Raw genomic sequence first — 114,054 nt, 5'->3', positions numbered from 1 at the left:
ACACCACCACAATGGCCGCACACAGGGCCGCGACGGAGGTGAAGAGCACCAGGACCGGCAGGACCACGGAGCGGTAGACCAGCAGCAGGATCACAAAGACGGCGAGCAGGGCCACCAGCAGAAGCACGCCGTCGATCCCGGCGAACGCGCCCACCAGGTCCGCGCCGAGCCCCGCCGGCCCCGTGACGTAGTAGCTCATGCCGTCCGGGACATTCGCGGCCAGGACCTTGCGCAGCCCGTCCACGACCGTCTTCAGGTCCCCGGCGTCCGCCACCGGGACAATGTATTCGACGGCAAGACCGTCCTGGGACGGGATGGGCCCGGCGATGCCGGTTGTTGCACCCGCTGCGCCCTGGGGGACACCGGCGACGGCGCCCATCGTGCGGGGGAGGGCTGCCAGGACCTCCAGTTCGCCGTCCGTGGGCCTGCTTTTCGCGGTGACCAGCACCACGGCCGGCACGGTGCTGCTGTCCACAAACCGGTGCTGCCATTCCTGGACCGCGGTGGATTCGGCGCTGGCGGGCAGGAAGGCGGCCTGGTCGTTGCTGGACACCTGGGAGATTTTTCCGAACGTCGGCCCACCCACCCCGGCCGCTGCCAGCCACAGCAGGATCAGCAGGGCCGGCAGCGCCGGCCGCACCCATTTCCTTGAAGTCCTCATGAAACTGTTCATGGCCCCCATATTACTTCCACGATGGAGATATTTGTTCATGAAGAGACAAAATTCAGCAAAGTAGTAAGGAAAGGCGGAGTATTGATTCCATGATGTCGACCGACCCCTACGGAGAACTCCTGACTGCAATGCGGGAGTTTTCTCTCGAATCAGACCGCTATGTGGAGCGGGTTGCCGCCCTCTACGGCCTGCACCGCACTGACCTGAATGCGCTGGGGTATCTTGTGCGCCCGGGTGTGGGGGAGAAGCCGCTGACACCGGGGAAGCTCGGGGCGGCCCTTAACCTGAGCTCGCCGGCCACGACGGCACTGGTGGACAGGCTGGAACGCTCGGGCCATGTGACGCGCCAGCGGAGCCGCACGGACCGCCGCCAGGTGGACCTGGCCATGACGGACCATGCCGGGGAGGTGGGGCGCGCCATGTTCGGCCCGCTGGCCGCCGTCATGCGCGGGGCACTGGGGAAGTACACCCCGGGCGAGGTGGAACTGCTGACGCGGTTCCTGCATGAGATGACGGCCGCCACCGAAGCGGCCGGGGACGCTGTGGCTGCACCTGCCGGGGGAGCGGCGCACGGGGCCGGCCGGGACGGTACGGTGCCCTGAAGCCGGTGCCGGTGTGCCACAATGGCAGGGCCATCAGGCACCCGGACGAGGTGCGCCGTACCCGGCCAGCGACAAGACGGAGTTTGGGAGGATTGTGCCATGGCCTGGATTGTCTTGATTGTCTCCGGAACGCTGGAAGCCGTGTGGGCCACTGCCCTGGGCAGGAGCGAGGGTTTCAGCAAGCCGCTGCCGAGCATCATTTTCGTTGCGGCCCTCGCGGCCAGCATGGGGGGCCTGGCCTGGGCCATGCGGACACTGCCCGTCGGCACGTCCTATGCGGTGTGGGTGGGCATTGGCGCGGCCCTGACGGTCGCCTACGCCATGGCGACCGGCACCGAATCGGTGTCGCTGCTGAAGGTCCTGTTGCTGCTGGGACTCGTGTGCTGCATCGTGGGGCTGAAGCTGGCGCACTAGCTTAAACGTACGACGGCGACGCAAGGCTTGCGTCGCCGTCGTACGTTGCTGGTGGTGGGCGATACTGGGATCGAACCAGTGACCTCTTCCGTGTCAGGGAAGCGCGCTACCGCTGCGCCAATCGCCCCAGGGGGCCGGATTGGAAAAACTGCCGGAACCTTTGAGGTTCCGGCAGTTTCTTCTCCGAGTGGTCGACGAGATTCGAACTCGCGACATCCACCTTGGCAAGGTGGTGCTCTACCAACTGAGCTACGACCACATTTACTGCTTGCCGAAGCATTGCTTCAGCCAAATGAACGCGTGACGTTCATTCGTGGGCGATACTGGGATCGAACCAGTGACCTCTTCCGTGTCAGGGAAGCGCGCTACCGCTGCGCCAATCGCCCAATGCATCCCGCTGAACTATACAGCAAAATACCTTGGATCAGCCAAATGGAGGTGGGAACGGGATTCGAACCCGTGTACACGGCTTTGCAGGCCGTTGCCTCGCCTCTCGGCCACCCCACCGTGAGTACGTACGGTGTCCTGCGAGTGGTCGACGAGATTCGAACTCGCGACATCCACCTTGGCAAGGTGGTGCTCTACCAACTGAGCTACGACCACATCAGCGTTTCTTCCTGGCCTGTGGCGTCTCCGCTTCGGCAGTCCGTGTTGCTGCGCTGAAAACATTACCTGAGCTTTTTCCCAAACGCCAAATCGGCGCGCTGCGGCGTTCGGGGCTCGGACGGGTGACGGCCCTGGATCGCAGCAATCGCGCGGAAGTTGCCCGTCCGCCGTGAATTACAGGCGTGTGATTCGGGGGCCCATTTGGGGTGGTTTGACCCGTTTTTGGGAGGCTCGGGCGAAAATACGTGCTGTGTGCGTGGTCACACTGCCTGGCTGGAGGCGGCCCGTGCCGGGGGGTGGCGGACCCGATTATGCACTCGCGCGGGTTTGGGCTATTGTTTTGAACGCACCAAGGAACACCGCGGAAGCGGACAACGGTCCACTCGGTCCGACTTGGGCGATTGGCGCAGTGGTAGCGCGCTTCGTTCACACCGAAGAGGTCACTGGTTCGAACCCAGTATCGCCCACCGAGACAAAAAGCCCTCGTGACCAGCACAAACACTGGTCAGGAGGGCTTTTTCTTTGCCTCAAATTTGGGATTGAAATCGGCAACGTACCGCAAACGTACCGCAAAACGTTTTTGCAAAGCCCTGGCGGGACTGCCGCGTAACGAAGCGTCACACCACGGGACTCTCTGGGAAAACATCCCTTAACCACGGACGGCACCCGCCCTGGTATTAGCCAAGACGGGCGCCGCGGTGTCGCACGCGCAGGACCAGTGGAGGTGAGTACTGCCACCACGCGTACGAATTGGGGTTGGACCGGGCGCTGTGGTCGAAGTTGGGGAACTGAGACCACAGCCATATCGGCCCAAGCTGAAAATAAACCCATAATTAGCTGGACGCAACTATGTTACGAGACCTGCGTCACCTTCCACCATGCCGGGAACAACCCGCAAAGTGCCCTAACCGTTGGATGTGATCTCGATTGGCTGTTTCGCAGGCGCCGCTGTAGCCTGCTGCTTGTCCTTCCGATCTCCCAATATGGAAGGACGCGAGTGAACCGCCTGGCTCTTTCGAGTGCCCGGCGGTTTTTTCGTGACGTGGGGCACACAACGCGAAGAAGGCCCCGCCCTCCAGAAGGAGGGCGGGGCCTGTGCATAAGTCGGTTACTCTTCGGCGGTGTGCCGCGGTCGGGTGACTTCGTGCCAGTCCTCGAGGACTTCACCAGGGATGGTATCGGCCGTGAGGTACGTCGGCGTCTTAGCGGAACCGAGCAGGATGCGGGTAAGCCAGCCGGGCAGCTTCGGCTCCAGCCACTTCCAGAGCGCGTACCAGGCGCCGATGATCACGGCGCTGATGACTGGAACGGCAAGGTCCCCGTAGGCGAGCAGCTGCCCGCGCAGCGGCTCCAGGATGGGCAGCAGGGCCAGCGCCCAGCCAATGAAGGATCCCCAGAGGGCGGGGACGATGGTGCGAAGGATCGGTGTCAGCACTACAAGCTCCTTGAGATGATGTCGATGACGGCGGCCGTCCCGGCGCCAATGGCCCAGCAGACGGCGATGAGGACCGCCCAGGCGGCGAGCGCGAAGGGCAGGATGAACAGGGCGGCGGCGACGGGGTTGCGTTTCATGTGAGGTTCCGGAGGCCGGCGATGGTGTTTTGTGCGGCGTTGGCCCAGACGTAGTAGCCGGATTTGGTGACGTACCAGGCGTTGTCCGGCGGGGTCGTGCCGTACGGGTTTTCACCGACTACGAATCCCTTCACGGCTATGGGCTGGCCCTTGGGGATGCCGCGGGGGTATCCGGGGGCGAGGGGGGCTCCGGAGCGTGGTGCGGTGCGTACCCAGGCGACGGGGTTGGTGACGATGCGGTTCACCAGCGCCGGGGCAGGGGCCGGTGCGGGCTTGGCCGGTGCAGGCTGCGGCTTCGCGGCCGGCGTGCGTGGGATGTTCATTTTCTGCCCGGCGCTGATCCGGTTGGGATCAGGGATGGTGTTGACGGCCAGGAGCGCGGCCACGGTGGTCCCGAACTGCTGGGCAATCGAGGTGAGCGTGTCGCCGGGGTCCACGGTCGCCACAAAGGTGTTGGGCCGGGCCGGGGCAGGATTGACGGGTACAGGCTTGACGACGGACCCGGCAGGCTTGACCACCGGGGCCGCGGCGCCGGCCTTGAACGCGGCCCACCAGGCGGCGATGCCCCAGGAGGATTCATCGTCGTAGACGGCCTGGGTCGTCCCGCAGGACTCCCCCCACTGGTAGTCGTCGGTGATGCTGAGATGGATGTGGTCCGAGTGGTCCACGCCGGCGTAGTCGGACCACGCCCACTGGGAGAAGTCCCCGGCGATCTTCCCGTCCGGGGCGCCGGCGGACATGTCATGGATCAGGTAGCGGAACTTTTCGTACGCCTTGGTCCGCAGGTACTCGGCCAGCGCCCGCCCCGCGGCCTCGTCAATCTGCAAGCCGTTGGCCGTGGTGGAAATGTCGAACGCCATGACGTGGCCCAGGCTGTTCGGGTTGTGCCCGGACACCCCGTAGCGCGGGTTGGCCTGCGAGTCGTAGCCGGTGATGAAGCCGTCCGTGCCCGTGAACCGGCCGGGGAACACCGCGTTCAATTCATCGCGGAGCTTGAGCAGCGACTTTGCCGGGCGTGCATAGTTGATGGCGTAATTGGCCATGGTGGTGCCCCTTTCTGGGCATAAGAAAACCCCGGCCAGGACGGTCCGGGGCTGAGAGCTGTTACGGGGCGGTGTGCACCGCGGTGGGGGATGGTTCGGGCTGGGTGAGCCGGCAGGGCCCGGTGGACTGGGCCGTGGTGCCGTCGGTGTAGGTGATCAGCCAGTACGACGCAGCGCCATCGCCGACGCATTCGACGCCTTGGACGCCACGTCCGTCCGCTCCCTTGGCTCCCGTGGCACCATCCGCGCCTGGCTGCCCGGGTGCGCCGTCGGCGCCGTTGGCCCCGGCCACACCCTGCGCACCCGGCGGACCTGCCGGGCCCTGGGCGCCATCCGTGCCGTCACTGCCGTTGGTCCCGGCAGGGCCGTTCCCGCCCGCCACCCCCGCAGGGCCGGTGGCGCCATCCGTCCCGTCCCTGCCCGGCAGGCCCCGGGGGCCGGGCGGACCGGCAGGCCCCTCGATCGTCACGGGCTGCTGCGCGATCGTTGCCGCCCTGGCGCACAAGTCCACGCCAGCCGAGGACTTCACCACCTGCCCCGACTCGCAGGCGTCCGCGACCTCCTCCGCCAGGTTCTTCTTTTGCTGCGCCTGGGTGGCCGCCGACGACTGGGCCGTGTCCCGCTCCGCCGACGACTGGAAGTTCTGCCACACCAAGGCCGCCAACAGGACCACGACCAGGGACAGCAAGACCGCCCCCAAAATGTTCCTCTTGCGCTCAAGCTGACTCATTGGTCATCCCTCCAGCCAGGAAACTGGCACTTGTAAAGCTCCCGCTGGAGCCTGGACTTTTCACTCTCGAGCTCCCTGACCTTCGCCTCGAGATCGGAGATGACGCCACGCTTTTCCTCCCGCAACTCCTTGGACGTCTTGAGATACCACGCCGCCCCGGCAACGAGCACCGCGAGGATGATCCCGGCGATGCCCAGCTGGGCCAGCAGGCCGGTGATGGTGGTCGATGCTGCCTGCTCCACATTTAGCCCTCCCGGGGTACGCCCTCACGGTGAACGACGGTCATTGCGGCCCCTTTCTCGGGCATGGAAAAGGCCCCGGAATCCGGGGCCTGGCGGGTGAGGAACTTAACGGAAATTTTGTGGCCCCGGACCAAGGGATTAGTCGACGAGCTAAGTGGCCTATAAACTGCTCGAGGTCCATTCGAAAACTTTTGGGGGAATTGGCATGCCGTCTGGCGCAACCGCACAAGCTGAATTGGCGACTAGGGCGACTGTCAAGGAACCATTTAGACTCGACATACAGGGGCTTCGCGCCATTGCCGTGCTCTTTGTTGTCGCTTACCACGCTGGTCTTAAGCCCTTGAGTGGTGGGTATGTCGGGGTTGACGTCTTCTTTGTCATATCTGGCTTCCTGATAACAGGGCAACTCCTGCGGATGCTGGATCGCGAGGGATCGATCCGGTTCGGTAATTTCTACGCCAAGCGTGCGAGGAGAATTCTGCCGGCCGCGCTTCTTGTAGCCGGGCTTACGACAGTCGCGTCCTGGATCTGGATGCCGCCATTGCTTATGAAAGAGGTTTGGCACGGCGCGGTCGCGACTGCCCTGTACGCTCCGAACATGTTGTTCGCCTACCAGGGAACGAACTATCTCAGCGAGAGCACCCCATCCGTTTTCCAGCATTACTGGTCCCTTGGGATTGAGGAACAGTTCTACATTTTTTGGCCAGCAATCCTGGCTGTCGGATTCTGGATTTTCAGGCGCAATCAACGAGTGCTCCTTGCCATGGTGGCAGCATTGACTTTAGCCTCATTCGTTCTTTGCGTTGTCGGCATGGACATTTCCCAACCATGGACGTTCTTCTCGCTTCCCACCCGCGCATGGGAGCTGGGGGTCGGCGCCTTGGTTGCGTTCGTAGTTCGATCTGGATGGGCATGGCTGAAACGCCCCTCGACCGGATTGCTTGCGTGGATCGGACTAGTGTCGCTTCTCGTCATTGGATTCAGCTACGATTCGTCAACTCCTTTTCCCGGGTTCTACGCCGCGCTCCCAGTGCTTGCCACGGCCCTGCTCATTGTCGGCGGCGGCGCCGAAAGCCGGCTGTCGAGCGGTCGGTTACTGGGCGCAGGTATCTTGCAGTTCATTGGAAAGATTTCGTACTCGCTCTACCTTGTTCACTGGCCATTGCAGGTCATACCGCAAGCGTTCGTTGGCAGCGGCGAACCCCTGCCATTGCTTGTCCGGTTGCTGCTTGGGCTGGCTTCCGTTCCGCTGGCATGGCTCCTTTTCCGATGGGTTGAAGAGCCTGCCATGAGGTACCGGCCACTGGCGCACGGACGGCCACGGAATACGTTCGTTGTTGCTCTCGCAGCCTCCGGCCTTGTCATCGCGCTTGCGTTCACCGCATTCACCGCCTCGAATCAAATTCAACTCTCCACCAACCAAACCGCGAGCCAGAAAGCCATCGAGGTCCAGCCGACCGGGACTCCCTTCGTGCCCTCCAACCTAAAACCCTCCCTTCGACTGGCATTCGAAGACACCGCGGCATCCTATGCGCTGGGATGCCATGTCAGTTTCGACAGTACCGATGCGTCAGGCTGCCAAGTTGGAACCAATGCCGCCGCACCGCTTGTCGTCTTGTTTGGAGATTCCCACTCATCAAGCTGGTATCCGGCACTCGAGCAATTGGCCAAGGCCGGGAAGATTCGGCTTGACAGCAGCACAAAGAACGCATGCCCCTCAGTCAACATACCGACACTTCATAATGGCGTTGCGTACAAGGCTTGCCAGGTGTGGCGCGAGGCTGCCGTCAAGCGGATGACCGCACTACACCCGGATATTGTGGTCCTGGCCAATTACAGGAATGTGCAACTCGTGGGCGGCAATGGCAACTTTTCTGCTCGTTGGCAAAAAGGGCTTGAATCTACAATTTTCGCATTTGGTACAAGTAAAACAATGGTCATTTCCGACGTTCCAACTCAGGCCGGCACCCCGGCAGTCTGCCTTTCAATGCACCTCGAGTCAACAGTTCGGTGTGACAGGGACCGTGTCTCTGCGCTCTCGACGGATATTATCGAGGCCGAACGAGCCGCAGCCAGATCCACTGGCGCCCGATATGTCGATTTTGTGCATTACTTTTGCAATGCCACGACATGTCCCGTCATTTTTGGAGACACACTCGTCTACCGAGATGCTGACCACCTCACTGCAACCTTCAGCCGGCAAATGGTGACGCCCCTATGGAAAGAAATCCAAGCGACCCTTCATCTAAAGTGAAGAGCCGACCGGCTCTGCCCCTCGACCCTAGAGCGCCTTGAAGCTGACGTTATCGAACCCACTGGTGTTGTCGTTGTAACCCTGACAGGTGACCTTTGTTGCCGCCGTCAAAGCCGTCATAGCACTGGGAGGGATGGTTGCCGTGGCAACCTGTTTGCCTGCGACATATGCCGCGAGTTGATCACCAACGATCTTCATTTTCAGGCGCTTGGCAGTACCTCGAACAAACCCAGGATTCGTGACGTCAATGAGTGTTGTTTCGACCCCGGCGATTCGGGTCTTGAGCCTGAGCCGGTTGGTGGTCGTGTTGTCGATACTGATCACTAGGGACGCGCCAATGAAGTTGTTTTCGTCCAAGTATCGGGCGGTGAGGCCGCAATCAACTTGGCCGGAGGGGCGGGCAATGATGTCGGCTGACAATTCGCCGTTGCCGGTTTCAACGTTGCTTGAGAGGTGACATCCTGACGGGGTTGCTCCTTGGGCAAGAAACATCACCCCGCCCAGCAACCTGACGGCCGATGAAGCCACATTGACTGGCACCCATGCGGGCCCGATGTCTGGCATGCCAATGTTGCTGTCAGCGCTGACCCTACCGTCGAATGAGTCGATGAGTTTGTAGGGATCATCAAGTGCCTTGATGGCGTCCACTGCCGCCTTGAGGGAGGTATTCCCGCTACTAACCCAGTCGAATGACTTGTATAGGGAGATGCTGCGCTGGCCGGAAACGCTTGTCATTGTTGATGCGTATACATCAAAGCGCCCGGGCATGGCGGTGGATGGAATGAGGCAGGTTCGGTAGTAGCCGTATGCGTCGTACCAGTCGCCGGAGCGTGGCAATGCCGAACCTTTGACGATATTCCATGTCAATCCATCGGTGGATGTGAGTAGGACGCACTCATTGGCCGGTGCCGCTTTTGAGTTTGACGCCATGTAATAGACGCCGCCCATTTTGGTGACGCCGATATGCCAAGGCACGTGCGAGCCGCTGTTGAGTGTGCACGCGGTCGGTGAGGACCAAGTTAGCCCGGCGTCGGTGCTGGTTCGCCTGTCAATGCGCAATGGAACCGCGTCACCGTTGACAACCCACATGGTCATGGTTGTGCCGTCGTAGGAAATTGACGGTGCGATGAGCGACGCGTTGAGCGTCGGCATTTCCAACACCTTCACACCGGGACTGTTCCAAGTCACCCCGTCGCTGGATTCCATGCGGTAGACGGCTTCCTTCTTTACGCCGTTCAGCTCGGATGAGGGGCGGTGAAACATAACCAATTTGGAGCCGACCAAAACAAGTTCCGGGTCAGAGCCATAGTCGTATCCAAGCCCCGTGTATTGCGCGTAGCTCACCACGGGGTTTACAAGCCCGGCAGGGGTAACCCAGTTCACGCCGTCCTTTGAGGCCAGAATTGAGGGGTTCTCTCGCGCTTGCGCGGGGTAGGGGGTGTGGGCCATCCAGTAGCGGTATCCATTCCAGCCAGCAACACCAGCATCTACCACGGTCGGATGCGTGGTAGAGGGGTTTCCGTCATAGGTAGCCAGCTCCAGTCTGACGGATCGTAGTGATGCCGCATAGTCAGCCAGCCGACTCTCAATTTTGCCTGCTGCAACGGGGCCAATACTGGCATCAAGTGCTGCAGCTGTAGCCGTGGCCGGATTCCGCACGAGTGCCGCCGTAACGTTGTCGGCGGGTGCGTTCACGAGCGCGGCGGACGTGGCGGCAGAGTCGGCGGCAGACTGTGCATCAGCCACGGCGGCAGACATGTTGGCATCCACGGCGGCAGTGGCGTTCGCGGCGGCTACTGCTGCCGAGTCCGCCGAGGCCTGGGAGGCACCGGCTGCAGCTTCCGCGTCGTCTTTCAGTCCCTGGACGGAGACGATGGTGTTGGAGAAGCCTCCGCCGTCCCAGACGAGCACGGGCAGGGTGTCATGAAGGGGTGCCTCGGCAAAGCCCCTCGCGTCGGTCGCGAACGGGTTTGGCAGTGGCATGGTCCGGCTCAGGTTCCATAGGTCCACTGGCGTCTTGGTCGGATCACCGGGAGCGTAGACCACGATTTGCGCGTTGGTCGCCACGTTGGCCACGTTCGATGGGTCGACCGCGAAAAATGGTTCGTAGGGGTACGGTCCGGGCATGAGTTGCCTCCTGAAGATAGTGCGGCCCCTCGGGGCGCCGCGGTAATTGGGTGGCTACCAGCCGGTGACGGCTACGGCCATGGAGATCTGCCCGTAGTTGTTGGCCCATCCGCTGTTGTCGAGCCGGCGGGCCTTGAACTTGATCCGGGAGGTGGAAACTGTCATGAGGGATGGCAGGTGCATGAACGCGACGAGCGGGTGGTAACCGGTCAGCTGGACGCTGTATATGCCCTGGAACGTTGGAAGCCCGTTGTAGCCGAACCACAGCCCGCCCACGCCGCCAGCGTCCGTCGCCCATGTGGCGGTCCGGTTCTCACCGCCCGCACCTGAGCTCGCGTCAATGACGCCGTTGAACGTCCGGAGTGGCGCCCAGCTTGGCCGTACGGCACCAGCCAATGGGGCTGACTTCACGAGCGTCGAGGACTGGTCAATCCATGACCACACCCCGTTGGCGCCCATCGTGTAGCGGTAACTGGTGGAACCGCACAACAGGTCCGCGCCGGGCCGGGCCAAATAATCTCGTGCCAGCAGGTCCGCCACGACGACGCCGCCATTACCCGCCCAGCATCGCAGGTCAATGATTTCCTGGACGAGGGTCTGGCCGTCCTGGACGCGGCACAATGCCAGCGGCTGGTCCGATTCCTGGCCTGGCGTGTCTGAACGGTCCGGCAACTTTTTCTCCGACGTGCCAGGGATGATGGCCAGCGACGTGGTCGCGGGTGTGGCCCAGTTGCGGCGGCGCACCACCAGGAACCACTGGGAACCGGATGCCACAAGAGGCAGTGAAAGCGTCTCGTACTCGGCCGTGACGTCCATGATGCCGTCACCGCAGCCGGTGCCGGCATTGATCCGGATGCCGCGGTCCAGCCCGCCCAGCGCCGACACGGCCCAGTCGTCGGCGCCCACCACACTGAAGCGGGCTGCTGCCGTCGCCGGCAGCCAGGCCGCGAGCGCGGCGGCGTTGATGGATCCGGGGTAGCCGTAGCTGACGGGTGGGGTGGCCATTAGGTCCCTGCTTTCAGGTCGTGGACGCCTCGGGCGAGGGCCGTGATTGCTTGCATGAGTTGGTCGAGGGCGTCGTCCTTGGGCCCGATCGTGGAGGAGAGCTTCAACCCGTTGTCGCGATCGAAGGAGAACGACATTTCCCGCAGCACGTCGGTGACGGTGATGCCGGCACCTACGCGGGCGGTGACCAGGTCCCCGACGTGGACGCCTTTGGGCCCGCCGTAGCGGAACCGTTCGGTCTCGGCCAGTTCCACGGTCAGGGTGCCGCGGGGTGCGGCTTCGTCCAGGGTTTCCTGGCCGCGCATCTGATAGGTCGTTCCGTCGGCGGTGTCCCGGGCGTCCCGGAACACCTCGATCAGGTCACCCCACGCTGTTTCCCGCACGGCGTCCGTGACCGCGTCGAAGGTTCGCAGGTTGCCCTGGCCCTGACCACCGATGACGACCCTAGTCGCTTCCGGGCCCGTCCCGCTGAAGGACCATTTTTGGATTACCCGGGACTGCTCCGTCAGGACGTTCGGGTAGACGCGAGGGACGTAGACGTCCAAGACCAGCCCGCCGGCGGCCATGGCCACCGTCACGCCGATCCCCGCGGTGTCCACAGCCGGGAAGAGCCTGTCGTACAGCGGGTGCATCCTGAAAGATGCCTCCATGACGGCACCGCGTCCCTGGTCAGGGGCGATCGTGAGGGGGAACCCGAGCCGGTCCGCGATGTTGCGGGCCACCACGTCCTTGACGATTGTCTCGGCCGGCCACTTGCCAATGGTGTAGTAGGCGCCATCGTCGCCCTGCTGCGTCAACGGCTTCGACGGCGACGGCCAGCCCAGGACGTTGTGCAACAACCGGAAGTCAGACTGCACACCATAGACCAGGTCCCCGGCCACGGCCGGGCCAGCACCCGAGGGCTGCCTGATGGGGCCCGTCATCAGCGTCTCGCCACGGAACTTGATCCCGAGCCGGGCACCCTGGGCGCCCAGCAGGTCCGCCCGATGATGGTTCGCCGGAACCTTCAGTGTCGCCTCGGAGATCTCATTGTGCCGCACTGTCCCCTCGATTGACTTCAAATCACCGAGCGGGGCCAGCCACCGGCAGCCCTTGTCGTAAATGTCGATCCTGAACGGGCCGGCCACCTCACACCCCCATCAGGTAGTACGTCGAGAACTTAGCCTCGACCCCGCCACTGCCGTCCATGGACAGGTTCAACTGCACGTCCTGCCCCGGCGGCAGCGCCGGGTAATTGAACTCGGTCAGCTGGTCCATGACATCCACGCCGTCCAGCTCCGCCGTCAGCCGGCGCGGGTCCGTGTCCAAGATCAGCTTCGAGCCCTCTGGCACCGCAAACGGCACCGTCGTCGTATCCGCACCAATGCCGACCACAGCACTCGTCGTCGGGCCATTAATCGTCCACTCCACAAAGGACTCCACATCGCCAGGATTCGTCACGACCGCTGTCGACAGTTGACGCGAGGAGGAAATGAAGAAATCCGGACCAAACCCGGTCGGCCCGTAAAAGTCAACCTGCTCGCCGGCCTCCCACGACTCCACCACCGGTGTGCCCTCCCAGAACGGCTGCTCCACAAAAAACTCGATCCCATACGCCTCCCAACCCCGCTTCGCCGGGTCCGTCGCGTAGGAATGCCCGCCATCAGAAGCGAACCGCAGCCGCAGCGAGAACTTCTCACCCGTGTCAGGCATCTCCACCGTCCACACACCCGAGGTGCCCGGGCGCATCGTCTTCCAAAAAGCGCGATGGCGGGCCAGCCACGCCTTCGAACTCGGCTGGTCGTCCGTGGCGGAACCGGAATAGATGATGAAATGCCAATAGACCTTCCGGCCCGTCGCCAACCACCCGTCCCACTCCAGACCATGAACCACCGGCGAATCATGCGTGTAATTCAGGATCTCCGGCATACCCAGACCCTCCAGCCCATCGGCCAGAAGCGCCGCACCAGACCGCGGGTCACTGATGGGCCACACCGACCCGTCCCAGCCCGTCCAGGTGTGCTTGAGCCCCTGCCAGGGCACAAACACGTCCGGGACGGGCGGAACATACGGCAGCCCATAGACGACGTTCACGCTCATACCCCGACCGCCACCTTCCGCAAATTAGCCAACGACGACGAACGCCGGATCTTCGTGAACAACTCATCCGCCACCCGCTCCTGATCCCATCCGACATTGCCGTTGATGGTGACCTGCACCCCGGCGAGCGCCGCGGCACTCTGGGGTGTGCCGGCCTGAGTGCCTGCCGTGCCCCTGAGGGACGACGACGGTCCGGTCACCCCGGCCCGTATCGTTGCCGAGACGTCCCCGAGCGTTGATTTCAGGTCCGGTATCCCGGCCCGCAGGGACTTGTTCAGCCCGCCCATGATCCAGCCGCCGGCCGGGACCAGGAGAGCCCGGTCGTAGGCCTCCGGGCCCTTGTGGTCCTTGATCCACTGGCCGATGCCGCCCACGAAGTTCTTCACGGACTCGAAACCGGCCTCCAGCCCCCGACGGAAGCCGTCGATGATCTGCCCGCCGGCGTCGACGAGCATTCCACTGAGGTTGCCGAGGGCGCCGAGTATCCGGCCCGGCAGCCCGGTCACCCAGGACACGAGCTCCAGGAACTTCGATACTGCTGCGTCCTTCACAGACCCAATCCACTGGCCCACCCGGATGTACAGCGACGCCAGGGCGATAATCCCGTTCAGGATGCGCCCCGGAATCCCAGCGATCCACGAGACAATCGCGTTCCACACGGCCATTGCCGTGGAGCTGACCGCATTCCACCCGCCAGAGAGCAGCGCCTTGACGGTCGCCATCGCGACATTGAAAATCAGGGTGAGCCTGGCCCAAGCATTGCCGACAATCGAACTGATCGCGGCGAACGCACCGGTGAAATAGCCCTTGATCTTCTCCCACGCCGACGAAATGTACCCGGCGATCAGGTCGAAGCGGCCGGTGAAGACCGCGATCAAAATAGCCAGGGCCGTCGCCACAATGGTCTGGATGATGTTCCACGCAGTGGAGAACACCACCTGGATGACGGCCCAGACCGTCTGGATGATCGTCAGGACCATGGCAATGTACGTCTGGACAACCGTGACGATGACCTGCCACGCCACCTGGATGATCTGCTGGATCGCAGCCCACACCGGAGTGATGAATCCCAGGAAGCCCTGCCAGACCCCGCCCCACCAGCCCAGGAACCCGGCCATGATCCCCTGGAACCAGGTAACGAACCCCTGCCAGACGGTCTGCAGGAACCCGGTGACCGCACCCCAGTTCTTTACCAGCAGCACGATCCCGGCAATCAGCGCCACGATCGCGAGAATAACGAGGCCGATCGGGTTCGCCGACATCGCCGCGTTCCAGGCCCACTGCGCCGCCGTTGCCACACCCATGGCGACCTTGCCCGCCACCATCGCCACATTCTGGGCGACCATGGCGACCTTCTGCCGGGCCATGGTGACCAGGTTCAGGTTCAGCGCCGTCGTGGTTGTGCCGATGGCCCGGGCATGCTGGTTCTCCAGCGTCACCGCGACGATCCTTGCCACATTGTTGGCAAGGTTCACCGGCGTCATCGCCACCTGCGCCGCCGTCAACGCAATATGTGCGTTGCCCAGGGCGCTGCTCGCGACCCGCCACGCGATGTACCCGGCGACGATGGCCGGCATGAACTTGATGATCGTGTCCACGTGCTTGGCCAGGAATCCGAGCGAGACCGTCAGGATGTTCAGGCTCACCCCGCCGAGCTTGACCAGCGCCCCGCCAATGTTGGGCAGCTGCTCACCGAATGCCTTGAAAGCCGGCGCCAGCGTCTTGACGGACTCGCCAATGCTGCCCAGCGACTTCCCAACACTGCCGCCCGCCGTCGACAGGGAAGCCGTGAAAGCGGAAAAGCTCGAGAAATCCAGCTGTTTGAGGGCATCCACCAGCGGCCGAGTCGCGTTGGCGACCCTCTCCATGAACCCGGGGAACCCAGAGGACGTCACATCGCCGTCGTTGGCCACCCACGCCGCACGAAAGGCAAGGATCCCGCCGCGCATCTCGTCAAAGACGAACCTCGACACCAGCCCCATGCGCTCCAGGAAGCCATTGAACCCGGAGGACGTGACATCCGTGCCGCCAGCCTGGAACGCCAGGACAAAAGCGGAAACCGAGCCAATGACCTTGTCAAAGGCTGCTAGCGCCTTGGTGGAGAAGCCCTCGATGGCTGGGCCGGCTTTGCCCTGAAACCATTTGCCGAAGGCTTCCGCGGCGGGCTTGATCTTGTCGTTCATGCCGTCCAGGGTCTTGGTGACCTGGTTGAACACGTTCTTGAAGAGCGGGAAGAACGCCGATGAGAGGGTTACGCCGACGCGGGAGAGTGCGGCGCCCATGTTCGAGAACGCACCCTTGGTGGTATCGCCGGACTTCTGTGCCGCCCCGCCCACGTTCTCTGTAAGGACCTTCTCAAAGGTGGCGGCGTCGACCTTGCCCTTGGAGACCATCTTGGTCATTTCCTCGGCCGTCACACCGTAGTGCTTGGCGAGCATCTGCAGCACACCGACGCCGCGGTCACCGAACTGGTTCAGGACGTCGTTGGTGACTTTCCCGGAGTTGGTGACCTTGCCCATGATCTGGCCCATTTCACCCATGCCGGTCCCGGCGATGGTGGCCGCATCAGCGACTAGGGTCAGGTACTTGGACATTTGCTGGCCCGGCTTGATGCCGGACGCGAGCGCGGTGGATGCGACCGTGGCGGCCTCGCCCATTCCGAAAGCGGTGCCCTTGACCGCGGAGAGCGCGTTGTCCATGGTTTGCTTGACCGTGGACGTCGAGTTGCCCAGGCCCGTCATCTTCGCGGTGGCGTCCTCGATCTGCAGCTGGCGGCTGATGCCACCCTTCACCGCAATCGCGGCGATGCCGGCCGCCAGGCCGCCAGCTACAGCAAGGGACTTGCCCACGAAGGAGCCGAGGCCCTTGACGCCGTTCCCGAAGGCCGCCGCGAACCGGTTGGAGGATTCCTTCCCTGCCCCGTCAACCTCGGAGGTGACCTTGGACCGGAAACCGCCCATGACCGGGACAATGTCAACTTCACCCTGACCGGCTTTAGACATCGAGGACGCCTCGCTTTCCTACTGGGGACGCACCTGCCCGAAAGCCGAGTGAGCGTTGAGAGTGTGTTTCAAGGCGGCCAGCTCGTCGGCTGAGACCTCGGGGGCCTGCTCTTCGACATCCCACGGCCACGGCATCGTCACGGGCTTCTGGTCCTCGCCCAGGAGCGCGTTCTGCACGGCCACATACAAGGCGCCGGCAAACATCGTGTCCATGGACATCGGGTAGGTCCACCCATTGACGGAGGCGTGCAGGTGGGAGCCCTGCTCATTCAGGAGACCGGTGGCAAAGTCGATGGCACGGCGCCACGTGATCGTAGTGCCGATGCCGTCAGCGTCCAGGCCGAACCGGGCCTGAAAGTCGTAAGTAATGGCTGGTTTGTGCTCCTCTACGAGGCGGAGGAGCCACCCAATTCCCCCATTGAGGCATCAAACCTCTCACCCACGGCCTCGATCCACTTCAGAATCAGCTCCATTGATTCCGCACCATCACGCAACCCCATGATCGGGTCGCGGACGTCGGCCGGCATGATCTCCTTGCGGATGAACGGCAGGGACTCCCGCTCCGACATCCCTTCGAGCCCGGCGAGCTTCTCAAACGAGTCCAGCGGGATCCGCAGATCCAAGGACACTTCACCCTCACTGGTCTGGCACTTGAGCGCGTGCTCGACGACGGCGAACCGCGGCTTGGTCCCCGCAGCCCTGGGCTTCGCAGCCGCACGCTTCGGTGTCGGGACACCCTTCGGTGCCGTCGCTGCCTTCTTGGACGCTGTGGCGGCCTTCACGGGGCCGGCAGCAGTTGCCGCAGTGTCTTGGGTGGTTGTCATGGTGATGCTCCTTCAACGATGGGTGGGAGATGGGTTGGTGCTGGCCCCGGCGCCCACCCATCAAAGGGACGCCGGGACCAGGTCAGAGAGGCGGCTACGCGCCGCGGTTGTAGGCCAGGGTGGCCGTGCCGTTCGGTGTCGTGACCGTGATCTGCGCCGAACCGGCCGACCCGGCCGGCATGACAGCCGTCAGCGACGTGTCGGAGACAACCTGGAAGGACGTCGCGTTCGACGCGCCGAACTTCACGCCCGTCGTGCCAGTGAAGCCCGAACCGGAGATGGTCACCGTCTCGGTAGCCGCAGCGCCGGACGGTGTCGCGCCGGTGATCGTGACAACCACGCCGCCCGGGAAGATCAGCCACTCACCAAAGTGCTTGCCGCCTACCAGGTCGGAACGGTTGATCTTGACAGTGGTCTCGTAGCCCATCACGTCGCCGCGCTTGGACTTCACTTCCTTCACGCCCTGGATGTTCACGTCCGGGGCCCAGCGGCGGCGGATCACACCGTTCTTGAAGATCTCCTCCGAGAACAACGAGTACTGGACGTCCGTGCCGCCCGCGTCGATCTCCATGTACCCGTTCACATCCGCCGTCTGGCCTCGAACGATGGACCGGACAATCTCATCCGTCTGGGCGAACGTCTGGACCACCTCGGCCTTAGCCAGGCCGGACGGAATGGAATACCCTTCCTGCCAGAACGTGATCGGGTCGCCGTCGGCCTCCAGCGTCCACTCCATGCCGCCGTCCTCCGTCAGAAGGCCCGGGATCTGGAACGCGGGATCAAGGGTGAACGACGGCGACGCGCCCTCCACCGGGGAAGGGCCGGCGGTACCGATCGGGGCGAAACCAAGCCGCCCCGTAACCGGAATACCGACAGCGGAAACATCATTGCCTTTGGCGTCTTTAGCCATTGTGGTGTCCTCCAAAATAGGAAAGCCACCCACAGCGTGGATGGCATGAAATGAATGGTTGATTAAGGCCGGTGAGGCTTATTCGAACGGCTGGCCGACAACGGCTAACTCGAAGGTCAAGTAGTAGCTGGGCTGGCCACCCTCCTCCGTGATCCGGAACGGGCCGGACGAATTCAGGACCGCGGCGACCGGGTTGCCCGGATCAGCCCGGGCCGAATCCTTGACGATCATCTTCACCAGGCGCGCCAGCTCCTTGGCCTCGGCACCCTGGGAAGGATCATCCCCGGCCATCACCGTGATGCCAACGCTCGGCTGGGACGTGATGATCGACGTCGACGGCCCGCCATTGTCCATCACGACCACCAGCTTCGGCCTGGCATCCGCAGGAAAGGCGTTCGAGACAAACACGCCCTGAGTGACCGGTGTGCCGATCAGCGCCAGCTCCGAGCGGATGAACCCCGTCAGGAACAACTCCAGGTCAGCGTCCAAGACACGGCTACCCACCGCCAGCCACCCGCCCTAGCGCCCGGGCCAAATTCCCCGTCCGGGACTCCACAATCATCGAATGCCGGCTGGACGCCACCACGACCGCGACCGTCCGCTTCCCGCGGCGCTTGACCTCCACATGAATGCCGTCCCGGTACTCGCCCGTGTCCACCGGGGCAGCTGCCTTCGCCTCGGCCTCCACCTTGTGGGCCACGCCCGTGACAATGCCGACCACCGGAGCCGAATTCAAGACCTCTGAGAAGAAGCCCTCGTTCCACTTCATCAGCCAGCCACCTTCCGCAGCGGGAACTCATCGCCCGGCGCCCAGCCCGTGAAAGGATTCACCCACGCAGCATTCTCGCCGGCCACCTCCCACAAACCAGAACGGGCCCGGATCCTATCCGCCCGCAGCACATCCATGCCCGGCGGGCCGTAGACACTCATCGACGTGATGACCATCTGCCGGTTCGCCGACGCCGGCTCCGTCGTCGAGGACGGGGCCACCGCAGCACCCTCGATGGGCAGCTCGTCGGCCGCCTCCCAGGACCCCTGCGTCAGCTCGCCCGAGTAGGGGTCCGCCACCATTTGGCGGCGGAGCCGGACAATGGTCTCACCCTGATCGAACATCACGAGCGGTCACCTGATCCCAGGCTGTACTTTGCCACCGCGTCCGTCCACTTCTGCGTGACGCCCACCGTCGCTTGGACGCCGTAGGTCACGCCGTAGGGGCCGGCGCTCTGCTGCTGAACACCGGCAAGAATCGTCGCCTGAATCTGTGCCTGTTCAAGCACTGCGTCCTGAATGCCACCGGGAATCTGCGCCCAGCCGTGCGAGTAAGTCACCTGAATGTTTCCCAGCCCGTCCGGCCAGATCCCGCCCACTTTGCGGACTACCCCGATTCTGCGTGAAATTTCATACGCCGAATCAGGCAGCACCTCGCCGTTCACGGAAACCTCGAACGCCTGGACCGGAGCGGCCGGCAAGAGCAGCGTCGTCGTGCCGTCCCCGTCCAGCCAGATCAGTTCATCGCTGACCTGGTGGACGGGGTAGCCGACGGCGTCCCGGAACCGGTTACTTGCCCGGCTTAGCGCGAGAGCCAGTTTTGGGCTGGTCGCTGGCAGGCTTGTCAGCGTCGCCAGGTCCTCCAGCGTCGCCAGATACGTTTCCGGCATTACCGGCTCCTTCCTGGATCTTCGCCGCCTCGGCCGCAGCATCTGCCACGATCCGCGCAGCCTCCTCACGGGCATCCGCAAGGATTTGTTCCGCGTCGGCGGTCGTGCTGGCGGCGAGCGCAGCGGCTGCTTCCTGCTGGGCGGTGTACTGGGACGCCGTGGTGGTGATGGGTGCCGGGGCGTTCGTCTTGGCTTTGGCGTCGGCTGTGAGCTTGAGCCTGGCGGCGTCGTCGGCCCGGAATCTGACGCCACCTACGATGACTATTTCGTGCATGGTGATGCTCCTTTCGGAAATGTCCCGAGTGCTGGCGTTTAGGCGGCCGTCAGGTCGATGACGATCAGGCGGGCAGCATTGCGGATGAGCTGAACGGCACGCTCTTCCGCCCGGATGTATGTGAGGTTGCGCTGGGCGTAGTCCTTGTGCTGGTTGAACGCCATGATGGACAGCGCCTCGAGCTGCAGGAGGTGGATGGTGGCGAAGTCACCGGCGATGGCCTGGCCGACCGGGACCGCCTGGGAGTTGATGCGTTCGTACCCCCATGCCGTGCTTGGTCCGGATGCGAACGGGCCGGCGCCCAGGTAACGGCCCTGGGAGTCCTTGAGCAGGTCCCAGGTCTCGTCGTCCTCCGGGTTGAGGAGGACGCCGCGGATGTTCGCCCCGGAGGCATTGCGGAGCTTGGTGATGGCCTTGCGGACCGTGGTGGGTACGTCCGTTGCCCACGCCTGCTGGAGGACGCCGCTGGTGTTGAAGATGCCTGCGGGCTCGTCGGCCGTGCCGGCACCGTTGAGGAGAATGTTCTCGATCTCGATCTCGAGGTTCTCCGTCAGCGTGGAGTCGATCAGCGACTGGATGACGCCGTCGTCAGAGAGCTCCTGATTGGTGACCTCCATGCCGTCCGCGTAGGTGAATGCCTTGGCGTCCGCCGTAGTGGTCGTGAGCGTGGACAGTGGCTTGAGTCCGGTCGCGGGCGTGGTGCCGGCCGTGGTAGCTGCCTCGGCCACGATGGAGGCGTTGTTGGTCTTGGAGATGACCTGGCGGTACTGGAACCAGGGCAGGTTCGTGTTGCCGCGGGTGATCAGGTCCAGCAGCCGACGGGCGGGCCGGTAGACCAGGTCGTCGACCTCGTTGGTGCGGACGGCGCGGGCGTTGCCGGCCCCGGCCGTGCCCAGCGGGGCAGGGTCCACCTTGGCGATTACGCTGCCGCGGAGGTGTTCGGCCTTGATGCTGATGGGGGTGTCTTTGCCGACGCCGGAGGGGTGCTTCTTGCGGAAGCCGCGGTAGGCTTCCGACTTGACGAACTGGGCGCCGATGGACTTGCCGACAGCGGACTGGTCCGGGGTGTCTGTGTTCTCCTGGCTGGACGTGCCGGCGCCGGCGAAGTTCAGGGACGCCGCGGCGGCCTTCTGTCGTTCGATCAGGGCCGTGAGCTCACCGTGTTCCTTTGCGATCTCGGCAGCCCGGGTGGCGTCCGCCTCCGTGAATTCGGCGGCGTTTTCAAGTGCTTTCTTGCGCAGTGCGGCAGCCTCGTTGTTGAGCGCTGCGAGCTTTACCTTGGGGTCCATTTCTGGGGTCTCCTTCTTTAGAGCGAGAGATCGAGCAGCGCCCGAACATTGGGGGACAGAACCGACTTTGCCGCCGGAACTGCTGGGACAGGAGCAGTCTTGGTTTTGTCCGCATCCTGCGTGTCAACTGCGGCGATGATCTCGCCGAGCTGGGCGTGTGCGTCCTTCAACGCGGTCACGTGCTTTTGAGCCAGCACCCGGCCTTCCTTCGCCACCGTGCGGACCGCGCCGGTCAGGCGGCCGTCCGACTTGATGGAAAGCAGCTCCGTGTCTGGATTGGCGCCCTTGAAGCAGGGCCCGGCCTCCCACAGGTCAATGTCCTTGATCAGGAGGGAGGGCCACCAGGATTCCTCTCCATCGGATTTGATGAGCTCGTAATCCCTGACCTGGCCGCTGATGCTGAACTCGACAATGAGGCCGTCGAGCATCAGTTTGTGGATCCGGGCCGCCTTCGGGTGGTCAAGGTCGAGCTGGCCCTTCAGGAGCAGCCCGGCATCCGTCTCCTGCGCCTCGACGTACTTACCAAGGATCGATTCCGGGTCGGTGAACTGGTGCGACCACACCACAGGGATGGGCCGGTCCTTGAGCGTCCACTCCGCCAGGGTCTTGGTGAACGCGCCGGCCTGGATGATGTCACCCTGGGAGTCCTCATTGCCGAAAGCCGAGACGAGGGCCAGGAACTCACCCGGCGTCCCAGTTGGTTCGGCCTTGGCCGAGTATGACTTGCTGATATTGATGTGGTCCACTACCTAACCGCCTTTCATGCTGTGGTGGTGTCGCTGATGTTTTGCGATCCGGTGTCCTGCGGAGACGCCTGCCCGCCTGCCGTCACGTTCAACGGCACGATGAGCTCGTCTGAACCATCGATGTGGGGCAGGTTGAGCTTGGCCCGGCCCTCGGCCCGGGTCATGACCGGCCCGCCTACCAGGGTGGATAGCAGGCGCGCCTGCTCGAGGAAGGAGCCGTTGATGGCCGCGTCCCGGTCCATCTCCACATACGAGCCCGCAGCGGAGTCGAGAGAGCCGAGCAAGCCCTGGTTCACGGACTGCTGCAGCTCCGTGAACAGTGGCCCCAGGATGGGGCCGAACAGCATTTGCCGGAATGCGGAGATGTTCGAGAAGTTCCCCGGCCTGGCCCCCACCAACTCCGGCGGGATATAGAACGCGGAAGCAACTTCGGCATCGGTGAGCTGGCGCCCCTCAATGTCCTTGGCCTCCTTCGGGTTGAGCCCGTCGAGCTTCTCGTATTGCATGCCGTCTTCAAGGATCGGCGTCCCGCCAGCGCGTGGCGTGTCACGCCATGTCCGCCAGGACTGCAGGAACCGGTCCCGGTTCTTCTCATCCCATTTCTTGGCCTCCACCGGCCGTTTGAGCAGGCCGCCGATCTTTGGCGAGTTATGCCATTGGGCATTCCGCCACTCCACGGACCGCCGGGTTTCCTCTAAGATCTGGGACAGCGTCAGCATGGGTGACACGCCGCCAGCCGTGGACGGGTGCCATCCCCAGCCCACAGCAATGGGCGCATCCGTCAGGTCAACGTCGGGCGTGCCCGCCGGGGTCTCCAGGATGATTTGGGTGACTTGCCCCAGGAAGTCGGACTTGACCGTCAACAGCCGCGGCGGGATCCTTACCAGCGTGGCTGGCTTCCCGCTGGTGCCTTCGAGGTACAGCACACAAAACAGGTCGTAGATCATCGCGTCAATGGCAACGTCCCGCCACAACTTGAATCCTGTAATGAACCGGGCCGGAGCGTTCAGGAGCCGTTCTGCCCGCCCGCCGGCGTCCCGCTGCCTGTCCGTGTCCGAGACGCGATGATAGGCATGCCACGGGATGCTGGCGACCTGCCGGGCCGCATAGCCGACGACCTTACGCAGCGCCGGTTGCGTCTTCCACAGCGTCAACGGGTCCGTGGCCGCGGGGGAGTAGTTTGCCAGCGGCACCCCGGCGTCTGCCACGGTGATCCGTGACCCCTTTGTGGTCTGTGTGGGGTAGCCGCCGGCGAAACTGCCAATGGTCACCAGTTCACCGGCGGACTTGATCACCGGCCCCATCACGAACTCACCTGGACAAACAGGACGCTGCGGGTCGGGACCAGCATGTATCCGTCGGCTTGAATCTCGCCGTCACGGACGTGACTGTAAACATTGGTCAGCTTCAGCACCCTGAACCGCCAGGAGAAACGCACTGTCCCCACCAAAGTAGTCCCGTCCACCAAAACGACACGGACACTGGAACCAATTTTTAGGCGCATACGGCGTCCCTTCCTCTAAGCGATGATCAAGTCATGGTCGTTGTAAGATGACGGGCCGGAGTCCAGGCTGAGCGCCTCGCTCAAGGCATTGCACAGGGCCGAAACTCCATCGATCTTGTCGGCACTGTTGGCCTTGTCCGGCTTCACGTTGCCCGCCGCATCCGTCGCGACAGCCAAGTTGTCGATCATCCAATGCATGACGGGGTTGCTGCCATGGGTCAGCTTCGGATCACCGCGCTTGCCCATGAGGACAAGGCGCTGGATCTCCTTCAGCGGGGGAGACATGGTCAGGAAGCCCTGGCCCGTCTTCACCAAGGGCACGCCCTCACCGAGCAAATCATTGGCCAGCTGCGTCGCGTTCCACCGGTCGAAGCCGACAGAAACCACATCGAACGACTGCATGTCCGCGAGCATCTTCGTCTTGATGAAGTCGTAGTCCGTGACGTCGCCCGGAGTAGTCTCCAACCAGCCCTTCCTGACCCAGTCCGCCGCATTACCGGCCGTCCTCTCGTTCAGGGCCTCCACGTTTTCTTCAGGCGTCCAAAACCGGTAAATCGTGTCGTACCCAACCCCGTCAGGCTTGGGGAACAGCCAACACAACGCGGTCAAGTCGGACACCGAACCGAGGTCAAGACCGCCATAGCAATGACGCCCTTGCAGATCGGCCTCAAGGATGCGAGCGCCAGCGTTGCGTTCCCACGCCTTCAGCTCAATGAACTTTGTGGTCTGCTTCGTCCTCAGACCAAGATGGAGGCGCTTGTAACTTGCCAGCTCGGCAGGCGAGTTGCGGGCCTTCTTCGCAGCCGTCTCCAAGTACTCCCGCGTCGGGCTGATCCCGAACCCGGGGTTGGCCTTGCGCTGAGTGTGCTCGGAAAACGGGTCATCGGTTTCATCGGCGGCAAAGACGACACCGAACGTTGATGCGTCCTTGAACACGCCACGGGCGAGCTGCTCGACATACCTGCGGTTGCGGGCGTAGATCGTGTTCGGCTTGCCTGTGTCGGCCGTCGTGATCTTCACGACCAGGGGCTGGTCGCGGGAGCCTGTACCAGTCTCGATGGTTTCGACCAGGTCTGGCGTCTTGTGGATGTGTAGTTCGTCAATGATCGCGCCGTGAAGGTTCGCGCCGTGCTGGGCGTCAGCGGTGGAGCTGATCACGCCGAAATAGGAATTCGACTTGGGATGGATAATGCGTCCGGTGACGGCCTTGACCCGGCCGCGGAGGGCTGGGGCGGACTCCGCCAGTTTCTTGATCGGAGCGAACACGAACGACGCCTGGTCCTTCGTCGTTGCGGCCGCAATGACCTGCGCGCCGGCCTCACCGTCGGCTGCTGTCAGGTAGATCGCCAGCCCTCCGCAAATGGTGGACTTGCCATTCTTGCGTGGAACGTCCACGTAGAGGGTCCGAACAACACGGACCCATTCCCCGTGTTCGTTCTTCTTCACCCACCCAAAAACGGGGGCGATGATGTAGGCGACCTGCCACGAGTCCGGAACCAGCGGTTGCCCCGCCAGGCGGCCCTGGGTGTGCCGGAGGAGGGAGAAGGCCTTGAGTACCTTGTCTACGCGTTCGGGGTCGAACACGGCGTTACGGAGGCTGCGCCCCTCCGGGGTTTTGATGTTCGGCGGTATCTCCGGCAGGGGGATGCCCCTGGAGACCATGAAGTAGGCGACTTCGGGGCTGATCTTCAAACGCCGGAGCACCGCGGTGGTCGGCAGCCCGAACGCATCGGAGTCTTCTGGCTTGAGGCCTGTCTTAGAACGGGTTGTCTTCGTCGCCACCGGTGTCACTCCTCGCCAGGTCCTGCTCCGAGGAAGGTGTCATGCCGAATTCCTTCGCCAGGGATTGCAGGCGGGCGCCCGCATTGCGGCGGGGCCACGGCCGGATGTGGGATGGTCCCCTGGGCCGCATCAATGAGAAGTGACCCGTTTTCCTGGATGGCCCGGGTGGCATTGCGGAACTCCGCCCATGTTTCGCAGTATGCGGCGAGAACTGCCCGGTCTTCCGGCTTCAGGAGCTCCAAGGCCTGCAGCCCGGGAACAACGCGCTGCCACTCGTCCTTCGCCTCGGCGGTCAGCCAGTCGGGCATCTCCGGTGCGGTCCGCTTGAACTCGGGACCTAGGTTGACTGGGCGGCCACCGGAGTCTGTGCCGTTTCCTCGCCCCTGGATCAATTTCAGTCGGGCTGGCTTGGCCGCTGCCCCACGTGCACCCACTTAGACCCCCCTCCAATAATGTGAGATATCGTGCGGAGAATTCACCCGACGCGCTCCCGGGCCGAATTTCCAGCGATCCGAACGCCCCTACCCTCTGGTAGAGCGCCTCTGAATGGCCCGTCGTGCACGTTCTGCCTTGCTCTTTTCGTCGTGATGCGTTTGGCAGAGAGTCTGCAAATTATCAGCGTCAAAAGGTGCGCCACCATCGGCAATCTCTATGATGTGGTCGGCCTGCAGGTCAACATCTGAGCCGCACAATCGACACCTAGATTCGCGCTGAAGCTGTTCTTTGCGGATCCGACGACGGTCAGCCCCTGTTAGTTTCAGGTCATTGGCACTGCGGTTCTCCCAAGCTTTGCGCCTATGCTCATCGCATCGGCCGCCTTCGGTGGCCAGCCGGCCGCATCTGCGGGTGCATCTGCTCGGCGCAGCGTATGGCACGTGACCACCAGCTTCCATAAGGCCGGCCCGGGGAGGGATGCCAATTCACACCAGGCTCACCGTCCTCGGACATGACGAAGGCCCCGACCGAATGGTCAGGGCCTTCAGATCAAGTCTTCGGAGACACTTATCCCCTCGGAATTAGGGTACTACATTTCAGGTCGGGATTCTCCTCCGTCCCCGCATGTCCTGAAATACCTCTAGCACGTCACCTGGGAAGTAGATCCTCTGCGCCTGGCCTTCAGTGGTCACGCGATCCAAAACGTACGCGAGCCGGCCCATCTGCACCCAGTTCTCAAAGTCCTTCTTCAAGATGAATGCCTTGGCCTTCTTCTGTAGGTACTCGCGGACGTGCCTGGGCGGCATGGGTTGACCGCGGGCCTTCAACCGCAGCCGATACAAGATGTCGTGGACGTGATGAACTGTCCCGCATGCCTGGCACTTCACCGACACATCATCAGGACGAGCCACCAAGTGGCCATCACACAATGTCGGCCCAGCATCATCCTCGAGTTGCTCCCCACAGTGACCGTACACCCGCTTGTCCTCCGGCCCCCAGACCAGGTCACGGGCCTGCCCTACCCAAAGCCGTGCCATAAACAGGGTCTGCCCGGCCTCCGGGTCTTCCATCGCCACCCCGTACGCACGATCAGGGAGCTGACACAGCCACGTCCGCAGCAAGAGAGCATCGAGGTTGATGGGCGGCTTGGAACTCGCGTGCCCGCCACCCCCACCGCTGGCACCAGGCGACCTGGTCACGCTCGTCTGATGGATCGCCCCAGGCAAGAACTGAACAAGAACCGGAACATCCTTGAGCAGATCGTCAAGTTCCAAGACGCAGGTCGTGCACAGATACAACGATGTGATGCGGTTGCATTCCGGTGCGGTGCAAGTGTTCAACCCTTCATCCCCCTCAACTCATCATCAATCCGCCCGTCCAAATCAGCCGGCCGCCATACACCAACATCAATCCCCGCCGCCCGCATCGAAGCTTCCACCTCGAGCTGCGCCGGAGACTGCCGGCCCTTCATCGTCTTCAACTCCCGGAACATCGACCCATGCACCGGATGCCACAAGTGCAGGTCCGGATACCCTGGCCGTGAGCGACGGCTGTTGTAGACGTGGAAGAAGTCCCACCTGTGCCACCTGGCCAGCCGCTCCACATGGGACTGGAACGCCGCCTCGGTCATCCGTGCGTACTGTTGGGCCCTGAACTCCGCCCCCGTCATCACCCGGGTCACCTGCTCACCAGACATAGCGCTTGTTCACCTCGTTCCCGATCGCCTCGGCCAGCTCATTCCAATTCCGGTCACCCTCGGCCGGCGTGACCACCTCGGCCGCCAACCTGGCCGCGGCACGACGACGCATCAACACCATCTCGTGATGCATCCGCACCTCATCCCACGGCTGAACCTCCGGGGCCGGCGGGAGATCCTCCACATGGGCCTTCTCGCACGGAATCAACACCCGCGCCTTGAACGGCACCCGCCGGACCTGAACGAACTTTTGCCGCTGATGCCAAGACATGGCAGCCCACTCATCCACGGACGGAACCCACATAGGATGCCCGGGCCGAACAACTGCAGGGACTTCTATCAAAGGGGAACTCACTTTCTCCTCCTGGGCCTCTTACGTTTCATGGATGGTCGAGGAAGCCCTGGCAGGTTGGGAGACGATAGAAGATCCGCTGCAGGAGAAAGCAAGAGCTTGGCTCCCCGTCCCTGCCCTACCCGACCCGTCCCGTCCCGACCCGACCCGGCAATACCGGGGCCATCAGTCAGGCGGTTGGCAGGGTTGGCAATAAGTTGGCAACCTGCCTCCTCGGCGGTCCCAGGCGGCTTTGAAACCGCCTCAACCGGCTTGGTGGTGCTTATCGGCGTGCCGTTGCCACTGGGAACCTCTGAGGGGCTGCTACCAGTGGCCGGAGCCGTTACTGCAGGGCCGGAATCGCCGTTGCCCTTGATGCCCTGGCCGGATGAAGCGCCGTTGCCAGATGTGACCGGGCCGGAAAAGCTGCCGTTGCCCTGGTCGTCCTGGCCGGAGTTGCCGTTGCCAGTGTCGGAAGGGCCGGGAATGCTGCCGTTGCCCTCAGTTGCCTGGCCGGATGAAGCGCCGTTGCCAGTCTGTAGCGGGCCGGAGTTGCCGTTGCCCTGGGTGGTCTGGCCGGATGGAACGCCGTTGTCAGTTGGATCGCCGGGCTTGAGCGCCCGGCCGGATGGCTTCGGCACCGGAATGCCCAGCCGCTTTACATACTCATGATCGGCAAGCCAGTTGACCGTGCCCTCGCTGAAATACGCGATGGACGGAACTGGCAACCGTGGGTACTCAACATCAGCCTTGTCGCTGTTCTTCCGGCCGGAATTGCAGCCACGGCACGAGACGAACATGTCATTCTCGTCCTTGGCCTGCTTGCCAGGCACACGATGATCGTAGGTCCCGCCAATGGCGCTATTCTGGGCGCCCCACCGAACCACTTTCCCGCAATACCGGCAACCGTCGCCGTCCCGCAACCTCACGGGAATGACCAGCTCAGGCCGGGCGGCGTCGTTACGGCGCTGCCGCTCCCACTCCACCTCAGCCTTCGTGCGCAGGTGAATGAACTCCGGATCTTCCACAATCTTGTACGCCTTCCGGACCCGGCTTTCCTCATCGACGGTTTCCACCTCGACCAGGTAGCCGGCATACAGCCCGAAATCCAGCAACGCATTCGCCCGGGCCACACCTGCGATTGACACCGCAGTGCCCCGGTTGATCACGTAATCCGTCAAGTGCGCCGCCGACTGCACAGCACACCGCATGATGAACCCGAAGAGCTCATTCACAATCCGCTCATCAGCGTCCTCATGCTCCAAGACCGCCAGAGCAATCGGATGATGAGCGGCGGTATCGCCTATGCGTCCCCATGGCACTAGGTGTACCCACTTTCATTATTGAGACCTGTATTTCGTGTTGCGTTCCCTGCCACGCCAGCTGGACGACGGCGGCGGGCCCTTCCCCTGGTGCTTCTTTGCCCACAGCGCCCTGGCCCGCGGATCCGACGGCGCCGGTTCCGGCAGGACGCCGGTCTCTTGGAGGCCCTCGACGAAACCCGCCATCGCCCGCGACGCGTTCAAAAACGGCAGCTGCCACGCCTGCAACGCCACGCCCCAGTCTGCGAGCGCGTTGACAACATCCTCCAGATCGATGCTGGCGACAGGTTCGGCCTGCTGCCAGTAACCGATGCGCTGCATGATGCCCTCGACCAGGGCAATGCCCTCTGCGTCCTGGTACGGGTCCGGGGCCTTCACTTCTCAGCCTCGGGCCGCGGCTTACCAAGAGGCCGGAGCCTTCCGCGCTCGATGTAGAGGGCAACGGCTTCGTCCTCGAAGCCTTGCCACCGGTCCAACTCGATACCGCGATCCAACGCCACGGAATACACGCAATTCCGACGGTCGATCCCGGAATCCAGGCACATGCGTGAGTGCAGAATGTACACCGTCTGTTCCGCAGTGACAGCACGCCCATCGTGGACCACCTTGTGCTTCGGCTGGCCCACGATCTGCTCGATTTCACCGCTCGGAACCAGGCTGCTCGATTCCATTACTCTGAACCAGGCTGCTCGTGAGTTCTGCCGTTCAATTCGGTCGGCACGGGCCCTGAGCCAGGATGCGATTCCTGATGCGTTCCACCCGTGGGGAACTGGACCCATGCGACTGTCGTCCGCCGCTTCCTGCAACGCCTCGGCCTTCGCTTGTGCCGCGATAAACGGGGCCGCAGCGGTAAGGGCGAGTTCCGCGTCTTGGTAGCACTTGGCTTTCTCGGCAACGTCCGCGTCATCCCACAGCGGATATGGCGGGGCGCTCACAATCAGCCCGTAGAACAGCGCACGCGCCCCTGCTTCAACGGCTTTGGCGGGTGGTGAGTACGTCATGATTCCTCCTCGAGTAGGTCGGCAAGCGCGTCGACGTTGGCGGTGATGTAGGCGAGTCTGTTGCGGATCCGATCGGCGCGTTTGGCGGCGACGGCGGCCGTGAGCTCTCGGGCGTGTGCTTGGATGCGGAGGACGAACTTCTGGGCTGTCATGGTGCTGGGTCCTGGTCGAGGACCTCGATGGTCTCGCAGGGCCATGCCGGCTCATCTGTGAATCCGACGTCGCGGCGCAGCTGGCAGTGCCCACAGACCATGCGGGTGTGGCCCTTGCCGAGGTCGTGCTCCGAGGGGTAGCAGTCGGCGCACTCGGGACGGTCCATCCCCACATAGGCGCAATAAACGCGCGGCTGCTCCACCGGAGCGTGCAGGGCCCTGACTGCGTCGACCTGGGCGGCCGCCTCCGCGCCCTGGTTGATCAGCTCCACCCGGACCGCGTCCCGCAAACTCAGCTGCTCCCCGGACATGAACCGGGCCGCGAGCGCGGCGCGGAGGTCGCGGATCTCTGCAATGAGGTCCGGGGTGTCGCCGGCTTGTACGGTGTCGAGGTTGATCATGGCGTGCCCGCCGTCGTCGTGGCGTCGGTGCCGCGGTACTTGTATGGGCCGCCAGTCTTCGGCGGCGGGGTGGTGCCCTCGCGGGCGAGGACGCCGTTGACGTCTGTCTTGCCTGTCGCCTTGCCCACGGCGGGCACGAAGCGGGCGTACACGTCGAACAGGGTGTCGTCCTTGTCGTTCGGACGGGATACTGCCTCCAGGCCGAGTTTCTTCCACGTGTGGTGGCCGGTGCCTGACTTCATGCCGGCCTTCACCCGCGCCCACTTCCGCGGGTTTTCCTTCAACGCCGCGATCAGCCGATCCTTGGGATCCAACGATGCGGGCGGTTCACGCCACTCAATTTCCAACGCCATGACACTCTCCTCTACGTAGTCAGCTGCAACGGCATTCGCCGTTGTGCGGATCAATGGGCTTCAAACATGACGGGCAGCGCTCCGGCGCCGCCGGGGCCTCCCGCCGCAACACAGACAGGTCCGGATTATCCGTCGTCACGACGGCTCACCCCGCAACCAGGACTGCCCGGCAGGATGCCGGCGAGCGCGGAGCGCGTTGACTTCGTGGGCGGCGTGGCTCATGGCAGCGTGGCGGGTGTCGAACCGCATAACGGCCAGCTGCCGGCCGTCCCACGTCGTCATGACCCTCGCGTTGCGGGGGTCGGTATAGACCTTGATGTACCAGGTTGCGTCGTCGGAATGGACGACGGCGGCCCGCGGGTAGGTTTTTCCGTCCCGGCCTGCTGTGGGCAGGACGGGCGGCGGCAGCGGCTGCAAGGGCTTGAACAGTTCCATGTTGGGCATCAGTCCTCCACCTCGCCGGTTTCGATGTCGATGTTCATGCCATCGACGACCAGGCCCGTGCCGTCCCGCAGGAGCTTCGCGAAGCCGTCCAGCTTCTTCACCCCGGTGCGGCGCTCCATCGCGTCCTGCATGAGCTGCTCGGCGGTCTCCGCCTCACGGCCCTGCAACGGCTCAATGCGGAGGATGCGGGCCGTCGCGATTTCAAAGCCCGTGTCAATGTCCGTGGTGACCGTCTTGCAGTCCAGGACCGCGATGACCAGGTGCTCATCCGTCGGGTTCCGCACCATCGGTGCGTTCAAACTGTCGAGGCCGTTCTCGTCCGAATTGTTCGGCAAGCTCGCACTAAGCTTCGTCAATTGAGGATCTCCACGTCATCGTTCACGTCGCGGTTGGTGCCCTCGGTCAGTTCCCCGTAGCCGTACTTGCCGCCCTTGGCCTTGAAAAACTCGAGTGTGTCCCGCTCGGCCTCGTCCAGGCGGTACCCGAACAGGCGCTGCAGCTTGTCCAGCCAGGACTTGTGGTGGGACCAGTTGTACTCGGTGCGGTCGAACGCCGGCGCCTTGCGGAGGCGCTTATCGGTGTCCTGGGAATCGCCCCACGCAGCAGCACGGGCGATCTGCTTCCACGACATCCGGGCAAACGACGCCCGCACCTTCCCCTGCCACTGCTCACGCGCCCTGTAGCTTTCCTTATCCTCCGGTGGCTCAATCCCCGTGATCTGGGCCAGCACCTCAACGTCAAGCTTCATGATCGGGTAAATCAGGCAATCCAACAGCAGCTCGAGGTCAGCCTCCAGGCTGACACCGGCACCAGTGTCCTGGATCGTGCGGACCATGAACTGGCGGCGGAGCTTGAACGCCGTCAACAACCCCGCGCTAAGTTCCCGCAGCGTCGCCCGCTCGGCCTTCACCGCGTCGGACACGGCCGAATCGGCCTGCTTGGACGTCTTCAAATACCAGTCAGTCTCGTCACGATACGGCGACTGGAAGAAAAAGTGCTCAGCCGCGACGTGCTCCTCCTCCGTCAAGGCCGGCTCATCCGGAACACGGGTCAGCTTGTACGACTGCTCCTGGGTGATCTCCTTCGCGCCCAGGGCCAGCAAACGCTCCGTCGTCGCCTCAGCCTGCACAGCCGTCTCCGCCTGGGCAATGACCCGTTCCACATCGATCCCGTAGCCGCTCGACGTATTAAACTCGCGGTTGTCCAAAGCTCTCTCGAGGACCTCCGTCTGCCCGGCCGCCTGCAAGTCCGTGAGCTTCTTCAACTGCAGCAAATCCACCCGGCCCCGGGCGAACGCGTCCTGGACCTTCTCCGGCGCCGAAACCAGGCGGGACTTCGTGACGATCTCCGACTTTGGCTTCTTAAACCGCTTCCCAATCGTCGACTCGTTCAAACCCAGATCCAGCAGCATCTGGAAACCCTTCGCCTCCTCCAACAGATCCAAAGGGCGGTGGTTACGGCCGGTCGTCAGCATCGTCTCGATGTCATCCAGCGCACCACGGACCGACACCTCCTCAATCAACACCGGCACCTTCAACAAACCAGCGTTCACCGCTGCCTGCCGCCGGCGGTGCCCATCCTTGATGACGAAGTCACCCTCCAACGACGGATGCGGGTACACAATCAACGGCTGCAACACCCCAATGGTCTTCACCTCCGCCGTCAACCGCTCCAAATCCCCCAAATCCTCACGGATATTCGACGGATTCGCCCGCACCCGGGCGATATCCACAACCTCATAAACAGTCACAACTACCCCTCCGCCTTCTGCTCGTTCCGGTCCAACAAGACCACTTCAAAAACCTGAGACGCCGCCTGCACCAGCAGCACCATGCACTCGCTGACCTCGTTGTCCTGCAAATGCCGCAACGCCGTCGTAATCGTCGACTCCGCCCGTAAATGCACATCCCACCGGGCCCGATCAGTCGAGACCCCAGCCACCGCCGGCGACGGCGCCGATGGGACAGGCGGAACCGTGGCGAGCTCATCCACCAACGCCTCCTCCGCCCTCTGATAAGCCGCCGCCTGGACCGGCAACGTGTCCTGCAACAACTCCCGCACCGTCGTGCCAGACATGCCTGCAGCCCGCAACCACACCTGATAGTCCGTGCCCTCCGGCAAGCCACCAATCGGCCACGACGCCGTCACCGGTCCAACTCCTTGACGAACCCCGCCAAACCGGCACCCATCAGGACCAGGCCCAGCAGGTTCAGGGAATTGAACGACACAACCATCGGGCCCGCCGCCAGCGTCACGGCCATCCCGGCCAGCAACAAAGGCAACCACACCAGCAGGCGACGACGCCAGGCCGCCACCGCACCCGACGGACGCACCACCCTGGCCGCCATCAGAACATCACCGCCGAGGACTTCTTCACCGCGGCCGGGGCCACCAACTCATACGCAGCACGCTCCACCCCGTTGACCAGGATCTTCCGCGCAGCCACATCAATCTGGATCTTCTGCGGCGCCGGCCACAACCCACGCAGGTACGTCGTCAACTGGGCCACCAACTCCCTCGAATCCTTGTAATCCAAATTCGCGAACGGCTGCACCGGCTTACCATTCAACGGATGCACCACCGCCCGATGCCGGGTCCTGTAGCTGCTCATGACTCACCAACCAGGATGAAATCCTGCTGCGACACATTCGACAACGCCTTCACGCCCTCGATAAACGCATCAATGACCGACACCACCGACTCGCCCACGAAACTGAAGACACTGACCAGGGCCTCCAAGGCCGACGACGCGACCTGCACTAAGCCCACGGTGCGGTCCACCGCCAGCAACACCAGCGCCCGACGCATGTACAACACCGCCAGACCAGGCTGGCCGGACTCCAACGCCTTGATCGCCCGCTCCACGAGCTGCTCAACAGTGAGGTTCATGATCGGCCCCGCATCATGCCATTGACCTGTCCCTGGCGGGAGAGATAGGCGGCCGATCCGGGGAACGCGATACTGGACGGCTTGTCCATCGTCACCACGATGGCGGCACTGCCGACCGCGGGTGGTGGGCCGGCAGGTGCGGAGGGGGAGGACGCACCTGCCGGCGGTACTGGGGGAGGAGACTCAAAGAACTCCTCGTAACGGGACTCCGCAGCGTCAATCTGCTTGCCGGCCTTCTTCACCAGCTCCGAAAGCTGGGCCGCGGCAGACAGGAGCGAATCCCAATGCGCCGCCAGATTGCCTTGGCGGTCCGCCGCATGGGCCGCCGCATTCAACCTGACGAGATCATCCAAGACCTGGTGAAGATCCGACTTCCGGTCCCGCCGATGCCGGACCACCCGCCGCTGAGTGTCCAAAATGGACATCGTCTTCTCATTCAGGGGGTTGTAATCATGCCCCTCAAAAAACATCCCCGCGGGCATTTCCAACTCCACAGGGACTTGCCGGCCCGAACCTGGGCTGGGCTTAGCGGAACCACTCATGAGACCATTCCTTTAGATTGAGTTTTGACTAACCTGAAAACTTGCTCTGCCCGCCCCCGCCCGTTCCCTCAGGCGGGGGCACTCTCATTTCCTGCCAGACACTCGAGCCTGCGACGCCCCACTGCGCCGCCGGAACGAGGAAACATTCGACTGATGGACGCACTTCACGCCATCCATCCACGCATCAAGGCACTCCGCCCGAATCAGCCACCGACCACCAGCCTTCGACTGCTGACCATGCAACTCGCCACCCTCCAACGCCCGCCGCACCGTCACCGGATGCCGCCGCGCCACCACGGCCGCCTCCGCCGTCGTCAACCGCGGCGACAACGCCCCCGGCAACGGCCTGAAATCATCCACCGGCTGCGCACTCACAACGGCACCGCGTCCGTATTGTCCGACCAACACACCAACTGGCCACCAATGACCACCCGCCGCTGCTTGGCTGCGAGCGCCGCGTGAGCCCTCGCCTGGGCCGGCGTCCACCGGATGCGGTTGTCATGGCGGCGCTGGACGATATCGCGTGCAAGGTCCGTCTCCGGGTCCCCGCCGATCGGCATCGGGATGCCACGGCGTTCCCGATCCTCAGCCTCGGCCACGGTCAGCGTTGCCGAGATCTCCAACGGGTGATGGCTGCCCAGGGACTCGAAGAATTCGTAGTCGTCGGCCGTGAAGCCATCAGCCGTGTTGGCCTGCGCCTGGACGACGCCGGCGGCGGCCTGGGCTGTCTTGCACGACTCCGGCGTGTGCTGGGCGATCAGCGCCAGCATGTCCTTCTGCAGCGGGTCATCGACCGGCGCGAGGCCCGGCGTTACCGGCCAGGAGTAATAGAGACCGCAGTCATCGCAACCCCACTCCGCCGGATAGAGCCAGGCGTCGTCACCGATACCACCGGTGTCGTAATAGATGCTCAAGACGCCACCTTCCTCTTATGGGTAATGGATCGTGAAGTGTTGCTTGAGATTTCGGGCACGAAGTAGACATCTAGGGGAACATCGAGAGCCTCGCAGATAAGTTCGGCCGTACGTCCGTCATTGACTGCCTTGGTTCGGCCTGAGATCAGGTTGTCGATTGTGCCTGGCGCGCAATCCGCATACTTCGCGAGACGGCGGTTCGACCAGCCCTTGCGGTCCATTCGGTCTTCGAGGGAATCGCGGGCTACCAGCTTCATTCGCATGCCGGCTGGCCACCTCCTTCGGTTGGTTCGGTGCTGTTTGCGTGATTCCAATTCAAGCCCCCTTAGGCGGTCATGTCAATTACTAGGTAATGAAATAGTAAGTGTTGTTAGGCAGTCACGCAACCCCCAGCCCTGCCATGCTCCCTATATTCGGCGCGGAGACGAAAAAAACCGCCACTTCTTGTTAGGCACGGCGGGATCTCGCAGCGCGCCGATATGCTTAGGCGGTGCCTAACATTGGTAATTTGGCGCTACCGTTTTGACCCAGCAGTCTTAGGAACGTGATGACTCAACCGGATCTTGCAACGCTACTGGCGAACGCCAAGGCAGCGGCCGGGCTCTCTTACGAGGCCCTGTCCGCCGCCTGTGGTGGCACGCCATCAAACAAGCGGCTCCACCAGTTGATCAACGGACCTTTGAAGAACTTCCCCGATCCCGCAACGATCCGGGCACTCTCCAGAGGAACCGGCGCCAGTATCAAGGAAATCGTAATGGCCTCCGCCAGATCCCTTGACCTGGTCGTCCCAGATTCCGACCCGGACTCCCTGCACGTAATCGGCTCAAGCAAACTCCCCGAGTCTGCACACGCCGCATATGTCGCATTAGGTCACGAGCTCGTGAAACTCAACCGTCAAACGGACAGCGACAAGGAGGTGGTGGGCAATGCAAAGCACCCCGCCCCCAATACCCAAGCAGGGGAGAGCCCTGCACCCAAAAATTTTTTGCCTTCGAATTCCGTTTCAAATTTGCAAGACGCACATTTGCAACGGAAACCCAAGATGCCATTCGTAGATGAGCATGCCCATCCCGACGCAGACGCGGCCGGCAATGTGCCGCTGCCGGCCAACTACTTCGACCTCGCCGCCGATAGCTCAACGAACTACGGCGCCGAAGAAGAAACCCGCGCTGGGGAGCGCGGGGAAGAAACTCAAGAACACGAACAGGGGGACTGACGTGTGAACTCTGAGAACGGAATCCCGGAACTCGTGGCTGCAACCGGCGCACTGCCAGCAGGGCGATATAGCGCAACGATGGAAGCTGTACAGTCCAGATTTGGTACGTCAACGGATCGCCGTGCCAAACTCTGGGATGATTTTTTGACGGCCACGGCACTCCTTCGTAGCCACGTGCCGGTTTGCGCGGTTTGGATGGGCGGTTCGTATTTCACCATCAAGCCCGAACCTGACGACATTGACTGCGTCTTCCTCGTGGAGGCGTCCGCAGCTGAATCTGCGATCAACGAATCGGCGGCTGTCATTGGGGCATTTGCCAGTGGGAAGTCGGTTCGGCGTGGACTTGGCCTCGAGTTGGATACGTTCATCCTTCCGTGGGCTCCGGACGCAACCACTGGAATGTCGCATCCCTTCGTTCGCGACTACTATCGCACTCGTGGATACTGGGATGATCTCTGGTCGAAAATGCGTTCTGGTAGTAAGGGTGCTACACCTGTAAAATTGGACTCTCACCCAAGGCGAGGATATTTGGAGGTGATCTTAGATGGCTACCCGGAAATTGGACCTTTCTACGCTGACTAAAACGCTCGTCAATGAAATTCCGAAGGTGCACTGGGACACCGCCGCTGACCTCTCTAGAATCAGCGTCGAAGCCATGGCGGTCGCCGCGACTATCGGGCGAACAGCAGTATCCACCGGTTCGCTCCGGCTCACTGGAGATGCCGTCAATGTCTCCATGGCCAGCATGGAGGCTGTCGGCGACTTGATGGCCAAGTGGCAGCGACTGGTAACAGCCATCGGTGGTTCCAAACGTGGTTTCACGGGCCTTCGAGGCCGAATGAATTCGGGCGTAGTGTCGTCGACCAAACTCCTACTTAACGCCGGCCCAGCCCAGGGATCGGTCATTCTCGAATTCCAACCTGCAACGCCGCCGACCGACGAACTTTCGCCCACCGGGGAAGTAGGAGTTTTCGATGAACCCGACACGCAGCTGGTGGACGAGTCGATCGGCGAGGCGATCAACATCATGAAGAACGCCGTGGCGTTGGGGCCCAGCGCAGACGGAAGCGAATTCCTCGGGGAGGTCGCCGGCCTGGGTCCCCGGGCAGCGTCGGCCCTTTCCGAATTGGCAAAGACACTGGACATGGCTGGTTTTGACATGGACCTGGAATGGCGGCAACCGAGCCATCCGAGCCTCCGAGTCCATGTCGTTCAGTCCGTGGCGCGCCAAATTGTGCAGGTGGTCACGTCGCGCGAGCTCGACAGTGACACGGAAACGCTGACTGGGCATATCCAAACGATTACGGACGTCGCGCGGATCCACCTGCTACTGGACGATGAGACACTGATTCCCATCAAGCCTGGCAAGATTGACCACGACGCACTGAAGCCCATCAGCCATGGCGACAGGGTGAAGATTGAAGCCGATGTGAAGCTCAGCCAACGACCAGGGGATGAGCCGACTACGACCTATACGGGTCGGACGATTATCAAACTCGCAGACTGACTGCACGCGGAACCTACGCGCCGGTAACATAGGGGCGCCCATACCATTAGGTCATGTTCGATCCTTGGGGGACGCTTCGGGCGTTGACGCACATCACCATCAGCTGGGTTCGCATGCCCGATGGCCAACCTGGCCGCACTGACGGGCGCGGCGTCATCTGGCTCGACAAGCGGCTGCAGCAGGTCGAACGGCGCTGCACCATCACCCACGAGATGATTCACGTCGAACGCGGCCACGACGGATGCCAGCGGCCCCGCATCGAATACCAAGTGCGTGCCGAGACGGCGCGGCGCCTGATCACCATCGATGACCTGTGCCGGCACGGCGCCTGGGCGCACAACCTCCACGAGCTCGCCGAGGAACTCTGGGTCACCCCGGACGTCGCCCAAGACCGGCTCGACACACTCACCGACGACGAAAAAGACCATCTGGCCGCCGTCGAGCACCAACCGCGCTAGCCCGCCAGGGCTGAGAAGAAACGAGGGGACACCATGGCATGGACCAAACTCCTGCCCTCCGGCAAACACCAGGGCCTCTACAGGGACGGCAACGGCAAGGAACGCTCCGCCGGCAGCTTCCCCCACAAAAAGGCCGCCCTGAACGCGGCCACGCTCAAAGAAGCCGAATCCCGCAGCGGCGGCTGGCGCGACCCTGCCGCCGCCGCCCGGCCCTGGGGGGAATGGTGCGAGGAATGGTGGCCCACCCGCAAACTCGAATCCTCCACCGCCGCCTCAGAGCTGACCCTGCGGGACCACTACCTCATGCCCAAATGGCAGGACACGCCCCTGGACGAGATCACACGCCACACCGGCCGAAAGTGGCTGGCCGAACTCACAGCCACCGAACGGCGCGTGCCGGCCGCCGAACTCAAACGCCGGGAAGACCCCAAATACAAGCCCGTCGTCCACCTGCTCGCCGCCTCCAGCGTGCAACGCATCTTCGGGATCTTCAACGCCTCCATCATGGCCGCCGTCGACGCCGAAATCATCGATGCCAACCCGCTCCACCGGCTCCAACTCCCGCGCCGCGCCCCCGCCCAGGAACGCTACCTCACCAAGGCCGAATACCAGGCCCTCGACGCCGTCCTGGACTCCAAACGCGACGCCGCCATCATCGGGCTGCTCATCGGCTCCGGGATGCGCTGGGGCGAAGCCATGGGCCTGCACGCCCACCGCGTGGACCGCGAGCGCATGATGATCCACGTGGTGGAGACCTGGGACAGCGCCTCGGGGAAGATCAAGCCGTACCCGAAGGGGAAGCTGGCCCGGTCCGTGCCGCTGCTGGACTGGGTGGCGGACCTGCTGGACGAACTGGGGACGGCTGCGAGCGCGGACTGCGGGCATGTCCACCAGGTGGGGCGGTGCCGGTCTGGGCTTGTGCTGCATGGGCGTGGGGCGATGACGGACCTGGACAACTGGCGCAAGCGGGTGTGGGGGCCGACGCTGAAACTTGCCGGGGTGGGGGATCTGCGTCCGCATGACCTTCGCCACACCTATGCGTCTTGGTTGATTCAGTCCGGGGTGCCCCTGGCGGAGGTTTCACGGCTGCTGGGGCATGCGTCTTCGTCGACGACGGAACGCTACGCCCACCTGGCTGAGCTGCCCGCCGAGCATGTTGCCGAGGGGTTGGCCTTGCCGGTTCGGGCGGCCGCAGCCGGCGGGGTCTGGGCCGGTTCGCGTACCGCAAACGTACCGCAAAGCGTTACCCCGCCACGCTACACGGGACTACGGCTAGTGCCCGGAAAATAGGGCATTGCCGCAGGTCAGAGCCGGATTTAGTGCGTTCGCGCTACACGGGGCTACCTGCCGCTTTTAGCCGGGCTTGTCTTTCACACCGAAGAGGTCACTGGTTCGAACCCAGTATCGCCCACCAACACAAAAGCCCCTCTGACCAGCACAAACACTGGTCAGAGGGGCTTTTTCGTTGCCGTGGCCCTTCCCTGCGCCGACCCGGCGTTATCCGCCGGCCCCGTCTTATCCACAGCCGGGCGTTGGCGGCCTGCAAAGTGTCGGCGGGTAGTGAAATAGTGGAACCATGACGGCACCAGCATTGGCACACACCACCGACCTTGGGCGCATGTACGCCCGTTCCCTGTCGGAACCGCCCAAGGTTCCATCGATCACCACGGTGATCGGCCAGCAGGCGGCGAGCCTGGACGGCTGGATCGGTTACATGGCGGCCAATGCCGTGGCCAGGCACCCCGACCTGGGCGACGCCGTGGGCAATCCGGGCCGCCTGCGCACCGTGGTGCGGGACAGCTCCAACGCCGCCGAACAGTACCGGGATGCTGCCGCCTCCCGCGGGGACCGGGTCCACCACTACTGCGAACAGGTCGCGTTGCGCGCCCTGGGCCGGCCCCACCAAATGCCGGAGGCGCGCGCCGCACTGGCGGACAAGGGTGAGGAAAACTTTGCCGTGCGTTTCGACGCCTGGTGGGATGAGTACAAGGTCCAGCCGCTGGCGCCGGAAATCACCGTATGGAATGAAACGCTTGGCTATGCCGGCACGCTGGACCTGGTGGCCACCATCGGCGGCAAGCTGTGCATCATCGACTACAAGACGAAGGGCACCGACCGCAATGGCCAGGTCAAGGGCCTGGACGCCAAGGTGGTCATGCAGCTCGTGGCGGGCATGAAGGCCGAGGAATCCATAGTGGACGAATCCGCCGGCACCTGGGAGGCCTGGAAATACGGGACGGACCCCGTCCTGCTGGGGGTGGCCATCGGCGAGACCGAGGTCCGCACCCTGCGTGCCAATCCGGCCGTGCTCAAACAGCACTGGTTCAAGTTCGCCTCCCTGCGCCGCGTCTGGCAGACCTCGCTCGAGGCCGCCCAGGCCGGAGCGCCGCTGCTGCCCATCGCAGCTCCTGCCGGCTGAGCCCTGCGGGCAGGGCTCAGCCGGCAGGATCGCGGCCCGGGCACTGCCGGCCTGTCCTGCTGGCGGAATCATGGGTGGCCGGAACGGCCAACTAGACTGGATGCCTGGGCGCTCCCGCGGCCCGAACAGGCACGCACCGACACCAAAGTGAGGTCCCCACCATGGCCATTTTGAGCATTCGCATCATCGGCGACCCCGTCCTGCGCACCCCTGCCGAAGAAGTGACCGAGTTTGGCCCCGAACTGGCCAAGCTGATCGAGGACATGGCCGAGACCATGGCGGACGTCCGCGGCGCCGGGCTCGCCGCGCCCCAGGTCGGCATCAGCAAGCGCATCTTCACGTATTCGGTGGACGGTGCCGAGGGGCATGTCATCAACCCCGTCATTGCCGCCAGCGACGATTTCGCCCCCGACGAGCCCGAAGGCTGCCTGTCGGTTCCGGGCCTGGGCTTCAGCGTCCGACGCCACCGGTGGGTGCGGATCACCGGTGTGGATAAAAACGGCGGGCCGCTGGACATGGAAGCCACCGGCCTGCTGGCCAAGTGCTTCCAGCACGAGACCGACCACCTGGACGGGAAACTCTATGTGGACCGGCTCGAGGGCGAGGACCGCAAAACCGCCCTGCGTGCCATCCGCACGGCGAACTACCACAACGTCACGGCGGAGACACTCACCAAGCGTGCCCGCACGGTCGGCTCCGCGTTCGGCGCAGGCGCCGCCGGATGAGGGTCCTCTTTGCCGGCACCCCCGCCGTCGCCCTGCCGTCGCTGGAGGCGTTGCGTGCCGCCGGGCACCAGGTCGTCGCGGTCCTGACCCGCCCGGACGCGCCGCTGGGACGCAAACGGGTGCTCACGCCGTCGCCCGTCGCCGCCCGCGCCGCCGAACTGGGCCTGCCTGTCATCAAGGCGGACAAGGTCGACGCCGCCGCCCGGGAAGCCATCGCGGCCGCCCGCCCCGACGTGGCCGCCATCGTCGCCTACGGGGCCCTGGTGCCGGAATCGGCCCTGGCCATCCCGGCGCACGGCTGGATCAACCTGCACTTTTCCCTGCTGCCGGCCTGGCGCGGCGCCGCCCCCGTCCAGCACGCCGTCATCCACGGCGATGAGCTCATTGGCGCTTCCACCTTTTTGCTGGAGAAGGGCCTGGACACGGGGGACGTGTACGGGACCATGACCGAACCCATCCGCTCCACGGACACCAGTGCGGCACTGCTGGAGCGCCTCTCGCACAGCGGCGCGGCACTCCTGGCACAGACCATCGACGGGCTGGCTGCCGGGAGGCTGACCGCCGTGCCGCAGCGGGGGGAGGTCTCCCTCGCCCCCAAACTGGGGCTGGAGGACGGCCACGTGAACTGGCACGACCCTGCCCTGGCCATCGACCGCAGGGTCCGCGGCGTCACCGCCGAGCCCGGGGCCTGGACCACGCTGCAGGGCCAGCGCTTCAAGCTCGGCCCCGTCACGCAGCGTCCGGACGTCACGCAGCTGGCCCCGGGGCAGCTGCAGGTGGACGCCAAGGCGGTGCTGGTGGGGACGGGCTCACATGCGGTGGAACTGGCCATGGTGCAGCCGGGCGGCAAGAAGATGATGAAGGCAAATGACTGGGCCCGCGGCCTGGCGAACAAGGAAGACGTGGTGTTTGAATGACCAGCGAACAAGGCGGTCCGGCAGGCCGGTCCGGACACCCCCGGGACCAGGGGCGCCCGGGCGGCCACGCCGGGGTGCGGCGCCGCGACGACGCCGGGCGTGAACGCAACCGGCGCACGGGGCGCAACCGCACGGAATCGGCCCCGTCGCAGCGCACCCGCGCCGCGGACCCCGCCCGGCTGGTCGCCTTCGAGGTGCTCCGGGCCGTCTCCGGCGACGATGCCTACGCCAACCTGGTGCTGCCGGCCCGGATCCGCAACCACCACCTGGACCGCCGCGACGCTGGGTTTGCCACCGAACTCGCCTACGGCGCACTGCGCGCCCAGGGCACCTACGACGCCATCCTGGCCCGCTGCGTGGACCGCCCGCTGGCGGAGCTGGACCCGGCCGTCCTGGACGCGCTGCGCATCGGCGTCCACCAGCTGCTTGCCATGCGGGTCCCGGCGCATGCGGCGCTCGACCAGACCGTCGGCCTGGCACGCGCCGTCATTGGCGCCGGCCCGGCCGGACTGATCAACGCCGTGCTGCGCAAGGTATCCGCCAAGGACCTGCCGGCATGGCTGGCGGATCTGACCGACGGGCTGGGCGACGACGTCAAGGTCGCCGCCGTCGAGCACTCCCACCCCGAATGGATCGTCCGCGCCCTGCGCCAGGCCCTCGTGGCCCACGGCCGCGACGCCGCCGAAATCACGGCACTGCTCGAGGCCGACAACGCCGCCCCCGTCGTCAACCTGGTGGCCCTGCCCGGGATCGGCAGCCTGGCGGAGGCGTTCGACGCCGGGTTCACGCCCGGCCCGCTCGTCACCGGCTCCGCACTGTCCTCCGGCGGCGACCTGGGCCGGCTCTCCAGCGTCCGCGACGGCACCGTCCGCGTCCAGGACGTCGGCTCCCAGCTGGTGGCCCGCGCCCTGGCCGGGGTGGAGCTGAAATCGGAGCTCGACGGCGGCGAGGAACGCTGGCTTGACCTGTGCGCCGGGCCCGGCGGCAAGGCCGCGCTGCTGGCCGCCCTTGCGGCGGAAAAGGGTGCCTGGATCCTGGCCAACGAGCCTGCCCCGCACCGGGCCAAACTGGTGGGCCAGGCCATGGCCGCCATCCCGGAAGACACCTGGACGGTGCGCACCGGCGACGGCCGCGACGTGGGACGGGACCATCCGGCGTCGTTCGACAGGATCCTGGTGGACGCCCCGTGCACCGGGCTGGGCGCCCTGCGCCGCCGGCCCGAATCCCGCTGGCGCCGGAAGCTCTCCGACGTCTCCGAACTTGGCCCGCTGCAACGCGAACTGCTCGGATCGGCGCTGGCCGCCGTCAAGCCCGGGGGAGTGGTGGCCTATGTGACGTGCTCGCCGCACACGGCGGAGACACTTGCCGTGGTCGAGGACGCCCTGCACGGGCGCGCTGACCTTGAGCTGCTCGACGCCGGGGCCGCCCTGGATGCCGCCAGCCTGACCGGGGACCTTGGCGCCGGGAACGCGCGGTCGCCGCTGCCCGTCAGCCGCATGACGGCCCAGCTGTGGCCGCACCTGCACCAGACCGACGCCATGTTCCTCGCCCTCTTCCGCAAGCTCTGACCCCTCCCGAAAGGCAGGCATCATGCCCTCCACCACGCCCCGGTGCTGCATCAACCCCAGCATCCTCTCGGCGGATTTCGTCAACCTCGAGGCCGAGCTGGCCCGCATCGCCAACGCCGACGCCGTGCACGTGGATGTCATGGACAACCACTTCGTGCCGAACCTGACCATCGGGCTGCCGGTGGTGGAACGGATCCAACAGGTCAGCCCGGTCCCGCTGGATGCGCACCTGATGATTTCCGAGGTGGACCGCTGGGCGCCGAAGTTCGCCGACGCCGGGCTCGCGTCCGTGACCTTCCATGTGGAGGCCTCCGACGCGCCGGTGAAGCTTGCCCGGGAACTGCGCGCCCGCGGGGCCAGGGCGGGCATGGCGTTGCGCCCGGCCACCCCGGTGGAGCCGTACCTGGACCTGCTTCCGGAGCTGGACATGCTGCTGGTGATGACGGTGGAGCCGGGCTTCGGCGGGCAGGCGTTCCTGGATGTGATGCTGCCCAAGATCCGGCGTGCCCGGGCCGCCATTGACGGGGCCGGGGTGGATGTTGCCATCCAGGTCGACGGGGGCATCACGGAGGAAACCATCACGCGTGCCGCCGAGGCCGGGGCCAACGTCTTTGTGGCGGGCTCGGCCGTGTACGGCAGGCCGTCGCCCGCGGAGGCCATCGACTCGCTGCGCGCGAAGGGCCGGCTCGCCTTCGGCTAGGCGGGAATTCAGCTAGGCAGAAATTTGGTTGGCCGGGAATTTGGTTGGCTGGGAATGCCGGCGGCCCGGCGTGCGTTGGGACAAATATGGTAACAATGTCCGGCCAATTTGGCGACAGGGGCAAAAGTGCCATAATGAAGTAGGCGCCCGCCACAGCGGGCGCCAAACAGTGCCAAGGGCTTTTAGCAATTGGAACCAAGCATTTAGCATTGCCAAAAACATAGCAACATCAACGTGCTCCGGGGTCGGTGTAATTCCGAACCGGCGGTTATAGTCCGCGACCCGAGCGCAGCAGGCTGGAAACAGCAGGCGGCGCACGGCTGATCTGGTGAAATTCCAGTACCGACAGTTAAAGTCTGGATGGGAGAAGCACGAACACTTTTGGCCTTCGCGCCAGGTGCCGCAGCCCGCGGCAGCCTGTGCCGGACCGAAACTGTACGTTACCCCCGGAGCCATCGCGGTTCGAAAGGGAGGTAACAGTGGACTTTCTGCGATGGCTCTTTGACGCCAAGCTTGAATTCGCCGGCGGCGGATTCCTCCTGTGGCGTGAAGTCATGGGCAATCTTTTCGGGCTCGCCAGCGCCCTCGGCGGCATGCGCCGCAAAACCTGGGCCTGGCCGGTCGGCATCATCGGCAACGCACTCCTCTTCACGGTCTTCATGGGTTCCGTCTTCGGCTCGCCGGTCTACGCGAACCTGCTGGGCCAGGCCGGGCGCCAAATCGTGTTCATCGCCGTCTCCGTGTACGGCTGGCAGCGCTGGCGGGCCACACGGGCGCCGAAGAACGACGACGGCTCCGCCCCGGGTGCCGCCGTCGCCCCCCGCTGGGCCGGGGGCCGGACGCGCTGGTCCCTGGCCGCGGCCATGGTGCTGGGCACCGCCGTCCTGACCCCGGTGTTCCGGGCCCTGGGTTCCTACGAACCCGTGTGGGCTGATGCCTGGATCTTCATGGGCTCCCTGCTGGCCACCTACGGCATGGCCAAGGGGTGGGTGGAATTCTGGCTCATCTGGGTGGCCGTTGACATTGTGGGCGTGCCGCTGCTGTTCAGTGCCGGCTACTATGCCTCGGCCTTCATGTACATCTTCTACGGGGCGTTCACCCTGGCCGGCTTCTTTGTCTGGTGGCGTGTAGGCCGCCGGGCCGGGCACGCCGCCCCCTCCACAACAACAGTCCCGGGCCGCCCCACCGCGGTGGGCGCGGGCATGAGCGCCATGGGCAGAAATGAGGCCGGGAAGTGACTCCCAGGGCAGAGCGCCACCTTGATCCAGAATCCTTCAGCAACCCCGTCGTCGTCGCCATGGAGACGGCCCTGGCCGTGGCACGGCAGGGTGTGCGCGGTGCCAACCCGCTGGTGGGCGCCGTCATCATTGATGCCGACGGCACGGTCCTGGCCATTGGCAGGCACCTGGGCGCCGGCACGCCCCACGCCGAGGCGGATGCCATCAACTCACTGCGCGGCACGCGGCGGGAACTGTCCGCCGCCACCATGGTGGTCACGCTGGAACCCTGCAACCACCAGGGCCGCACGCCGGCCTGTTCCCAGGCCATCATTGACGCCGGCATCGGCAACGTGGTCTATGCCGTGGACGATCCGCACTCCCCGGCCGCAGGCGGCGCGGACAGGCTCCGCCGCGAAGGCATCAACGTCCGCTCCGGCCTCATGGCGGAAGCGGCCCGGGAGCTGAACCGGCAATGGTTTGCAGCGGTGAAGGCCGGGCGGCCCTTTGTCACGGCCCGGCTGGCCCAGACCCTGGACAGCAGGATCGCGGCGGCCGACGGCACCAGCCAGTGGATCACCTCGCCGGAATCCCGGCTGGACTCGCACAAGCTGCGGGCGCGCGTCGATGCCATCGTGGTCGGCACCGAAACCATTTTTGTGGACAACCCGCGCCTGACGGCCCGGGACGCCGACGACGGCGACGCCGGGCACCAGCCGTTGCGCGTCGTCATGGGGATGCGTGAGATCCCCGAAGACGCGGCGGTGCGGCAGCGGAGCGCCCCCGGCTTCCTGCAGCTGCGCACCCACGATCCGGCCGACGTCGTACGCGTCCTGCACGACCGCGGCGTGGACCACCTCATGGTCGAGGGCGGGTCCAAGATCAGCGCCGCGTTCCTGGCTGCCGGGCTGGTGGACGAACTCGTCGTCTACCTGGCGCCCACACTCCTGGGCTCCGGCATCCCGGCGCTGAACGACCTCGGCATCGGCACCCTGGCGCAGGCCCAGCAATGGGAATGGGACGCCACCACCTCCGGCCCGGTCGAGCGGCTCGGCCCGGACCTGAAACTCACACTCATGCCGGCAAGGGTGCCGGAAACCACCACTGAAGAAGGACTGCACTAAATGTTCACCGGAATCATTGAGGGCCGCGGCACCGTGGTCCGACTCGAGAACCATCAGGATTCGGACAGCGCCACTCTGGTCTTGGACACCGGTGCCGCCGGCAACACCGCCGCCGGCCTGCCCCTGGGCGGATCCATCGCGGTCAACGGCGTGTGCCTGACGGCCGTGCGCATCGACGGCGCCACGGTGGAGGTCGACGTCATGGGCGAAACACTGCAGCGCACCACCACCGGTTCCCTGGCCGCGGGCGGCACGGTCAACCTCGAACGCTGCGTGCCGGCCGGCGGACGCCTGGACGGGCACGTGGTCCAGGGCCATGTGGACGGCGTGGGCGCCCTCCTGGAACGCGAAAACCAGGGCAACTGGGACCGGCTGCGCTTCTCGGTGCCCACCGCCCTGTCGCGCTACATCGCCGAAAAGGGCTCCATCGCCGTCGACGGCGTCTCGCTCACCGTGACCGCAGTGAGCCCGCCACAGGAGCCGCAGCAGTGGTTTGAGGTGGGGCTGATCCCGGTCACACTCGCCAACACCGGCCTGGGCGGCAAGGAGGTGGGCGGGCAGGTGAACCTCGAGGTTGACGTGCTGGCCAAATACGCCGAACGTCTGCTCCAGTTCGCGGTCCCCGCCACCGGCACCGCCGCCCTTGTGGCCACCGTTTCGGACACCGAGGGGGCACGGCAATGAGCGCCCTGACCAACCCGGCCACGCTGCTGGACCCCGTTGCCGCAGCCGTCGAAGCCATCGCCAACGGCCAGGCCGTGCTGGTCGTGGACGACGAGAACCGCGAAAACGAGGGCGACATCATCTTCGCCGCCCAGCACAGCACCCCCGCCCTGATGGGCTGGACCATCAGGCACAGCTCCGGCGTCATCTGCGTCCCCATGGAAGACGTCCGGGCGGACGCCCTGGCGCTGCCGCCCATGGTGGCGCACAACCAGGACGCCAAGGGCACGGCGTACACCGTCAGCTGCGACGCCGCCGTCGGTGTCAGCACCGGCATCAGTGCCACCGACAGATCGCTCACCGCCAATGTCCTGGCCGCCCCGGCCTCCGGGCCCGACGCCGTCACCCGCCCCGGCCACATGTTCCCCCTGCGCGCCGTGCCCGGCGGAGTGCGCCAGCGGCCCGGCCATACCGAAGCCTCCGTTGAACTGTGCAAGCTGGCCGGCTGCGAACCGGTGGCCGTCATTGCAGAGGTGGTGGACGACGCCGGGCAAATGGTCAGGCTCGAGGGCCTGCGGGACTTTGCCGACGCCAACTCCCTCGTGCTGATTTCCATCGCCGACCTCGTGGCGCACCTCAACGCCCCGGCCACAGCCGGTGCCACGGCCGGAGCGGCAGGAAACCGCCATGAGTGAGGCTGTCGTGGCACGCCCCGAGGGGGCGGCCCCCGACGCAATTGTTACGGGCGGACCGGTCGTGAAATTGCCCACACCCTTTGGATCGTTTCAGGCCCAGGCCTGGGTGGATTCGGCCACCGGCGCCGAACACCTGAGCCTGAGCGCGCCAGGCGTGGAGCCGGTACCGTCCGGGGCCGCGCCGTTGGTCCGGCTGCACTCCGAATGCCTCACCGGCGACGTCTTTGGTTCGTTCCGCTGCGACTGCGGCGAACAGCTTGACTACGCGCTGGAACTGATCCACCGGCAGGGCGGCACGCTGGTTTACCTGCGCGGCCACGAGGGCCGCGGGATCGGCCTGGCCAACAAGATGCGGGCCTACAGCCTGCAGGAGGCCGGCGCGGACACCGTGGAAGCCAACGAACAGCTGGGCCTGCCCGTGGACGGGCGCGACTACGCCGCGGCCGCCGGCATCCTCCACGCCCTGGGCCTGACCAGCCTGCGGCTGCTGAGCAACAACCCGCTGAAATCCGCGGACCTCTCCCGCCACGGCATCAATGTCACGGAGATTGTCCCCACCCACGTGCCGGCCCGCGCCGAAAACCTCCGCTACCTGGAAACCAAGCGCGACCGCATGCACCACACCCTGGACGTCACCACACCCACACCCACGGAAGGACCCACCACATGAGCGGCCACGGAGCACCCACGATCGGATTCAGCGGCCAGGAAAAGTCGCAGGCAGCCCACCTGAAACTGGCCATCGTTGCCGCCAGCTGGCACACCGAAATCATGGACGGCCTGGTGGCAGGGGCCCTGCGCGGCGCCGCCGACGCCGGCATCGCCGAGCCCACCCTCATCCGGGTCCCCGGCAGCTTTGAACTGCCCGTTGCCGCAGCGCGCCTGGCCCCCGCCTACGACGCCGTCGTCGCCCTGGGCGTGGTGATCCGCGGCGGCACCCCCCACTTTGACTATGTGTGCCAGGCGGCCACGATGGGACTGACCGATGTCAGCGTCCGCACCGGAAAGCCCGTCGGCTTCGGCGTCCTGACCTGCGACACCGAACAGCAGGCCCTGGACCGTGCCGGCCTGCCGGGCTCCATGGAGGACAAGGGCCATGAGGCCGTGACGGCGGCCCTCGCCACCGCCCTGACCCTCGCCGAAGTGGGCCAGATGACCTCACAGTTGTCCGATTCCATTTCCCCGACCCAGTAGGCTGGAGACCGTGAAGACCTTCGAATCCCTTTTTGACGAGCTGAGTGAGAAAGCCGCAGCCCGGCCCGCCGGCTCCCGTACCGTGGCCGAACTGGAGTCGGGCATCCACGGTATCGGCAAGAAAGTGGTTGAGGAAGCCGCCGAGGTGTGGATGGCCGCCGAATATGAATCGGATGAGGCCTGCGCGGAGGAGATTTCCCAGCTGTTCTACCACCTTCAGGTCATGATGATCGCCAAGGGCCTGACGCTTCAGGACGTTTACAAGCATCTCTAGCCACACGCCGTGGCTTGCCAAACCCCTGAACGTGCGCCGGGTGCCGGCGCCGATCCTTGCCGTTCCGACCTGAAAGACGTTTCCCATGCTGAGAGTTGCCGTGCCCAACAAGGGCGCCCTGTCCGAATCCGCCTCCGCCATGCTGGCCGAAGCCGGCTACCGCCAACGCCGCGACAGCCGCGAGCTGGTCATGGTGGACCCGGAGAACAACGTTGAATTCTTCTTCCTGCGCCCCCGCGACATTGCGGTGTACGTGGGCGCCGGCACGCTCGACGTCGGCATCACCGGCCGCGACCTTTTGCTGGACGCACAGGTGGAGGCCGACGAACTGCTGCCGCTGGGGTTCGCCGTGTCCACCTTCCGCTTTGCCGGTCCGGTGGGGCAGTTCACCACGGCCGCGGAGCTTGACGGCAAGCGCCTGGCTACCAGCTACGACGGCCTGCTGCGCGAATACCTGGCCGAGCTGGGCATCAAGGCCAAGGTGGTCCGGCTCGACGGCGCCGTGGAATCCTCGGTGCGCCTGGGCGTGGCGGACGCCATCGCCGACGTCGTGGAAACCGGCAGCACGCTCAAGGCTGCCGGCATGGAGATCTTCGGCGAACCGATCCTCAACTCCGAGGCCCTGCTGATCGGGCGCCGCGGCGTCACCCCGCCCCCCGGCGTCGAGGTGCTGATCCGCCGCCTGCACAGCGTCCTCGTGGCGCGCCAGTACGTGCTCCTGGACTACGACGTGCCCAAGGCACTGATGGAAAAGGCCACGGCGCTGACCCCCGGCCTCGAATCGCCGACCGTGTCCCCGCTGCGCGACTCCGACTGGGTGGCGGTGCGGTCCATGGTGCCCACCAAGGACACGAACCGGGTCATGGACGAGCTGTACGACCTGGGCGCCCGCGCCATCCTCGTCAGCAGCATCCACGCCTGCCGCATCTAAGGGGAACCGCCATGAGTGTTGCCATCCGCGTCATCCCGTGCCTGGACGTGGACGCCGGCCGCGTGGTCAAGGGCGTGAAGTTCCAGAACCTGCGCGACGCCGGCGACCCCGTTGAGCTGGCCCAGCGCTACGACCGCGCCGGCGCCGACGAGCTGACGTTCCTGGACGTCACGGCATCCTCCGGCAACCGGGACACCACCTTTGACGTGGTGTCCCGCACCGCCGAGCAGGTCTTCATTCCGCTCACCGTGGGCGGGGGAGTGCGCGAGGTCGCCGACGTCGACAAGCTCCTGCGCTGCGGGGCGGACAAGGCCTCCATCAACACCGCGGCGATCGCCCGTCCGCAGGTGATTGACGAGATCACCCGGCGATTCGGCTCCCAGGTCCTGGTGCTCAGCGTCGACGCGCGCCGCACCCGCGACGGGCACACGCCGTCGGGCTTTGAGGTGACCACGCACGGCGGGCGCAAGGGCACCGGCATTGACGCGATCGACTGGGCCAGGGAGGCCGCCGACCGCGGCGTCGGGGAAATCCTGCTCAACTCGATTGACGCCGACGGCACCAAGGAAGGCTTTGACCTCGAGCTCATCCGCCTGGTCCGCGCCGCCGTGCACGTGCCGATCATCGCCTCCGGCGGCGCCGGCGCACCGGAACACTTCCCGCCGGTCGTCGCGGCAGGCGCCAATGCCGTGCTCGCAGCCTCGATCTTCCACTTCGGCCCGGACAACGCGATCGCCGACGTGAAAAGGGCCATCCGCGAAGCCGGCTACGAAGTCCGCTGACCCCACAGACCCTCGGTTGCAACCGGGGGTCTTTTGGGCAACGCTCCCGCGCGAATGGGGGTGTTTTTCCCGACGCTCCCGCAGCCGCCGCGCACATGCCCGCGAACGCTGCGGGAGCGTTTGGGTTTTAACCCCCGTTTGCGCGGGAGCGTCGGTGGAAAACGCCCCGGTTGCAACCGAGCGTCGGTGGGGGTGGGGGCTAGAGTCCTACGGGGGCCGTGCGCAGGAGCGCCACTGCGTCGGCCTGGCCCTCGAAGGACACCAGGGCCTGGCCGGTGCGGCCGTTGGCGTGCATCAGCAGCTCGCCGGGTTCGCCAATGATCGCGACGGACACGGGGGCGCGCTTGGCCACGTGGCGGGGGCCGTCGGGATTGACCAGCACCACGCCGAGGTCCACGCTGCGGTACAGGATGGCCGCGCGCTTGACGAGTTCGGTCCACAGGTCCTCGGAGTAGCCGGCGTCCAGGGCGCGCGGCGCCCAGCGGTCGGTGGCCCGGCGGATGTCCTCCGTGTGGACGAAGAATTCTACGAGGTTGGCGCTGCGGTCAACCGCGTGCAGGGCAAACGGGGACAGCTTCGGGGGGCCGCTGCGGAACCTTTCCACCAGGGCGGCGTAGGCCGTGGGCGTGGAGGAAGCCTCGGCCAGCTTGGCCGTCGCCTTCTCGGAAACCTTGTTCCACGGCTTGATCACCAGCCCCACGCCCACCTTGGCGCTGTGCTCGCGAAGGAACAGGTGGGCGGCCAATTCCTGGGTCCGCCATCCGGCACAGAGTGTAGGCGCTCCCGGACCGGCGGCCAGCAGGGTCTCGGCAAGGACTTCACGGGATGGCTCTACGTATTGCATCACTTGTGAAATTAGCATGTATTCGCCCTCAACGGCACCTGGAACCGCCGTAACCGGCACCACTTTTGCAATGTGCCGGCCCCGGGCGGCGGCCGGGCCCGCAGGAAAACTTTTGTGGCACTAGAATTGGCCTTGATGCCGCACCTGCCAGAACCCCAGACCGTCCCCGCCACGCCGTCCATGGAAGCCCTCCCGGAGGAGGTGTCGGCGCTGCTCAAACGTGACGGCGCCGGCCTGGTGGCCGCCGTCGTCCAGCAGTTCGACACGCACGAGGTGCTCATGCTTGGCTGGATGGACGATGAAGCCCTGCGCCGCACGCTGACCTCCGGCCGGGTGACGTTCTGGTCGCGCTCCCGCGGCGAGTACTGGCGCAAGGGGGACACCTCCGGCCACTTCCAATACGTCAAGGCTGTGGCCATCGACTGCGACGGCGACGCGCTGCTCGTCACCGTGGACCAGGTGGGGGCCGCCTGCCACACCGGCACCCGGACCTGCTTTGAGGGCCGGGAGCTGGCCGCAACCGTCGGCAGCCGCGGATAACGGCGCCACCGTCCATCAGCCCGCCTGATACGAAAGTACATTCACTTCATGCAAGATCTTGGTGTCATCAGCCCCACGCTCGCGGAATTCCGTGAACTCGCCCGGACCCGCAGGGTGGTTCCCGTCCACCTCAAGGTGCTGGCGGACGCGCAGACCCCGATCGGCCTGTACCGCACCCTGGCCGCGGAGGCCCCGGGCACCTTCCTGATGGAGTCGGCGGCGGCCGGCGGCGTCTGGTCCCGCTATTCGTTCATCGGGGTGAAGTCCGGTGCCACCCTGACAACGGACGACGGCGGCGCCCACTGGCAGGGCGAGCCGCCCGTGGGCGTGCCCCTGGAAGGAAACCCCGTGGAGGCCGTGGCGGCCACCCTGAAGCTGCTGGCCACCGAGCGCTTCGAAGGGCTGCCGCCGTTCACCTCGGGACTCGTGGGCTTCGTGGGCTGGGAATCGGTGCGGCACTGGGAAAGGCTTCCCTCGCCGCCGGAAGACGACCTCCACCTGCCCGAGCTTGCCCTGAACCTCATTTCCGACATGGCCGTGCACGACAACGCCGAAGGCACGGTGCTGCTGATCGCCAACGCGATCAACGTCAACGGCACGGACGAAAACGTCGACGCCGCCTGGCACGACGCCGTGGCGCGCGTGCGGCGCATGGTGGACCAGCTGCGCACCCCTGTGGCCCAGCCGATGTCCGTCATGGATGTCTCCGGGGCCCCTTTCGCCGAGAGCGTCCGGGAGCGCTGGGACCGCAACGAATACCTGAAGGCGGTGGACCGGGGCAAGGAAGCCATTGTGGACGGCGAGGTCTTCCAGGTGGTGATTTCGCGCCGCTTTGAAATGGAGTGCAAGGCCTCGGCACTGGACGTGTACCGCGTGCTGCGCAACACCAACCCCAGCCCGTACATGTACCTATACAGCTTTCAGGATGCCCACGGCACGCCGTACTCCATCGTCGGCTCGTCGCCGGAAGCACTGGTGAGCGTGAGCGGGAGCGAGGTCATCACGCACCCGATCGCAGGATCACGGCCCCGGGGCGGTTCGGTGGAGGAGGACAAATTCCTCGCCAAGGACCTCCTCTCCGATGCCAAGGAACGCTCGGAACACCTCATGCTCGTGGACCTTTCCCGCAACGACCTCTCCAAGGTCTGCGAACCCGGCACGGTGGACGTCACCCAGTTCATGGAAGTGGAGCGCTTCAGCCACATCATGCACCTGGTCTCCACCGTGGTGGGCACCCTGGCCGCGGACAAGACCGCCTATGATGTGCTGGCCGCCACCTTCCCGGCAGGGACGCTGTCCGGTGCGCCCAAGCCGCGCGCCCTGCGCCTGCTCGACGAGCTTGAGCCGCACCGCCGCGGCATTTACGGCGGCGTGGTGGGCTACCTGGACTTTGCCGGCGACATGGACATGGCCATCGCCATCCGCTCCGCCCTGCTGCTGGGCGGCAAGGCGTACGTGCAGGCCGGCGGCGGCATCGTGGCCGATTCCGTCAATGAAACCGAGGCCCAGGAAACCGTGAACAAGGCCGCGGCGCCGCTGCGTGCCGTTCATGCCGCCGCCTCGCTGCGGGCCCTGCGGGAAGATCCCGTCGCAGACGCCGGGGCCGGTCCCGGGGACGCCCCGGCGCACGATGCCACCGAACCCAACGCTGCCAGGGCCGGGAGGCTGTCATGAGTGCCACATCGTCCGTGCCCGCCTGGAAGCGCAAGTCCACACTGGTCATGCTGGCCATCCTGGCGGCGCTGGCCGTCTTCGGCACCACCACCCAGACCTGGCTCCACGTCTCCATCGCCCAGGGCGCGGTCCAGCAGTCGGACCTGAACATCCCGGGCAGCAAGGCTGCCGTCGCCGTCTCGGCCCTGGCCCTCGTGGCCCTGGCCGGTGCCTTGGCGGTGACCATCGCCGGCCGGGTGGCGCGGATCATCACCGGCGTCATCGTCCTGCTGGCCGCGGCGGGGATCATCGTCGTCGTCCTGGGTGTGCTGGCGGACCCCTCCGCGGCCGCCATGGCCGAGGTGGGCAAGGCCACCGGGGTGGTCGGGGTGGCCAGCAATGCCGCCACCACCTGGTTCCCCGTGGCTGCCGTGATTGCCGCCGCCGTGCTCGCCCTGGCCGCCGTGCTCATCCTGTGGGCGGGCCGCGGCTGGACCGTGCGCTCCAAGTACGACGCCGCTGCCGCCCCGGGTGCCCAGCCCGCCCCGGGCGCCCCGATTGACGAGGTGGACAGCTGGGACAGGCTCAGCCGGGGCGATGATCCCACGGCCTAGGCCGGGCAGTCGTCCACGGCGTGGCCGCGTTTCGGCTTACACCAGCTTCTAATGGCAGAATGTATTGCAGTATCCGCAGCAAAGGGAGAATTACCATGAGCAACAAGTCGGCCACCACGTCCGCAACGGTCAGCACCGAGGGGCCCATCGACCACAGCATTGACCTGGGGCACGGAAACAGCCCCGCAGCCTGGACCTGCGTCACCGTCATGCTCGTGGGCGTCATCGTCGGATGCATCGCCTTCCTCATTGGCGAAAGCGCCACGATCCTGTTCTGGATCGGCGTGGCCGTGATCGTCGTCGGACTCATCGTGGGCCTGGCCATGAAGGCCGCCGGCTACGGCGTGGGCGGCAGCAAGCTGAAGAACAACGGCCACTGAGCGTGACCGTTTTGCAGGACATCATTGCGGGCGTCAAGGAAGACCTTGACGCCCGCAGGCGGGCTGTGCCGCTGGAGGAATTGAAGGCACGTGCCGCCGCGGCACGCCCCGCCCTGGACGCCCATGCGGCGCTTGGCGGGGACAGTGCGGTGCGCCCCGAGGTGCGCGTCATCGCCGAGGTCAAGCGCCGCAGCCCGTCCAAGGGCGCCCTGGCCGGCATTGCCGATCCGGCCGCCCTCGCCGGTACATATGCAGCCGGCGGCGCATCCGTGATCAGCGTGTTGACCGAGGAGCGCCGCTTTGGCGGCTCCCTGGCCGACCTCGACGCCGTGCGTGCCGCCGTGGACATTCCGGTGTTGCGCAAGGACTTCACCTGCGACCCCTACATGATTTGGGAGGCCCGGGCGCACGGCGCCGACGTGGTCCTGCTCATCGTGGCAGCGCTGACGGACGGTGAACTGCGCAACTACCTGGCGTTGGCGCACGAGCTGGGCATGAACGCGATCGTCGAAACGCACACGGCCGAAGAAATTGAACGCGCCGTGGCCGTGGACGCCAGGATCATCGGCATCAACGTCCGCAACCTGAAAACCCTTGAGGTGGACCGCGGCAACTTTGCCGCGCTGGCCGGGAACATTCCGGCCGGGCCGGTGGTCATTGCAGAATCCGGCGTGCGCGGCGCACAGGACGTGCGCCACTATGCCGGGCACGGTGCGAACGCCGTCCTGGTGGGGGAAGCGCTCGTCACCGACGCCACGCCGCTGGAACGGATCACCGAATTCCGGCAGGCCGGCGCGGACGCCATCAAGGCGCTGCAGGCCGGTGTGCGCCAGCCCTGAACCCGGTTCCGCCGCCCGCCCGGAAACAGCAACGACCCATTCGAAACTATGAGCAACGAACAGGACGGTGGAACTGATGGCCCATGAGCCCACAGCTTCGTCATCAGGACCTGCCGGCATGGAGGACCCCGCAACGGCGTTCCTGGCCGGCGGGCACGGACCGGACGCCGGGGCACCGGCGCATTCCCTGCGCCATGCGCCGGGTCCCTACTTTGGCAGCTACGGCGGGCGCTGGATGCCCGAATCACTCATCGCCGCCCTGGACGAGCTCGAGGACACCTTCGAAAAGGCCAAGGCCGATCCGGAGTTCCTGGCCGAAGTGGCCGAGCTGAACAAGAACTACTCCGGCCGGCCATCGCTGCTGACCGAGGCCAAGCGCTTCAGCGAACACGCCGGCGGCGCCCGGATCTTCCTCAAGCGCGAAGACCTCAACCACACCGGTTCGCACAAGATCAACAACGTGCTCGGCCAGGCGCTGCTCGCCAAGCGCATGGGCAAGACCCGCATCATCGCCGAGACCGGGGCCGGCCAGCACGGGGTGGCCAGTGCCACCGCCGCGGCCCTCCTCGGCCTGGAATGCGTCGTGTACATGGGGGCCGAGGACTGCCGGCGGCAGGCCCTGAACGTGGCCCGCATGCAATTGCTCGGCGCCACGGTGGTGCCCGTGACCAACGGCTCCCAGACCCTCAAGGACGCCATCAACGACGCCCTGCGCGACTGGGTGGCCAACGTCGACACCACCCATTACGTGCTCGGCACGGTCTCCGGCGCCCACCCGTTCCCGGCCATGGTGCGCTTCTTCCACGAGGTGATCGGCGCGGAGGCCCGCGAGCAGATCCTCGAACAGCTCGGCCGCCTCCCGGACGCCCTGTGCGCCTGCATCGGCGGCGGGTCCAACGCCATCGGCCTGTTCCACAGCTTCCTGGACGACGCGTCGGTGAAGATCTACGGCTTCGAGGCCGGCGGCGACGGCGTCGACACCGGCCGCCACGCAGCCACCATCACGCTGGGCCGTCCGGGCGTGCTGCACGGCGCCCGCTCCTACCTCATGCAGGATGAGGACGGGCAGACCATTGAGTCGCACTCCATCTCCGCCGGCCTGGACTACCCGGGCGTCGGCCCCGAGCACGCCTACCTGCACGACGTCGGGCGCGTCACCTACGAGCCCATCACCGACGTCGAGGCCATGGACGCCTTCAGGCTGCTGAGCCAGACCGAGGGGATCATTCCGGCCATCGAGTCCTCGCACGCCCTGGCCGGTGCCATCAAGGTCGGCAAGCGGCTGACGGAAGGCGTGGCAACGCCGTCGGACATCGTAATCATCGTCAACCTGTCCGGCCGCGGCGACAAGGACGTGGAAACGGCCGCGGAGTGGTTTGGCCTGCTGGATGAAAACGGACACGTCAAGGGCACCACCTTGTCCACGCGGCGCGCCAAGGGTGCCGCACCGGCCGCCGGTGCCGATGAAAACGCAGAGGATGCCACCCATGAGTGAAAGCAACGCCCCCGCCGCCGTTGACGCCAGGTCCACGGTGAGCAAGTCCGCCGCGGCGATCGAACGCGCCAGGGCGGCCGGACGCAAGGCCCTGATCGGGTACCTGCCCGCGGGCTACCCGGACAAGCAGACGTCCATAGATGCGGCCATCGCCGTGGCCCGCAACGGCGCCGACATCATTGAAATCGGCATCCCCTACTCCGACCCGGTCATGGACGGAGCGGTCATCCAGGCCGCCACGACACAGGCCCTGGCCAACGGCTTCCGCGTCGCGGACGTGTTCGACGTCGTCGCCGCCGTCACGGCCGAAACCGACGCGGCCGTGCTGGTCATGACCTACTGGAACCCCGTGCTGCGCATGGGCGTGGACGAGTTCTCACGCCGGCTCGCCGAGGCCGGCGGGGCCGGTCTCATCACCCCCGACCTCATTCCGGATGAAGCGGCCGAATGGTTTGCCGCCTCAGACAAGTACGGGCTGGACCGCGTGTTCCTCGTGGCGCCCTCGTCCTCGCCGGAACGCGTGGCCATGACCGTGGAGGCCACCCGGGGCTTTGTGTACGCCGTCTCCATCATGGGCGTCACCGGTGCCCGCGCCTCGGTGTCCAGCTCCGCGCAGGCCGTGGTGGCAGCGGCCCACGCCGCGGGCGCCGAGCGCGCCTGCGTCGGCCTGGGCGTGTCCCGTCCGGAGCACGTGCGTGAAATTGCCTCTTACGCCGACGGCGTCATTGTGGGCACCGCCCTCGTGGCGGCCCTGCGCGACGGCGGTGTGCCCGCCGTGGGCGCGCTGGCCAGGGAACTCAGCTCCGGCTTCGGCACAGACGCCGCCACACCTTCCAGCACGGGAGCATAACCGCCAGTGACCTTTACCGCCATCTCCCAATCCCTGGCAGCATCTGCGGCCACGGCCATTCCCGCACCCGTGTGGTCCGGCTTCAACGTCGGCCCGCTGCGCATCCACGCCTACGCGCTGTGCATCCTGCTGGGAATTGTCGCATCGATCTGGCTGACCAACATCCGCTGGCGGCGCCGCGGGGGCCCCGAAGGCTCCATCTGGGACATCGCCATCTGGGCCATCCCCTTCGGCATCATCGGCGGCCGGCTCTACCACGTGTTTTCCTCCCCGGACGCGTACTTCGGCCCGGGCTACAACGGCACGGGCGACCTGTGGCTGATCCCGCAGATCTGGCGCGGCGGGCTGGGGATCTGGGGCGCCGTGGTGCTGGGCGTCCTCGGTGCCTGGATCGGCTGCCGCCGGGCGGGCGTGCGGATCTCCGCCTTCATTGACGCCGCGGCGCCGGGAATCCTGCTGGCCCAGGCGATCGGCCGCTGGGGCAACTACTTCAACCAGGAACTGTTTGGCGGGCCCACCACCCTGCCCTGGGGGCTGCATGTGGACCCCCAGTATGTGCCCGCCGGGTTCAGCCCGGACACGCTCTTCCACCCCACGTTCCTGTACGAATGCGTCTGGGACGTGCTGGGCGTGGTGGCGCTGCTGCTTATTGACCGGCGCTTCCGGCTGCGCCGGGGGCGGATGTTCCTGATGTACGCCATGGTGTACACGGCCGGCCGGCTGTGGATTGAAATGCTGCGCATTGACGCCGCCGAACACATCACCTTCTTCGGCATCACGGCCCGGCTGAACGTGTGGACCAGCATCTTCGTCTTCACCGCCGCGCTGATCGTGTTCCTGCTCCTGACGTTCATCCGCCGCAAGTCCGTCACGCACTCCGTGTTCCTGCCCGGCCGCGGACCGGCCGCCGCCGTGGCCGGCGGCGTGTCCACGGAAACTGACATGGGGGCCCGGGGCAAGGGGTTCCAGGGGAAGGGTGCCAGGGACACGGACGCCCCGGACAAGGCCGCCCCCGAGAAGGTCGCCCCCAAGAACGGCGAGGGCACCGGGGGAGCCGCCACGGCGGACGCACCGGACCAGGACTCCGGCGCCCGGCACGCCGGGCCGACGGCAACCGACGACGCGGCCCTGCCGACCACCGGCAGCGCAGCGGACGACACCGCCCCTGGCGCTGACAGGCACACCGCCAAGGACGCGGCGACACCCGAGGAAACCGGCAAGTCCGGCCACTGACAACGCACGCAGCCGGCCCGGCTGCACCACTCAATCTGGCGGCCCTGAAGCTTCGGGGCCGCCATTTTTGTGCCGCTTTTGTGCCGCGGGCAGCTGGCCCGGCGGCGCAGCCCGGGCCCGCGGGCACCAGTGACGTGCGGTCCGGACGCCCGGTCGGCCCCTTCCAGCAGCCGGGAACACGTCTCTTTCCCGCTTTTTATTACTGATCTTGCATATGCTTCCAAAATGTAAGATAGAAGTATTCAGCGCAGATCGATGCCTTATATAGTGAAAACCGCCGCACAGGACGGGCGCGGGACTTGACCGGGCCCAATTGTGCACTTGCACCAAGGAATGACATTCCGGATGTGCCAGCCACAATGTGCGGCCCTGCACCACCACGGTTACACACCGAAACCGCTTCCCGGGGAACCCTCCCCGGTCGCCATGGGCCACTGTCGTCCCCACTCACCACTCGACCAGGGGAAGGACTTCACCGTCATGACTCGATTCACCCAGCAGCCCGCCGGCCGCGCCGTTTCGCCCTTCGTGCGATTCGCCGCCATGCCGGGGCAGGCGGGCCTGTACCGCCCCGAGGCCGAGAAGGACGCCTGCGGGCTGGCCATCGTCGCCACCCTGCGCGGCACGCCCGGCCACGACATCGTCCAAAACGCCCTCACCGCCCTGCGCAACCTGGAGCACCGCGGCGCCGTGGGCGCGGACGAGGGGACGGGCGACGGCGCCGGCATCCTGGTTCAAGTCCCCGACGAATTCTTCCGCGCCGTCGCCGGGCTGGAGCTGCCGGAGGCGGGGGAGTACGCCGTGGGCACCGCGTTCCTGCCCAGCGAGCCCAAGGAGCAGGAGTCCGTGCGGGCCGGCATCGAGGCCCTGGCGGAACGCGACGGCCTGGTGGTGCTCGGCTGGCGCGAGGTTCCCGTCGTGGCGGAGCTCGTGGGAACCAGCGCCCGCGCCTGCATGCCCCACTTCAGCCAGCTGTTCCTGGCCGAAGCACCCGCCGCAGACGGCCACACCGGCCCGGCCAACGATGGGGCCCCAAGTGCCGCCCACGAGCTGGACGCCAAGGCCTTCCGGCTGCGCAAGCGGGCCCAGCACAAGTTCGGGGTCTACTTCCCGTCCCTCTCCTCCAAGACGATCGTCTACAAGGGCATGCTGACCACCGCCCAGCTGGAGCCGTTCTACCCGGACCTCTCCGACAGCCGCTTCAAGACGCTGCTGGCCGTGGTGCACTCACGCTTTTCCACGAACACCTTCCCGTCCTGGCCGCTGGCCCAGCCGTTCCGCACCATCGCCCACAACGGCGAAATCAACACCGTCAAGGGCAACCGGAACTGGATGCGTGCCCGCCAGTCCACCATGTCCCACCCGCTGCTGGGGGATGCGCCGGAGGAACTGTTCCCGATCTGCACCCCGGGCGCGTCGGACTCCGCCTCCTTCGACGAGGTGGCCGAGTTGCTGTGGCTCTCCGGCCGGCCCATCACCGAGGCCATCATGATGATGATCCCCGAGGCCTGGGAAAACCACGCCACGATGGACCCGGACCGCGAGGCGTTTTACGAATACCACTCACTCATGATGGAGCCGTGGGACGGCCCCGCGGCCGTATCCTTCACCGACGGCACGCAGGTGGGTGCCACGCTGGACCGCAACGGCCTGCGCCCGTGCCGCTACTGGGTGACCGACGACGGCCTGGTCGTCTTCGCTTCCGAGGTGGGCGTGCTGGACATCCCCGCGGACAAGGTCGTGGAAAAGGGCCGCGTGGCGCCGGGCAAGATGTTCGTGGTGGACACCGAAAACGGCCGGCTGATCCGTGACGGGGAAATCAAGGCCCAGCTGGCCGCGGCGAACCCGTGGGCCGAATGGGTCAAGGAAAACACCATCCGCCTGGCCGGGCTGCCCGAGCGCGAGCACGTGGTGCACACCGCGGCGTCCGTCGTCCACCGCCAGCGCACCTTCGGCTACACCACCGAAGAGCTGAAAATCCTGCTCGGCCCCATGGCGCAGACCGGCGGCGAGCCGCTGGGTGCCATGGGCACCGACACGCCCGTGGCGGTGCTGTCCAAGCGCCCGCGCCTGCTCTTTGACTACTTCGTCCAGTCGTTTGCCCAGGTCACCAACCCGCCGCTGGACTCCATCCGCGAGGAACTGGTCACCTCCCTCAACACCGCCATCGGCCCGCAGGGCAACCTGCTCTCGCGCGCCAAGGTGACGATGCCTCAGGTGGCCCTGACGTTCCCCGTGATCAACAACGACGAACTGGCCAAGATCGCCAACATCGAGAGCCCTGCCAACGCCGACGGCACCGGCGGGGAGCGCATCGCCATGAAGGTGCGCGGCCTGTACAAGTTCGACGGCGGCGAGCCCGCCCTGCGCGCCCGCCTCACCGAGATCTGCGAGCAGGTCTCCGGCGCCATCAACCGCGGCGTGCAGTACGTGGTGCTTTCCGACCGCGACTCCTCCGCAGCCTGGGCGCCCATCCCGTCGCTGCTGCTGCTCAGCGCCGTCCACCACCACCTGCTGCGCAGCTCCAACCGCACCAAGGTCTCCCTGGTCGTGGAAGCCGGCGACGTGCGCGAAGTCCACCACGTGGCCGTGCTGATCGGCTTTGGAGCGGCCGCCGTCAACCCGTACCTGGCCATGGAATCCGTGGAGGAACTGGTCCGCAACGGCGACATTTCCGGCGTCACCGCCGAGCAGGCCGTGCACAACCTGATCAAGGGCCTGGGCAAGGGCGTGCTGAAGATCATGTCCAAGATGGGCATCTCCACCGTGTCCTCCTACTGCGGCGCCCAGACCTTCGAGGCGCTGGGGCTGTCCCAGGAACTCGTCAACGACTACTTCACCGGCACGGCTTCCCAGCTGGGCGGTGTCGGGCTCGATGTCATTGCCGCCGAGGTCGGGGCCCGGCATACGCTGGCCTACCCGGTCGACGGCGTCGAGGTCCCCCACCAGCCGCTGGCGGGCGGCGGCGAGTACCAGTGGCGCCGCGACGGCGAACCGCACCTGTTCAACCCGGACACCGTGTTCCGGCTGCAGCACGCCACGCGGGAACGCCGTTATGACATCTTCAAGAAGTACACGCAGGGCATCGACGAGCAGGCCGGGAAGCTCATGACGTTCCGCGGGCTCCTGAAGTTCCGCGACGGCGTCCGCCCACCCGTGCCGCTGGATGAAGTGGAGCCGGTCAGCAGCATCGTCAAGCGTTTTTCGACGGGCGCCATGAGCTACGGCTCGATCTCCCGCGAGGCCCACGAAACCCTGGCCATCGCCATGAACCGGCTCGGCGCCAAGTCAAACACGGGCGAAGGCGGCGAGGACGTGGACCGACTGCTGGACCCGGAGCGCCGCTCGGCCATCAAGCAGGTTGCCTCGGGCCGCTTCGGCGTCACGAGCCTGTACCTGACCAATGCCACGGACATCCAGATCAAGATGGCCCAGGGCGCCAAGCCCGGCGAGGGCGGCCAGCTCATGGCCAAGAAGGTCTACCCGTGGATTGCCGAAACCCGGCATTCCACCCCCGGCGTCGGGCTGATCTCCCCGCCCCCGCACCACGACATTTACTCCATTGAGGACCTGGCACAGCTGATCTACGACTGCAAGAGGGCCAACCCGGAGGCGCGCGTCCACGTGAAGCTGGTCTCCGAGATGGGGATCGGCACCGTGGCGAGCGGCGTGACCAAGGCCAAGGCCGACGTCGTGCTGGTGTCCGGGCACGACGGCGGCACGGGCGCCAGCCCGCTGAACTCGCTCAAGCACGCCGGCATGCCGTGGGAGCTGGGCCTGGCCGAGACACAGCAGACGCTGCGCCTGAACGGGCTGCGTGACCGCGTGGTGGTGCAGGTGGACGGGCAGCTGAAGACCGGCCGCGACGTGGTGGTGGCGGCGCTGCTGGGCGCCGAGGAATACGGCTTCGCGACGGCACCGCTGGTGGTCTCCGGCTGCGTCATGATGCGGGTGTGCCACCTGGACACCTGCCCGGTGGGCGTGGCCACGCAAAACCCGGAGCTGCGCAAGCGCTTCAGCGGCAAGCCCGAATTTGTGGTGAATTTCTTTGAATTCCTGGCCGAGGAAGTGCGCGAGATCCTGGCCGGGCTCGGCTTCAGGAGCCTCGAGGAGGCCATCGGCCAGGGCGGCGTGCTGGACACCCGCCCGGCCCTGAACCACTGGAAGACCCAGGGCCTGGACCTCTCACCCATCCTGTCCGACGCCGGCGTCCCGGCGGCCACGCCGGTGCGCAACTTCACCACGCAGAACCACGAGCTGGAGAAGCACTTTGACCAGCAGCTGGTGGCCATGAGCGCCGAGGCGTTGGCCGAGCGGGCCCCGGTGCGCATCAGCGTCCCGGTGGTCAACACCGACCGCTCCGTGGGCACGCTGCTGGGCTGGCACGTGACCAAGACGTTCGGCATCGACGTGCTGGGCCCGGACACGATCGACGTGACCCTCACCGGCCAGGCCGGCCAGTCGCTGGGCGCCTTCCTGCCCGCAGGCATCACGCTGCGGTTGTTCGGCGACGCCAACGACTATGTGGGCAAGGGACTCTCCGGCGGGCGCATCACGGTCCAGCCGGACCGTGCCAACGCGTTCACCGCGGCGGAGAACGTCATTGCCGGCAACGTGATCGGCTATGGCGCCACCAGCGGGGAGATGTTCCTGCGCGGCCAGGTGGGCGAACGCTTCCTGGTCCGCAACTCCGGGGCCACGGCCGTGGTGGAGGGCATCGGCGACCACGGCTGCGAATACATGACCGGTGGGCTTGCCCTGATCCTGGGGCCCACGGGCCGCAACTTCGGCGCGGGCATGTCCGGCGGCACCGCCTACATCCTGGACCTGCAGGAGAGCAGCGTCAACAAGGCCGCCCTGGACTCGGGCGAGTTGCAGCTGCGCCCGCTCGACGCCGGCGACGCGGACGTTGTGCACACACTTCTCACAAAGCACCGCGACGAGACCGGCTCGGAGGTGGCCGAGGCGCTGCTGGCGGACTTCCCGGCCACCACGGCCCGCCTGGTGAAGGCGCTCCCGCGCGACTATGCAGCAGTTTTGGAAACCCGCCTGGCAGCAGCCGGGCTGGGCGAGGACCCCGACGGTGACTCCGTCTGGCAGAAAATTTTGGAGGTTACCGGTGGCTGATCCCCGCGGTTTTTTGAAGAATCGGGAACGCATCACCCAGGCCCGCCGGCCCGTCCCGGTACGGATCATGGACTGGAAAGAGGTGTACGAGTCCCAGGAAAAGGGCGTGCTGAAGGCCCAGGCCGGGCGATGCATGGACTGCGGCGTGCCGTTCTGCCACCAGGGCTGCCCGCTGGGCAACCTGATCCCCGAGTGGAACGACCTGACGTGGCGGGACAAGGGCCAGGAGGCCATTGAACGGCTGCACTCCACCAACAACTTCCCCGAATTCACCGGCCGGCTGTGCCCGGCACCGTGTGAGACGGCCTGCGTGCTGGGCATCAACCAGCCGGCGGTGACCATCAAGCAGGTGGAGGTCTCCATCATTGACGAGGCCTTCGCCCAGGACTGGGTGCACCCGCTGCCGCCGGCCCGGCTCACCGGCAAGACGGTCGCCGTCGTCGGGTCCGGCCCGGCCGGGATGGCCGTGGCCCAGCAGCTCACGCGCACGGGCCACACGGTTGCCGTGTACGAACGGGATGACAGGATTGGCGGGCTGCTGCGCTACGGCATCCCGGACTTCAAGCTGGAGAAGGAAACCCTTGACCGCCGCCTGGAGCAGATGGCGGCCGAAGGCACCCGCTTCCGCACCGGCATCGAGGTGGGCAAGGACATCGGGTGGGAGGAGCTGAGAAGGCGCTACGACGCCGTCGTGGTGTGCACCGGGGCCACGGTGCCCCGGGACCTGCCCATTCCGGGGCGGGCGCTGGAAGGCGTGCACTTTGCGATGGACTACCTGGTGCAGTCGAACAAGGTGGTGGCCGGGGATGTGGTGGAGAACCAGATCGACGCGCGTGGCAAGCATGTGGTGATCCTTGGCGGCGGCGACACCGGGGCGGACTGCCTGGGCACGGCGCACCGCCAGCAGGCGGCGTCGGTGACCACGCTGGCCATCGGCAAGCAGCCGCCGGCCGAGCGCACCTCCGCCCAGCCGTGGCCGACGTTCCCGAACCTGTTTGAGGTGGCCAGCGCCCACGAAGAGGGCGGGGAGCGGACCTACCTGGCCTCCACCGTGGAATTCCTGGGTGAAAACGGCGTGCTGACCGGGCTGAAAATTGCCGAGACGGAGTACGTCGGGAACCGGCGCGTGCCCAAGGAAGGCACCGAGCGGACCATCCCGGCCGACCTGGTGTTCCTGTCGCTGGGCTTCACCGGCCCGGAGACCGCAGAGCTGACCCACCAGCTGCCCGTCGAGCTGGACGGGCGCTCCAACGTGGGCCGCGACGGCTACTACATGACCACCCGTCCGGGCGTGTTTGCGGCCGGCGACGCCGGCCGTGGCCAGTCGCTGATCGTGTGGGCCATTGCCGAGGGGCGCGCCTGCGCCGCGGCGGTGGACAAGTTCCTCATGGGGGAGACGTTCCTGCCGGCGCCCGTCTCACCCAGTGACTTGGCTATCAGTGTGTAGCAGCCAACCGCTAGGCTTGAGGCAGGGACCAAAGTTTTCCACTGTCAACCACACCCATAGGTAGGTAAATTGAGACGCGCTAAAATTGTGGCCACATTCGGGCCGGCCATCGCCAGCTACGAAAACACCCTGGCCGCGCTGGATGCCGGCGTTAACGTTGCCCGGATGAACATGAGCCACGGCGACTACACCGTTCACCAGAACACGTACGACAACGTGCGCAAGGCGTCGGGGCAGCTGCACAAGACGGTTGCGATCATGGCAGACCTCCAGGGTCCGAAGATCCGCCTGGGACGCTTTGAAAACGGCACGGGCTACGAACTGGCCGTGGGCGACGTCTTCACCATCACCACCGAGGACGTCCCGGGCACCAAGGATATCTGCTCCACCACGCTGAAGTCCCTGACCGAGGACGTCAAGGTGGGGGACACCCTCCTCATTGACGACGGCAAGGTTTCCGTGCGCGCCACCGCCGTTGACAAGGTCAAGGTCGTCACCGAGGTCACCGTTCCCGGCAAGGTGTCCAACAACAAGGGCATCAACCTGCCCGGCGTGGCCGTCAACGTGCCCGCACTGAGCGAAAAGGACGAGTCGGACCTGCGCTGGGCGCTCAAGTGCGGCGTGGACCTGGTGGCCCTGTCGTTTGTGCGTGACGCCGCGGACATCAACCGCGTCCACGAAATCATGGACGAGGCCGGCCGTCGCGTTCCCGTGATTGCCAAGATTGAAAAGCCGCAGGCCGTGGACAACCTCGAGGCCATTGTTGACGCGTTTGACGCGATCATGGTGGCCCGTGGCGACCTGGGTGTGGAGCTGCCCCTAGAGGACGTGCCGCTGGTGCAGAAGCGCTGTGTGGAAATGGCGCGGCGCTGGGCCAAGCCGGTCATCGTGGCCACGCAGGTGCTCGAATCCATGATTGACAACCCGCGCCCCACCCGCGCGGAGGCCTCGGACTGCGCCAATGCGGTGCTCGACGGCGCCGACGCAGTCATGCTGTCCGGCGAAACGAGCGTGGGCGCCTACCCCATCGAGACCGTCAAGGTCATGGCCCGGATCATCGAGGCCACCGAGAAGGACGGCCTCAAGCGCATCCCGAGCCTGGGCTCGGAGCCGAAGACCCGCGGCGGCGTCATCACGGCCGCGGCCGTGCAGATCGCCGACCAGCTCGGCGCGAAGTTCATTGCCACGTTCACCCAGTCCGGCGACTCGGCCCGGCGCCTGTCCCGCCTGCGCCCGTCCAAGCAGGTCTTTGCCTTCACCCCGGTGGAGCAGGTCCGCAACCAGCTGGCGCTGACGTGGGGGATCGAGCCCGTGCTGGTGCCCATGGTGGCGCACACGGACGCGATGACCGAGCAGGTTGACCACACGCTGCTGGAGAAGGGACTGGTGACCGAGGGCGACATGGTTGTCATCGCCGCCGGTTCCCCTCCCGGACAGGCCGGCTCGACCAACCTCGTCAAGGCACACAAGGTGGGCGACCTCTCCGACATTGGCAAGGCATCGGACGGCACCCCCGTGAAGCGGGAAAAGGTTGGCCCCTGGCCCACTGCGTAAGGACGGATATCCGGCCACAGCGCAAGGCACGACGGCGGCACCCACGGCGGGTGCCGCCGTCGTGCGTTAAGCGGTGGTCGAGACCTCCGGCGGTCGAGCTTGTCGAGACCCTGCACCGGTGGCCAAAGTTATCCACAGGCGGGCGGATTTCCCGGGTTTCCGGGTGCCCGCGTGCCTTACGGTTTCCAGTATCGGATGAAGCGGCGTTTGAGCTTCTTGGCGGGAGTGGCGGACTGGAGGCGATGGATGTGGTGCGCAGGAAAACGGTGTGGGGGGCCTGCCTGGCTGGCGCCGGGTTGCTGGCGGGCATGGCGTGGGGCGGGGTCGCGCCGGCGGCTGCGGTCCCGGGTGACGAGGGTGCCGCGGTGGATGTCGTGGAGCCGGGGCGGGCGCCCGTTGTGCTGAAGGCGGGACCTGACGGCAAGAGTTATTGGGAACTGACGGTGGAGGGTGGAGGTGCCTACATTGCCTCCTGGGAGCGTTCAAGCGGGTTGTGGGGGAGTGCCGGCGAGGCGGCCGCAGCGCTGAAGGGCATGTATGACTGCAGGAACAATGCAGTGTTGAAATATGCCAGCAGGTTTGCCACCTATGGGGCCTTCAACCGCGCCGCGGGGACCAAGCACGGCGCCGGCACCGGGCTGAGCTTCACGGATCCGGCAACGGTCAAGGCGTTTGCAGCATGCATGAAGGACTCCCACATCAGTTCGGATCAGGTCAAGTCCGTCAGGGCCAAGGCGGGCAAGGGAAAGCCTGCTGCTGCGCAGGTGATTCAAATCCCGGCGGCCCTGACAGGCCCGGGCACGCACGAGCTGTTCATTGCCAGGTACTCCCTGCTGGCCTTGGGCAACCCGATGTGTCCGCGAATGACGTGGGGCTCCAGTCCGGGAGTCGAAGGCGGAACCATCACCGGCAGGTGCAATCCCAGCCTGAAGGACCTCAAAACGTTCACGGTCACGATCCCGCGTGAAGCGTCGGACACGGTCCTGGGCGGGCCCGTGGTTGAGCCGGGCAGCTGGTTCGAGCCGAGCTCCTATAGCAATTTCCGGGCGTTCACAGCGCCCGCCACAGGGTCTTCGGCTCCGTTCCCCGCCGGGTTGTGGGCGCTGGCATGGCCCATCCTGTTGCTGGGCATGGTGGTGGCGCTTCTGCTGGCCGGCTCGACGTCGCTGCTGGCGGCGGGCGCTGGCCCAGGGACCGGGCGCCTGGCAGCGGCCGTCCGCCGTGTGGTGCCCACGGTTGGGCGGGACTTCGGCCGGGCCGCCGGGCGGGGTATCAGCCTGGGAGCGCGGCCGGGTTTCACCAGGGCCGCCGGAGCACGTGGGGTTCCTGCTGCCGAGCCGGGGGTTGGCACTGGCGCTGCACCGGGTGCTGATCTTGCGGCCGCCGAAGCGGAGGCCGGTGCTGCGGCACCCGGTGCTGCTGACGCCACCACACGCCGCGATTGGCGGGTCCCCGTGCTGGGCCAGGTGCACGGCCCGCTGGCCTTCCTCATATTGCTTGCGTGTGCCGCGTTGGCTGCAGCCGGCCAGGAAGGTTTTGCCTGGAGCCAGGGGGCGGCCCGCATGGCGTTTTCCTTCCTGGCGGCGTTCCTGCTGTTGAACCATGGTTCCATGGTGGTCCGGTGGACCGTGGTGCGCCGGCACGGGCGTGGTTTTTTTCCGCGGGTGGCCGCAAGGCCTGTCTACGTGGCGGTGTTGCTGGCATCACTTGCCTTCACACGTGTGGCCGGCCCGGAACCGGCGTTGGTTTTTGGTGCCGTCTTGGGCGTCGACTACAGCCTCAACACCAAAGATGCCGGGCATCGCAGGCTGGCGGTGGCAGCCATTGCAGGCAGCGTCTACATGGCGGTGGTGGGCCTTGCCGCCTGGGCCGGATACAGCTTCCTCGCGGCCAACGATGTCGGATCATTCATCAAGTGGGACGAGATCCAGCCGGACTACGTGGCAGCCGTCAGCGACGCAGGGGGCTTCACCACGCTTGCGGCAGGGGAATTGCTCGCCATTGTCGCGGTGTTGGCCCTGGCGGCGCTGCCGGTCACCTTGTTGCCGCTCGCCCCGTTCGAGGGGGCGCTGGTCTGGGCCTGGAACCGGGGTGTCTGGATCCTGTGTTACATCGCCGCGGTTGCCCTGTTTAGTTTTGTCCTGCTGCCCTGGCCGCGGGACGGCCTGACAGTACCTTTAGCGGCACGGGCCGGCCTTTACGCGGCCTACGCGGTTGTTGCCGGCGCGGTGTGTGCCGTGATGGCCATTGGCAGGCGCCGGCAGCGGGAGGGCGTGGCCCCGGCGGTGGCTGCTCCCCGGCAGGTGGGGACCCCCACCGGCAGCGCGGCGGCGGGGGACCGCGGTTAAGGGGAGCCCGGTTGAAAGGCGACTCTTAAAAGGCGACGCCGGCACCCGAGGGGGTGCCGGCGTCGTGCGCCAGAAAGTTGCCGTGTGGGCAAGTGGCCGCGGCAGCCGGTGTCGGGGAGTTAGTTGACCTGGTTGATGATGGTTTCGGCGACCTCGCGCATGCTCAGGCGGCGGTCCATGGAGGTCTTTTGGATCCAGCGGAAGGCCTCGGGTTCGGACAGGCCCATCTTGGTGGTCAGCAGGCTCTTGGCGCGCTCAACGAGTTTGCGGGTGGCGAATTGTTCCTGGAGGTCGGACACTTCGTTCTCGAGGGCCTTGATTTCCTCGTGGCGGGAGAGTGCGATTTCGAGGGCGGGGATGAGGTCGGCCGGGGTGAAGGGCTTGACCACGTAGGCCATCGCGCCGGCGTCGCGGGCGCGCTCGACGAGTTCCTTCTGGCTGAAGGCCGTCAACAGGACGACGGGGGCGATGCGGGCCTTCACGATTTGTTCAGCCGCGGAGATGCCGTCCATGACAGGCATTTTGACGTCCATGAGGACGAGGTCGGGCTTGAGTTCCTTGGCGAGTTCGACAGCCTTTTCGCCGTTGTCAGCCTCGCCAACCACCTCGTAGCCCTCGCCGCGGAGGATTTCCATGATGTCCAGACGGATCAATGTCTCATCTTCGGCAACGATGACGCGGCGTGCGGGGGTGGTGGATGCGGATTCCGATTGTTCGGACACTAATGGCTCCTTGGAGGCTGCGGGATGTCAGCTCGGACGCTGGTCCCGAAATCGAGACGCGCGAGTGGAACTGGTTCTACGAAACAGCCTATCTGCATGTAGAGTGGTTTCGCGCACTTGTTCGGGAGCGATTCCCCCAATGGGCGCGTGATCTTTGTAACGGGGCCTTCCGGGCACCTTGCATTGGCCCGAGTGGCGGAATGGCAGACGCGCTGCACTCAAAATGCAGTATCGAGAGGTGTGTGGGTTCGAGTCCCACCTCGGGCACCGTATTACCGCAGGTCAGAGGTACATTCATCCTCTAGATGTGTATAAAATCCCCAAAAGTGTGTACAGCGGCGTAGAATTTTGGCTATGGCCAGCATCAGTGAGCGCCCGAAAAAGGACGGATCCAAAGTTTTTATGGTCCGTTGGCGGGACCCTGAAACGAGACGGAACCATGGCATCAGCATGGGCACCGAAGTCGAAGCGAACCTTCTGAAGCGCCTATTGGACGCGAACGGCCAGTCGTTCGAGATCGCCCAAACTGCACTCCTCGAAAATGACAAGAAGAAGCCGACGGTTGCGGCCGTCGTCCAGGAACACATCAATCTGTTGACGCGGCCATCTGCGGGAACGATACATACCTACCAAACCATGCTTGACCTGCACATAGCTGATGTCATCGGACACATACCTGTGGACAAGCTTGACTACCGGCATCTCACCCAGTGGATCAAGGACATGCAGGCCAAGGGCGCCTCTCCCAAGACGATCCGGAACAACCATGGATTGATCTTCGCAGCCATGAAGACCGCAGTCAGATTGCAGTACCGTCCGGACAACCCATGCCTTGGCGTTGAGTTGCCGTCCGATGACAAGTCAGATGACGACGCGCAGTTCCTCACCCATGCAGAATTTGGCCTCATCATGAATGCGATGGGGGAACGGTACAAGGCCTTTACGAACTTTCTGGTCACGACCGGCACCCGTTTCGGCGAGGCGACCGCAGTCTCCATTGGGGATCTGGATCTGACGTCCGACCCGGCGACTGTCCGCATCAACAAGGCTTGGAAGCGTGGAAATGACTCCCGATACGAAATTGGCGCAACGAAGACACGCGCTGGCAAGCGGACCGTGTCCCTGGACGAGCAGCTCGTCGATGTCTTGCTACCGCTGGTAGCGGGAAAGCCGCCGGACGCCCTCCTATTCACCACCCCGGCAGGCGGGCGGATCGTCCACAAACTCTATTGGCATCACTTTTGGGTTCCAGCCGTGAAGGCGGCACGGGCGCAAGGCTTGACCAAGGACCCTAGGATCCACGATTTGAGGCATACGCATGCTTCGTGGCTGATTCAGGAGGGGCTGTCATTGTTCACTATTTCCCGCCGGCTGGGGCACTCGTCGACGCGCACTACAGAGCAGGTTTACGGGCATCTCATGCCGGAAGCGCTAAAGGATGCAGCGGCAGCGACGGCCAGGTCTTCCAAGGCTTGGAGCGCATAGGCACGCGGTCGCGGCAGTTTAGCGCGTACGGGCGTTGGCTCGAGTGCCGATCCTTCGCGTCACACTCGCGGCCGTTGGTCGGGCAGGGACTTCTCGAAGGTTTGCAATTTCTTCGAGGTGTTCATCCGTAAAGACGATTTTCCCTTTTCCCCATGTGAGATGGGGAAACTCGCAGTTTGCGGCCCCGGCCCTCAACCAGGCCTCGGAGCAGTGGAGGAGCTCCGCTGCTTGTTCGGGTTCGTAGAACTCGCGCTGCATGGCGTTACCGAATCTCGTCCGCGCCGTGGGGGTTCGCCGGTGTACGGCCCGTGATTTCGGCGTGGCTGGCCATCCATTCGTTGAAGTCATCCCGCTTGACACGGATAAGTTTCCCAAACTTGTATGCTGGCGGCCCGAGCCGCTTGGCCCGCCACTGATAGAACGTTTGACGGGGAATGTGGAGCTGGTTGCAGACGTCCTGAGGGGACATCCAGCTCGCCGGTTCAAAGGGGGCGGGGTCGGACCCTGGTTTGGTGGTCATTGCGAGTTCCTTTCGAGTTGCGGACGGATGGAAGTGATCAATGGGAGCGTTTTGAGCTGGCCGCAAACTTTTTAGGCCATGCCCAACCCTTCTATTTCGGGACCGTGGTTCAGGGGCGGTTGATAGGCGGCGTTGCGATCCATGGCCCAAGGAGCGAGGATACCGGCACGCACCATCTGGTCGCTGAGTTGGGCAAGGCGATAGTTGGGGTCGGCCTCCATGGCTTGCTGGAAGCAATCGTGGGCGCGACCGCCACGGCCTTCCCACCATTGGATAACACCCAGGCTGGTGAGGACAGGCGCGGCATCCGCCCTGTCGGCCCGACTATACAAGTGCAGAAGCAAGTCGCTTGCCCGGTCCACGCGTCGCCAGTGCGGTGCACGCTGGGTTTGGGCGAGAAGGAGGTCGCCGAGTTTGTCGTTGAGTCCGGGTATATCGCCGAGCAGCCGGTCGCGGACTGAAATGAACTTGAAGTATGCCAGTAGTTCGGCGGACTCGTCATCGGTGGGCATTTGGCTGCCCTCGAGGAGACCGCCCCACAATGCCCTGGCCTTGGCGATCGCGGCGGGTGGGCTCATGGCCTCGATCCGTCCGCAGTGCTTGATGATCTCCTCACTGAGATCACGCCGCGCGAGGACGGGTATACGGAATCCAGGGTCCGCGGCAATGCTCGAGCCGCGGAAGACTAGTTCAGCATTGAGCTCACTGCCGGTGATGCGGTCAAGCGGGAATGTCTTGACCGGCTCGGTGACCATCCGAAGGTAGTTGGTAAAGGTTGTCTCGCCGACAAGCCAGCCGTCACGCAGGATGATGTTTTGTTCTGACAATCTGCCCGTGAGGTATTCCATGACGGCTTCGTGTGGGCGCGGATCCCCGGGACTCCAGGGGGCGCGGGTGAAGATACCAAAAACGATGCCGGTTGCTTCAGTGTCCGTACAGATGTATGAGACCACGTCGTCGACGTAACGAGCAAGGTCAGCCTGGGCTTTGGGTAGGTTTACGCGCAGGGTTCCCCCGATACGGTGGCCGTCCAGGGTGACACAGACCAGGCTTTCATTCGGCCAATAACCGAGCGTATGCCCCATCAAACTGATGAAGTCGTCCGGTGTCTTGATACTGAGCCGTTCCACAATTCCTCCGACCAAACGCGCCACGAGCCGCTGCTCTCTTGACTGTTCATGGTCCGAAACAGGTCAAACGACGTGAGTGGAAGTCCCTAGTCAGTCCGCGCATTATCAATGCGGCCTCAGGAGATGGGACGTGCGCACCCGCTTGGACGGCATCGAGTCGCGCCGGATTTGCGGGACCTGCCCAGATCTTCGCCCTGTCCCGATGCGGTGGCCGTCAGCGTTTTGCAGCGCTGCCGTGCATGTCAGTAGCGTCCCAGGGTGCCGTGCCGCTTTGCGGCCCGGGCACCGAGTCCGAAGGCCAGGATTCCGGCGGCGAGGTAGCCCAACGTCGTGGCCAGCATCGGGACCAGTCCTCCCATTCCCCATGCGACCAGGACGGGCTGGTGGGTGAAAAGGGCCCGGTACAGGCTCCCGGTGACATCGGTCAGGGGCAGGAAATGGCTGATCTCGGACCACCAGCTGGGGACGGTGATGAGGGGCAGGGCGCTGGCGCTGAAGATCATCACAACCATCAGGACCGCGTCATTGACGAGTTGGATCCTCTGCCAAACCAGGGTGGCCCCGGCGATCATCAGCGAAACGCCGATCGCGCCGAGCGCGCCGGAAAGGAGTGGCAGCAGCGCGGCGGCGTTCCATTCGATCTGCAGTGGCACGAAGATCGAGACGATGCCGTATGTCGAGGCGGCGACGAACAAGGTCTCCAGGAATGCCGCAGCGACGCGGCCGACGGCGACGACGACCCAGGCGGGAAGTGGAGAGAGAAAGACCTGCTCTATGGTGCCGGCTTGGATTTCGGCGAGCAGTCGCCAGAACATCTTCACGACCTGCATGTAGAAGAAGGTGAAAGGCACGAACCACATCACCAGGATTGAAGTGGTGTGGCTGTCGAGAGTCCACGTGGTGCTGCCGTTGACGATTCGGTTGCCTTGGCCGAGCAGCGGCCCCAGCAGCAGCGCCAAGGCGGCGAACATGGGGAGCTCGATCAGGATCTGGAGCCGCTCGGCCCAGGCAAATCGGAAGCCTTTGCGGATCTCGTTCCCGAGGGCGGCAAGGTAGGCACGGGCGGTGAGCGCTGGCGTCGGCGTTTTTCCGGTCATCGGGGGGTCAGTGCTCCTTCCCGGAGGGCGTGCCGCATGGCCGTGCTGTACACGACCAATCCGGCGGAGATCAACACGACGCAGTGGACGATCAACCACGGCATGGTTCCGTCAGTCCAGCTCGCGGCGAGTCCGGAGGTTATCGTGGTGTTGATTGCCTGGACGCCGAGGGAGGTCGGCACCAGGTGGCTGACCATCTGGATTGGACCGGGGAACACCGTCACCGGTACCAGCATGCCACCGAAGAACATGATGACCATGTTGAACACGTGGGTGATGGCTCCGATGCTGTTGATCCGGAGCGTAAGGGCGGTGATGAGCAAGCCATAACCGAGTGCGTCCAGCCCTGTCAATGCCGCCGGCAGCACAGTCGCGGAAGGCCCAGTGTAATCCAGGCCAAACCAAGCAGTGAGCACCGCCGCCAGCACTGCCGTCGAGAGCAGGCCCTCGACGGCCAGCGCGGCCAGCCTGCCGGTCGCCTGGAGCAGCGGGGACCCCGGGCTGAGGCGGGCGTGGGCGAAAGTGCCGCCATTGATTTCCTCGGCGATCCCGCCACTGCCGTTGACGGCTGCCGCCTGGGCGACGGTTACGGCCAGGAGGGCGGGCAGCGTGCGCACCATGAGGCCCGTGATGACGTGACCGCCGCCGATAAAGAGGTTGATGCCAAGGTAGGTCAGAAGATTCAGCCCCGTCCCCACAACGATCATCCCTTTGCGGCGCCACGCCAGCCGCAGCCCCTTGGTGATCTCGTTACCCAACAGCCGTGCCTGGAGCACGGGGCCGACGGCCGTGCGGGGCAGGGCACGCGGCATGACTGCAGTCATCTGGTGGCCTCCTTCGAGACCAGTGCCGGTGCGGCGGGGTCGTGCAGCAACCGCAGGAAGACTTCCTCGAGGCTCGGCATGGACTTCTCTACGGAGACCAAGCGGGCACCGGTGTCGCGCAGGTGGTCGAGCACGGCGTACAAACCCGCCTGGTTGTCGGGTAGCCATATGCGGGTCTCGTTGTGGTCAATGGATGTCTGGGCGCCACCCGGCAGCGCCCCCACAAGGTGATCGAGGGAACCGGCAAGGCGGATTTCCCAGCGGTCCTCCGCGTGTCGGGCGAGCAGCTCGCGGGTGGGCAGGTCAGTGATGATCTCACCGCTGCGGATCACGGCGATGCGGTCGGCGAGTTCCTGCGCCACGTCGTGGAGGTGATGCGTGGTGAGAAGGATCGTCTTGTGCTCCTCCCGGGCGAGACGGGCGATCCATTCCTTGAACGTCAGGGCGGACTCGACATCGAGGCCCAGGGTGGGCTCGTCAAGGAGCAAAATGGGCGGGTCGTTAATCAACGCAGCGGCGACTGCGACCTTCTGTTGCATGCCGCGCGAGTACGAGCCGACCTGCTCGTGTCGCCGCTCCCACAGGTCCAGGTCCCTGAGCAAATGTTCGGCCCTCGGCTTGATCTGGGCGGCCCGCAGTCCTTTCAAGCGCCCAAAGTAGAGCAGGTTCTCCCAGGCCGACATCGGCCAATAGACGTTCCGCGACCCCTCCAGCACCGCGCCGATCTGCAGCATCGCGCGGCTGCGGTCCGTGGTGAGATCCCAGCCGCCGACCCGGACGGAGCCGGCGGTGGGCGTCACGAGACCACAGATCATCTTGATCAAGGTGGTCTTGCCGGCACCGTTAGGACCGAGGAGGCCAAGTACCTGGCCCCACGGCAGCGAGAGCGTCGTCGGCCGGACCGCGGGGCGGGCCGTAGCTCCGCGTCCATAGGTCTTCCCGAGTCCGGTCACCTCGATCGCCAATCCGTCGTCCACTGAGGTCGTGGTCGCCCGTATCATGACATCTCCCTTACGGCGTAAGTCTCCTTGATTGAACAGCCTACGACTTATGGCGTAAGGTTACAAGGGTGAGCACTCAATCACTGCCCCCCAGCGGCCGGCGCATCTCCTTGACCCGGGATCGGGTCGTGGAGCGTGCGCTGAAGTTCATCGACGAGAATGGACTCGATGCCCTGAGCATGCACAAGCTCGGCGCCGTGCTCGAGGTGAAGGCGATGTCCCTTTACCACCACGTCGCCAACAGGGAGGACCTGCTCGACGGGGTGGTCGAGGCCATGTGGGACGAGATTGAGGCAGCCGATCGAGCTGCCGAGGATTGGGATGCCGGCCTCCGCTCACTCGCCCGTGTTATTCGTGACGTGGTGCGCCGCCACCCAAACGCCGCCCCGTTGATCTTCAGCCAGCAGGTGATGCCGGCGTCGGCGCTACGGACGGTCCAGATTCATACGCTGGCGCTTGTCTCAGCGGGATTTGCGGAGGCGCAGGCCTACGACCTGGTGCGTACCATCACCTCATACTCCCTCGGCTCAGCGTTCACCGAGATCACCTGGAGCTCCACTGCGGATGGCTGCGTGGCAGACGTCGTCCAAATGCTACGGCCCGGTACCCCACCGGAACTGTCGGCCGTCGCTGAAATCTTCTGTGGACTGCCGGACGTGGATGCCCAATTTGAACTAGGCCTGGAGTTGATGCTTCGGGGAATCGCAAGCCCCCGTTAGCTTCCATTTCCAGAGACAGTGGGCAGAAGACCAGCATTCCAATCCAGGAATCCTTGTGCCGAGAGATCATGGGCTCGTCGACTGTTGGCAGGGCGCGGTGCATTTCTTGGACCTTGAAGACGTGGCGGAAGCTGTTCGTCTCGATCCATCACTGGCGTCCTGCCCATTGCAGTGATCCGTCTGGGTCACAGACGGGCGAGCAGCAGCTCAGCACGTTCGAGTAGGGCGCTTTCCTTGGGCAACACGACGGCGGTTCGCCCGGACCGCAGGAATCCGTCGTTAATCTCGATGAACCTCCTGTGCAGGTGCTGCCGGGCATGAGGTTTCAGGGGAGTGAGCAACTCGAATGCTGACGGCTTCAGAACTATTTCGTCATAGGCGGCTGTGGCACGTAGCCAGGCTGGCCTGAGTTGGAGGACGAGAGTGCGTGCTTCCAAGTTCTGAAGAAAATCTCGCACCGGCTGCCTGATTGCGGGAAGTATCAATCCTGTTCCGATACACAGGACGGCCAGCGCCTCCAATATCCAGTAACCGGAATCGAGATATGTCGTGAATACAGTTGTGGGACGCGCGCCGTCGCTAATGGATCCGTAGATGACACGGTCGGATATGGCAAGGCAGGACGCAGCGCAGCCTAGTGCTATGAGAAGGAACCCGACCCGGAAAGCGGCAGAGCGCAAATGCGGCAGGGCTCGAAGACAAGCCATCATCAGGTCGAAGCCGGCCCAGACCAGAAAAATTGATCCCGAAACCAGGAATATCTTCATCCCCGGCTCGTCGGCGTATGCCAGCTGGAGGTTGGGGCTAGTCGCTCCCGGGTCGCTGGCCAGAAAGCCGGAGATTGCAGTCCCACTGGCAATAATGACGGCCCAGTGGCCCACGACCAGGCGATGTTGGCAACGCCTAGCGTCGGTGGATATTGCAATAAGAATCGCACTTCGGAACTGCCAGAACCCCAGCATGAGGGAGATAAGTGTGGCAAGCTTCACCACGTTGCGTCCTCCGAGGAAGGCGTCCACAGCAAGGTAGATTTGGGGTACGTAAAACGTGCAGGCTATAGCGGCAAAGAACGCAGCCCAGAACACGTGGCGGCTTTGGGTTTCTTTGGCTTTCGGGAGCTTGATGAGTGCCAAGGCCCACAGGACACCAGCAGGAACGTACTGCATCAGCCGAAGACTTCACCGAAGGCCAAGTGTTCGGATGCCAAAGGCGGCTCCGAGTTAAGCATCCTGGCAGACAAGCGATCGGCCACCATTTCGGCGGCGCGTTCAGCTTCGTCGGAGTAACTGCCCCGCAGAAAAATATAACGGACGGTTGTCGGATCAATGTCGAGTATCGATGCCATTTTCAGATCGGCAGGAGTCGCGTCGAGGTCATGGCTGAGTATCATGTGGCCGAATTCGTGGAGGATAATCTGCTGGCGGTGCCATTGCCAGGGCGTTGGCGTGTGTAGGATCAGGTCCTTCTCCTCCGTTCCCAGCCACACGCCACACACGTCATTGCCCGGCAGGTCAGCTAGTTCTTCAATGACGATTTCGCGCTTTCGCTTTTCCTCCAAATGGTCCCGCAGCGATTCCAAGGAGAGTTGAGACGGCAAGTTGAGTTCTTGCTCTGCTTTCCGCACTGACAGGTAGGCTCCGCGGGTGTCCATTACCGGTCTCGGTCCATCGGGCTCATGACATTGGCAGGGCCGAGGTCATGCAGTTCATAGCCGTTTGGATAAACGGCAGACCCTGAGCTCCCGGGTATGAACCGAGGTTCCTTTGGGAGCGGCTTGTGCCGCACCAGCCAATTTCGAATCGCCAACGCCATGTCGAGCATGGCGCGGGACCAGCCATGTCGACGGGGAAGGCCGAGTGCATCCGTGAGGCCGTCGTCGTCGAACATGGCGCTCAGCAACGTCCGCGTCAATGGGCGTACCAGCCCGGGGATGGTCGCTTGGAGGACTCGAACAGTTGAGTCCATCAGTCTCCTGCCCGCTGGGCTCGGCTCGACGTTGTCTGATTCATACCGGTCCAAGATATCGGCAGCTTCGGTGAAAGTCTGGGGGAGATCGCCTATATGCATTCGCTGGCCAAGTTCTACGAAGAAGCGCGTCGCTGCGGCCACTTCGGTTTCAGTGGGCTGGCGCCATGCGTGTGAACTTGTCCAGCGAATGGGCACGACCAGTAGGGTGAGCAAGACGTAGCGGAAGTCGTCGGGTGTGCCGGGAACGTATCTGTGCACACGGTTGAGGAGCGCAATCATTTCCTGCCCGCGTGGGCTGTCAAGGCCGTTTGCGATGAGCTCGTAAATGACAATGGCAGTGTCGTAGCTGCGTTTCATGGGGCGCGCTACGATCTCGCCGTTCCTCGCAAGGGTATTAGCCAGCCGCGGGACGGCGAAATTCCTGTAGTAGGAGAGGAAGTTGCCTAGCTCCATGTCTTTGGCCAGGTCGAACATGACCATCTGCCGGAACGTGCGTTCCCAATCGTCGGATGGTGCCGATCGTTGCGCGCGCAGACTTTCAATGCGACTCGAATGCACCAGACACCTCCAAAAGTGAGACCAATCGCCGGCTGGCATTTGCCGTCCGGGCATTGTTTTTGGGAGCTGCCTTCCATCGTAAAGCCCTTTGGGCGGTTCCGCGCCTATGTTGCGGGGCTATTCCAAAACTTTCCTGCCGGGAGTTCATGGATGCCAAGTACCGGAATTTCCTCGTCGAGAACCCACCGGGATGCGCTTGCTAGTCGCCGTCCGCGCCGAATTCCGCGAGGAGACGCGAAAGCCCCTTGTCAACTTGGTACGCGTCTGCCGCGTATCTTCGCGACGGGTACCCATGGGGTGATGAACTGTCGATGTTCACAAAACCACCACGGCCGAGGGCCTTGAGGTGGTGCCGGACCCGGCCGGGCTTCAGATGCATGGCCTCACAGATGCCAGGAACATCCCGTGGGCCACCGGCTGACAGGAGGTGTAGCAGCCTGGAACTTATGGCCGTGCACAATATTCTCGACATGACGGGAGCCACCCTTCGCTGCGCCATCCGTCCATCTTCGAGGTGGACATGTCCAATGATTCAATGTACGCCCAATCCGCTCACGTCGGAAGAGCGGCAACGGACCATGTACCTGTAAGGAACCGGTTCGAGGAACACACGAGTGCCGGTTCAACGTCGACAGCGAAGGGATCTGGCCATGGGCAATCATCCGCAGGTTGAGGCATTCTGCGAGGCGGCAGAGTTGATGAGGCGTGAGCGGTACTGGCGTCGCAATGAAAATGACGAAATCGATTTCCTTCGCGCGCTTGTCAATGTGGTCAGGGAGGTTGCCTACCACCTTGATGCTGTACGGGCGCTGGACATCGATGGAGTGGCTGCCTACATAGCCGCTGCCGGTCTTGGGCCCTGGGCAGGGAACGTGAACGCCGAATTGGTCCTGATGACGGCAGTGGACCACGCGCTCGAGCGGCGCCTTGCGATGACGTCTGCCTCGCGGAATACTGGGGTGCAGTAAGGGCGCGCCCAAGATAAGTGCGGCGGCGTCAGATGTGTCCATAGCCGGGAGCGGGAATTGCCACACTTTGAGAACGAGGCGGAGCCGGTCCCATCCGCCCAGCAAATTCTCGCCCGACGGCTCAATCTCCTGCTTGACGTCGCTGCCGAAGAGCGTGGCAGGCCGCTAACTTTTCTGGAGTTGAAAAAGGAACTTGCCGATCGGGGCGTCGGGCTCTCACGGGCCCGCTGGTCATATATGAAGGATGCCACCGGCCGCCTGGTGTCGGACCGGAAGCTGCTGACGGCCATAAGTGAAGTTTTCGGTGTCGATCCGGACTATTTACTGGGCAACCAGGGGCCGGAATTGCCTGAACTGATCGATTCAAAGCTTGAGTTCCTCAAGGCCTTGCGGGCCGCGAAGGTGAAGTCATTTGCCGCCCGGGCATTGGGGGAGGTCTCGCCTGAAACGCTCAGGGCGATCACCCAGTACCTCAACAGGGACATCGCCGGCCACTCGAGTGGCCGGCCGCTTGCTGCTACAAATCAAGAAGATAGCGACGATGTGCCGCCATCAGCTCCCTGATGCGTGCCTTGTTGGTTGAGTAGCGCGGCGCCCTTCCATGCCTGTGACCGGGCTCGACGTCGGCCTTGATGACACCGGCTTCCTCGAGGACTAGCAGGTGCTTGGCAACGCTGGGCGCCTCTGAGCTGACAGCCGCCACGATGTCGCCTCGGGTTGCCGGTCCGTGGTGTGCCAAATAGCGCAGTATCTCATTGCGGGCCCTGTTGCCAAAGGTCGTAACAGCGGCCTCGATGTTCGGGGACCATTCGGCGTCCTCCGGCTGCGTGATGTGAGGCATGGCACCATTCTGCCCCATGGTTGTCCACATTGGGACATAAACTCCTTGACAATAACTTAGTTCGCTCCAAGACTTGAAGGATAGCTACAAGCCGAAGCGACCTGTCAGATAACGTGGAGGTTCGCTTTAGAGCTGGGGGAATCCGGCTCGTTTCCGTCGGGTTTTTTGGACGGAAGCTTAAACAACGGCGCTGGAAGCGACGCCGCTCGTCAATAATCATCACAGGTACGAAACCGGTGAAAATGATGGGTCTCAGGTCCAAAGAATCACTTCGCGCAAGCCGCACCATAGATACGTCGCTGGAACTTATTCCGGCACCCGACATTCCCATTGACCAACTGATGCTGGCCGTTGAAAACACCCGCCCCTATGTTCGTGCCCGGCTGCTTCGCATTGGGCGCCTCGACGACGTCGAGGACGTCATGCAGGATGTCCGAGTCGCGGCGTGGGAAGGGCTGGTCAAGGAGCAATACCGGCATATACCGGAAACCACCTTTGGTGGATGGGTTCAGGGAATCGCCGTCCACCTGTGTGCAACCCACATTCGACGGGTCTTGGCCCATCCTTTGCTGCCACTGATGGAAGATCCGGATGGAGCCATGGTGTCGCCGGTTGACCTTACAACAACCGAAAGCATCGAGCGCCTTGCGGAGCAGGAGTGGGCTGGGGAGATCATCGCTGCTGTCCGCAAACACGTTTCAGCCAAGAAGTGGGACTGGGCTGTCGAATGCCTGACTTCGCCACGGCTGCGACATGAGCCGCATCATGCTGATTGGGATGAGCGCAAGCGCTGGGAGGCTGTGGCCATCGTCCGCCAAATGGCCGTCACGGTCAAAGCCGCACTCGAAGTTGACCCTGTGACGCTTTGTGATTCACCGACCACGGTTGCAACGGCCGTATGCTGCCTGCCCACGCCACTTCTGCGGGTGGTTGCTGAGCGGCTGGTCCTAACGGGCCTCAGCGGCGCGGACAGGACCAACGCACTCATGCAATTGGCCACGGATACCGGCGCAAGCTGGAGATATTTGGAAGGCAAAATCGGTCACGCCCGTAGGCTCTATTGCGCAGCGCTGGAGATTCTCGAGCATGCCGCAGCGGGGCATTCCAAGGATTCGGCAGACTCTTCGGAGGCCTCGCTTGGAAGCAGTGCACTCACGTAGTGGTCGCCCCGGCGAACCATGTACAGGGTGAAGGGGGCAACGTGTTTGTCATTTTGGAATTGACTCGACGACTGATGGGGCGACGGCGGCTTTGGTTGATATTGCTCGTGGGAATTGCGACGGCTGGCGCGATGGCGGTTGTCCTCTCGGCAGGGCCGCCTGCGCTTGAAGATCCGGTTCCTTCGTCCACGCCAGCCGCCACAGCGGTGGTTTCATCGGCAGCCGAGGCATCCGCCGTCGTTCCGTCACGTTCGCAACCCATGCCGGTACCAGCTCCTGGAGAGCCGAAAACTACGAATTACAGGGTATTGGCAGAAGCCGCCGCAAGGGCCATTTATACATGGGATGCCCGGTCGTCAACATACTCCCAGATCTACGAGCGGCTCCGATCATGGTGGAATGTGCTGCCGGACGGATCGAATCCGCTAACGGTCATGGCCCAGGAATTTCAGTCCACGGGCGTCACGGCCGCGTCCTTTGCCGCCTTGTCCGGAATGCACGCCTACCGGACCGCGTCGATTTCAACCGCGGCGTGTGATGGTGAGCTGGCGCAAGTCCAGCAACATCCCCCACCCTGGAATGGCCTCCACGTGTGTACCTTCACGCTTAAGGTGGTTGAACACCAGACTGGCGGGGCCAATCCCTACACCACGCCGGTCAGCGTGATGGTCAACTGCCCGCCCGCCGCATCAGCCCCCACGGACCGCTGCGCAATGGTCGGCTTCTATGCTTCGGCGAGCAGGATCGTGTACTGATGGCAATACCGGCCATGTTGCTCGCGGTGGCCAAGCGCCGCGCGCTGTTTCGGGTAGTCGCCGGTGTTGTTGGCGTGCTGGTACCGGTATTGATCGTCGTCATGTGCGGCGGATTGGCCGTCGTGGCCGGGGCGGCAACAGGAAGTACGACGGCGTGCCTCACTACCCCGTCGACCGCAGCCGACGCCGCGGCCCCGTTGGAGGCGGGCCTGTCGATCCCCTCAGGATCGGGCAGACGCGTTGTCGTTGGCGCGGCGCAGCTTGCCGTTGCGCGGGCCTACATCGGGGTCGGCAAGAACTTGGGTGTGTCGGATGACGGCTTGGTGGTCGCCATTATGATGTCGCTGCAGGAATCGGGGCTCCGGGTACTTGCAAACCCGTCTGTGCGCCCGTCAATGAACTATGCGCATGACGGAGTCGGCTCCGACCACGATTCCCTGGGCACGGCCCAACAACGCCCTTCAGCCGGGTGGGGGAGCGTGACCGAGCTGATGAATCCCATCTACGACGCCGAGGCATTCTTCGGTGGTCCCAACGGGCCGAATCATGGTAAGCCTCCAGGACTGCTGGACGTTCCCGGCTGGAAATCCATGGCGAAGGGGAACGCGGCACAGGCGGTGCAGAGGTCGGAGTTCCCCGAGCTGTATGCCCAATGGGAGGGGGAGGCCACGGCCATTGTGGCCGCGCTCAAGAGTGGGACACAACTGCAGGCTTGTGTGTCCGGCACCGGTGTTGGAAGCCTGCCGGTGCTGGCGGCAAACTTGTCACACTTGCGGCGTGACCTGATCCGCCACGCGGAAGCGGGCATAGGCGGGGCCTACGTTTGGGGCGGAACTGCCTTCAAGGCCTGGGACTGCTCCGGATACGTCCAGTGGGTCTACGCCCAGGCGGGGATATCGTTGCCGCGCACTGAGCAATGGTTGGTTGGCAAGTCAACTTCAACGCCGCTCCCTGGCGACTTGGTGGTGCAAAATCCTGACGGGCCCCATCATTGGGGCCACGTCGGGATCTATGCCGGGGGTGGAATGATGTTCAGCGCGTTGAACCCGACGGTTGGGACACTGTTGCACCCGGTTTCATGGAATTCTGGGACTAAATATTTTATCGTTCTCAAGGGGAATTAGCCTCGGCCTTTATGCCCAGTGGCTGGAGCGCGTAATTAAAGACTCAAGAGGGACTCTGATGCGGGGAAATGTTGCTGGCAGGCACCATGTCCATGCGACGTTCAGGAGCCCGGTGCCGGTGACCTGCTTTAAAGGTGTCTGCCTGTCTGACAGGGTCGATGCTGCCGGGACGGGTGTGGTGTCGTGGGCCAGGGCATGCCCAGGACGTCGGCGGCGAGTGCCTCCGGTCTGGCGCGGGCTGCCGAGGGCGTTGGAGCCGTCGCGCTGCCCTTCGTCTGGCAGTACCAGGGCATGGTCTTCCGATGGCCTTCCTGGATCACGGGATTGCAGGGACCGGGGTGCCGTTGGCGTTGGTGGTTAGGCCGGGGGATGCCGGTTCGAACACCGTCGCTGACCACGTCAAGGTCGTGGAGGTCTCGTTGAAACGACTGCCGCGGGGCTTTGTCTCGAGGACAAGAACCATGATTCTCGTGGACACGGCCGGTGGCACGCACGGCTTCCTGTATTTGCCGGGCACCCGCCAGGCCAGGAGTGTATCAGCAACCCCTCCGGCATCGCTGTCACTGGAACCTGCTTTGCCGGGCATGTGCTCTAATATGGGGTCCCGTCAATGAAGCCGCCACTCGAACTTGACTGGGGGCGATGAGTTCCACCGGGTCTGGCCCGCACATGGGGTGCGTGACCCGGAGGACTGGCTCCAGAAGTCCTTAGCGTCGAGTGGAGTGCACCGTTCGCACGAATCAAGAGATTGCATTTTTAGAAGTCGACGATATGGGTTCCAGGCAGTTGGGAAATCCTGGCGTGGCCTAAGAGCTGGCCGGCCGTATATGTGCCCGGCGGTGCCTGTAACAGGAGCGCCTGGGCCGCGCGCAGGGCCGTTTCGGCCGCGATCCCGCTCCCTGTTTCGCCATAGAGGCAGCTGGTGGCCGTGTCGCCCGGCGGGTTCGAGGCCCGCAACCAAAGGCGGGTGTCGGCCTCCGACATGCAGTCAGCTTGCGATCGGTGCCGGGTGATCGGTCCGGGAAGGACGCGGGCCGCGCGTCCCAGGACTCGTGCGGTAGGAATGAGGATTTTCGCCCATCCCATGTTTATGGTGGTGCTGGCGTAGGCCGCTACATTGGGGATGCCTGTGGCTCGGGCAATCGCAAAGGCGTCGCCCAGGGCGACTGGAACTATGGCACGGGCGCCTTCGGGTAGCTCACAGAAGCTAAGTCGGTGGCCTCGTGTAATCCATTGGCCATGCCGCATGCCGGCCCCGGGCCGGGCCAACAATTCACGGACCGTAGCCTTGACGCCGGGCGTCCCCGGGCCGCCGCCGGATGTCCGGACCAGGGTCACGGAGTCCGCGTGTCGAATCCGGCCGAGGACATGGGCGGCAAGGGCTTCGGCTGCCACTGTGCCGAAGCCGGCGCCCGGAACAATGCTGGCCCCTGCGGCCCGTGCGTCGTCGTCCAGCGACCACGCGTCCTGGAACGTGTTGGACTCGTTGGACAGATCCACGTAGTGGCAGCCATTGCGAATGCAGGCCCGCATGATTCCGGGGGCCGTGTTTGAGAACGGGCCGGCCGTGTTCACGACGACGTCCACGTGGGCCAGCATGGCATCCAGTCCGGCCGGGTTCCGCGGATCGGCGCTGCGCCAGGGCACCTTCAGACGGACAGCCTCCACCGCCAGCCGGTCACGAGAACGCCCCGCCAGCACGACGTCGTGCCCGGCCCGGCCTGCGAGGTTCGCGATGCGCCCGCCCATGGAACCGCAACCATAAATCAATAGAATTGTGGCGCCCTTTCCGCGTTGCCCGGCATTGACCGGGCTAATCCAGCGTTACACTGCGTATCATTATGGTGCCATCAATTGGACGTCCGCGGAACACCGAACTGGATGCCGCCCTGCTCGACGCGGCCGAGGCATTGCTCCTTGAGCGCGGCTTCAGCGCGATCACTGTTGAGGCCGTGTCGACCCGCGCCGGCACCACCCGCCCGGCGTTCTACCGCCGCTTTGATGGAATTCCGCAACTCGTTCTATCCCTCCTGCTGCACAGATTTGCCATCGACCTTGACCGGCTCATTGACCACGGCAACCTTCCGGCGGACCTGGAAGCCATCCAGCGGGACCAAGTGGAACTGTTCGCCAACCCATTGGTCAGTAGGAGTCTCGCCGGCTTCCTTGACGCCGTACAAATGGATGCTGACCTGCGCGCGGTTTTTGTGCAGGAGTTCCTGGCACCGCGGCGTTACGGCGCCGGTGTGATCATTCGACGTTCCGTGGCGCGCGGGGAAATTCCCGAGAATCCAGACGTCGAGTGGGCGTGCGACCTGTTGACAGGCCCGCTGCTGATGCGTGCCCTCCTGCCGGGACTTTCAGGGTTGGATGACGCGCTCATTAGCCAAACGGTGTCTAGTACGCTGCATACGCTTGGTTACCGGTCCACCTAAGGAGGCAAGGATTCATGTGGCAATCCATTGAAGGTTCCCTCGTCCACAAGTCGACGCCCAACCAGGTATTGCTGCTCTCCGCCGATCCGTCGCCGGATGGGACACTTAGGCTCATGGTGGCGTTGTCACCGGGGCATCCGTCCGCCGTATTCCTTCCCTCGGCATCGACACTCGTGGGTGTTGAATTGATGCGCCAGTGCGCCATCGCCTTCGCCCACCTCTCCGGCGGCGTCCCGCGGGGCTGGGCCTTCATCATGAACCAGCTCAGCTTCGCTTGGCTGGATGGGGCCATGCCAATGGCGCCGGAACAGTTCACGGGCCATGTTGACGTGCGGTTGAGGGCCGTAAAAATGCGTCGGGACCAAGTCAGCGAACTGCAGCTTGAAGCCGATTTCATGGCGGAGGGTGTCATGCTCGGAACCGGTTGCGGGGATCTGACGTGCCTTCCTCCGAAGACCTATCAGGCCATTCGGCGTAACGCTCCCACCGCCGCCATCGTAAATACCGGTCCGCTCGGTGCAATCCTGGCCGACATTCACCAGTTCGACGGCGGACTTGAAGCACAGCTGGTGTGGAACCGAGGCGATACCTTCATTTTCGACCACGCCAGCGACCATGTCTCCGGGATGTTGTTGGCAAGTGCGCTCCTGCAATCCCATCGACTCCTGATGGGATCACAAGCTGGAGATTTTAGTATGCAGTGCCACAATTTCGGTGAATACGACGCTCCCATCACTGTCTCCGGAGTGGCACACGGTGCTGGTCGGACCGTTGTGACGATGTCGCAATCCGGGCGCATCATCGCGAGCGGGCAGTGTGGAAAGGCCGTCGGTTCTGCCGCTGCCGCGCGTGCCGGCGAGCGTTTCAATAGGGCCCTGACACCAGCAGTCTGACGGCCTGAAAAACCTCGCACACAACAACTATTGCCACACTCGTCAGCAGGTTCTACAGTTACATTACGTGGCAACACGTAATAGAAAAACCGGGCAACTTGCCCGCTATTGCGAAGCGTTTTTCGCACGATTTTGTCCGGGCCAATCCTTGCGAAACCCGCGGCAGTCATGGAGCACCACAGCCGGGTCAGCTGCCCGATGCGAGTCCCCAACCTTTTCAAGAGATCACCCTATACGCACTGACATGGCGCCGGCCGGGTAGAGCGCTCGACGGCCGAAGCATTAGGAGAGTTCACTTTGACAACCACGACTGACGCGGTGGCTGCTGCGTCCGAATCAACGTTCCATGCCTTCGTTGCACCTGCGCCCCAAAACGTTCGCCCGCAAGTCTTTCGCCGACGCGAAGAAATTCCCAAGGCGTTGCTCGCCGCAGAAGCCACAACCTACGGCTGGGACACCGTCAATTGCATCAAGGCCGGCATCGTCAATGACGTTCTTGAAAAATCCGGGCAGTACCCGACCAACCTGGCCATGGTAATTAACCCCGATGAAAACTGGCGCATTGACACGAACTACGGCCCCTGGCAGATCGCCCCCGGCGGATCCGGGGCCATCCTCATGATGCACCTCCCGCTGACAAGCGCGACCTTGACCGCGGGAACTGAAAACCTCAGCTTTACCGGCGGATCGGTGAAGATTTCTATCAAGCTCCGGTACCTCCCGCAGACCCCACCCGAAGCGCGGAAAGATGACCAGGCACCGGTCGATATCGAAAAGTTGCTCGCGGACGCGCAGGGCAGGTCTGCTGATGACCCTGCCGTGGTCATCCAACGGGTCGACTACGGCACCGCCAAACCATCGGAGCAGCTGAAGGCGCTGTTCACGGCCTCGGTCGCGCTGCTGCTCAATGACAACCTTGCCAAGTTCAGCCATGTCTTTGCGGTGGTCAACCTCAACCAGAAAGCGGACGTCAAGGAATTCTTCTGGCTCAAGCCGACCTTCACCAGCTACGCCTACTTCCAGGGCGTCGACGATGACAGCAGCTATTTTGCGGTCCTCAACCAAACGGAGAACCGCAGTCCCGAAGGGCTCACCAACCAGGTCGCGGCCTCCGCCATCCCCGCAGGCATGAACGCATCGGTGCTGATTTCCAACACGATGTTCATGCGCCAGTTCGTCATGCCTGGCATGCCCCGCGCCTTCCCCAACGCCGATGAGGAGACCTTCAAGTTCATCACCAAGGGACAGGGCATTGAATCGACGAAGCCCGTCCGACTCGACGGCGTGAAAGTTGCGGCGGTGACGTACACGCCTATTATGACGAACTTCAGGTTGCAGGTCGTTGGCGACGAGATCCAGATCCAGACCAAGGTCACCATTCCCATCAGTCCGGGGATAGTCGCCTATGTCGACGCGACGTACTTCTACGTGCTGGGCCTAGTAAAGAAGGGCGACGGCACCATGACGCTGGGGTTCGTACAGTCCTCCAACCCCTTGGTCACGACCTGGTACACGGTGGCGGAGTGGGTCACCATCACGCAATTGATCGTCTCGATCATCGGCGCCGTCATTGGCGTCGTCGCGGGAACACTGATCGAAAAGGTGTCGGTAAAGATCATCGTCGTCGTCCTGATCACCATTGTCGCCGGAATCGCCGCCGCCACGCCCGCCATCATCGCCGACGTCATCAGCAATGGCGCCGCATCCGCGCTCCCGGCCATCGGACCGTTGGTTGACGAGGCCACCGGACCCATCAACTGGCCAAAATCCTCCGGCTTCGACCTCAAAACGGCAGAGCTCAACGGGGCCCTCCAACTGGGCGGCATGCTCGTCCCCTCCACCGACCTCGACAGGAGCACCAACTCATGAGTGTAGAAACAGAAGTCAAGCGGCCGCAGTCTTTCCACAGTTTCACCCTGCCCCGGCCAGCAGAAATCCGTCCCGACTTCTTCGTCCATCGCAGCGAGGCACCCAAGGAAATGCTTGCCGGCGAGGCGGACACCCAGGGATGGGACACGGCCAGTGCGGTTCGCCTGAGCCAGGTCAATGATGCCCTTGAGCGCACGGGCGTTTCGCCTCCGCGCTTCAACGCCGCCGTGACCGCCAACTGGTCGATCGACGGCACTTTTGGACCCTGGCGGATGACGCGCGGCGGGTCGGGTTCCATAGTGTTCCTCAAGACCCCCATTCCGGCGGCGACGATGTCGTTCTCGGGCAAGACGACCACCATCGCCGGTGCATCTGCCACCATTCAAGTCAAGCTCAAGTACCTGCCTCAGCCGGAGGGAGAGGTGCCCCCAAACCCGTCAGCGGGCGACAAAAACAACCTTTCCGGTGACGCACAATCCCGCTCGGAGGACGACCCGGCGGTCGTGGTGCAACGGATCGACTACGGCAGCAGCAAGATCGACGCCATGGAGAAGGCGCTGTTCCAGTCGGCGATCGCCTCGTGGTTCAACGAAAATTTGGGGCAATTCACCTATGTGTTCGCCGTCGTTGCGCTCAACCGGGTCTCCGAATCACCGCAGTTCCAGTGGCTGGCTCCCACCTACACCTCCTACGCGTACTACGACGGCGACAGCAGGGATCCCAACGAGGACGCAGCCTACTTCGGCGCATTGACCATGAACGGCCGGCTGCCCGACGGCCTGGCCAACCAGCTGCCGGCTTCGGCCATCCCCGCGGGGCAGGGGGCCGCCATGCTGATCGGCATGCGGTTGTATATGGAAAACATGGTCCTGCCCGGGGTGCAGGCTGCATTCCCAGGCTCGAGCGTCACGGACTTCAAGATCGGCAACGGCAACACCTCAGTGCAGCTGGCCCGGAACCTGGACATGGAAAAAATCAAGGTTGGGCTCGTGTGGTACCAACCGACGGCGGAAGACTTCACGCTCCAGGTGATCGGCGACGAAATCCAAACGCGGTCCAAGATCCACGTTCCCATCAGCCCCGGGATCGACGCCTACGTCCTGACCGAGTCTTATTACCGGATCCAGCTGGTGACCAAGGACGACGGCACACAGACCATCGGCTGGGTTGAATCGCGCCCGCCAAAATCGGACCATTACTACACGAAGGAAACTTGGGTGGTGATTACCGAGGTCATAGTCGGGATCATCGGTGCTGTCGCAACCTTTGCGGCCGGCAAGATCCTGACCGGGGTGCTTCGCGTCGTCGTCATGATCATCATCATCGTGATCGCCGGCCTCGCGGCGGCAACGCCTGAGCTCATCGCCCGGGCAATCTCCGACGGTGCGGCCAAGGCCCTGCCATCTTTGAAGACGATGCTCGCGGAGCTCCTGACACCAATCGAGTGGCCAAACACCACGGGCTTTACGCTTATGCGGGCGGAACTCAATGGCAGCCTGCAGCTCAGCGGCAACTTCACTACCAGTACCTGAATCACGGAAACGCCCGACGAGGAGAGCAGCGACACCATGAAGACGTTTGGATGGGACACGGTTTTCGCCATCAAGACCGACCAGGTCAACGCCATGTTGGCGGCCAACAGTGAAAAGACCGTCTTGGACTTCACGGTGCCGCTGCCGGGCGGATCCGATCGGAAGGCATCGGGGCGCTTCCTGGCGTGGCAGATCACGGATGGTGGATCAAGCGAGATCATCCACCTCAAGCTCACGATTGCCGACGGAACTTTGTCCGACGGCGGTAACTCGTACCCACTGCGGGGGTTGACACTCGTGATTGCAACGCACCTGCGTTGGATCGAAAGGACAAACCAGGAGGAGGAGCTCCAGTTCGACTATAACCGGCTTGGCGAACCGGACAATCCGCCGGAGCCCGGGGAGCTGGCGGTCATAGCTCTCCGCGATCCTGACCGGGCTCTTTCGGCGGAATTGAATGCACTTCTGGCCTTTGCACTAGGCGGCTTTCTGGTCCAGAATGCCGGCAGCGTCCGGTTCGTCTTCGCTGCCGTGAACCTCGTGCCGCCGGCAACAAACTCATGGCTGACGCCCCAGCAAAACGCCTACGGCTACTATCAGGCTGAGGGCAGCCTCCAGGGCTTCCTCGTCATCTACAGCGTCACGAACGACAGGGACATTTCTCAACTTCAACGAACCGTCGACCCCACCGTGCTACCGACGACGACGAACGCAAGTTTCGCCATCTCCGACGAACTGTATCTGACCAACATCATTGCCCCAAGCCTCGGAAACGCCTTCAGTACCGGCACTGACGCATTCCTATACGACTCAGGCCAAGGCGTCCTGCGGAACACCCGCCGGCTCCATACACGAACCGTTCGATCCGGGCTGATCAATTACTACCCATTCATCGACGCCCTCGAAGTGCGCAGCGGTGACGGTGCCCTGCAAGGGCTATATGGGGGCGGCGTTGACCTGAAGGCCGGAATCAGCATGACCTACACCATCGGCGCCAACAATGCGGCGCACTTCACCGATGGCATCCTGCAATTCGCGGCGGATCCGAGGCCCAGTGAATCGCACTCGGCCCACATCCCCTGGTATTGGTTCATCGGCGGCTTGATAGTCATCGCCATTATCGAGATCGTAGTGCCGATCATCAGCAATGACATCGCCGGGCAAATCAGCAACGACAACCGTGAGCGGCTGGCCCTCGGAAAATACCCGCCGTCGTCCATCCTCTGGGGCGGCTCAAGTGCCATTTCGGTCACAGACATCAAGGTCAACGGAGCAATGTGGTTGTCCGGGAATATCTAGCCTGGGCCCTTCACGTTGTCGTGGCCAGGGCCCGCAATTAAGGACTAAAAGGGGCCCCAGACGTGGGGAAAGGTGTTAGCAGGCACCCTTTCCACGTCGCGCCCAGGAGCACCGTGCCTGTAAACTGCTTTACTGGTTTCTGCCTGTCTGTCCGAGTCCATGTTTCCGGGAAGTGTTCTCGACGTCGGTGGTGAGCGCCTTCGGTCGGGGAGCGGGGCTGTGGTCGGGGTGGGAGTCGTGGCGTAGGCCCTTCGCCCAGCAGGATCTGGGCAAGGTCAACACCAATCTTTCACTGTCTCTGGCTATGGGCGGGGACTTCGTCTATGGTTTCGACCGGCTCCGGATTCAGCCGAAGGTTTGTGGAACGGTGGCGTCGGATCCGACGGTCAGCCGGCTGGTCGAGGCCCTCTCCAGGTGCGGTCGGCCAAGGCGTTGGTGGAAATCAAAACCGGGCGTGCCGCGGCCCAGGGCCCATTGATGCCCGTACCAACTGGTTCAGGGACTGATTCCGCATCTCCTCACGTCGTTTAGCTCTTTCACAACCATGAACAGGTGAACCCTTCCCGTAGACGCGGGGAGGTCTTGATTGGAGTTCACCATGTTTCTGGCTGCGCCGGTTGATCCCGGCATCATTCCCAACGCGAACTTCCCCTTCCTTGAATCGTTGAAGGAGATTGGCGGTGGCATCCTGGTTGGTGCGTTCATCATCATCGCCATCGTTGCCATTCTGGGCGCTGCGATGTTGCTGGCCGGTAAATTAAGCCAGTCTTCGCGGCTGGCGTCCGGCGGTGGGATGATCCTGCTGTGGACCGGGCCGGTCGCTGCGATTCTCGGCGGCATCAACGGCTACATCCTCTGGTCGCAGACCGCCTTCCACCTGGGCTTCTAGGCTTCTGCAATGCTGCCCGCAGTCAAGTGTTCGGCTGGTGGGTGGTGGCCGCCGGGCTGCGGAATGATTTCGCAGACGCAGGATCTTGCCACCCAGACCATTACCGACATGTTTGCCAGCATCCTGGCCAACATGGCTTCCTGGATGTGGTCGTTCATCTCCGGCGCATTCGGCGTCTCGGACATTGGACCCTCGGAGTGGGCAACCGTCGGCGGGGTGACCCAGTGGTGGATTGTCGTGATGATGACGCCGCTGGTCGTGGCGATGATCCTTCAGCTACTCGGCGGGATCATAAGCCAACAGCCGCGGCGAATCGGACGTGCAGTGATTGCTGGCGGTATCGCGGTGCCCGTTGTGTTTGGCGCCGTCAGCCTCATGCAGAAGTTGACGCACTTCACGGATTCGGCTTCGGCTACTTTGCTGTCCACGCTGGGGTCGGACCCGTACATGGTATTCATGCGGCTCTTTGGTTTTGAGCGGGCTCCAGCTGGTTCGGGACGTGAGTGGGACCTGGTTTCCATGTCGAGCCCCGGAGACTCAGGCCCAACCGGCCCGGTCATCGTCACGGTCGCCGCGATCGCCTTGGTCTGGGTCATGGCCTTCATTCTCATGTGTTCAATGATCTTCCGGTCCTTTGCACTTCTGGTGTTGGCGGCCACGGCGCCGGTGGCCATCATGCTCATGCCGTGGGAGCGCACCAAGTCGTGGACCAGGCGCTGGTGTGAGACCGTCGTCGCACTTCTGATCGCCAAGCCGCTGGCAGCCACCGTCCTGGCGGTTGCGGTCAAGCTTTTTGCCAACTCGACGTCATTCGCCGGGTTGGCCTCGGGCGCTGTCGGCATGGCTTTGGCCTGCGCCGCGCCTTTGATGGCATTGCGGCTGGTCAGCTTTGCCGGCGGGGAGCTCGCCGCCGCGGCGCAAGTGGCCGGCGGCGGCCACGTCCTGACCCGCAGCAGCGGCTTCGCGGCACGCCAGGTCGGCAGGCAGATGGGCGGCAAGCTGTCCCTGTCGAGCATCGGTGCCAAGGGGCCGGCCCCAATTCAATCCTCGCCCGTTCCGGAAGCAACTGCCCTTGTGGGCAGCGCGGCTGGCCAGCAGGCTGTGAAGCACGACGCCGGGCAGCCGGTTTCCAGCGCGCCAAACCGGCCGCCGGGCTACGAGACCAAGACTTATGGGCAGCCGTACGTCAAGCGTGCCGGCACGCCGCATCGCGATCCCAGTTCAGCGCCTCCGGACGGACATTACGCCGGTGCCGGATCTGCGACTTCCAGGCCGGGAACAGGGCCATATTCAGTGCCGAGAACGCAGCATTCCCAGGGAGGTGAAGGACGCCAGCAACAGAACGGACCGCCGGCGCCACAACCGTCGCTCGGGCCTCCGCCCCCACCTTCCATGCCGCAGGCCCCGCCTGTTCAGCCGACGCAGCGTGCCAACCCGGAAAGGGATAGAGATGTCTGAAAATACGCGAGCACTTCAACCGGTGAAGTTTCCCCGGTATGAGCGCCACGGCCTGTTTATGGGCTTGCAGTGGTATCAGTTGGGACTTGTCGGTGCCGGTGTCCTTGCCGCCACTGTTGCCTCCGCAACGGGAGGACCACCGGCGCTCATTGTCACCACGCCGTTGTGGCTGGGGCTGGTGCTCTTCGGTGTCCTGCAGTATTCACGCACACCCTACCCGTTGTGGGCCTACGCGGCCACTGTGTTCCTGTGGCGGCAGCAGACGGGGCAGACCAAATACCTGGTGAAGCCGGAGCAGGCGCGGGCCGCGGGCCAGCTGGCGCTGCCCGGCGGGCTCGGGACGCTCGAGATAAATAAGAACGCCAACGGCGGGGCATTCGTCGTCGACCGCCCAGGCCATGAGGCGGTTGCCATCCTGCGCTGCAGCACCACCTCGTTCGCGCTCCTCGATGATGACGACAAGGCCTATGCGGTTCAGGCCTGGTCGCGGGTGCAGACGGCCATGGCGCAGCGCCCGTTCGTCGCCAGAATTGCAATCCAGGACTATACGGTTCCCTATCCCTCCACCGCGCTTCGCGACTTCTACGACCGCACCAAGGTCCCTTCACGAATTGATGAGGTCAACTGGGGCGACAAGTCCTACCTGGACCTGATTGCGGCAGCCGGCTCGGCAATGAGCCACGAGCTGCTGGTCTGCCTGGTCATCGATACGGCCAAGGCGCGGCGCCCCATCCGCGACGCTGGCGGGGCGTCAACAGGGCTTGCACAAGTGGTTGGCTCCGAAGTGGAGGCGCTCACCACCGGGCTGAAGACCCACGGTGTCACGGTGGATGAGTGGCTGCCGGAGAACAAGTTCGCGGCCGTGATGCGCGGTGCCTTCGACCCAGAAGCAGTCCCGCGGCTCGCCGCCCTTGCCGCCGGCAAGGGGTCCGATGGCTTGTCCGTCAGCGGCGGACCCATGGCCGTGGAAGAACACTGGACCTACCTGCGCACCGACTCCGGCTTCCACCAAACATTCTGGATCGCCGAATGGCCACGCCAGAAGGTGTTCCCCGGGTTCATCCACCCGCTGGTGTATGTGGGGGACTTCCGCCACACAGTCACCGAAGTCATCCGTGCCATCCCCACGGACCAGGCCTTGCGGGACATCCGCTCCGCCCACGAAGCCCATGACACCCGCCGCCGCATCAACGCCCGCTTCGACCGCCCTCTCACACGGGAACAGCGTGCCGAAGAGGAGGAGGTGGCCCAGCGCGAGGATGAGATCGTCGCCGGCCACGGCGACGTCCGCCCCGCCGCCTATGTAACCATCACCGCCGGGACCCTGGACGACCTCGCCCGGTACCGGCAGGAACTGGAGTCAGCCGCTGCCGGCGCCTTTGTCGAGCTCCGGCTTCTCGCGGGCCAGCAATGGCCCGCATTCGTTTCTGGCGCCCTGCCCCTCGGAAGCGGACTGAAATGAACAAGCACAACCAGCACGTCAGCTTCATACCATCAGGGGAATCCCGCCTTGACCGCGACGCACGACGGCGAATCGAACGTGGGGTTGTCGACCCACCGACCGACTCACTTTGGCACCGGGCATTGCGCGACGATGGAGAGAGTTCCGCTGCGCGCTCGCAGGGTGACTGGGGGAGCAGGCAACCAGCTTCCCTTTGGGGCCCGCACCGACTCCGGCCCGCACCGCACAGGGCATCAACCATGACCTTCGCGGCCGCCTATCCCTTCCTGACTGAATCTGGCTTGGGACACGAAGGAACATACATCGGCACCGACGTCTTCGGCTCTGGAGCTTTCACCTATGACCCCTGGATCCTTTACGACAAGGGAGTCATCAGCGGGCCGTCCATTGTGGTCATTGGAACAGTGGGCACCGGAAAGTCCATGTGCGGCAAGTCCCTGGTCGCAAGGTCGGTCACGTTGGGGCGCAAGGCGGCGGTGGCGTCCGACCCGAAAGGGGAGTGGGTGCCCGTTGCCAAGGCGTTGGGCGGGAAGGTCATCTCCGTTGGCCCGGGCAAGCCGGCACGTGTGAATCCCCTTGACGCGGGCCCGCGCACATTGTCCATCTCCGATGACCAGTGGCAGGCCGTCGTGCGACAGCGGCGGCGGCACCTTTTGGTGGCCCTCGTGTCCTTGATGCGCCAGGGACAGCCCATGAGCCCTGTGGAGCACACCGCCCTGGACATGGCACTCACCGACGTCGTCGCAGCCAACAGCACCCCCACACTTCCCATGGTGTTGGAGTACCTGCTCAACCCCACCCCTGAGACAGTGGCGCTAGTCGGACGCGAGGGAGGAACCGGCGTCGGACACTCCCTACGGCGCACCGTGGCGGGAGACCTCGAAGGTATGTTCGATGCACCGTCCACCGTAGCCTTCGACTCAGACGCACCCATCATGGTCATGGACACCTCAGCGCTGATCGGCGCCTCAGAGCAGGCACTGTCACTGGCCGCGGCCTGCGGGGCAACCTGGCTGGAGGCAGCCGTGACCAACCCGGACGGGGCCAAGCGGATCGTGGTCTACGACGAAGGCTGGCGGATGCTGGCCGACCCCTACATGCTGGCAAAGATGAGTGAGCAGTGGAGGCTCGCCCGCACTTATGGCATTGCCAACCTGCTCATCATGCACAAGGTGGCGGACCTCAATGAGATAGGCGACGGCACCAGCGGCCTGCGGCAAAAGGCGCTCGGCCTGTTGACAGAGGCGGACACACGCATCATCTACCGGCAAAAGCACGACGCCATGCGCCTGACCAAGGAAGCCCTGGGACTCACAGACACGGAATGCGAGCACGTCGAAAACCTGCCCAAGGGCATGGGGCTGTGGAAGGTGGGCAACCGCTCGTTCATCGTCGCCAACCGAATCACGACCGACGAGCTCGCGGTGTTCGGCACGGATGAAGGGATGCGCTGATGCCCCGCCGGTTGGACGACGGAAACGCCCTGCTGAACGCTGCCCTCGTCTCCTCTGCCGTGTATTTGAGGTTCTGCCTCCTCATACAGGCCGCAGCCGCCACCGCCATCCAATGGGGCTGCCACGCCGCCGTGCCATGGATCTTCAGTCCTGCCGCCGGCATCGGACTCCTCATGGGACGCATGGACTGGATTATTGGCGTGCCCCGATCGTGCATGGTCGACACCGAAGCGGTCTGGATGATCGTTGGACCCGCGCTCGCAGGCCTATTGCTCCTTGGCGTTGCCGGGTACTTTGCATGGCGGGTGTGGCGGCAGTCCGGCTCGTGGCTGCGGTTGGACATCCTCGGCCGTGACGGCGTGGCCCGTCGTGCTGAGATCCTGCGGGACTTTGGGTCCCGCGCCGTCGTTAAAAGGGGGAAGTTCACCCGGCCCGGACTCCCCAAACCGCGGATCGAGGACGTCTCGTGGACGGTGGGCCGCTCCCGCGGCGTCACCGTCCATGTTTCCACGGAAGAGTCAATGGTCATCCAGGGAGCGCCGAGGTCCGGCAAAGGGCTGTACCTGATCATCAACGCCATTCTTGACGCCCCCGGCGCCGTGGTGACGACGTCGACCAGGGCGGACAACCTCGTCGTGACGATGAAGGCACGGGCCTCAGGCGGCCGGCCAGTGACCGTATTTGATCCCCAGGGGATGTCGGGGCTCCCCACGACGCTGCGGTGGTCGCCCGTCCGGGGCTGCGAGGACCCGGACATTGCCACGCGCCGGGCTCTCGTCATCACGGCGGATACGGAGTTCAAGGGGGAGAACGCCGCGTGGCAGAAGCGCGCGGTCGTCGTCCTGCAGTGCCTGCTCCATGCGGCGGCACTGTCCGGCGACGGCGTCCGCGGATTCCGGCGGTGGTCGTCGAGCCCGGTTTTGGCGAAGGAGGCCTTGGAGATCTTGGGCCGGCCCGAAGCCGCCCTGGGCTGGCAGGCGGATCTGATGGGGATCATCGACGACGACCCCCGGAACACCTCCAACTCCTGGATCGGGGTGAGCGCCGCAGTCGCCCCGCTGTCATCACCGAAGGTCCTGGCCGCCCATGACCCACGCGGTGAGAGCGAACAATTTGATCCGAAGGAGTTCATCCGCCGACGGGGAACGCTTTACCTGATCGGCACAAAATCAGGAGCGGCTGCCGCCGGGCCGTACCTGTCCGCATTGATCGACGATATCGACCACGCCGCCCGGGAAATGGCATTCGTGGCCCCGGGCGGCCGGCTGGACCCGCCCCTGTCCCTGATCCTCGACGAAATAGCGAACTTGTCGCCCTGGCCGGGGCTCCCCGTGGTGCTTTCCGACGGCGGAGGCATAGGCATTTCCACAATCGTCGTGTTGCAGTCGCTGTCGCAGGCACGGTCCGGTTGGTCCATCGATGAGGCCGCAACCATCTGGGACGCGGCCATCATCAAGATCATCTTCGGAGGTGGATCCGACGAACGTGACCTCCGTGCCCTGGCCGGGCTCATCGGCGAGCGCAGCACCAAAGTCAACACACGGTCGTGGTCCGCCCAGGGGCGCCAGGACGGCGAACAGGTACGTGAGGCGCCAGTGATTCCCCTGCACGAGATTCGGCGCCTGCCGGTCGGCACGGCCATCATGCTCGGCCGCCGCACGCGGCCCATCCTGCTGGACCTGCGCGAGTGGCACAAGCGCAAGGACGCGGCCCAGCTGGGGATGTCGAAGGAAGAGACCGAGCGCGAACTTGCCGCCGGCCACCGACAACGGCAGGAGATCGGACTTGTCACCAAACTGAACGATTGAAAGGAACTCACAATGGATGAGGACGACTCATTTGAATACACGGTCGGCGGGGGAGCGGAAGACGAGTTCGCTGCAATGCTGTTTGGATCCACCGAAGGGAAGAGATCCAAACGGATACCGGTGACCTACCGGTGGCGGGACATGGACGCCCGCACGGCGCAGACAGTCTGGAAGCACCTCGGGGAATGGGTCCAGTGGCTGGTCGACACCTACCACCTGCCAACCTCCGTGGTGCCGGACTGTTGGTGGCGGCACAGCGACATGGTCGCCGAGCTATACGGGCTCCAGCGGGCTGAGCAGGCCTCCTATACCGAAGACGACGGTGGCTTCGGCCCGATTACTTTCCATGAGCGAATGGTGTCCTGCATCGAGAGGATGCGCGATCACACGCGCACAGCCGGATGTGTTGGTCTGCAGGCCCACCGTGCCCCCACGCCGAGGATTCTTCCGCCGGGAGGGCCCGGATCGTCCGGCTGGGGCACCAAATCCGGCGATGCAGCCTAACTCACGCTGTTTAAGCTCCTGCGAACCATGAACAGGTACCCGGGGAAAAAGATCCCCGGCGCGAGAAATGTCGGAGGTGGCTGGTATGAGTGCCGATTCACTGGAAGCAAACTTACCCACTGGGAGTGTTCCTGCGAATCGGCACCCGGCCTCTCGGCCAACCCACCTGGCGCCCGAGGAACGGGTCGCGGCTCTCACCCAGGGGCTTGTCGAGCTCCTCGAGGATGCTGTCAGCGAGCCATGGCGCTGGCAGCAACTCCTCGACAACTCCGCCACGCTTTGGCGTTACTCCGGTGGCAATGCGGCCATGCTGATGGTCCAGATGCAGGCACGCGGAAAAGAACCGCCAACGCTCGTTGCCGGCTACAAACAATGGGAACGACACGGACGCTACGTCCTTAAGGGGGAACACGCATTGTGGGTCATTGCGCCACGAACGGCCCGGACCGCGAATGGGACCGCGGACCGCACCGAACCAATGGCGATTGCCGGAGCTGACGAATCGCAGGATTTGAAGCGGTCGCGCATTCTTGGCTGGCGTGGCCAGGCGGTCTTCGACGTTTCCCAGACAGAGGGTGAGCCGCTCCTGGTCCCACGTCAGGCAAGCGGCCTGGTTCCGACAAATGGCGCAGGGTACGACGAACTTTGGACGTCCTTGGTCGATGTTGCCGGCAGGAGTGGATTTGCCGTTCACACGTCCAGCAGCCAACAATCGCTGGCCAGCGGTTACACGAACTTTGGCCGGCACCTGGTCAGCGTGGGGGCATGGCTTGAACCTGAAGAACGCGTTGCCGTCCTGGCCCACGAGCTTGGCCATGTCATGCTGCATGGTCCAGACGACAAGCTGGGACAGCTCTATGGCAGCAGCGAGGAACATCGCGGCCTCGCGGAAGTGGAGGCTGAATCTGTGGCCTATACAGTCTTGAAAGCCCACGGCGTGGACCGGGCAGCCCAATCGTCCAGCTACCTCGCCGGCTGGGCCGATACAGTCCTGGCTGCCGAGGCCGACTCCATCATGCAGTCGGCAGCCGGGTGCAAGCTCCTGTCGCGAGCGGACATAGCGAAGTCGGTGCTTGGGCGCGTGACGTCGGCATCCAAATGCATTCTGGACGTTACCGGGCCGGAGGGATCCGGCGGACGGTTGGCCGCCGTTCGAATTAACACTAGTGTTGACTGCCGGCAGTCAAGTCCGGTGTCAGGCCCGTCGGTACGGCAATCAACCGGTGTGACTACTACCTAGGGTAGCCTCGGACGAGGGCAAAAGCGTCACCAAGAAAATTGCAGGTCGGCGCTCCGGTTTACCTATTGAATGAACCCAGTTCGGTGGAGATGGTGTCCAATACCGGACCCAGGCCATCGGCAATGGCTGATGCAGCCGTCAGGTCTTCCTTGGAATAGCTCCCCGGTGAATCCATTAAGTTCAAACAGCCCAAAAAGCGGCCATTGAGCTGGATGACGGCGTTGATCCCGGCGCCGAGGCGCAGGGCGGCAAGTGTCTCGTGGTGCTCGAATGCGTCCGTCTGGAGATGTGCCGGGGATTCGGCAATGAAGGATTCAAGGCGTACCACGCACTGCTGGCTCCAGTCGTCTCCGAGCGCCGCAGAAATCCCGCCGAACCGGTAGATATCAGGAAGCGTCGAGTATACGCGGATCAAGTCACCTCTGGCAGGGCGCCAGAGGGAGATGGTGGCCAGCCGTGCGCCAATGTGATCTACCGCTTGGCGGACGGCGTCGCGGAGTGCATCAGACTGCTCCTGCTTGAGTGACAGCGCGACAACCTCTTCGACGACGGGTGGGGTGGTCATGACTTCTTCTTCCTTGTCTGGATGGTGGGGAACGTTTTGGCCCCTGCTGAGAAGCAGCACTCCGCTCACAGCTATGCAACCACCAATGACCGAAGCGGCAGTCGGAACCTGCCCCAGCACGAGCCAGCCGAGTGCCAACGAAAAGATGGGTACAGCAAACAGGAGTGAACCACCCTCGGCAACGCTGGTGCCGGCGAGCGAGATGTTCCAGAAAGAGTAGGCCAACACGGTGCTCGAAATTACCAGAACCAGCAGTGCCACGATGGTCATCCACGTCCATTGGCCTGGATGGAGGTTGTATGTTGCCGTGGGTAGGGTCGTGATCCCGCCGACGAGGCATCCCCAAAACACCATTTCTACAGGGGGAACACGGGCGAGGATTGGCTGTTGCCATATTAGGTATGCGGCAAGAACGAGGGACGCGGCCAGAATGACAAGGGCGTTCCAATCAAACCCCAGCTCGCCTGGCCCCAGCACGGTAATGACGAGAACGCCAACCGTCGCGATGCCCATTCCTAGGATTCCGCGAAGCGACGTCCGCTCGCCCAATACCAGGTAAGCAAGCAGAAAGGCGAACACGGGAGAGGTGTTGAGAAGCAGGCTTGCAGTCCCTGCCGGTACCGTGGTCTGCCCGAGGTTGAGCAGGGTCCCGTAGGCGCCATATCCAAGAACAGAAATGCCCGCCACGAGCAGCACATCGGCCTTGCGCAGCAGCAACTTCTTCTTGCGCAATGCGAACCAGCCGCCAATGATCACGGCGGCCATCAGGAAACGAAGTGGAGTCAGATCCAACGGACTGATGATCTTGAGGACTTCGCCGGTTGCCACATAGGTGGGTGCTGATGTCACCACCATCAGCACGTCTGGCCGCCGCAGCCAGGCAAATCTGACAGACGTGGCCTCCACCCTCTTTCAGTTCGTTAGGAGATTGCTGTCCGAAACTATTGCCTTTCGGACTAATTTATTTGTACAGTACAGCAAATAGATCGTTTGGTGTAGTGCTCATCACATGGAAGGCCGTTACATGGAAAACATGAACAACCCCGCAGCCAGAGGCACATTTTCCCGGCGGAGCGTCCTTACTGCTTCCGGCCTCGCGGTGGTCTCGGCCGCGTTCTTGACGGCATGCGGTCCAGGCGGCTCGGCATTGCCCCAGGCGTCCTCCGGTGGCACCGGTGCGGCCGCAAAGGCAGGCGGAACTCTCAGGATTGCCCGGCCCCCGGCGTCGAAGGCAGAAACCCTTGACCCGGCCAGCGCACTTTCCGCCTACGAGTACCTTGGCGCCATCTACAACCGCCTTGTCCGCCTGGATGAAAAGGGGGCCGTGCAGGCCGACCTGGCAGAGTCCTGGGAGACTTCCAAGGACGCGTTGACCTGGACCTTCCACCTGCGGAAAGGCGTGACGTGGCATGACGGCAAGCCTCTGACGGCCAAGGACGTTGTCTACACGTTTGCGCACATGCTGGATCCGGAAACCAAGAGCCCGCAGGCCGGAGTACTTTCACCCTTCATCACAGCAAAGTCCGCCACGGCCAAGGACGACGTCACTGTGGTGGTGGCCCTGACCTCGCCCAACGCGGAATTTGCCAGCCTCCTGACAGGCTACAACTGCTACGTGATCCCCGCGGATTCCGCCGGGACCATCGGCAAGTCCGGGATCGGGACCGGCCCGTTCAAGCTCAAGGCCTTCACCCCTGCGGGGCCGGGACAGATTGTCCGCAATGATGCCTACTTCGGCGACAAGCCCAAGCTGGATACCATTGAATTCTCGTCCATTCCGGATACCCAGGCACGGGTCAATGCGCTCTTGGCTGGCCAGGTCGACTTGATCTCCCAGACGAACCTTGACTACGCGACGTCCCAGACCGTTTTGGCGTCCCCCACTGCCACCGTCAGCGCCGTCAAGAACGCACAGTGGTACACCGTCCCGATGCTCAACACGTCGCCTCAGTTCAAGGACCCCAACGTACGCCGCGCCCTTGCCCACGCCTATAACCCCAAAGACGTCCTTCAACTGGCGGTGCACGGCAGCGGCACTATTGCTCGCAACAATCCGGTGCCGCCAACGGAAGCCTACTACCTCGACTACGGTCTGGAATTCGATCCGGAAAAGTCCAAATCATTGCTGAAGAAGGCCGGACACGATTCAATGGCGCTGGATATCTGGACATCCACCTACGACTCAGTCCTGACGCCGCTCGCCCTTGCCATGAAGGGAAGCGTGGAGGGCTCCGGGTTCACCCTCAACGTGAAGACCTCGGCTGCTGATTCCTATTACACGGACGTTTGGATGAAGAAGCCATTGATGACCAGTTACTGGTACACGGGGCGTCCCGTCGACCAGCTCCTCAACCAGATCTTCCGGTCGGGGTCCTCGTATAACGAGAACGCGTACGCAAATCCGGCGTTCGACAAGATTCTCGACGACGCGCGCGCCACCGTGGATGACACGAAGCGCAAAACCCTGTACCAGGACGCACAAAAGTTCTTGATTGACGACGGCGGGTCCCTGACGCCCTTCTTCGCCGATCGCTTGGTGGGCCTTAGCAAGAAAGTTGCCGGCTACAAGGAACACGGCTTCGAGTTCGACTACATCAATATTGGGCTGGCTGGATAGATATGCTCACACGCTTCATACTGCCACGGCTGGGCTGGGCGGTGGTGACAATCCTCCTGGCCACCATATTGGTGTTTGGTGCCATGCAGGCGCTGCCCGGAGACGCGGCGACCCAGATTCTGGGGCAAAACGCAACACCTGACGCTGTGGCGACGCTGCGCAGGCAACTTGGTCTCGACCAATCGCCCGTGGAACGGTTTGTCACGTGGCTGGGCAACGCCGTCACGGGCAACTTCGGAACGTCACTCGTCAGTGGCCAACCCGTAGGGCCGGAAGTGGGCCGCGCCCTGCTGAACACGTCGATTCTTGCGGGAATCACCATCGTCGTCGGATTTTCCCTTGCCCTGGCGCTGGGCCTTGTCGCCGGTTTGTTCCGCGACAGGTGGCTGGATTCTCTGATCTCCACCGTGGCACTGGTGGGCATGAGCATCCCGGAATTCATCGTCGCAACCCTGCTTGTGCTGGCATTCTCCATCGCCATTCCCATATTTCCTGCCGTGGTGGTCGCCGGGGAAAATGCGTCCCTAGCTGACTTGGGGCCCGCCATGACTCTTCCAGCACTGTCGCTCATGTTCGTGGCTTCGGCATACATCATTCGCATGATGCGCACATCGGTCATTGACGTCATGGAAACGGAGTATGTGCACACAGCCCGGCTCAAAGGCATTTCCACAAGCCGTCTTGTTTTCCGGCATGTCGTCCCCAGTGCGATTCTGCCGACATTGAACGTTGTCGCCATGAACATTGCATGGCTGATAGGCGGCGTTGTGGTGGTGGAAAGCATTTTCAACTACCCCGGGATGGGGTCGCTAATGATTCGTTCAGTCCAGAGCCGGGACTTGCCCACCATATTGCTCATTACCGTGGTCGGAGCCATGACTTTTGTTATCTGCAATCTGCTTGCCGATTTGGCAGCCACGCTGCTAAACCCGCGTCTGCGCTACCCAAGGAACTCGAAATGACCGCCTCCACCATCGTCGTTGAAAGACTGCAAAGTGCTCGGGGGTTCTGGCCTTCAGTGACACGGGTGGCGCGGTCGATCCTACGGTCCAAGCCTGCGACCCTGGGGTTCGTGCTCGTCATACTCCACATTCTTCTGGCCGTCTTGGCTCCACTGATTGCTCCGGGCAATCCAACTCAGAACAATGCAGCAGCTATTTTGCAGCTTCCGGGCGGGCCATACCCACTTGGCACGGACACCTTGGGACGTGACATCCTCTCACGAACTCTCTACGGCGGGCAGTATGCCTTGGCCGTCAGCTTCGCATCCACGGCATTGGCCGTGCTGCTCGGCACGGTCATTGCGGGAGTGGCAGCCTTTTATGGCGGCTGGGTTGATCAGGTCATCACCCGGCTGGTGGACTCCGTGATCGCCGTTCCTGCCATCCTGGCCATGCTGGTGCTCGTTACTGTTTTCGGATCCGGACCTGAAGTGATCGTGCTCGCCGTTGTGGTGGTTTACACCGGCGGTGTTACCCGAGTAGTGCGGGCGGCGGCGATGGATGTCATGCCGAAGGACTTTATCGTCGCTGCCAGGGCCCGGGGCGAAGGCGTGTTCTACATTCTCAGTCGTGAAGTATTTCCCAACATCCTCGACGTGGTGCTGGTTGAGTTTGCCATGCGTGCCTCGTGGGTTGTCCTGTTGGTGAGTTCACTGTCATTTCTGGGCTTCGGGGCAAATCCGCCTACGCCGGACTGGGGACTGATGGTGGCCGAAAACCGGAGCCTGATGGCAGTTGTGCCGCTTGCAACGCTGGCTCCTATCGTTTTTCTTGCATCGCTGATTGTGGGCCTGAACTTGGCCGCAGACGGCCTGGCCAAAAGCCTCGGTGTTGACCGCATGAAGGAGATTCTGGGATGAGCATCACCAGGAATGACGACCTGGCAATCGATGTCAAAGACCTCGACATTGCCTACATGTCGGGGAAATTGCGCGTCAATGTGCTCGAGAACGTCAGCCTGCAGTTGCGGCAGGGGGAAGTTCTCGGGCTTGTGGGAGAGTCCGGATCCGGCAAGTCCACGATGGCGGGCGTGTTGCTGGCCTCCTTGCGCACGTCGTCTTTTGTAGCCAGCGGAACTGTGCACTTAGACGGCATGGACGTGTTCAAGCTCAAGGGCCGGGAACTGCGCGAATTCAGGGCCTCACATGTTGCACTGGTCCCACAAAACGCTGGGGCGGCGCTGACTCCAACCATGCGCATAGGCGAACAACTTGAAGAATCGTTCCGTTTGGACGCCACTTCGAGTGCGACGCGGGACGCCCGCATCCGGCGGTCCATCGAACTCCTTGATCTCGTCCGACTTCCGAATTCATCAGGCGCCCTGGAGAAATATCCCCATCAGTTTTCCGGCGGACAGCAACAACGTATTGGCATCGCCATGGCGTTGGCGGCGCGTCCGAAGCTATTGGTCCTCGATGAACCTACAACCGGGCTGGACGTTGTCACTCAAGCCGCTATTCTTGATACCTTGAAACGCCTGCACCAAGAACTGGGAATGGCGATGGTGATGGTGAGCCATGACCTTGGCGTCATCGACAAAATGTGCAGCCGCATCGCGGTTTTCCGCCGTGGACGAGTGGTCGAAGAGGGAGAGACCAGCCTCATTCTGCGCGAACCCAGCCATCCCTACACGCAGGGCCTGCTGGACAGTGTTCCGCGTATCACGGTTCCGGGCATTCCGCCTAGCCTGGACGACGCCGCAATCGACGCCTTTGAACACGGCGCGACAATGCCGCCACGGGAAGTCTCGCTCTACGAGCGTGTCGCTCCGGAAAAGACCGCCAGTGTGCTTGCCATTCGGGGGCTGACGGTTGACTACGACCGAAAGCCGAAACCGGGAGGGGCACCCACCGTCCTTGACTTCGACCTGGACGTTCACGCCGGCGAAATAGTGGCGCTCGTAGGTGAATCCGGCTCCGGAAAATCCACGATCGCTAATGTGGTGGCAGGGCTGCAAAGGCGCCAGTCAGGCGAGCTTACCCTTGACACAACTACCGCACTTGCACCGACTGTGGCCCATCGTTCCAAGGCTGTGCGTCGCGCGGTGCAGATGATCTTCCAAAATGCCGACACCTCCTTGAACCCGCGGCGGACAGTCCGCGATGCGATTACGCGTCCCCTTCGCCTGTTCAACGTCAGGGGCCTTTCTGCAGAGGAAGCCCTCGCGGAAGTCGGCCTGCCCAGCGGTTTTACCGAACGCCTCCCGGGGCAACTGTCCGGAGGGCAGCGCCAGCGCGTCGGGATTGCCCGGGCCATCTCCGCCAGACCGTCTTTGGTTCTTGCTGACGAGATCGTCTCGGCGCTCGACGTGTCGGTTCAGTCGTCGATCCTCCGGCTCATGGACCGCCTTGCACGAGACAACAATCTCGGATTTCTGTTCATCACACACGACCTGGCGGTAGTTCGCAGTGTTGCCGACAGGGTCGTGGTGCTTTACTTGGGGAGAATAGTCGAAGAAGGAACCGTTTCGGAAATATTTGGCCCGGTATCCCACCCATACACCAGCCTTCTACTCGCATCGGTGATTGAGGTGGGTGACGACCACTCCGAAACCATCGCGCCAGGGCAAGACGAAGTACCCGCGGGCCCGCCTGCACGGGGATGTCCGTTCGCGAGCCGTTGCCCCCTCGTCGTGGAAATTTGCAGAACGACCAAGCCACCCGTCATCGAAGCCAGCAGCACGCATGCCATTCATTGCCATGTGCCCGTGGAAAAACTTCGCCACAGTCAGACAACTTCACTTCGCAGCGCAACGCGTTTTCAGCAAACCAGTTGATTGGATGCCCCACTTGAAAATCACCACCGACTTTCCCCGAAACGTCACAGTCATGGACGACGTGTTCATACCCATGGGAGATGGCGCCCAGTTGGCCGCAACAATCTGGCTTCCCGAGGATGCCGAGGAAAATCCAGTTCCCGTCCTGTTGGAATACTTGCCGTACCGCCGCGGCGACTGGACCGCAACCCGCGATGCCCAGCGTCATCCCTGGTATGCGGGCCACGGCTATGCTTCCGTGCGGGTGGACATGAGAGGCTGCGGCGACTCCGATGGCGTGATGGTGGACGAATACCATGAGCAGGAACAGGCCGACGGGCTCGAAGTCATAGCATGGCTGGCCAGGCAGCCGTGGTCCACGGGCAAGGTTGGAATGTTCGGGATCTCCTGGGGCGGATTCAATGGCCTGCAGATAGCAGCTCGACGGCCGGAGGCGCTGAAAGCCATCGTCACCGTCTGCTCCACCGACGACAGGTACGCCGATGACGTCCACTACTACGGAGGTGCCCTCCTGGGGATCGACATGTCCTCTTGGGCTGGGACGATGTTCGCCTTCCAATGCAGGCCGCCGGCACCATGGCGCGTGGGGACCAAATGGGAAGACATGTGGAATGAGCGGCTCGAAGGGCTGCAGCCGTTCACTGAGATTTGGATGTCCCACCAGGAACGTGACGCATACTGGCGCCATGGTTCCGTTTGCGAAGACTATGCGGACATTCAAGCTGCCGTCCTGGCTGTGGGCGGGTGGGCGGATCCATACCGAAATGCCGTCCTGCGACTGGTGGATAAACTTGCTGCGCCCAGCAGGGGCATCATCGGGCCGTGGTCACACCAGTATCCCGACATCGATAGGACGCCCGGGCCCAACATCGGTTTTCTTCAGGAAACACTGCGATGGTGGGATCACTGGTTGAAGGGCGAAGAGACGGGTGTTATGGAGGAGCCAGCGCTAAGGGTGTTCCATCAAGAGTCTGTCAGGCCAGCAACCAAATATCCAGAACGAAAGGGTAACTGGGTGGCCCTCGAAGGCTGGCCCAGCCAGCGAATCGCGCCGGTAACTTTCAACTTCGGGAGCGAACTGCGCACTCTGGCTGCCGATGTCGGCGAGCACGTCCTCATTGACACACCACAACACGTCGGAATGGATGCTGGTCGATGGTTCCCATTCGGAAACGACGCGGATTTGCCGCCGGACCAGAGATCGGAAGACGGCCGATCGGTCGTCTTCGACTCGAGCATTCGCGCTGAAGACTTGAACATATTGGGATTCCCCAAGCTCACGCTCCGCATAGCCTGCTCATCGAGGAGGGCAAACATCATGGCCCGGCTTGAGGACGTGGCCCCAGATGGTTCGTCAACACTGGTCACCCGCGGCGCCATCAACCTTGCCAAGCGCCACGGCATGGACAGGGCTGACGATGCGCAAGTCGGTGAATGGATCGACGCTGAACTTGAAATGACCGCAATTTCGTGGACTATTCCTGTCGGCCACAAACTCCGGGTTGCCCTATCCACGACGTATTGGCCCTGGCTGTGGCCCCATGCCGAACAAGGAACTCTCATTCTTGATCCGAACGCCAGTGATCTGCACCTCGGCCATCTGGACCCGGCCGCGCTGGTAGAACCCGGCCCGTCATTCGATGAACCCGTCCAAGGGGCGCCACTGGCGGTAGTGGCCGAGCCGAAATCTTCGACCATTCCGGAACGCGAGGTGCGCTACGAACCCGACTCCGATACGTGGGTGCTCACAGTAGATCCCAAATATGGGGGCTACCGGGTCTATCCTGACGGCATGAGATACGGGGAACAGGCCGTGGAAAAGTACACGATCTCTGGCAACGACCCGTTGTCAGCGGTCGCGGAATCAAATTGGCTCATCGAAATGGACCGGGACGACTGGCACGTAAAAATAGACACTCAATCCCGCATCAGTGCGACAGCCACGCATTTTAATTTGTCCAACAGAGTCACGACCTATTTGAACGGCAGCGTGCACTTCGACAAGACGTTCGAAAAAGAAATCGAAAGAACATCGGTTTAGGCAGCGATGGGAGATAAAGCCGTGACCGAAGTCAAATCGGCAACAAGACCGCGCGCCAAATCTGCAGATGAACGCCAGCGGCACCCAACGGAAGTGCGACGGCGGCTGGTCATCGAGTCTGCACGCGACCTAATCGCAGACAAGGGACTTTTCAACGTCCAAATCCGCGACATATCACGTGCCTGTGGAGTTTCCCCGGGGACGATCACTTATCACTTCCGAAGCCTGGAGGAAGTTCTGTGGGAAGTGGTCAAGGCGGAAACCGTGGACTTCTACATTCCGTTGCGCGAAGCCGCTGCGAGCAGTGACGAAGACAAAACGACCACGCTGCTGACGTTTCTGAAGGGTTTGTTTCGCCCCGATCCTGACACCCGGCGGCACTGGATGATTTGGCTCGACTTTTGGTCGGCAGCCGCGCGTGAGGACTCCTATGGCGAATGGATGAATACGCACTATGAAGCGTGGTGGGACGCGTTGGCGGCCATTATTGAAGCAGGCGTCGAAGATCAAGAGTTTTCATGTGCTGATCCTCGGAATTTTGCGGTATCCATTGCCGCTATCGTCGACGGACTTGCCATACAGTGTTATTCAAGACGCGCAAGAATAAGCGTCGCCGAAGCACAGAGACTTCTCCTGCGCCACGTGCGTGAAGGCTTGCGTCTAGATAATCTTGGTTAAGATCGTGCCAACCAGCCTCGTAGCCACCTTATTGCCGGCCGTCGGTTGTCGTTACGAGTCGCGCATACGACGGTTGAACTTATCAATGGCGCATGGGTGCCACCGCACGACAGTCACCTTGGGCGATCCGGTACGTTGGCGGCCATGGCTCTCCGACATGGACTTGGGTGGGATCAGGGGTGATGAGCAGGACTGATCCTGGCCAGTAGGTGCCGCCCGCGCCTTCGATCCAGGCGGGCTGCTGGTAGCCAAAACGATCCCACCTGATGGTGACCCAGGCACCCGTGGGTTGAACCTCCTGCACGCTGAGGACAGTGACTTCGGTTGTTGTAGTGCCGGTGACTTTGGCTTCTTCAAACGCCTGCCACATGCGTTGTGCATTCACCGTCCAACGTTTGGCGCGGCGGACTTTGACGGCCCATCGGCTTGCCAGCAGCAGTGCGGCGACGAGTGCTAGGGAGGCAAGCGTGGTCAGCCAGGCCGGCGCTGGCCAGTTGGCGATGGTTGCTGGGACGAGGTAGAGAGCGCACACGCCGACCAGGACGCTCCAGCCGAGGAGGTGTGATGAGACTACTGTCGGTTTGATCATCGGGTTCATGACCGCCACGCTTCCTTTCGAAATCCAGTCTAGAGTGACGGTCCGACGGCGGTAAGTGGGTTATGCGCAATTGGTGCTGGCGGCATGATGTGATTCTGAACCGATGCCTGTGCGGTGCCGTTCTGCATGCTGCGGATCTGCCGCTCAAGATCTTCCCGTTCTTGCGTCTGCTCCCGTTCATAACCGGATGGAACAGGACCGAGGGGTTCCGTTTGGGTATCGATTCCCCAGCGGTCCCGGTACGTGGCCGCGTCTCGGACGATGGCAGCCCACCGAGAGGGCGCGATCGTGGTTCCCAACCGGGCGCGGAGCGCAAGTACCCAAGACGGCCGCTTCGTCAGGGCTTCACTTGCCACCAGGGCACGCCGGTTCACTGTGCGGGAGCGGACCTGCTCGATCATGTCGCGCAGGTCCGGCCGATCACAGGAAATTTCGTCCTTCAGGGCCGACAGCGGCTCGGCGGAGAAGTTACTGGCTACGCGGCGGAACCGGGCGTGGATGACGGCCATGTGGTCCTGGGCGTCGCCGGGGTGGTGCAATGCGGCCTCGAGCACCCGCTGCGCGCCGGCCGCATTGGTGGCCACTGCACGGCGCCACGCCGCCACCCCGGCACCCCAGGAGGGGGACTCCTGAAGGCGGGGGACGGCGTCGGGCGTCACCTTGGTAACGGCCTTGGTGAGGTGTTCCGCGGCGGCAAGCTGGGCGAGGTAGTCGTACTCGGCCGCGAGCCGTTGGAGCGTGTCCGCTTTCGCCGTCTCCGCGGCACGGACTTCATGGGCGGTCTGTTCGGCCCCTTTCGCCGCCAGGACCTCACCTAGTATTTGGCGCCAGCTGGACGCTTCCGCTGCCATTGAGTGGTCCTCGGCGGCGGAGTTGGTCTCGCAGATGTAGGCGGTGTTGCTGGTGCGGCCCCGGGTCATGCCGACGTAGAAA

General features: G+C 64.0%; 120 protein-coding genes, 7 tRNA genes and 2 riboswitches (1 of these 129 only partly in view). Of the genes, 61 read left to right on the top strand and 66 right to left on the bottom strand.

What is annotated here, in order from left to right; genetic code table 11:
• Positions 1–673: the start of an MMPL family transporter gene (locus tag G6035_RS04125; RefSeq protein WP_256127721.1), read on the bottom strand. The gene continues 1,517 nt to the left of window position 1, outside the view; the window shows 673 of its 2,190 coding nt (coding positions 1–673); it begins with the start codon at positions 671–673; its stop codon lies off the left edge, out of view.
• An 89-nt stretch (positions 674–762) separates the two neighbouring features.
• On the opposite strand from G6035_RS04125, the gene G6035_RS04120 reads away from it, so the two are divergent.
• Together G6035_RS04120 and G6035_RS04115 are read left to right on the top strand one after the other, a co-directional pair.
• Positions 763–1,275: a MarR family winged helix-turn-helix transcriptional regulator gene (locus G6035_RS04120; RefSeq protein ID WP_176615798.1), complete on the top strand. Its 513-nt coding sequence runs from the start codon at positions 763–765 to the stop codon at positions 1,273–1,275.
• 24 nt (positions 1,276–1,299) lie between these two features.
• Positions 1,300–1,361, top strand: a riboswitch (guanidine-III (ykkC-III) riboswitch).
• Between the two features lie 13 nt (positions 1,362–1,374).
• Positions 1,375–1,689: a multidrug efflux SMR transporter gene (locus G6035_RS04115; RefSeq protein WP_176615797.1), complete on the top strand. Its 315-nt coding sequence runs from the start codon at positions 1,375–1,377 to the stop codon at positions 1,687–1,689.
• 52 nt (positions 1,690–1,741) lie between these two features.
• On the opposite strand, the gene G6035_RS04110 is transcribed toward G6035_RS04115, so the two are convergent.
• The 5 genes from G6035_RS04110 to G6035_RS04090 form a co-directional block, all read right to left on the bottom strand.
• Positions 1,742–1,816: transfer RNA gene (locus G6035_RS04110), tRNA-Val, on the bottom strand.
• Between the two features lie 59 nt (positions 1,817–1,875).
• Positions 1,876–1,948 (bottom strand) — tRNA-Gly (locus G6035_RS04105).
• Positions 1,949–2,003: 55 nt separating this feature from the next.
• Positions 2,004–2,075 (bottom strand) — tRNA-Val (locus tag G6035_RS04100).
• A 47-nt stretch (positions 2,076–2,122) separates the two neighbouring features.
• Positions 2,123–2,196, bottom strand: a tRNA-Cys gene (locus G6035_RS04095).
• A gap of 23 nt (positions 2,197–2,219) precedes the next feature.
• Positions 2,220–2,292, bottom strand: a tRNA-Gly gene (locus G6035_RS04090).
• 398 nt (positions 2,293–2,690) lie between these two features.
• Here G6035_RS04090 and G6035_RS04085 point away from each other — a divergent pair.
• Positions 2,691–2,762 (top strand) — tRNA-Val (locus G6035_RS04085).
• Between the two features lie 641 nt (positions 2,763–3,403).
• Here the strand turns inward: G6035_RS04085 and G6035_RS04080 are convergent.
• From G6035_RS04080 to G6035_RS04060, 5 genes are all read right to left on the bottom strand, one after another.
• On the bottom strand, positions 3,404–3,730 hold the full coding sequence (locus G6035_RS04080) for a hypothetical protein (protein WP_176615796.1): 327 nt from the start codon (positions 3,728–3,730) through the stop codon (positions 3,404–3,406).
• On the bottom strand, positions 3,730–3,867 hold the full coding sequence (locus G6035_RS04075) for a hypothetical protein (protein ID WP_176615795.1): 138 nt from the start codon (positions 3,865–3,867) through the stop codon (positions 3,730–3,732). Before G6035_RS04075 ends, G6035_RS04080 begins: the two co-directional genes overlap by 1 nt.
• The gene (locus tag G6035_RS20390; protein WP_176615794.1) at positions 3,864–4,910 is read right to left on the bottom strand and encodes a LysM domain-containing protein; all 1,047 of its coding nucleotides are present in this window, start codon (positions 4,908–4,910) and stop codon (positions 3,864–3,866) included. Before G6035_RS20390 ends, G6035_RS04075 begins: the two co-directional genes overlap by 4 nt.
• 61 nt (positions 4,911–4,971) lie before the next feature.
• The gene (locus G6035_RS04065) at positions 4,972–5,640 is read right to left on the bottom strand and encodes a collagen-like protein (protein ID WP_218062941.1); all 669 of its coding nucleotides are present in this window, start codon (positions 5,638–5,640) and stop codon (positions 4,972–4,974) included.
• Complete coding sequence (locus G6035_RS04060) at positions 5,637–5,882, bottom strand: hypothetical protein (RefSeq protein ID WP_176615793.1); 246 nt, start codon at positions 5,880–5,882, stop codon at positions 5,637–5,639. The genes G6035_RS04065 and G6035_RS04060 overlap by 4 nt, the downstream gene beginning before the upstream one ends.
• A gap of 154 nt (positions 5,883–6,036) precedes the next feature.
• Between G6035_RS04060 and G6035_RS04055 the strand changes: the two genes are divergently transcribed.
• The gene (locus tag G6035_RS04055) at positions 6,037–8,136 is read left to right on the top strand and encodes an acyltransferase family protein (protein ID WP_371130832.1); all 2,100 of its coding nucleotides are present in this window, start codon (positions 6,037–6,039) and stop codon (positions 8,134–8,136) included.
• Positions 8,137–8,163: 27 nt separating this feature from the next.
• Here the strand turns inward: G6035_RS04055 and G6035_RS04050 are convergent, their stop codons facing one another.
• The 39 genes from G6035_RS04050 to G6035_RS03860 form a co-directional block, all read right to left on the bottom strand.
• Positions 8,164–10,263 (bottom strand): sialidase family protein, encoded by a 2,100-nt coding sequence (locus G6035_RS04050; protein WP_176615792.1) that lies wholly within the window; start codon positions 10,261–10,263, stop codon positions 8,164–8,166.
• A 54-nt stretch (positions 10,264–10,317) separates the two neighbouring features.
• A complete protein-coding gene (locus G6035_RS04045; protein WP_176615791.1) occupies positions 10,318–11,268 on the bottom strand; it encodes a hypothetical protein in 951 nt (316 codons plus the stop codon).
• The gene (locus G6035_RS04040; RefSeq protein WP_176615790.1) at positions 11,268–12,395 is read right to left on the bottom strand and encodes a hypothetical protein; all 1,128 of its coding nucleotides are present in this window, start codon (positions 12,393–12,395) and stop codon (positions 11,268–11,270) included. Before G6035_RS04040 ends, G6035_RS04045 begins: the two co-directional genes overlap by 1 nt.
• 1 nt (position 12,396) lies before the next feature.
• Entirely contained in the window at positions 12,397–13,347 is a 951-nt protein-coding gene (locus G6035_RS04035; RefSeq protein WP_176615789.1) for a hypothetical protein, read from the bottom strand.
• Positions 13,344–16,349, bottom strand: coding sequence for a tape measure protein (locus tag G6035_RS04030; RefSeq protein ID WP_176615788.1), 3,006 nt, complete (start codon positions 16,347–16,349; stop codon positions 13,344–13,346). The genes G6035_RS04035 and G6035_RS04030 overlap by 4 nt, the downstream gene beginning before the upstream one ends.
• An 18-nt stretch (positions 16,350–16,367) precedes the next feature.
• Entirely contained in the window at positions 16,368–16,562 is a 195-nt protein-coding gene (locus G6035_RS04025) for a hypothetical protein (protein ID WP_176615787.1), read from the bottom strand.
• A gap of 173 nt (positions 16,563–16,735) precedes the next feature.
• Positions 16,736–17,173 (bottom strand): hypothetical protein, encoded by a 438-nt coding sequence (locus G6035_RS04020; RefSeq protein ID WP_176615786.1) that lies wholly within the window; start codon positions 17,171–17,173, stop codon positions 16,736–16,738.
• A 94-nt stretch (positions 17,174–17,267) separates the two neighbouring features.
• A complete protein-coding gene (locus G6035_RS19715) occupies positions 17,268–18,083 on the bottom strand; it encodes an IPT/TIG domain-containing protein (RefSeq protein WP_218062940.1) in 816 nt (271 codons plus the stop codon).
• A gap of 78 nt (positions 18,084–18,161) precedes the next feature.
• Positions 18,162–18,572, bottom strand: a complete 411-nt coding sequence (locus G6035_RS04010) for a hypothetical protein (RefSeq protein WP_176615785.1) — start codon at positions 18,570–18,572, stop codon at positions 18,162–18,164.
• 7 nt (positions 18,573–18,579) lie between these two features.
• Positions 18,580–18,852 (bottom strand): HK97 gp10 family phage protein, encoded by a 273-nt coding sequence (locus G6035_RS04005; protein ID WP_176615784.1) that lies wholly within the window; start codon positions 18,850–18,852, stop codon positions 18,580–18,582.
• The gene (locus G6035_RS04000; RefSeq protein WP_176615783.1) at positions 18,852–19,199 is read right to left on the bottom strand and encodes a hypothetical protein; all 348 of its coding nucleotides are present in this window, start codon (positions 19,197–19,199) and stop codon (positions 18,852–18,854) included. Before G6035_RS04000 ends, G6035_RS04005 begins: the two co-directional genes overlap by 1 nt.
• The gene (locus tag G6035_RS03995) at positions 19,196–19,741 is read right to left on the bottom strand and encodes a mobile element protein (RefSeq protein WP_176615782.1); all 546 of its coding nucleotides are present in this window, start codon (positions 19,739–19,741) and stop codon (positions 19,196–19,198) included. The genes G6035_RS04000 and G6035_RS03995 overlap by 4 nt, the downstream gene beginning before the upstream one ends.
• Complete coding sequence (locus tag G6035_RS03990) at positions 19,641–20,015, bottom strand: hypothetical protein (protein WP_176615781.1); 375 nt, start codon at positions 20,013–20,015, stop codon at positions 19,641–19,643. The genes G6035_RS03995 and G6035_RS03990 overlap by 101 nt, the downstream gene beginning before the upstream one ends.
• A 38-nt stretch (positions 20,016–20,053) precedes the next feature.
• Positions 20,054–21,304 carry a phage major capsid protein gene (locus tag G6035_RS03985; RefSeq protein WP_176615780.1) on the bottom strand — a complete coding sequence of 417 codons (1,251 nt, stop codon included), beginning with the start codon at positions 21,302–21,304 and terminating at the stop codon, positions 20,054–20,056.
• Between the two features lie 17 nt (positions 21,305–21,321).
• Positions 21,322–22,050: an HK97 family phage prohead protease gene (locus tag G6035_RS03980; RefSeq protein WP_176615779.1), complete on the bottom strand. Its 729-nt coding sequence runs from the start codon at positions 22,048–22,050 to the stop codon at positions 21,322–21,324.
• Between the two features lie 14 nt (positions 22,051–22,064).
• Positions 22,065–23,354 (bottom strand): phage portal protein, encoded by a 1,290-nt coding sequence (locus G6035_RS03975; RefSeq protein WP_256127730.1) that lies wholly within the window; start codon positions 23,352–23,354, stop codon positions 22,065–22,067.
• A 215-nt stretch (positions 23,355–23,569) separates the two neighbouring features.
• Entirely contained in the window at positions 23,570–25,336 is a 1,767-nt protein-coding gene (locus G6035_RS03970; RefSeq protein ID WP_218062939.1) for a terminase TerL endonuclease subunit, read from the bottom strand.
• Positions 25,337–25,341: 5 nt separating this feature from the next.
• Positions 25,342–25,644, bottom strand: coding sequence for a phage terminase small subunit P27 family (locus tag G6035_RS03965; protein ID WP_218062938.1), 303 nt, complete (start codon positions 25,642–25,644; stop codon positions 25,342–25,344).
• A 213-nt stretch (positions 25,645–25,857) separates the two neighbouring features.
• Positions 25,858–26,229 carry an HNH endonuclease signature motif containing protein gene (locus tag G6035_RS20490; RefSeq protein WP_371130831.1) on the bottom strand — a complete coding sequence of 124 codons (372 nt, stop codon included), beginning with the start codon at positions 26,227–26,229 and terminating at the stop codon, positions 25,858–25,860.
• Between the two features lie 138 nt (positions 26,230–26,367).
• Positions 26,368–27,045: a hypothetical protein gene (locus G6035_RS03955; RefSeq protein WP_176615776.1), complete on the bottom strand. Its 678-nt coding sequence runs from the start codon at positions 27,043–27,045 to the stop codon at positions 26,368–26,370.
• A 62-nt stretch (positions 27,046–27,107) separates the two neighbouring features.
• Complete coding sequence (locus G6035_RS03950; protein WP_176615775.1) at positions 27,108–27,467, bottom strand: VRR-NUC domain-containing protein; 360 nt, start codon at positions 27,465–27,467, stop codon at positions 27,108–27,110.
• Positions 27,457–27,756, bottom strand: coding sequence for a hypothetical protein (locus G6035_RS03945; RefSeq protein ID WP_176615774.1), 300 nt, complete (start codon positions 27,754–27,756; stop codon positions 27,457–27,459). The genes G6035_RS03950 and G6035_RS03945 overlap by 11 nt, the downstream gene beginning before the upstream one ends.
• A 62-nt stretch (positions 27,757–27,818) precedes the next feature.
• Positions 27,819–29,033 (bottom strand): hypothetical protein, encoded by a 1,215-nt coding sequence (locus tag G6035_RS03940; protein WP_176615773.1) that lies wholly within the window; start codon positions 29,031–29,033, stop codon positions 27,819–27,821.
• A 105-nt stretch (positions 29,034–29,138) separates the two neighbouring features.
• Positions 29,139–29,498 carry a hypothetical protein gene (locus tag G6035_RS03935; RefSeq protein ID WP_176615772.1) on the bottom strand — a complete coding sequence of 120 codons (360 nt, stop codon included), beginning with the start codon at positions 29,496–29,498 and terminating at the stop codon, positions 29,139–29,141.
• The gene (locus tag G6035_RS03930) at positions 29,495–30,121 is read right to left on the bottom strand and encodes a hypothetical protein (RefSeq protein ID WP_176615771.1); all 627 of its coding nucleotides are present in this window, start codon (positions 30,119–30,121) and stop codon (positions 29,495–29,497) included. The genes G6035_RS03935 and G6035_RS03930 overlap by 4 nt, the downstream gene beginning before the upstream one ends.
• Positions 30,118–30,273 carry a hypothetical protein gene (locus G6035_RS03925; protein ID WP_176615770.1) on the bottom strand — a complete coding sequence of 52 codons (156 nt, stop codon included), beginning with the start codon at positions 30,271–30,273 and terminating at the stop codon, positions 30,118–30,120. The genes G6035_RS03930 and G6035_RS03925 overlap by 4 nt, the downstream gene beginning before the upstream one ends.
• Positions 30,270–30,674: a hypothetical protein gene (locus G6035_RS03920; protein ID WP_176615769.1), complete on the bottom strand. Its 405-nt coding sequence runs from the start codon at positions 30,672–30,674 to the stop codon at positions 30,270–30,272. Before G6035_RS03920 ends, G6035_RS03925 begins: the two co-directional genes overlap by 4 nt.
• Entirely contained in the window at positions 30,671–31,027 is a 357-nt protein-coding gene (locus G6035_RS03915) for a hypothetical protein (RefSeq protein WP_176615768.1), read from the bottom strand. The genes G6035_RS03920 and G6035_RS03915 overlap by 4 nt, the downstream gene beginning before the upstream one ends.
• Before the next feature lie 135 nt (positions 31,028–31,162).
• Positions 31,163–31,471, bottom strand: coding sequence for a hypothetical protein (locus G6035_RS03910; RefSeq protein ID WP_176615767.1), 309 nt, complete (start codon positions 31,469–31,471; stop codon positions 31,163–31,165).
• Entirely contained in the window at positions 31,471–31,806 is a 336-nt protein-coding gene (locus tag G6035_RS03905; RefSeq protein ID WP_176615766.1) for a hypothetical protein, read from the bottom strand. Before G6035_RS03905 ends, G6035_RS03910 begins: the two co-directional genes overlap by 1 nt.
• A gap of 17 nt (positions 31,807–31,823) precedes the next feature.
• Positions 31,824–33,221: a ParB/RepB/Spo0J family partition protein gene (locus G6035_RS03900; protein WP_176615765.1), complete on the bottom strand. Its 1,398-nt coding sequence runs from the start codon at positions 33,219–33,221 to the stop codon at positions 31,824–31,826.
• A gap of 2 nt (positions 33,222–33,223) precedes the next feature.
• Positions 33,224–33,619 (bottom strand): hypothetical protein, encoded by a 396-nt coding sequence (locus G6035_RS03895; protein WP_176615764.1) that lies wholly within the window; start codon positions 33,617–33,619, stop codon positions 33,224–33,226.
• Positions 33,616–33,819 (bottom strand): hypothetical protein, encoded by a 204-nt coding sequence (locus G6035_RS03890; RefSeq protein ID WP_176615763.1) that lies wholly within the window; start codon positions 33,817–33,819, stop codon positions 33,616–33,618. The genes G6035_RS03895 and G6035_RS03890 overlap by 4 nt, the downstream gene beginning before the upstream one ends.
• Positions 33,819–34,082: a hypothetical protein gene (locus tag G6035_RS03885; RefSeq protein ID WP_176615762.1), complete on the bottom strand. Its 264-nt coding sequence runs from the start codon at positions 34,080–34,082 to the stop codon at positions 33,819–33,821. Before G6035_RS03885 ends, G6035_RS03890 begins: the two co-directional genes overlap by 1 nt.
• Positions 34,079–34,360, bottom strand: coding sequence for a hypothetical protein (locus G6035_RS03880; RefSeq protein ID WP_176615761.1), 282 nt, complete (start codon positions 34,358–34,360; stop codon positions 34,079–34,081). The genes G6035_RS03885 and G6035_RS03880 overlap by 4 nt, the downstream gene beginning before the upstream one ends.
• Positions 34,357–34,842: a hypothetical protein gene (locus G6035_RS03875; protein WP_176615760.1), complete on the bottom strand. Its 486-nt coding sequence runs from the start codon at positions 34,840–34,842 to the stop codon at positions 34,357–34,359. The genes G6035_RS03880 and G6035_RS03875 overlap by 4 nt, the downstream gene beginning before the upstream one ends.
• A gap of 144 nt (positions 34,843–34,986) precedes the next feature.
• The gene (locus G6035_RS20485) at positions 34,987–35,262 is read right to left on the bottom strand and encodes a helix-turn-helix domain-containing protein (RefSeq protein ID WP_371130839.1); all 276 of its coding nucleotides are present in this window, start codon (positions 35,260–35,262) and stop codon (positions 34,987–34,989) included.
• A gap of 11 nt (positions 35,263–35,273) precedes the next feature.
• Complete coding sequence (locus tag G6035_RS03865) at positions 35,274–35,816, bottom strand: hypothetical protein (protein ID WP_176615758.1); 543 nt, start codon at positions 35,814–35,816, stop codon at positions 35,274–35,276.
• Entirely contained in the window at positions 35,813–36,079 is a 267-nt protein-coding gene (locus G6035_RS03860) for a helix-turn-helix transcriptional regulator (RefSeq protein WP_176615757.1), read from the bottom strand. The genes G6035_RS03865 and G6035_RS03860 overlap by 4 nt, the downstream gene beginning before the upstream one ends.
• A 281-nt stretch (positions 36,080–36,360) precedes the next feature.
• On the opposite strand from G6035_RS03860, the gene G6035_RS03855 reads away from it, so the two are divergent.
• The 19 genes from G6035_RS03855 to hisF all read left to right on the top strand — a co-directional run bounded on the left by G6035_RS03855 (position 36,361) and on the right by hisF (position 52,206).
• A complete protein-coding gene (locus tag G6035_RS03855) occupies positions 36,361–37,032 on the top strand; it encodes a helix-turn-helix domain-containing protein (protein ID WP_176615756.1) in 672 nt (223 codons plus the stop codon).
• A 3-nt stretch (positions 37,033–37,035) separates the two neighbouring features.
• Positions 37,036–37,614 carry a hypothetical protein gene (locus G6035_RS03850; protein ID WP_371130829.1) on the top strand — a complete coding sequence of 193 codons (579 nt, stop codon included), beginning with the start codon at positions 37,036–37,038 and terminating at the stop codon, positions 37,612–37,614.
• Positions 37,577–38,539 carry a hypothetical protein gene (locus G6035_RS03845; protein WP_176615755.1) on the top strand — a complete coding sequence of 321 codons (963 nt, stop codon included), beginning with the start codon at positions 37,577–37,579 and terminating at the stop codon, positions 38,537–38,539. Before G6035_RS03850 ends, G6035_RS03845 begins: the two co-directional genes overlap by 38 nt.
• Positions 38,540–38,592: 53 nt before the next feature.
• A complete protein-coding gene (locus tag G6035_RS03840) occupies positions 38,593–38,997 on the top strand; it encodes an ImmA/IrrE family metallo-endopeptidase (protein ID WP_218062936.1) in 405 nt (134 codons plus the stop codon).
• 33 nt (positions 38,998–39,030) lie between these two features.
• Positions 39,031–40,287, top strand: coding sequence for a site-specific integrase (locus G6035_RS03835; protein ID WP_176615754.1), 1,257 nt, complete (start codon positions 39,031–39,033; stop codon positions 40,285–40,287).
• A gap of 286 nt (positions 40,288–40,573) precedes the next feature.
• Positions 40,574–41,416: a cytochrome gene (locus G6035_RS03830; protein ID WP_176615753.1), complete on the top strand. Its 843-nt coding sequence runs from the start codon at positions 40,574–40,576 to the stop codon at positions 41,414–41,416.
• Positions 41,417–41,577: 161 nt separating this feature from the next.
• The gene (def, locus tag G6035_RS03825; RefSeq protein ID WP_176615752.1) at positions 41,578–42,141 is read left to right on the top strand and encodes a peptide deformylase; all 564 of its coding nucleotides are present in this window, start codon (positions 41,578–41,580) and stop codon (positions 42,139–42,141) included.
• Complete coding sequence (fmt, locus tag G6035_RS03820) at positions 42,138–43,058, top strand: methionyl-tRNA formyltransferase (protein WP_176615751.1); 921 nt, start codon at positions 42,138–42,140, stop codon at positions 43,056–43,058. Before def ends, fmt begins: the two co-directional genes overlap by 4 nt.
• Complete coding sequence (locus tag G6035_RS03815) at positions 43,055–44,626, top strand: RsmB/NOP family class I SAM-dependent RNA methyltransferase (RefSeq protein WP_176615750.1); 1,572 nt, start codon at positions 43,055–43,057, stop codon at positions 44,624–44,626. Before fmt ends, G6035_RS03815 begins: the two co-directional genes overlap by 4 nt.
• Before the next feature lie 22 nt (positions 44,627–44,648).
• Complete coding sequence (gene rpe / locus G6035_RS03810) at positions 44,649–45,326, top strand: ribulose-phosphate 3-epimerase (protein WP_176615749.1); 678 nt, start codon at positions 44,649–44,651, stop codon at positions 45,324–45,326.
• 231 nt (positions 45,327–45,557) lie between these two features.
• Positions 45,558–45,702, top strand: a riboswitch (FMN riboswitch).
• A 103-nt stretch (positions 45,703–45,805) separates the two neighbouring features.
• Positions 45,806–46,564, top strand: coding sequence for a nicotinamide riboside transporter PnuC (pnuC, locus tag G6035_RS03805; protein ID WP_176615748.1), 759 nt, complete (start codon positions 45,806–45,808; stop codon positions 46,562–46,564).
• On the top strand, positions 46,561–47,667 hold the full coding sequence (ribD, locus tag G6035_RS03800) for a bifunctional diaminohydroxyphosphoribosylaminopyrimidine deaminase/5-amino-6-(5-phosphoribosylamino)uracil reductase RibD (protein WP_371130828.1): 1,107 nt from the start codon (positions 46,561–46,563) through the stop codon (positions 47,665–47,667). Before pnuC ends, ribD begins: the two co-directional genes overlap by 4 nt.
• Positions 47,668–48,351, top strand: coding sequence for a riboflavin synthase (locus G6035_RS03795; protein ID WP_176615747.1), 684 nt, complete (start codon positions 47,668–47,670; stop codon positions 48,349–48,351).
• Complete coding sequence (gene ribB, locus G6035_RS03790; RefSeq protein ID WP_176615746.1) at positions 48,348–49,025, top strand: 3,4-dihydroxy-2-butanone-4-phosphate synthase; 678 nt, start codon at positions 48,348–48,350, stop codon at positions 49,023–49,025. The genes G6035_RS03795 and ribB overlap by 4 nt, the downstream gene beginning before the upstream one ends.
• On the top strand, positions 49,018–49,695 hold the full coding sequence (gene ribA / locus G6035_RS03785; RefSeq protein ID WP_176615745.1) for a GTP cyclohydrolase II: 678 nt from the start codon (positions 49,018–49,020) through the stop codon (positions 49,693–49,695). The genes ribB and ribA overlap by 8 nt, the downstream gene beginning before the upstream one ends.
• Positions 49,692–50,219, top strand: a complete 528-nt coding sequence (gene ribH, locus G6035_RS03780; RefSeq protein ID WP_176615744.1) for a 6,7-dimethyl-8-ribityllumazine synthase — start codon at positions 49,692–49,694, stop codon at positions 50,217–50,219. The genes ribA and ribH overlap by 4 nt, the downstream gene beginning before the upstream one ends.
• 10 nt (positions 50,220–50,229) lie before the next feature.
• Positions 50,230–50,493, top strand: coding sequence for a phosphoribosyl-ATP diphosphatase (locus tag G6035_RS03775; RefSeq protein ID WP_176615743.1), 264 nt, complete (start codon positions 50,230–50,232; stop codon positions 50,491–50,493).
• Positions 50,494–50,578: 85 nt separating this feature from the next.
• Entirely contained in the window at positions 50,579–51,424 is an 846-nt protein-coding gene (hisG, locus tag G6035_RS03770) for an ATP phosphoribosyltransferase (RefSeq protein ID WP_176615742.1), read from the top strand.
• Between the two features lie 11 nt (positions 51,425–51,435).
• On the top strand, positions 51,436–52,206 hold the full coding sequence (hisF, locus tag G6035_RS03765; RefSeq protein ID WP_176615741.1) for an imidazole glycerol phosphate synthase subunit HisF: 771 nt from the start codon (positions 51,436–51,438) through the stop codon (positions 52,204–52,206).
• A 199-nt stretch (positions 52,207–52,405) separates the two neighbouring features.
• Here hisF and G6035_RS03760 read toward each other — a convergent pair whose 3' ends face one another.
• Positions 52,406–53,050 (bottom strand): TIGR03085 family metal-binding protein, encoded by a 645-nt coding sequence (locus G6035_RS03760; RefSeq protein WP_176615842.1) that lies wholly within the window; start codon positions 53,048–53,050, stop codon positions 52,406–52,408.
• A 135-nt stretch (positions 53,051–53,185) separates the two neighbouring features.
• Between G6035_RS03760 and hisI the strand changes: the two genes are divergently transcribed.
• From hisI to G6035_RS03700, 12 genes are all read left to right on the top strand, one after another.
• A complete protein-coding gene (gene hisI / locus G6035_RS03755) occupies positions 53,186–53,590 on the top strand; it encodes a phosphoribosyl-AMP cyclohydrolase (RefSeq protein ID WP_176615740.1) in 405 nt (134 codons plus the stop codon).
• 48 nt (positions 53,591–53,638) lie between these two features.
• Positions 53,639–55,264 (top strand): anthranilate synthase component I, encoded by a 1,626-nt coding sequence (locus G6035_RS03750; protein WP_176615739.1) that lies wholly within the window; start codon positions 53,639–53,641, stop codon positions 55,262–55,264.
• Positions 55,261–55,857, top strand: coding sequence for a Trp biosynthesis-associated membrane protein (locus G6035_RS03745; RefSeq protein WP_176615738.1), 597 nt, complete (start codon positions 55,261–55,263; stop codon positions 55,855–55,857). Before G6035_RS03750 ends, G6035_RS03745 begins: the two co-directional genes overlap by 4 nt.
• Positions 55,858–55,946: 89 nt before the next feature.
• Complete coding sequence (locus G6035_RS03740) at positions 55,947–56,237, top strand: HGxxPAAW family protein (protein WP_371130838.1); 291 nt, start codon at positions 55,947–55,949, stop codon at positions 56,235–56,237.
• Between the two features lie 2 nt (positions 56,238–56,239).
• Positions 56,240–57,076: an indole-3-glycerol phosphate synthase TrpC gene (trpC, locus tag G6035_RS03735; RefSeq protein ID WP_176615736.1), complete on the top strand. Its 837-nt coding sequence runs from the start codon at positions 56,240–56,242 to the stop codon at positions 57,074–57,076.
• Between the two features lie 76 nt (positions 57,077–57,152).
• Positions 57,153–58,571, top strand: coding sequence for a tryptophan synthase subunit beta (gene trpB, locus G6035_RS03730; RefSeq protein ID WP_176615735.1), 1,419 nt, complete (start codon positions 57,153–57,155; stop codon positions 58,569–58,571).
• The gene (trpA, locus tag G6035_RS03725; protein ID WP_176615734.1) at positions 58,564–59,421 is read left to right on the top strand and encodes a tryptophan synthase subunit alpha; all 858 of its coding nucleotides are present in this window, start codon (positions 58,564–58,566) and stop codon (positions 59,419–59,421) included. Before trpB ends, trpA begins: the two co-directional genes overlap by 8 nt.
• Positions 59,422–59,427: 6 nt before the next feature.
• On the top strand, positions 59,428–60,654 hold the full coding sequence (lgt, locus tag G6035_RS03720) for a prolipoprotein diacylglyceryl transferase (RefSeq protein WP_371130827.1): 1,227 nt from the start codon (positions 59,428–59,430) through the stop codon (positions 60,652–60,654).
• A 480-nt stretch (positions 60,655–61,134) separates the two neighbouring features.
• Positions 61,135–65,781 (top strand): glutamate synthase large subunit, encoded by a 4,647-nt coding sequence (gene gltB / locus G6035_RS03715; RefSeq protein ID WP_176615733.1) that lies wholly within the window; start codon positions 61,135–61,137, stop codon positions 65,779–65,781.
• The gene (locus G6035_RS03710; RefSeq protein ID WP_176615732.1) at positions 65,774–67,228 is read left to right on the top strand and encodes a glutamate synthase subunit beta; all 1,455 of its coding nucleotides are present in this window, start codon (positions 65,774–65,776) and stop codon (positions 67,226–67,228) included. The genes gltB and G6035_RS03710 overlap by 8 nt, the downstream gene beginning before the upstream one ends.
• A gap of 69 nt (positions 67,229–67,297) precedes the next feature.
• The gene (gene pyk / locus G6035_RS03705) at positions 67,298–68,782 is read left to right on the top strand and encodes a pyruvate kinase (protein ID WP_176615731.1); all 1,485 of its coding nucleotides are present in this window, start codon (positions 67,298–67,300) and stop codon (positions 68,780–68,782) included.
• Between the two features lie 248 nt (positions 68,783–69,030).
• Positions 69,031–71,130, top strand: coding sequence for a hypothetical protein (locus tag G6035_RS03700; protein ID WP_176615730.1), 2,100 nt, complete (start codon positions 69,031–69,033; stop codon positions 71,128–71,130).
• 119 nt (positions 71,131–71,249) lie between these two features.
• On the opposite strand, the gene G6035_RS03695 is transcribed toward G6035_RS03700, so the two are convergent.
• Positions 71,250–71,852 carry an ANTAR domain-containing response regulator gene (locus G6035_RS03695; protein ID WP_176615729.1) on the bottom strand — a complete coding sequence of 201 codons (603 nt, stop codon included), beginning with the start codon at positions 71,850–71,852 and terminating at the stop codon, positions 71,250–71,252.
• 186 nt (positions 71,853–72,038) lie between these two features.
• Here G6035_RS03695 and G6035_RS03690 point away from each other — a divergent pair.
• Both G6035_RS03690 and G6035_RS03685 read left to right on the top strand, forming a co-directional pair.
• Positions 72,039–72,119: transfer RNA gene (locus G6035_RS03690), tRNA-Leu, on the top strand.
• A gap of 87 nt (positions 72,120–72,206) precedes the next feature.
• On the top strand, positions 72,207–73,337 hold the full coding sequence (locus G6035_RS03685) for a site-specific integrase (RefSeq protein WP_176615728.1): 1,131 nt from the start codon (positions 72,207–72,209) through the stop codon (positions 73,335–73,337).
• Between the two features lie 262 nt (positions 73,338–73,599).
• On the opposite strand, the gene G6035_RS03680 is transcribed toward G6035_RS03685, so the two are convergent.
• From G6035_RS03680 to G6035_RS03660, 5 genes are all read right to left on the bottom strand, one after another.
• Entirely contained in the window at positions 73,600–73,857 is a 258-nt protein-coding gene (locus tag G6035_RS03680) for a helix-turn-helix domain-containing protein (RefSeq protein ID WP_176615727.1), read from the bottom strand.
• Positions 73,858–73,928: 71 nt separating this feature from the next.
• On the bottom strand, positions 73,929–74,987 hold the full coding sequence (locus G6035_RS03675; RefSeq protein WP_176615726.1) for a DUF4192 domain-containing protein: 1,059 nt from the start codon (positions 74,985–74,987) through the stop codon (positions 73,929–73,931).
• Between the two features lie 242 nt (positions 74,988–75,229).
• Positions 75,230–76,084: an ABC transporter permease gene (locus G6035_RS03670; protein WP_176615725.1), complete on the bottom strand. Its 855-nt coding sequence runs from the start codon at positions 76,082–76,084 to the stop codon at positions 75,230–75,232.
• Positions 76,081–76,908, bottom strand: coding sequence for an ABC transporter permease (locus G6035_RS03665; protein ID WP_176615724.1), 828 nt, complete (start codon positions 76,906–76,908; stop codon positions 76,081–76,083). Before G6035_RS03665 ends, G6035_RS03670 begins: the two co-directional genes overlap by 4 nt.
• Complete coding sequence (locus G6035_RS03660) at positions 76,905–77,909, bottom strand: ABC transporter ATP-binding protein (protein WP_176615723.1); 1,005 nt, start codon at positions 77,907–77,909, stop codon at positions 76,905–76,907. Before G6035_RS03660 ends, G6035_RS03665 begins: the two co-directional genes overlap by 4 nt.
• A gap of 68 nt (positions 77,910–77,977) precedes the next feature.
• Between G6035_RS03660 and G6035_RS03655 the strand changes: the two genes are divergently transcribed.
• Positions 77,978–78,628, top strand: coding sequence for a TetR/AcrR family transcriptional regulator C-terminal domain-containing protein (locus G6035_RS03655; RefSeq protein ID WP_176615722.1), 651 nt, complete (start codon positions 77,978–77,980; stop codon positions 78,626–78,628).
• Between the two features lie 185 nt (positions 78,629–78,813).
• Here G6035_RS03655 and G6035_RS03650 read toward each other — a convergent pair whose 3' ends face one another.
• The 4 genes from G6035_RS03650 to G6035_RS20480 all read right to left on the bottom strand — a co-directional run bounded on the left by G6035_RS03650 (position 78,814) and on the right by G6035_RS20480 (position 81,626).
• Positions 78,814–79,794, bottom strand: a complete 981-nt coding sequence (locus G6035_RS03650; protein ID WP_176615721.1) for an MAB_1171c family putative transporter — start codon at positions 79,792–79,794, stop codon at positions 78,814–78,816.
• Entirely contained in the window at positions 79,794–80,279 is a 486-nt protein-coding gene (locus G6035_RS03645) for a hypothetical protein (protein ID WP_176615720.1), read from the bottom strand. Before G6035_RS03645 ends, G6035_RS03650 begins: the two co-directional genes overlap by 1 nt.
• Positions 80,279–81,076 (bottom strand): oxygenase MpaB family protein, encoded by a 798-nt coding sequence (locus G6035_RS03640; RefSeq protein WP_256127718.1) that lies wholly within the window; start codon positions 81,074–81,076, stop codon positions 80,279–80,281. The genes G6035_RS03645 and G6035_RS03640 overlap by 1 nt, the downstream gene beginning before the upstream one ends.
• A gap of 277 nt (positions 81,077–81,353) precedes the next feature.
• Positions 81,354–81,626 (bottom strand): ArsR family transcriptional regulator, encoded by a 273-nt coding sequence (locus G6035_RS20480; protein ID WP_176615718.1) that lies wholly within the window; start codon positions 81,624–81,626, stop codon positions 81,354–81,356.
• Positions 81,627–81,804: 178 nt separating this feature from the next.
• Between G6035_RS20480 and G6035_RS03630 the strand changes: the two genes are divergently transcribed.
• Both G6035_RS03630 and G6035_RS03625 read left to right on the top strand, forming a co-directional pair.
• Entirely contained in the window at positions 81,805–82,122 is a 318-nt protein-coding gene (locus tag G6035_RS03630) for a hypothetical protein (RefSeq protein WP_176615717.1), read from the top strand.
• 57 nt (positions 82,123–82,179) lie between these two features.
• The gene (locus G6035_RS03625) at positions 82,180–82,686 is read left to right on the top strand and encodes a hypothetical protein (RefSeq protein ID WP_176615716.1); all 507 of its coding nucleotides are present in this window, start codon (positions 82,180–82,182) and stop codon (positions 82,684–82,686) included.
• On the opposite strand, the gene G6035_RS03620 is transcribed toward G6035_RS03625, so the two are convergent.
• A complete protein-coding gene (locus G6035_RS03620; protein WP_176615715.1) occupies positions 82,640–82,963 on the bottom strand; it encodes a helix-turn-helix transcriptional regulator in 324 nt (107 codons plus the stop codon). The two genes, G6035_RS03625 and G6035_RS03620, sit on opposite strands and share 47 nt — an antisense overlap.
• A gap of 242 nt (positions 82,964–83,205) precedes the next feature.
• Between G6035_RS03620 and G6035_RS03615 the strand changes: the two genes are divergently transcribed.
• From G6035_RS03615 to G6035_RS19925, 3 genes are all read left to right on the top strand, one after another.
• Entirely contained in the window at positions 83,206–84,123 is a 918-nt protein-coding gene (locus G6035_RS03615; protein ID WP_176615714.1) for an RNA polymerase sigma factor, read from the top strand.
• Positions 84,124–84,557: 434 nt separating this feature from the next.
• Complete coding sequence (locus G6035_RS03610; RefSeq protein ID WP_176615713.1) at positions 84,558–84,878, top strand: hypothetical protein; 321 nt, start codon at positions 84,558–84,560, stop codon at positions 84,876–84,878.
• A complete protein-coding gene (locus tag G6035_RS19925; protein ID WP_256127717.1) occupies positions 84,878–86,002 on the top strand; it encodes a C40 family peptidase in 1,125 nt (374 codons plus the stop codon). The genes G6035_RS03610 and G6035_RS19925 overlap by 1 nt, the downstream gene beginning before the upstream one ends.
• A 756-nt stretch (positions 86,003–86,758) precedes the next feature.
• Here the strand turns inward: G6035_RS19925 and G6035_RS03600 are convergent.
• Positions 86,759–87,772: a saccharopine dehydrogenase NADP-binding domain-containing protein gene (locus G6035_RS03600; protein ID WP_256127716.1), complete on the bottom strand. Its 1,014-nt coding sequence runs from the start codon at positions 87,770–87,772 to the stop codon at positions 86,759–86,761.
• 71 nt (positions 87,773–87,843) lie between these two features.
• Here G6035_RS03600 and G6035_RS03595 point away from each other — a divergent pair, with 71 nt between their 5' ends.
• The 12 genes from G6035_RS03595 to G6035_RS03540 all read left to right on the top strand — a co-directional run bounded on the left by G6035_RS03595 (position 87,844) and on the right by G6035_RS03540 (position 102,845).
• Positions 87,844–88,437 (top strand): TetR/AcrR family transcriptional regulator, encoded by a 594-nt coding sequence (locus tag G6035_RS03595; protein WP_176615711.1) that lies wholly within the window; start codon positions 87,844–87,846, stop codon positions 88,435–88,437.
• Positions 88,438–88,451: 14 nt separating this feature from the next.
• The gene (locus G6035_RS03590) at positions 88,452–89,330 is read left to right on the top strand and encodes an AfsA-related hotdog domain-containing protein (RefSeq protein WP_176615710.1); all 879 of its coding nucleotides are present in this window, start codon (positions 88,452–88,454) and stop codon (positions 89,328–89,330) included.
• A gap of 297 nt (positions 89,331–89,627) precedes the next feature.
• Complete coding sequence (locus G6035_RS03585) at positions 89,628–91,199, top strand: TULIP family P47-like protein (protein ID WP_176615709.1); 1,572 nt, start codon at positions 89,628–89,630, stop codon at positions 91,197–91,199.
• Positions 91,196–92,731, top strand: coding sequence for a TULIP family P47-like protein (locus tag G6035_RS03580; protein WP_176615708.1), 1,536 nt, complete (start codon positions 91,196–91,198; stop codon positions 92,729–92,731). Before G6035_RS03585 ends, G6035_RS03580 begins: the two co-directional genes overlap by 4 nt.
• Positions 92,732–92,767: 36 nt before the next feature.
• Positions 92,768–94,030 (top strand): TULIP family P47-like protein, encoded by a 1,263-nt coding sequence (locus G6035_RS03575; RefSeq protein ID WP_176615707.1) that lies wholly within the window; start codon positions 92,768–92,770, stop codon positions 94,028–94,030.
• A 598-nt stretch (positions 94,031–94,628) separates the two neighbouring features.
• Complete coding sequence (locus G6035_RS03570) at positions 94,629–94,919, top strand: hypothetical protein (protein ID WP_176615706.1); 291 nt, start codon at positions 94,629–94,631, stop codon at positions 94,917–94,919.
• Between the two features lie 9 nt (positions 94,920–94,928).
• Complete coding sequence (locus G6035_RS03565) at positions 94,929–96,377, top strand: type IV secretion system protein (protein ID WP_176615705.1); 1,449 nt, start codon at positions 94,929–94,931, stop codon at positions 96,375–96,377.
• The gene (locus G6035_RS03560; RefSeq protein WP_176615704.1) at positions 96,370–97,839 is read left to right on the top strand and encodes an SCO6880 family protein; all 1,470 of its coding nucleotides are present in this window, start codon (positions 96,370–96,372) and stop codon (positions 97,837–97,839) included. The genes G6035_RS03565 and G6035_RS03560 overlap by 8 nt, the downstream gene beginning before the upstream one ends.
• Positions 97,840–98,078: 239 nt before the next feature.
• On the top strand, positions 98,079–99,293 hold the full coding sequence (locus G6035_RS03555) for an ATP-binding protein (protein WP_176615703.1): 1,215 nt from the start codon (positions 98,079–98,081) through the stop codon (positions 99,291–99,293).
• Positions 99,293–101,101 (top strand): type IV secretory system conjugative DNA transfer family protein, encoded by a 1,809-nt coding sequence (locus G6035_RS03550; RefSeq protein ID WP_176615702.1) that lies wholly within the window; start codon positions 99,293–99,295, stop codon positions 101,099–101,101. Before G6035_RS03555 ends, G6035_RS03550 begins: the two co-directional genes overlap by 1 nt.
• A 12-nt stretch (positions 101,102–101,113) precedes the next feature.
• Complete coding sequence (locus G6035_RS03545; protein WP_176615701.1) at positions 101,114–101,605, top strand: hypothetical protein; 492 nt, start codon at positions 101,114–101,116, stop codon at positions 101,603–101,605.
• An 85-nt stretch (positions 101,606–101,690) separates the two neighbouring features.
• The gene (locus G6035_RS03540; protein WP_176615700.1) at positions 101,691–102,845 is read left to right on the top strand and encodes an ArdC-like ssDNA-binding domain-containing protein; all 1,155 of its coding nucleotides are present in this window, start codon (positions 101,691–101,693) and stop codon (positions 102,843–102,845) included.
• A gap of 58 nt (positions 102,846–102,903) precedes the next feature.
• On the opposite strand, the gene G6035_RS03535 is transcribed toward G6035_RS03540, so the two are convergent.
• Positions 102,904–104,316 carry a DMT family transporter gene (locus G6035_RS03535; protein ID WP_176615699.1) on the bottom strand — a complete coding sequence of 471 codons (1,413 nt, stop codon included), beginning with the start codon at positions 104,314–104,316 and terminating at the stop codon, positions 102,904–102,906.
• A gap of 241 nt (positions 104,317–104,557) precedes the next feature.
• Here G6035_RS03535 and G6035_RS03530 point away from each other — a divergent pair, with 241 nt between their 5' ends.
• The 6 genes from G6035_RS03530 to G6035_RS03505 are packed head-to-tail and all read left to right on the top strand — an operon-like array spanning position 104,558 to position 112,523.
• The gene (locus tag G6035_RS03530) at positions 104,558–106,027 is read left to right on the top strand and encodes an ABC transporter substrate-binding protein (RefSeq protein ID WP_256127715.1); all 1,470 of its coding nucleotides are present in this window, start codon (positions 104,558–104,560) and stop codon (positions 106,025–106,027) included.
• A 2-nt stretch (positions 106,028–106,029) separates the two neighbouring features.
• The gene (locus G6035_RS03525) at positions 106,030–106,989 is read left to right on the top strand and encodes an ABC transporter permease (RefSeq protein ID WP_176615697.1); all 960 of its coding nucleotides are present in this window, start codon (positions 106,030–106,032) and stop codon (positions 106,987–106,989) included.
• Positions 106,986–107,888 carry an ABC transporter permease gene (locus tag G6035_RS03520; RefSeq protein ID WP_176615696.1) on the top strand — a complete coding sequence of 301 codons (903 nt, stop codon included), beginning with the start codon at positions 106,986–106,988 and terminating at the stop codon, positions 107,886–107,888. Before G6035_RS03525 ends, G6035_RS03520 begins: the two co-directional genes overlap by 4 nt.
• Entirely contained in the window at positions 107,885–109,804 is a 1,920-nt protein-coding gene (locus tag G6035_RS03515; protein ID WP_176615695.1) for an ABC transporter ATP-binding protein, read from the top strand. Before G6035_RS03520 ends, G6035_RS03515 begins: the two co-directional genes overlap by 4 nt.
• Before the next feature lie 13 nt (positions 109,805–109,817).
• The gene (locus tag G6035_RS03510; protein WP_218062933.1) at positions 109,818–111,845 is read left to right on the top strand and encodes a CocE/NonD family hydrolase; all 2,028 of its coding nucleotides are present in this window, start codon (positions 109,818–109,820) and stop codon (positions 111,843–111,845) included.
• A gap of 21 nt (positions 111,846–111,866) precedes the next feature.
• Positions 111,867–112,523 carry a TetR/AcrR family transcriptional regulator gene (locus G6035_RS03505; RefSeq protein WP_176615694.1) on the top strand — a complete coding sequence of 219 codons (657 nt, stop codon included), beginning with the start codon at positions 111,867–111,869 and terminating at the stop codon, positions 112,521–112,523.
• A gap of 82 nt (positions 112,524–112,605) precedes the next feature.
• On the opposite strand, the gene G6035_RS03500 is transcribed toward G6035_RS03505, so the two are convergent.
• On the bottom strand, positions 112,606–113,121 hold the full coding sequence (locus G6035_RS03500) for a hypothetical protein (protein WP_176615693.1): 516 nt from the start codon (positions 113,119–113,121) through the stop codon (positions 112,606–112,608).
• 29 nt (positions 113,122–113,150) lie between these two features.
• The coding region (locus G6035_RS03495) for a hypothetical protein (protein WP_176615692.1) at positions 113,151–114,054 on the bottom strand (904 nt) is incomplete at its 5' end.

The organism is Arthrobacter sp. SDTb3-6, from assembly GCF_013376095.1.
Lineage (GTDB): Bacteria > Actinomycetota > Actinomycetes > Actinomycetales > Micrococcaceae > Specibacter.
This window is presented reverse-complemented; position numbering and strand designations above follow the sequence as displayed.

Coding starts and splice junctions, on each gene's coding strand:
- G6035_RS03880 (WP_176615761.1), bottom strand. CDS start 34,360: ATGAACCTCACTGTTGAGCAGCTCGTGGAGCGGGCGATCAAGGCGTTG.
- G6035_RS03845 (WP_176615755.1), top strand. CDS start 37,577: ATGGCTACCCGGAAATTGGACCTTTCTACGCTGACTAAAACGCTCGTC.
- G6035_RS03915 (WP_176615768.1), bottom strand. CDS start 31,027: ATGGCGTTGGAAATTGAGTGGCGTGAACCGCCCGCATCGTTGGATCCC.
- G6035_RS03990 (WP_176615781.1), bottom strand. CDS start 20,015: ATGCACGAAATAGTCATCGTAGGTGGCGTCAGATTCCGGGCCGACGAC.
- G6035_RS03685 (WP_176615728.1), top strand. CDS start 72,207: ATGGCCAGCATCAGTGAGCGCCCGAAAAAGGACGGATCCAAAGTTTTT.
- G6035_RS04005 (WP_176615784.1), bottom strand. CDS start 18,852: ATGAAGTGGAACGAGGGCTTCTTCTCAGAGGTCTTGAATTCGGCTCCG.
- G6035_RS03965 (WP_218062938.1), bottom strand. CDS start 25,644: ATGCCCGACTGGCTGACCGCCGAGGCGAAGGACGAGTGGCAGCGCGTT.
- G6035_RS03515 (WP_176615695.1), top strand. CDS start 107,885: ATGAGCATCACCAGGAATGACGACCTGGCAATCGATGTCAAAGACCTC.
- G6035_RS03995 (WP_176615782.1), bottom strand. CDS start 19,741: ATGCCGGAAACGTATCTGGCGACGCTGGAGGACCTGGCGACGCTGACA.
- G6035_RS03555 (WP_176615703.1), top strand. CDS start 98,079: ATGACCTTCGCGGCCGCCTATCCCTTCCTGACTGAATCTGGCTTGGGA.
- ribB (WP_176615746.1), top strand. CDS start 48,348: ATGAGCGCCCTGACCAACCCGGCCACGCTGCTGGACCCCGTTGCCGCA.
- G6035_RS04075 (WP_176615795.1), bottom strand. CDS start 3,867: ATGAAACGCAACCCCGTCGCCGCCGCCCTGTTCATCCTGCCCTTCGCG.
- G6035_RS03540 (WP_176615700.1), top strand. CDS start 101,691: ATGAGTGCCGATTCACTGGAAGCAAACTTACCCACTGGGAGTGTTCCT.
- G6035_RS03665 (WP_176615724.1), bottom strand. CDS start 76,908: ATGACTGCAGTCATGCCGCGTGCCCTGCCCCGCACGGCCGTCGGCCCC.
- G6035_RS03525 (WP_176615697.1), top strand. CDS start 106,030: ATGCTCACACGCTTCATACTGCCACGGCTGGGCTGGGCGGTGGTGACA.
- G6035_RS03860 (WP_176615757.1), bottom strand. CDS start 36,079: ATGCGAATGAAGCTGGTAGCCCGCGATTCCCTCGAAGACCGAATGGAC.
- G6035_RS03645 (WP_176615720.1), bottom strand. CDS start 80,279: ATGGACACCCGCGGAGCCTACCTGTCAGTGCGGAAAGCAGAGCAAGAA.
- G6035_RS03975 (WP_256127730.1), bottom strand. CDS start 23,354: ATGGGGCCGGTGATCAAGTCCGCCGGTGAACTGGTGACCATTGGCAGT.
- G6035_RS03615 (WP_176615714.1), top strand. CDS start 83,206: ATGATGGGTCTCAGGTCCAAAGAATCACTTCGCGCAAGCCGCACCATA.
- G6035_RS19925 (WP_256127717.1), top strand. CDS start 84,878: ATGGCAATACCGGCCATGTTGCTCGCGGTGGCCAAGCGCCGCGCGCTG.
- hisF (WP_176615741.1), top strand. CDS start 51,436: ATGAGTGTTGCCATCCGCGTCATCCCGTGCCTGGACGTGGACGCCGGC.
- G6035_RS03520 (WP_176615696.1), top strand. CDS start 106,986: ATGACCGCCTCCACCATCGTCGTTGAAAGACTGCAAAGTGCTCGGGGG.
- G6035_RS03925 (WP_176615770.1), bottom strand. CDS start 30,273: ATGACAGCCCAGAAGTTCGTCCTCCGCATCCAAGCACACGCCCGAGAG.
- rpe (WP_176615749.1), top strand. CDS start 44,649: ATGCCCTCCACCACGCCCCGGTGCTGCATCAACCCCAGCATCCTCTCG.
- G6035_RS03840 (WP_218062936.1), top strand. CDS start 38,593: ATGTTCGATCCTTGGGGGACGCTTCGGGCGTTGACGCACATCACCATC.
- G6035_RS03920 (WP_176615769.1), bottom strand. CDS start 30,674: ATGATCAACCTCGACACCGTACAAGCCGGCGACACCCCGGACCTCATT.
- G6035_RS03560 (WP_176615704.1), top strand. CDS start 96,370: ATGTCTGAAAATACGCGAGCACTTCAACCGGTGAAGTTTCCCCGGTAT.
- G6035_RS04065 (WP_218062941.1), bottom strand. CDS start 5,640: ATGAGTCAGCTTGAGCGCAAGAGGAACATTTTGGGGGCGGTCTTGCTG.
- ribA (WP_176615745.1), top strand. CDS start 49,018: ATGAGTGAGGCTGTCGTGGCACGCCCCGAGGGGGCGGCCCCCGACGCA.
- gltB (WP_176615733.1), top strand. CDS start 61,135: ATGACTCGATTCACCCAGCAGCCCGCCGGCCGCGCCGTTTCGCCCTTC.
- G6035_RS03670 (WP_176615725.1), bottom strand. CDS start 76,084: ATGACCGGAAAAACGCCGACGCCAGCGCTCACCGCCCGTGCCTACCTT.
- G6035_RS03545 (WP_176615701.1), top strand. CDS start 101,114: ATGGATGAGGACGACTCATTTGAATACACGGTCGGCGGGGGAGCGGAA.
- G6035_RS03830 (WP_176615753.1), top strand. CDS start 40,574: ATGACGGCACCAGCATTGGCACACACCACCGACCTTGGGCGCATGTAC.
- G6035_RS03885 (WP_176615762.1), bottom strand. CDS start 34,082: ATGAGCAGCTACAGGACCCGGCATCGGGCGGTGGTGCATCCGTTGAAT.
- G6035_RS03815 (WP_176615750.1), top strand. CDS start 43,055: ATGACCAGCGAACAAGGCGGTCCGGCAGGCCGGTCCGGACACCCCCGG.
- trpB (WP_176615735.1), top strand. CDS start 57,153: ATGGCCCATGAGCCCACAGCTTCGTCATCAGGACCTGCCGGCATGGAG.
- G6035_RS20480 (WP_176615718.1), bottom strand. CDS start 81,626: ATGTCGAGAATATTGTGCACGGCCATAAGTTCCAGGCTGCTACACCTC.
- G6035_RS04035 (WP_176615789.1), bottom strand. CDS start 13,347: ATGAGCGTGAACGTCGTCTATGGGCTGCCGTATGTTCCGCCCGTCCCG.
- G6035_RS03650 (WP_176615721.1), bottom strand. CDS start 79,794: ATGCAGTACGTTCCTGCTGGTGTCCTGTGGGCCTTGGCACTCATCAAG.
- G6035_RS19715 (WP_218062940.1), bottom strand. CDS start 18,083: ATGGCTAAAGACGCCAAAGGCAATGATGTTTCCGCTGTCGGTATTCCG.
- G6035_RS03760 (WP_176615842.1), bottom strand. CDS start 53,050: ATGCAATACGTAGAGCCATCCCGTGAAGTCCTTGCCGAGACCCTGCTG.
- G6035_RS03610 (WP_176615713.1), top strand. CDS start 84,558: ATGGCCCAGGAATTTCAGTCCACGGGCGTCACGGCCGCGTCCTTTGCC.
- def (WP_176615752.1), top strand. CDS start 41,578: ATGGCCATTTTGAGCATTCGCATCATCGGCGACCCCGTCCTGCGCACC.
- G6035_RS04025 (WP_176615787.1), bottom strand. CDS start 16,562: ATGGACACGATGTTTGCCGGCGCCTTGTATGTGGCCGTGCAGAACGCG.
- G6035_RS03835 (WP_176615754.1), top strand. CDS start 39,031: ATGGCATGGACCAAACTCCTGCCCTCCGGCAAACACCAGGGCCTCTAC.
- G6035_RS04045 (WP_176615791.1), bottom strand. CDS start 11,268: ATGGCCACCCCACCCGTCAGCTACGGCTACCCCGGATCCATCAACGCC.
- G6035_RS03500 (WP_176615693.1), bottom strand. CDS start 113,121: ATGAACCCGATGATCAAACCGACAGTAGTCTCATCACACCTCCTCGGC.
- G6035_RS04020 (WP_176615786.1), bottom strand. CDS start 17,173: ATGACAACCACCCAAGACACTGCGGCAACTGCTGCCGGCCCCGTGAAG.
- ribH (WP_176615744.1), top strand. CDS start 49,692: ATGAGCGGCCACGGAGCACCCACGATCGGATTCAGCGGCCAGGAAAAG.
- G6035_RS04030 (WP_176615788.1), bottom strand. CDS start 16,349: ATGTCTAAAGCCGGTCAGGGTGAAGTTGACATTGTCCCGGTCATGGGC.
- G6035_RS03590 (WP_176615710.1), top strand. CDS start 88,452: ATGTGGCAATCCATTGAAGGTTCCCTCGTCCACAAGTCGACGCCCAAC.
- G6035_RS03795 (WP_176615747.1), top strand. CDS start 47,668: ATGTTCACCGGAATCATTGAGGGCCGCGGCACCGTGGTCCGACTCGAG.
- hisI (WP_176615740.1), top strand. CDS start 53,186: ATGCCGCACCTGCCAGAACCCCAGACCGTCCCCGCCACGCCGTCCATG.
- G6035_RS03745 (WP_176615738.1), top strand. CDS start 55,261: ATGAGTGCCACATCGTCCGTGCCCGCCTGGAAGCGCAAGTCCACACTG.
- G6035_RS03595 (WP_176615711.1), top strand. CDS start 87,844: ATGGTGCCATCAATTGGACGTCCGCGGAACACCGAACTGGATGCCGCC.
- G6035_RS20490 (WP_371130831.1), bottom strand. CDS start 26,229: ATGGAAGCTGGTGGTCACGTGCCATACGCTGCGCCGAGCAGATGCACC.
- G6035_RS03550 (WP_176615702.1), top strand. CDS start 99,293: ATGCCCCGCCGGTTGGACGACGGAAACGCCCTGCTGAACGCTGCCCTC.
- G6035_RS03875 (WP_176615760.1), bottom strand. CDS start 34,842: ATGCCCGCGGGGATGTTTTTTGAGGGGCATGATTACAACCCCCTGAAT.
- hisG (WP_176615742.1), top strand. CDS start 50,579: ATGCTGAGAGTTGCCGTGCCCAACAAGGGCGCCCTGTCCGAATCCGCC.
- G6035_RS03750 (WP_176615739.1), top strand. CDS start 53,639: ATGCAAGATCTTGGTGTCATCAGCCCCACGCTCGCGGAATTCCGTGAA.
- G6035_RS03575 (WP_176615707.1), top strand. CDS start 92,768: ATGAAGACGTTTGGATGGGACACGGTTTTCGCCATCAAGACCGACCAG.
- G6035_RS03680 (WP_176615727.1), bottom strand. CDS start 73,857: ATGACCACCAAACCAGGGTCCGACCCCGCCCCCTTTGAACCGGCGAGC.
- G6035_RS03580 (WP_176615708.1), top strand. CDS start 91,196: ATGAGTGTAGAAACAGAAGTCAAGCGGCCGCAGTCTTTCCACAGTTTC.
- G6035_RS03910 (WP_176615767.1), bottom strand. CDS start 31,471: ATGCCCAACATGGAACTGTTCAAGCCCTTGCAGCCGCTGCCGCCGCCC.
- G6035_RS03565 (WP_176615705.1), top strand. CDS start 94,929: ATGCTGCCCGCAGTCAAGTGTTCGGCTGGTGGGTGGTGGCCGCCGGGC.
- G6035_RS04050 (WP_176615792.1), bottom strand. CDS start 10,263: ATGCCCGGACCGTACCCCTACGAACCATTTTTCGCGGTCGACCCATCG.
- G6035_RS04120 (WP_176615798.1), top strand. CDS start 763: ATGATGTCGACCGACCCCTACGGAGAACTCCTGACTGCAATGCGGGAG.
- G6035_RS03930 (WP_176615771.1), bottom strand. CDS start 30,121: ATGACGTACTCACCACCCGCCAAAGCCGTTGAAGCAGGGGCGCGTGCG.
- G6035_RS03660 (WP_176615723.1), bottom strand. CDS start 77,909: ATGATACGGGCGACCACGACCTCAGTGGACGACGGATTGGCGATCGAG.
- G6035_RS03985 (WP_176615780.1), bottom strand. CDS start 21,304: ATGGACCCCAAGGTAAAGCTCGCAGCGCTCAACAACGAGGCTGCCGCA.
- G6035_RS03640 (WP_256127718.1), bottom strand. CDS start 81,076: ATGGTCATGTTCGACCTGGCCAAAGACATGGAGCTAGGCAACTTCCTC.
- G6035_RS03890 (WP_176615763.1), bottom strand. CDS start 33,819: ATGGCGGCCAGGGTGGTGCGTCCGTCGGGTGCGGTGGCGGCCTGGCGT.
- G6035_RS03620 (WP_176615715.1), bottom strand. CDS start 82,963: ATGCCTCACATCACGCAGCCGGAGGACGCCGAATGGTCCCCGAACATC.
- trpA (WP_176615734.1), top strand. CDS start 58,564: ATGAGTGAAAGCAACGCCCCCGCCGCCGTTGACGCCAGGTCCACGGTG.
- G6035_RS04115 (WP_176615797.1), top strand. CDS start 1,375: ATGGCCTGGATTGTCTTGATTGTCTCCGGAACGCTGGAAGCCGTGTGG.
- G6035_RS03570 (WP_176615706.1), top strand. CDS start 94,629: ATGTTTCTGGCTGCGCCGGTTGATCCCGGCATCATTCCCAACGCGAAC.
- G6035_RS20390 (WP_176615794.1), bottom strand. CDS start 4,910: ATGGCCAATTACGCCATCAACTATGCACGCCCGGCAAAGTCGCTGCTC.
- fmt (WP_176615751.1), top strand. CDS start 42,138: ATGAGGGTCCTCTTTGCCGGCACCCCCGCCGTCGCCCTGCCGTCGCTG.
- G6035_RS03950 (WP_176615775.1), bottom strand. CDS start 27,467: ATGTCTGGTGAGCAGGTGACCCGGGTGATGACGGGGGCGGAGTTCAGG.
- G6035_RS03630 (WP_176615717.1), top strand. CDS start 81,805: ATGGGCAATCATCCGCAGGTTGAGGCATTCTGCGAGGCGGCAGAGTTG.